The organism is Rhodophyticola porphyridii (genome assembly GCF_003688285.1).
Taxonomy (GTDB): domain Bacteria; phylum Pseudomonadota; class Alphaproteobacteria; order Rhodobacterales; family Rhodobacteraceae; genus Rhodophyticola; species Rhodophyticola porphyridii.
The window spans coordinates 1-113922 of the sequence record NZ_RCNT01000009.1; the positions used below are offsets into that span (position 1 = coordinate 1).

Consider the following 113922-nt stretch of genomic DNA (forward strand, 5'->3'; position numbering starts at 1 on the left):
TTCGGCAGGCTCAAGGATTGGAGACGCGTGGCAACCCGCTACGACCGATGCCCGAAGGTCTTCCTGTCAGCCATCGCTCTCGCCGCACTCGTCATTTACTGGCTATGAGTCCTGACCCTAGCAATGGAAAACTCGCTGCAATAAAATCTTTGAGTGCTGGCGACGCGCCAGAAGAAATTGTTGAATACTTATATCGGTCTTTTGATAGGCAATATGTGATTTTGGACGGTCGGCTTGGTGATCGGTTCCGACCGCCCTTGATAGAAGTTCGGTCTGACCAACAAGTATTTCTGACTACCTTGCAGTCGCACCCGTTGGGCCACGGCCCCGGAATGACGTGCGGTTCCTTCGTTCCCGATAGACACGTTTTTCGCGGATCGTATAGCGGCAAGGACGTGATCCCCCTCTACCGGGACGCCGCCGGAACCGAACCGAACGTGACCGCCGGTCTGCTCGATGCCCTTGGCGCGGAATACGGCACCACGACGGATGCCGAGGACCTTGCCGCCTATGTCTATGCCCTGCTGGGCGGGCAATCCTATACCCGTCGCTTCTGGAACGAGCTCGAAACCCCTGGCCCGCGCGTTCCGCTGACCAAGGACGGCAAGACCTTTGCCGAGGCGGCGGCGCTGGGGCGCAAGCTGATCTGGCTGCACACCTACGCAGAACGGTTCCGGGGCAAGGATCGCGGCGATGAGGTGCCGCAGGGCAAGGCCACCACGATAAAGGGCGTGTCCGCCGATCCTGCGCACTACCCGGTTGAATATTCCTATGACGAGGCCAAACGCGAGATCGCCGTGGGGGATGGCCGGTTCGGCCCCGTTTCGCCGCAGGTCTGGGAGTTCGAGGTATCGGGCCTTAAAGTCGTGCAGTCGTGGCTGGGCTACCGGATGAAGAAGCGCGCGGGCAAGAAATCCTCGCCGCTCGATGAAATCCGCCCCGAACGCTGGACTGCGCGGATGAGCGACGAATTGCTGGAACTGCTCTGGGTGCTGGAAGCGACCCTTGCGATGGAGCCGGAGCTTGAGAAGGCGCTCGACAAGGTCGTGGCCGGTCCCTGCTTCGCCGCCGCCGATCTGCCCACGCCCACGCCCGAGGAACGTAAGGCCCCGGGTAAGACTGTCGTGGCCGGAGACCAGTTGGATATGTTCGCAGACGAGGACGAGAACACTTAGCTAAATGCGCCGATTTCTATGAATACTTTCTGACAAAGGATCATACAGGAAAACCTCCATGGCGTCTTACAGCGGGTTTCTACGGAAAGCGCCAAGCGCGCGTTTGAAGGCATTTCTCGCCGCAAAAGGTGTCGAGATGCCAACAGATTTCGACTGGAATAGCGCTGGGCGGGGCACTGCGTTTGTTTCAGACCTCAACGCGGTCATTGATGATCTGCCCGAACGCCAACAAGATCGGCTCAAGGCAGAACTGGATCATCTGGCCAGCTTGACGAATGATGCCGTGATGGTCAGCGCCGAACAGGTCTGTCCGATTATGGGCATTGATCTGGAAGGGTTCGAAGGCGTGCAGGACGTGCTCTTGATGCTGGCGCTGGATCATCCCCAAGTCTTTGAACGCGTGGCCGTGCAGGCATCCCTGAACCGCCGGACGGGCGGCAAGAATTGGTCGGCGTTCCAGTTCGACGATGATGGCAAGGCGTGGGCCTTGGATGATGAGGCCGCGTGCGCGGCATTCGTGGCAGACGCGATTGCAATTCTGAACCTTCCCGCTCATCGCAAGCGCGAGGCGGATTGGTATCGTGCTGTGCGGGTTCACCCAATTACGGGCGAGGAAACGGAGATCGTTCAGGCCACCATCTACGTTGAGGACCGGGCCGCAAGCGAATTGACCTTTGGGGCTTCGGAGGGCTTGGAGCGGCAAGTGTTCCAGCGGGTTTTGGAGGTGGGCATCGCGTGCAATCCTGCCGAGCGCATTGTCGAGATTTGCGCCGCCGGTGGAAAGAAAGTTCGTGATGAATACGCGCAGGCCTTTTCAAAGCACTTCGCGCCGGGGTCTGACCCGCCGGTAGAAGCCCCGCGCCGCGAGGTGTTGCTGAACACGCTGCGATCCCACCCTGCGTTTCAGGTTGAACCGGCGGATGGTGTCGAGCGCGCCGAGGTGTCGTCACTTGACTTTTTCTCAACCGGCGGCGGCTTTGCCCGCTTCGAGAAAAGCGGTGGTGGCGAAACCATTTATCAATTTCTCGACCGGCGCTTCGGGCAGGTTTCTCCGCTCAAATCCGGTGGATGGCAGATCGTCTCCGCCACGCTGCGAGTTGTCATGGCGGCGCAAGATGGCAAGCGCCGCCGCACTCTGACCGTGACCTTGCGCAGCCCGAATACCACGACGATCCCCAACAAGACGGAAGCAGACCGCCAATTGGTGCTCAACCTGTTGGAGCGGTGGAACCTGATTGCGCCCCCGGCGCCTGAAATTGACGTGATCGAGGACGACTGATTGAACGCGGTTTCCTTGCTCTGTGACATCATCGGGCAGGCCGGGAAGGTTGCGGCGCAGGCCTATCGTGATGATGCACGATATGGCGCGCTGCTGGATGCAGGTTTGCTCCAAGGCGACGGCTTGGTGCAGTCGGTGCTATGCGAGAGCTGCGATGTGCCGCACGATGCCGAGATCGTCTTCGAGGGAGGCTCATATGGCTATTTTTGTCCCGACCTAGGCCTTGTTTCTGTTGAGCGTGCTGACCTTGTCGCCGTACGCCCCGACCTTGCTGCGCTGGTGGAACATCTACACGCGGCCTTTGAGTGTCAGCCGGGCGGCATATCGCAACTCGGACCGCAGACATGGCGCGTGGGGCTGGTGGATACACCCGGCGGACGTGCGGTTGTTTACTTCCACACCTGCCTTCAAACGGATGATGATCTGGTCAGCCTTGGGAACGCCCTGCGCGCTGAAATCCGGCGCGACTACGTCCTCGTTGTCTCCGCCGCTGGGCAGTTGCCGTATCGTGACGCCTCAATCTGCAATCTCGCTGAGATGGTGCAGGTGGACTTGGGGGCTGCGCGCCTACGGAAGATTGTGAGCGTGGCCGAAGCCGTCGGCGCGCCACCAAGGCCGACCGGCGGGCGACCCAGCGTCTACCGCGAGCGCTTGCACTCTTTGCTTGCAGATCGTGTCGCGCAGGGGGTGGCAGAGGATGGGCGCAACGCGGAGGCAGACGCGGTCCTAGCCGCCTACGTTGCGCGCTTTCCACACGACCCAGCGCCTTCACGCGTGACCGTTCAACGAAGCGTCTCCAAATTTAGAACTGGATCATAACTGGATCAAAACCCAAGCCCTGTTTTGATCCACCCAACGTCCGCGACGGTTCACCCACTTTCTCACGGTGGAGTTTGAACCATGACAAACCTGAACGAACCAACCCCGAAACATGCCCCTATCGCTGTTTCCCCTGACGAGGCCGCACGGCTTACGGGCATCGGGCGGACGACTCTTTACGCAGCATTGGCCAAAGGAGATTTGCCCAGCATCAAGATCGGCACGCGGCGGCTGGTCCGGGTGGCCGCTATCCGTGAATGGCTGGCACGGCATGAGGCGTAAGACCAGATGCCCAAGTCAGCCAAACTCAGCGGAATAAAATCTCTCCGCTGCTACACGATCCCAGAGGCGGCGGGTGTCACCGGCGTCTCTGACCGCACCATTCGGGCGTGGATCAAGCAAGGCCTGACGGCCATGTCGGATGAGCGTCCAACGCTGGTGCGTGGTGACGCGCTTATCAGCTATATCCAACGCCAGAGACAGGGGCGAAAATCCCGCCTGTCGCCTGACGAGTTCTATTGTCTGAAGTGCCGCGCAGCGCGGAAACCGGCGGGCGGGCTTGTCGATTGCGAGTTGGATGGCACCCGCGCGAAACTCTCCGCGATCTGCGAGACCTGCGACACGATCATGCACAAACCTATCGCCCATGAACGCGTCGCGATCCTCAACGATGTCTTCGATGTGACGTTGCGGAGCGAGGCACCCGAAACGCTCAAGGTCGGTTCTTAAACAACAGCCCAGAATCGACATTAAAGAGGCGGACAGATGCCCCCCTGATCTTCCACTTCCAGCCTGCCGCGATTGGCAGGGGTTTTGACAGGCAGAACTTGAGCAAATCGGAGGCTCTTATGACCACCCAACTCAACGAAAAAAACGAGCGGACCAAGCGAGAGTTCCTGACTTTTCGCAAGCACGCCAAGCAGGTTTCGGACAAGACCCTGGATCGTGATATTGCCCATCTTGAACGCTTCGACGTTTGGAACAGGCGCAAAGATTTCGCCAAGTTCCACATTGACTGGGCCGTGGGCTTTCGCGAGCACCTCGATCACGCAAAGGGCGCGAACGGCAAGCCCCTCGCCAAATCCACCACCCGCGCGATCATGGCCACGATGCGCGAGTTCACCCTTTGGTTGTCGCAGCAAGAGGGCTTCCGGCGCAGGATCAAGGCCGCCGACGCCAGCTATTTTCAACTGTCCCGACGCGATGAAGCCGAAGCCCGCGCTGCCCCCGAGCGGCCCGCGCCCAGCATTCGCCAAGCCAAACGTGCCTTGGCTATGATGCCCAGCGCGACCCCGCGCCAGATGCGCGACAAGGCGATCTTCGCACTGCTGTGCCTCACCGGCATCCGCGTCGAGGCGCTGACCTCGCTCAAGATCAAGCATCTGGACTTAGACGAAAAATCCGTCACCCAGAACCCGCGCGAGGTGGCCACCAAGTTCGGCAAGCGAATTGACACGTTCTTCGCGAAGGACTTCGCTGAAGCCGAAGCACCGCTGCGCGACTGGACGAACTATCTGGACGAGGTGGCGCTCTACAGCCCGGACGACCCGCTTTTTCCCGCTACTGCCCTGACAGCGCAGTCCAACAAGGGGTTTACAGTCTGTGGGTTCACACGCGCCCATTGGAAAACGACCGAGCCAGTGCGCAAGATCGTCAACACCGCGTTCGAGGCGGCTGGCCTGCCTGCCTTTGGCCCACACGCCTTTCGGCACATGCTGGCCCGACACGCGGCGAAGAACAGCAAAACCGTAGCCGAGTTCATCGCCAACGCTCAAAACCTTGGCCACACGGACCCTCTCACCACCCTGCGCAGCTATGGGCAAATCAGCCGAGACGATCAACGACGCCTGATCACTGGTGAAAGCGAGTGACAGACCGTTTGCTTCGGCTAGATCAAGCGGATGTCGAGTGTGGGAATAAGTGTGGGAATGATCAATAAAATATGAGAATATATTCTTTATTTCAATGCTTTAAGCATAATTATTGGCGGAGGAGGTGGGATTCGAACCCACGGTACGCTTTCACGCACGCCGGTTTTCAAGACCGGTGCATTCGACCACTCTGCCACTCCTCCGCGGTGCAAGCCCATATCTCCTGCATATCGATTCTGAAAGTGTGATGCAGTTTGCCGCCGATCCGCGTAGGATGGGTTTTCAGATGCGGCTCTTGGCTGTATCTTGCCCTTACGGGCGCGTCACATCGCGCCAACAGGCATGAAAAAAACCAAAGACAGGCGTGTGAACATGCGCCAGGGCGGAGCGGGACAGTATCCATGACAAGCCGATTTCGGATGACATCAGGCGCCCGGATGGTGCTTGTTTTGGCCAGTTTTCTGGGGCTGGCAGCCTGTGAGGACGGGTTTCAACTCCCGTTCGGGCAAGGCGCCGGTGACGCTGGTGCCGCAAGCGAGGACGGGTTGACCCCGTCGGGCGCCACCCGGCTGGTGGAGCGCGATGTCGAAGCGCCGGAGGTCTTTCAGGTCACCGAGAACGGCCTCTGGGACGGGCGGCCCTCGCTTGGCGGCGTCTGGGTGGCCCATCCCGATGCGACAGACCCCGAACGTGTCATCATCCGCAACACAGAAACGGACCGCTTCGTGATCGGCGCGCTCTTCCGCCGCGAGCGGGACAATCCGGGCCCCGCGCTGCAGATCTCGTCCGATGCGGCGGCGGCCCTGAACATCATCGCGGGCCAGCCGACGCCGCTGAACGTGACCGCGCTGCGCCGGGCAGCGGAGCCGGAGCCGCTGCCGGAACCCGCCACCGAGGAGATGGCCGCCGCCTCGGGCGCGCCGGAAAGCATCGAGACGCAACCGCTGGACCCGATTGCGGCCGCCGCGGCCGCGATCGATGGCAGCACGCCGAGCGTGGCCGCGCCCGCGGCACCGGCTCCCGCGCCCGCGGCTGCGCCCGCATCGGCCTCCAATCTGGACCGGCCCTATATTCAGATCGGGATATTCAGCGTCGAGGCCAATGCCAACAATACCGCGCAGGCCTTGCGCACGGCGGGCATGGTGCCCACGATCTACGATCAGACCAGCAATGAACGCCGGTTCTGGCGGGTTGTCGTGGGCCCGGCGCGCACCCGTGCGGAACGCCAGCAACTGCTGGAAACCGTGCGCGGCCTCGGTTTCCAGGACGCGTATTTCGTGACGAACTGATCCGAAAAGGAACCCCATGATCGCATTTGCCCGATCCGTTCTTTCCGCTGTCGCCCTTCTTGCGCTGACGACCGCCGGCCTGGCCTTCGAGACCGAGGCCGAGGCGGCCTATGTCGTGGATCACAATACCGGACAGGTGCTGCTGAGCCATAACGATCAGCTGCCACTGCCGCCGGCGTCGATGTCCAAGCTGATGACGCTCAACATGGTGTTCGAGGCGCTTGAGGATGGCCGTCTGAGCCTTGAGACCCGCCTGCCGGTCAGCGCGCACGCCATGAGCTTCGGCGGGTCGACCATGTTTCTGACCACGCGGGACCGGGTGAGCGTCGAGGATCTGATCCGCGGCATCGTGGTGTTGTCGGGCAATGACGCATCCGTGGTTTTCGCCGAGGCCCTGTCTCCGGACGGGACCGAGGAAGGCTTTGCCGCGATGATGACCGAGCGGGCGCGGCAGCTCGGGATGGAAAACTCCACCTTCCGGAACTCGTCGGGCTGGCCCGCGCCGGGCCATGTCATGAGCATGCGCGATCTGGGCATTCTGGCAGAACGGCTGATCACCGAGTTTCCGCAATACTACACCTATTTCGCGGAGACCGAGTTTCCGTTCGATGGCCGCGCGCCCGACAACCGCTTCAACCGCAATCCGCTTCTGACGCTGGACATCGGCGCGGACGGGCTGAAGACGGGCCACACGCAGGAGGCCGGGTTCGGGCTTGTCGGCTCCGCGGTGCAGGGCGACCGGCGGGTGACCTTCGTCATCACGGGCATGGAAACCGCGGGCGCCCGCGCGCGGGAGGCGGAGCGGATCGTGAACTGGGCCTTCCGCCAGTTCGCGGAACGCGAGGTCGTGGCAGCGGGCGATGTGGTGGTCGAGGCGGAGGTGTTCATGGGCGCGGCCCCGACCGTCGGGCTGACACCCACCGAGGATGTCACGATGCTGGTGCCGGCCGTGCAGGACGGCGGGATCGAGGCGGAGGTCGTCTATCAGGGCCCGATCGCCGCCCCGGTCGAGGCCGGTACGGAGCTTGGCACGCTTGTGGTGCGGATGGAGGGGTTTGAAGACAGGCGGATCCCGCTGGTCGCCGCAGAAACGGTGGAACGTGGCGGCATCGGCATACGGCTCGGAACCGCCGCCCGCTCGATCCTGCGCAGCATTCTGGGCGACGGCCCAGCCCCGGCGCCAAGCTGATGAGCGCAGGGCAGGGGCTGTTCGTCAGCCTGGAAGGCATCGACGGGTCGGGCAAATCGACTCAGGCAAAGCTGTTGGCGGACGCGCTGAAACGGGACGGCCACGAGGTCGTGCTGACCCGTGAGCCGGGCGGCTCGCCGGGGGCAGAGGAGATCCGCGCCCTCGTCTTGCAGGGCGACCCCGACAGGTGGTCGGCGGAAACCGAGATCCTGCTGTTCACCGCTGCGCGCCGGGATCATATGGAGCGTCTGATCCTGCCCGCGCTGGAGGCAGGAAAGATCGTCGTCTGCGATCGTTTTGCCGACAGCACCCGCGTTTATCAGGGCCTTTCCCGCGGCGATCTGCGGCGACTGGTCGATCAGCTTCATGACCTGATGATCGGCCGGGAGCCCGATCTGACCGTGTTGATAGACATGGAGCCGGACGCGGGGCTTGCCCGCGCCAAGGGACGGCAGGGGGCCGAGGAACGGTTCGAGGATTTCGGCCTGTCCCTTCAGGAACGCATGCGGGCGGGCTATCTGGATATGGCGCAAGCCGCGCCCGACCGGTTTCGGGTAATCGACGGCGGGCGCGACATCGAAACGGTCGCCGGAGATGTTCATGCCGCCGTCGCCGCCGCGATCCCATGAGCGGCGAGGGCGACACACCACCCGAGGCCGACCGGCTGGACGGCGCGCCCCATCCGCGCGAGACCGCGCGCCTATTCGGCCAGAGCGCGGCGGAGGCCGCGTTTCTGGCAGCGTTCACCTCTGACCGGCTGCACCATGCGTGGCTTCTGACCGGACCGCGCGGGGTGGGCAAGGCCACGCTGGCCTGGCGCATCGCGCGGTTTCTCCTGGCCACGCACCCGGATGCCGGCGATGCGCTGTTCGCGGCCCCGGTGCCCGAGACGCTCGATATCGCCGCCGATCACCCGGTGGCGCGCAGGGTTCTGGCTCTGTCCGAGCCCGGGCTGATGCTGCTCCGCCGCCCGTGGGACGAGAAGGCCAAGCGCCTGAAGGCGCAGATCACGGTCGACGAGATCCGCAAGCTCAAGGATTTTTTCGCGTTCTCGGCCAGCGATGGCGGCCGCCGCGTGGTGATCGTCGATGCCGCCGACGAGATGAACACGAATGCCGCCAACGCGCTTCTGAAAGTGCTGGAGGAGCCGCCCGCCAATGCGGTTCTGCTTCTGGTGGCACATCAACCCTCGCGGCTGTTGCCGACGATACGCTCCCGGTGCCGCACCTCGCGCCTTGCCCGCCTGTCGGAGGAGGATCTCGCCTCCGCGCTGGCCCAGGCCGGGGTGGACAGCCGGGCCAGCGGCGCGCTGTCCGAACTTGCCGAAGGCTCCGTGGGCGAGGCGGCCCGGCTGAGCGATCTGGACGGGCTTGCGCTCTATGCCGATCTGGTCGCGCTGTTCGCCTCCATGCCGGGGATGGACCGGGCGCGCGCGAGCAAGATCGCCGAAGCCGCGGGTGCCCGTGGGGCGGAGGCTCGGTTCGATCTGACACTGGCCCTGGTCGACCGGATCCTTGCGCGGCTCGCCCGCAGCGGCACCACCGGCACCCCGCCCCCCGAGATCGTGCCCGGGGAGGCGCGGATGCTGACCCGGCTTGCCCCCGATCCGCGGGCCGCGCGGGACTGGGCGGACCTTGCGCAGGGCCTGTCGGCCCGCGCGCGGCGCGGCAAGTCGGTCAACCTTGACCCTGCCGCGCTCATCCTCGATATGTGTCTGAGCCTAGAAAAGACGGCGGCGCGTCTGCCTGCCTGAGCCTTCGGACACCGGATTTCATGCCCGCCACGCCACAGATCGTCGACAGCCATTGCCATCTGGACTTCCCCGATTTTGCCGAGGAGTTGCCGCAGGTTATCGCCCGCGCGCAGGCCGCCAGCGTGACCCGGATGGTGACGATCTGCACCCGGCTCGGGAACGCGCCGCAGGTTCGCACCATCGCCGAGACGCATGACCCGGTCTTCTGGGCCGGCGGCACCCACCCGATGAGCGCGGCCAAGGAACCCATGGCCAGTGTCGAGGATCTGGTCGCCCTCGCGCGGCATCCGAAATTCGTCGGCATCGGCGAAACCGGTCTCGATTATCATTACACCTCGGATAGTGCCGCCGTGCAGCAGGAGAGCCTCCGCCGGCATATCGAGGCCGCGCGCCGGACCGGGCTGCCGCTGATCATTCATGCCCGGGCCGCCGACGAGGACATGGCCCGCATCCTGACCGAGGAACACCGCGCGGGCGCCTATAGCTGCGTCATGCATTGCTTCTCCTCCGGCCCGGCTCTGGCCGCCGCCGCGCTCGACCTGGGCTTCTACCTTTCCATGTCGGGCATCGCGGCCTTCCCGAAATCGGCCGAATTGCGGGAGATTTTCGCCGCCGCCCCGGTGGACCGGATCCTTTTGGAAACGGATGCGCCCTATCTTGCTCCGCCGCCCCATCGCGGCAAGCGCAACGAGCCGGCCTATACCGCCCATACCGCCCGCGTCGGTGCCGAGCTTTTCGGGCTGAGCGATGCCGACTTCGCCGCCCGGACCAGTGCCAATTTCGACCGGCTGTTCTGGAAGGCCGCCCAATGGCAGCAGGCGGCCTGAATGGCTGAGCTTGTCGTCACAATCCTGGGCTGCGGGTCCTCGGGCGGGGTCCCGCGCCTTGGCGGCATCTGGGGCGACTGCGATCCGGAGGAGCCGAGAAATCGCCGCCGCCGATGCTCGCTTCTGGTCCAGCGGTTCGATGGCGGCGCGGAAACGACCGTGCTGATCGACACCTCCCCGGATCTGCGGCAGCAGTTGCTCGATACCGGCATCGGGCGGCTTGACGCGGTGCTTTATACCCATGCGCATGCGGATCATGTTCACGGGCTCGACGATCTGCGGATGATCGTTTTCAACATGCGCCGCCGCCTGCCGGTCTATGCCGACGGGCCTACGCAAAACGACCTGCTCAGCCGGTTCGGCTACGCCTTCGTACAACCTCCCGGTTCGGCCTATCCGCCGATCCTCGATCTGCATGCCATCGGCGCGGAGGATCTCACCATCGACGGCCCCGGCGGCCCGATCACCTTCACCCCGTTCGAAGTGACCCATGGCAATATCGACAGTCTTGGCTTTCGCATCGGCGATCTGGCCTACCTGCCGGATGTCTCGGATATCCCGGCGAACGTCTGGCCGGTGCTGGAGGGGCTGGATTGCTGGATCCTCGATGCGTTGCGCCGCGCGCCCCATCCGTCCCACGCCCATCTGGACAGATCGCTTGAATGGATCGCGCGGGCGGCACCCCTCCGCGCCGTGCTGACCAACATGCATATCGATCTGGACTACCGGACCGTGGCCGATGAAACGCCCGAGCACATCACGCCCGCCCATGATGGAATGACCATCCGGTACGAGCTCTGAATGGGCGATCTCATCGCAATTGTCCTGCCGGTCTTTCTGGTCATTGGGGCGGGTTATGTCGCCGTGTGGCGGGGCCTCTTTTCCGACAGCGGTGTCGAGGGGCTGATGAACTTCACCCAGAGGTTCGCTATCCCCTGCCTTCTCTTCATGGGGATAGCCACGCTGGATCTGGGCCAGAATTTCGACTGGCGGTTGCTTGTCTCCTTTTACACCGGTTCGACCGTGTGTTTCTTCGCGGGGCTTTTCGGGGCGCGGCTCTTCTTCGGGCGGTCATGGCCGGACAGTGTCGCCATCGGGTTCTGCGGGCTGTTCGCGAATACGGTGCTGCTTGGCCTTCCGATCATGGAGCGCGCTTATGGCGCCGACGCGCTTGGCCCGAATTTCGCGATTATCGCATTGCACGCGGCCTTCTGCTTTCTGCTCGGCATCACCACGATGGAGATCGTGCGTGCCGATAGCGGGTCGCCCGCGCGGCTGATCAACACGGTCGGCCGGGCCATGTTCCGCAACCCGCTGATGATCGGTGTGGCGCTTGGCTTCGTGGTGAATCTGACCGGTCTGCCGATGCCCGGTGTCCTGACAGAGGCGATCAATCTGATGATCCGCGCCGCGCTTCCGGCTGCATTGTTCGGTCTGGGCGGGGTCCTTTACCGCTACAAGCCCGAAGGCGATGCCAAGGTCATCGCGTTTGTCTGCGTGCTGTCGCTGGTCCTGCATCCGGCCATCGCCTTCGGCATGGGCAGTGCGGTCACCGATCTGTCGGCGGAACAGCTTCGCTCCGCTGTCATCACCGCGGCGATGGCGCCCGGGGTCAATGCCTATCTGTTCGCGAACATGTACGGCACGGCGCGCCGGGTCGCGGCCTCGGCGGTTCTGATCGGCACCGCGCTGACCGTCCTCACCGCATCGGCCTGGCTTGCGATCCTGCCGTAAGGCCCGCCGCACCGGGGTTGTCGCGCAGCCCCGTTGGCCGCTCGGTGCGGGCGCAGGGCACCTGCACGATCTTCCCCGCCGGGGCGCTCGCGCTCAGCCCGGCGACATGCCCCGCAACCGCTCGGACCGGCGCCGCAGCAGCTCCACGACGGTCAGAAGCGCGACCGAGATCACCACGAGGATCGTCGCCACGGCCAGGATTGTCGGGCTGATCTGGTCCCTCAGGCCCGTGAACATCTGCCATGGCAGTGTCTTCTGTCCGGCTGAGCCCACGAACAGCACCACCACCACCTCGTCGAAAGAGGTGATGAAGGCGAAAAGACCGCCCGAGATCACCCCCGGCAGGATCAGCGGCATCTGCACCTTGAAGAAGGTCGTGACCGGATTGGCCCCCAGAGAGGCGGAGGCCCGGGTCAGCGAGCGGTCGAAGCCCACCAGCGTGGCGGTGACCGTGATGATCACGAAGGGAATGCCAAGCGCCGCATGGGCCAGAACCACGCCCAGATAGGTGCCCTGAAGACCGACGCGGGAATAGAAGAAATACATGCCCGCCGCCGAGATGATCAGCGGCACGATCATCGGCGAGATCAGGATGGCCATGATCGCCCCCTTGAACGGGACATGGCTCTGCGACAGGCCGATCGCCGCCAGCGTTCCCAGCACCACCGACAGAACCGTGGCCGCCGGTGCGATCCGCACCGAATTGCTCAAGGCCTGTTGCCAGTCCGGATTGGTGAAGAAATCTTCGTAATGCTGAAGCGAATAGCCCGCCGGGTCGAGGCGCAGCATCTCCGGGGTGAAGGTGAAGAAATCCTGCGCGTTGAAGCTGAGCGGAATGATCACGAGGATCGGGGCCATCAGGAAGAAGAAAATGAGCCCGCAGATCACCCGGAACCCGTAATACCAGGCCCGCTGACCGGTGGAGGCATAGGGGGGAAGTCCTGACATGATGCGTTACCCCAGCTTCACGTTGTCGATGCCCACGATCCGGTCGTAGAGCCAGTAAAGCGCCAGAACCAGCGCCAGAAGGATCGAGCCGAGGGCCGCCGCAAGGCCCCAGTTAAGGCTTGAGGAGATGTGAAACGCGATCCGGTTCGAGATGAAGGTGCCGGTGCGCCCCCCCACCAGTTCCGGCGTGATGTAATAGCCGATGGCCAGGATGAAGACGAGGATGCACCCCGCCCCGATGCCCGGGACCGATTGCGGGAAATAGACTCTCCAGAAGGCGGTCCAATCGGTCGCGCCAAGCGATTTCGCGGCCCGCACATAGGAGGGCGGGATCGTCTTCATCACGGAGTATAGCGGCAGGATCATGAACGGCAGCAGGATATGGGTCATCGCGATGATGGTGCCCAGCTGGTTGTTGATCAGTTGCAGGCGGGCGTCATCGGCCACCAGCCCGATCCAGACCAGAATGTCGTTGATCACGCCCTCCTGCTGCAGCAGCACCTTCCAGGCCGAGGTGCGGACCAGAAGCGAGGTCCAGAACGGCAGCAGGACGAGGATCAGCAGAAGGTTGGATGTGCGCATCGGCAGGTTCGACAGCAGATAAGCGATCGGATAGCCCAGAAGGATGCAGCTGAAGGTGATCATCAGCGACATGAAGATGGTGCGCTGGAAAAGCAGGATGTAGATCTGCTGTTCCTCCGGCTGCGCCTCGATCCCGTCGGGGGTCAGCTGCATGTCGATCGCGGCCAGGAAATAGCCGGCGGTGTACGGATCGGAAAAGGCCTCAATCGTTTCCCAGACCTCGGTATCGGCCCAGTCTTCGTTGATGTCAGCGAATTGCGCCTGTACCGAAACTGCCTCGAAAACGGGTACTGCCGTCGCCGCCTCGTTCAGCAGCGCGGCCTGCGGCCCGTCATACCCGCCCGTTCCGGCAAGCAGATCGCGGTAAAGCGCGAGATAGACCGTGTTCCACGGCTCTTCCGCGCGCGGGTCGTCCTCATCCTCGGACATGATGGTGCGCGCGAAGGAGCGGTAGGCATCCGCCGTTTCCGGCAGCACATCGGCAATGCCCGGGGCCAGCTCGAACCGGGGCAGGGCGGTGTCGGTTTCCGTCTCGGCGGCCTCGGCCTGCCAGCGCTCCGACGCCATCAGCGCGACCCAGGTCGCGGGCTCTTCCCAGGCCGGGTTCAGCGCCACGAACTGATCGGCATAGATCTCTCCGACATCGTCGATCCCGCGGCCGGACTGGCGAAAGAGCGACGACATGCCGGTGGTTTCATAGTTCAGCCGGGAGCCGACGCGCGTATGTTCCCGCCGCTCGGCGGCCTCCATGAAGTCATAGGCAAGGGCCGCATAGGCGTCCTCTCCGGGCAGTTGGCTCGTCTCCTGCCAGTCCTCCAGCGCGATTACCGTCCGCGGCAGGGTTTCGGACACGATCTGGTTCTCGACCGAGCGGAACAGCATATCCGCGATCGGCGCGATGAAGGTCACCAGAATGAACAGCAGCAGTGGCGCGATCAGCGCCAGCGCGCGCAGCTTCTGCGCCCGAAGCGCGCGGTTCAGGCTGGCCTTTAGCGGGCGGCCGTCAGCGGCCAGCATCGGACCCGTGGCCACCGCGTCAAGCTTGCGCGCATCGGATGCCGCGCGCCCCATGCCTGCCGCCGCATCGGTCATTCAGACACCTTCCACAACAATGATGATGCTGTCCGCGGCGTTCCTGCGGATATTCGCAACTTCTTGATAATCCGGGTCGTTATAGGCGGCCAACGCGTCTTCGTAGGACGGGAACTCAATCACCACATGGCGCTCATGCGTCTCCCCCTCGACCACTTCGGATTGGCCTCCACGGATGATGAACCGGCCGCCCAGATTATCCAGAATCGGCGTATCGCGCTGCACGTATTCCGGGTAGGCCTCCGGATCGGTGACTGTAATATGGCCGATGATATAACCTTTGGGCATGGCGTGGTCCTGTCTCGATATAGGAAAAAGGGCGGGCAGATCTGCCCGCCCCGGGTTTTAGGTTACTGCGCCAGCCAGGCCTGGAAGCGCGAATCCAGATCATCGCGATAATCCGCCCACCACTCGTAATTGTTCACGAAGGTGTTTTCGGCATTGGCCGGCTCGGTCGGCATATGCGGGGCCATCGGGATGTCCAGATCGGCATGGTTGCCCACCAGCGGCGCCGAGGACGCGCGCGCAGGGCCGTAGGAGATGTAAAGCGCCTGATCGGCCAGCCGCTGCGTGTCCGTGGCGAAGTGCAGGAAATCCATCACCCGCGCCAGCCGGTCTTCGGGCAGCCCTTCGGGGATCACCCAACCGTCGATATCGAACATCTGCCAGTCCCAGGCCATGCCGATCGGCTGGCCCTGCTCCTCGATCGCCGAGAACAGGCGCCCGTTGAAGGACGAGGCCATGAACACCTCCCCGTCGGCCAGAAGCTGGATCGCCTCTGCGGCCGAACTCCACCAGATCGTTTCGTCCTTGATCGTGTCCAGCATCGCGAAGGCCTGCGCGATGCCCTCTTCGGTCTCAAGCGTGTCATAGACGTCTTCATAGGCGACGCCGGAACACAGCAGCGCCCATTCCATGTTGGCGATGGGCTGACGGTTCAGACCGCGGCGGCCCGGATAGGTTTCCAGATCGAACACATCGCAGGCGCCGGTCGGCGCGGCGACCCCCTCGGGCACCTGATCGGTCCGATATCCGAAGGTGGTGGAGAACACGATCTGCGGGATGAAGCAGTCGCTCACCAGAAGATCACCGAAATCCTCCGAGGCGGGTGTGCCGTCGGGGGCAGGCGCCAGCACCTCGTCATGGTCGATCTCCATCGCCAGACCTTCGTCGCAGAGACGGATTGCGTCGGCGGCTTCCACATCGACCAGATCCCAGGTCACGTTTCCGGCCTCGTTCATCGCCCGCAGACGCGACACCGCTTCGTTGGAGCTTTCGTCCCAGATTACTTCAACACCTGGGTTCATCTCCTGATAGGGGTCGGAGTATGCCCGGATCTGGCTGGTCTGGTAGGCCCCGCCCCAGCTCACCAGCGTCATCGAATCCGACATGTGACCTTCGGCCAGAACCAGCGCCGGCACCGCGATGACGGCACCCGTGGTCAGAAGCATTGCTGTCTTGAGTTTCATCGAGAGTCTCTCCTTTGTTGGACGTTCGTCTTTTTTGGTTCAGCCCGCTGCCCCAAGGCGCGCGGCAGGTCGGGCTGGCTTTGCTCAGGCGTCGAGCGCCCGGCAATCCTCCGGCCGCCAGCCGATCTCGATCATCTCGCCGGGTTTCAGGCGGCGCTGATCGGGGGCATTGCGGGTTTTTATGATGAAATCCTCGTTGCCCGCCACGCTCAGGCGGGTCCGGTAGATATCCCCCATATAAATGAATTCCTTGACCTCGGCCTTCAGCGTATGGGCGTCGGGGTGCAGCCGGTCCTTGTTGAACTCGACCCTCTCGGGCCGGATCGAAACCAGCGTGCGTTCCCCCACCTGGCTGACATTGACGGGCACGGTGTCGATCACCTCGCCGTCATCCAGCGTCACCTCGGCCACACCGCCCTCGATCTTGCTGACGGTGCCCATCAATGTGTTGTTCTCGCCGATGAACTGGGCGACGAAGCTGTTTTGCGGCTGCTCGTAAAGCTGATCTGGCGCGGCAAGCTGCTGAATGCGGCCGTCGTCGAACACCGCGACCCGGTCGGACATGGTCAGCGCCTCGGTCTGGTCATGGGTGACGTAGACCGTGGTGATGCCCAGTTCATGGGCCAGGTTCGTGATCTCGAATTGCAGCGTCTCGCGCAGTTGCTTGTCGAGCGCGCCAAGCGGTTCGTCCATCAGCACCAACTCCGGCTCGAACACAAGCGCGCGGGCAAGTGCGATCCGCTGTTGCTGCCCTCCCGACAACTGGGCGGGGCGCCGGCCGCCGAAGGCGCCCATCTGCACCATGTCCAGCGCGCGGGCGATCTTCTCCTCGCGCTCCGACCTGCCGATCTTGCGCACCTCCAGCGGGAAGGCGAGATTTTCGGCCACGGTCATATGCGGGAACAGGGCGTAATTCTGAAACACCATCCCGATGCCGCGTTTATGGGGCGGAATATTGTTGATCGGTTTGCCATCAAGCGTGATCTCGCCATGGGTGGCCGTCTCGAACCCCGCCAGCATCATCAGGCAGGTCGTCTTGCCGGATCCCGACGGGCCCAGCATTGTCAGAAACTCGCCCTTGCCGATGGACAGGTTCAGGTCTTTGACGACAAGCGTCTCACCATCGTAACTCTTTTGCACACTGTCGAACGCGACGAATGCGTCGGTTGTATCCGAGGTCAAGCCCCACTCCCTGTTGTAGACCGCGATGTAGTCCCGCAATTCAGCAGCCACTAAAACAACCCTGAGATGATATTTCAACTGATTAGATGCAGGTCCGGACCGGCATCTTGCGGCTTTGCCGCGCGGCGTGCCGGTTGACCTTGGGGCAGCGGCCGGGGCCGTTGTTCGGCGATGATCTTGTTCCCATCTGGTGCATGGCGTAATCAGCAAGCCCGATATCTGAAAAGTGTTCCCGCCCGATGACTGCGCCCGACATGTCCTCAGCCCTGACATCCTCGCAGCCCGGCGCAGACCCGGAGATGCGCGCCAAGCGGCTGTTGGGGCGGCTGTGGCGCGAACATGTATCGGATTACTGGAAGCGCATGCTGTTGGCGCTTGGCCTGATGACCATCGAGGGCGCCACCCTTGGCGCCGCCGCCTATCTGATCCAGCCCCTGTTCGACGAAGTTCTGGTCACCGGCGACGGCACGATGATCACCTGGGCGGCCTTTGCCATCGCGGGCATCCTGTTGCTCAAGGCGATTGCCGGGTTCGGGCAGCGGCTGATCATCGTCTCGATCGGCCTGAAGGTCGTGATCGCGCTGCAATCGCGGCTTCTGAACCATCTCCTGTCGCTCGATGGGCGGTTCTTTCAGGATAACGCGCCCGGCGCGCTGATCGAGCGGGTGCGCGGCGACACCTCGGCCCTTCAAAGCCTCGCCTCCACCGCGCTGATGTCGGCCGGGCGCGATACGATTTCGTTGATTTCGCTTCTGACGGTGATGTTCCTGAACGACTGGACATGGACGCTTCTGGCGCTTGTGGGCGTGCCGCTGATGTTCTTTCCCGTGGTTCTGCTGCAACGCCTGATCCGGGGCTTCACCATGTCCGCGCGGGAGGCGGCCTCGCGGCTCTCCACCCAGATGGACGAGATTTTCCACGGAATGCAGTCGATCAAGGTGAACCGGCTGGAGGCGCATCAATCGCGCGAATTCCGGTCCGAGGTCGGCCGGTTCCTCGGGCAGCAGATGCGCGCCGAACGCAGCAAGGCCGGCACCCCGGCCATGGTCGATGTGATGGCGGCGCTGGCCTGCATGCTGGTTTTGCTGGTGGGTGGTGCCGAAATCGTGGCCGGCGAAAAGACCGTGGGGCAGTTCATGTCCTTTTTCACCGCGCTGGCGCTGGTCATGGATCCGGTCCGCCGGTTGTCCAGCCTGTCGGCCAGCATCCAGGCCGCGCTTGCCTCGCTGCAGCGTATCTACGAAGTGCTGAACGCACGGCCCACAATCCTGAATCCGGCCACTCCGAAACCGCTCAGCCCCGGCGATATCGTGTTCGACGACGTGCATTTCGCCTATGGGGATGCGCCGGTTCTGAACGGGCTCAGCTTTCGCGCCGCCGAAGGGAGGACGACCGCTCTTGTCGGTCCGTCGGGCGCGGGGAAAAGCACGGTTTTCGGCCTGATGACCCGGCTGATTGACCCGGTATCGGGCCGGATCACCATTGGCGATACCGCGACGACCGAGGCCGAACTGGACCGGCTGCGCGACAGCATCGCCGTTGTCGGGCAGGAGACCGCGCTGTTCGATCAAAGCATCGCGCAGAACATCCGGCTCGGACGGCTGGATGCCAGCGAGGCGGAGATCCGCGCCGCCGCCGAGGCCGCCTCGGTCACGGATTTCGCCGATGCCTTGCCGGGGGGGCTGGAAACCACTGTCGGCCCCCGCGGATCGACGCTCTCGGGCGGGCAGCGGCAGCGCGTCGCCATCGCCCGGGCGATGCTGCGCGATGCACCGATCCTGCTGCTGGACGAGCCGACCTCCGCCCTCGACGCGAAATCCGAACAGCTTGTTCAGGAGGCGCTGACCCGGCTGTCCCACGGGCGCACCACCCTTGTCATCGCACACCGTCTGTCCACCATCCGCGACGCCGATCTGATCGTGGTGATGGACAAGGGCCGTGTCGTCGAAGAGGGCACCCATGCCAGTCTGATGGCGGCGGAGGGGGCCTATGCCCGCCTCCATGCGCTGCAATCGGCCGGTGTGACGACCGCCCTGTGACGTGGGTTGTGACAGGGGCTGTGACGTGCGGCAGGCGGACGTGATGCTGCGCTGCCGCAAAAGCTTGATTTGACTTTCGCGAAATCGCTCCCGAACTTGGGCGGGCGTGCATGGGCAACTGGGTGCCCGTTTGCCGTCCTCTGCGGGCGGCCTGACTGCGAAGGGATTTGTCTTGTCCTGTTCTGCCAAAGCGAAGAGATCGCCGTGGACGATATGGCTGTGCTGTGTTCTGGGCATGGCATTCGGTTGGGGGGAGGCCGCGGCGCAGCAGGTGACCGCATCGACCGCGACGCCCGCCAATATCGCCGCCCGCTCCGCCGACCCGACGGGCTCCCGGCTGGCGGCCTATTATCGCCAGCTTGAGCAGCAACTGGTCGGGCAGGGCAGTCTCCGGCAGGATCGCCGCCCGCGCGGCGCGCGGCTTGGCGCCAGCGAGCTCAGTGCCAGCTTCATGCAGATCGCCATGCGGTCGGAATACAGTCTCCGCGGCGGCGGCGCCTCCAGCACCGGCCACGCCGCGCCCTTGCGGCGATGGGTGGAGCCGGTGCGGCTTGGAGTGCGCTTCGGCATGTCCGTGAGCGGGGCCCAGCAACGCGCCGATATGGCCACCGTGCGGCAGGTGGCGCGCCGGCTGCAGACCGCGTCGGGCCACCCCGTGGCGGTCACCGCCAATTCACCCAATTTCCACGTCCTGATCGTCAGCGATGCAGAACGCGCAGGCCTCGGGCCAACATTGCGCCAACTGGTGCCGGGCCTCAGCCGCGCAGCCGTCAGCGCGGTCACCGGCATGGGGCGCAATACCTTCTGCATGGTGGTGGCGGTGCCCGGCCGCGACCTGGCGCAGGGCTATGTTCAGGCCATCGCCATCGTGCGCGCCGAACACCCGCCGCGCATGCGCCAGTCCTGTATCGAGGAGGAGCTTGCCCAGGGCATGGGGCTGGCCAATGACAGCCCGAGCGCCTGGCCTTCGATTTTCAACGATGACGAGGAATTCGGCGTGCTCACCCGCCATGACGAGTTGCTGCTGCAAATTCTCTATCACCCCGCGCTGCGGCCGGGCATGGCGCCGCATCAGGTGCAATCGGTGCTTCCCGGCATTGCGCAGCAGGTCGCCGCGCGGGGTTAGGCGGCGGCCGTCGGCGTTCCGGCCCGCGACGCAGGCTGCAACATGGGGCGGTGGTCCGCGCCGAGCGAAATCAGCCAGTCCTGCACCGCCAGCACTTCCGGCGCATCGGCGCGCGGCGGGGCCAGCCGCAGCGTGTAGAACCAGTTTTCGTCGATCGCGATCTCCGACAGGCGCACCAGCGCGCCCCGATCCAGGTCGGCCTGAATGGTGGCCGTCCGGCAGATCGCCGCGCCCAGACCGTTCAGCGCGGCCTTCTGCAGCAGGAAGGATCCCTCAAGGATCAGCTGCGGCGCGTAGTCCGGCGCTCCGATCCGGTCTTTCGCCAGATCGCGCCAGCGTTGCCACATGCGAAAATCCTCGTCCGCTATCAACGGGCCCTTTTCCAGCAGCCGGACCGGGTCGCCGCCCAATCGCTTCAGAAGCGCCGGCGCGGCCACCGGCACCGCCGTTCCGGGCAGCATGATCGTCTCCTCGGGCAGTATCCGGCTGCGCTCGCGGAACATGAGTTCGATGTCGGGGGCCGGGGTCTTGGGCCGGTCGGTCTGGGCAAGGCTCAGATGCAGGCTGATCTCCGGATGCTGTTCGGTGAAGCGGTGCAACTGCGGCAGGATCACGGTTTCGGCGATGATCGGCAGGGCCGACAGGCTGACCGAGCGTTCGAAGCGTATCGGCAGGCGGTCCAGCTCGTGCCGGATCGCATCGAAGGAGGAATGCACGACACCGGCAAGGCTTTCGCCCGCTTCGGTCAGGGCGATCGTGCGCCCGCGCCGGCTGAAAAGCGGCTGCCCGACCCATGCCTCCAGCTGCTTCACGTGATGGCTGACGGCGGAATGGGAGACGCGCAATCGCTTTGCCGCCGCCGTGACCGAACCCGTCTCACCGATGGCCTCCAGCACACGGAGACCGTTGAGCGGGGGGAGGCGGCGGGCACGGGTCATGCCCAAACATGTTAGGAAATTCGACGATACGCAAGTTTATTGCGCTTTTTTAGGCGGGTTTTTCTGCATATCGTTGACATATAAGCAAGCTTCCGGGGTGAGTGATGACATCAGACCTGCGCGTTTCGATGCTGCAAATGACATCCGGCAACCGCCATGCGGCCAATCAGGTGACGGTCGATGAGGCCGCGCATCGGGCTGCGGCGGACGGGTGCGATCTTCTGGCCCTGCCCGAGGCCGCGGGGCTGATGAACAAGGACAAGGAGGATGCGCGCCGCCAGATCACGACCGAGGCGGAGGACCCGTTTTTGCTGACCTGCCGGGGGCTTGCGGCCAAATACGGGCTCTGGATCCAGCCGGGTTCGACCCCGGTCAAGGCCGCCGACGGCCGTTATCTGAACCATGGGACGCTGATCGACCCGTCGGGTGCGATCGTCGCGCGCTACGACAAGGTGCATCTGTTCGATGTCTTCCTCGAAGGGCGCAAGCCCACCGGCGAATCCGACCGCTACGCGCCCGGTACCGAAGCGGTGCTGGTCGACACGCCCTGGGGCCCCTGGGGTCTCAGCATATGCTACGATCTGCGCTTTCCCCATCTTTACCGCGATTATGCCAAGGCCGGGGCGACGGTTCTGTTCATCCCGTCGGCCTTCACCGTTCCCACGGGCCGCGCGCATTGGGAGGTTCTGCTGCGGGCCCGCGCCATCGAGAACGGGGCTTACGTGGTGGCGGCCGCGCAGGTCGGCGATCACGAGGATGGCCGCACCACATGGGGGCATTCCCTCATCATCGACCCATGGGGTGAGGTGGTGGCGGATCTGGGCGGCGACGCGCCCGGCCAGATCTCCGTGACGCTCGACATCGCCAGGGTCGCGGCGGCGCGTCAGCAGATCCCGTCGCTCGAAAACGAACGCGACTACACATTCACGCGCATCGGCGCCCATGAAACAACGCCCGCCTGATACGGGCGCAATCCGACAGGAGACCTCACATGCCCCATTTCCGCAGATTTCTGCTCACGACCGCCGCCGCGCTCGTCACCGCCGGCGGGGCCTTTGCCCAGGACCGCCCCGATCTGGTGATCGCGGTCGACAATCTGTGGCCCACCATGGACCCGGTGATCGGCATTTCCACCTCCGGGGCCCGGGTGCATTCCAACATCTTCGACACGCTCGTGCGCCGGAATCGCTGGGAAGACCCCGACGGAACGGAGCTTGTGCCATGGCTGGCCGAAAGCTGGGAGCGCCTGTCGCCCAATGTCTGGCAGATCAATCTGCGCGAGGGCGTACCGTTCCATGACGGGCATATCATGGATGCCGAGGATGTGGCGTTCTCCATGTCCGCCGAACGGCTCTGGGGGGACGAGCCTCTGGCCCCGCGCGGCACCCGCTATGCCCGTGGCATCATCCGCGTGAAAGCGACCGGCCCCCTGACCGTCGAGGTGGAGACGAGCTATCCCGACCCGAACTTCATCTACCGGCTTGTCACGCCGCTCGGTTTCGTTTTGCCCGCCCATTATTATCAGGAGGTCGGCACCGATGCCTTCGGCCAGATGCCCATGGGCACCGGGCCCTACCGGATGGTGTCCTTCGATCCGTCCGTCTCGGTCGTGGCCGAGGCGTTTGACGACTATTGGGGGGGCGATGTGCCCGCCGACAGCCTGACCTTCCAGATCGTCCCCGAGTTCTCCACCCGCTTCGCAGGGCTGGTTGCCGGCGAGTTCGATGTGGTCGTGTCGGTGCCGGCCGACCAGATCGGCCAGGTGGAGGGGACACCAGGCGTGACCGTCATGACCAAGAGCATCGAGAACTACCCGATGTTCGCCTTCAACATGCTGGAAACGGAGGATCTTCCGGACAATCCGCTGACGGATGTGAACCTGCGTCAGGCGATGGTGGCCGCCATCGACCGGGTGTCGATCACCGATGCGATCTGGGGTGGGGCGACCTTCGTGCCGGCACCGTTCAACTTCCCGGAATATGGCGCCTATTACGACCCCGACCGGCAGCCGCGCATCACCTACGACCCTGACCGCGCCCGCGAATTGCTGGCCGCCAGCGACTATGCGGGGGAGGAGCTGAGCTGGCATATCGTGCGCGGGTTCTACCCGAATTACGAAATCGCCGCCGAATTCATGGTGGAGCAGTGGCGCGAGGTCGGCATCAACGTGGCCATCGAGATCAAGGACAACTTCTCGCTGGCCTATGAACGCCCGTTTCATCTTCTGAACATGTCCATGTCGAGCGAGTTTTCCGGCGATCCCTATCGTCCGCTCTGGATGGACTGGGGCCCGGAATCGAGCCGGGTGCGGGCGGCGCATCGCACCTGGGAGGCGTCCGAACGGTTCTACGAACTGGGGGAGGCCTTCGAGCAGGCGCAGGAGTTCGAGGAGCGCAACGCCGCCTATCTGGCTCTGGTGGAGGAGTGGGAGAACCTCACCCCGGGCATGTATCTGTGGCGCAATGTGGTCAGCTATGCCGTGGATGCCGATCTCGACTGGGATCCGGGAAATTCCGCCGTCACCATCTTCGACAGCCTCTACATGGGCGGTGGCGAATGACGAAAACGCCGGGCGGGGATGCGCCAGCGCCCCCGCTTTTGTCGGTGAACGGCCTCGGCATCGGCCTGCCCCCCGGCGGGGACCGCGCCGAGGCCGTGACCGACATCTCTTTTCAGATCCATCCCGGCGAGACCTTGTGCCTCGTCGGCGAAAGCGGCTCGGGCAAATCGGTGATCGGGCAGGCCATTCTGGGCATGCTGCCACGGGCGCTTCCGGTCACGGGCGGCAGTATCAGGTTGCAGGACAAGGTTTTGCCGCCACAACGCGACCCGGCATATCAGGCGCTGCGTTCGGTCAGGATGGCGATGATCTTTCAGGATGCCGGCGCCAGCCTAAACCCGGTCAAACGCGTCGGGCGGCAATTGGAGGAGATCCTGAAGGTCCACGGCGTGGGCGCGGCGGAGCGTCGCGACCGGGTGCTGGACATGTTCGAGGCCGTGCGCCTGCGCGATCCGGCCCGGATTTTCGCGGCCTATCCGCATCAGCTATCCGGTGGGCAGGCGCAGCGCGTGGTGATTGCCGGCGCACTGTTGCTGAAGCCCGCGCTTTTGGTGGCCGACGAGCCGACGACGGCGCTCGACGTCACGACGCAGGCCGAAATCCTTGATCTGATCGCGGCACTCAAGGCCGAAACCGGCGCGTCTGTCCTGTTCATCACCCATGATTTCGGCGTCGTGGCCGAAATCGCCGATCGCGTGGCGGTGATGAAGGATGGCCGGATTGTCGAGGCGGGGTGGGCGGGGGACGTGCTCGATCGCCCGCAACACCCCTATACGCAGCGCCTTATCGCCGCCTCGCGGCCCACCGGCGCCGCGCCATCCCGGGTTGGGGAGGCCCCGATCCTGGAGGCGGACGGGCTGCATCTCACCTACCGCTCCGGCCCGATCTTCAACCGGCGCATCACGCAGGCCGTGCGCGATGTCTCCCTGTCGCTGGCGCCCGGGCGGACATTGGCGGTGGTGGGCGAAAGCGGCTCCGGCAAATCCTCCCTCGCGCGCTGCCTTCTGCGGCTGGAGGAGGTGGAGCGGGGGACGATCCGCTTCAAGGGCGCGGACATCACCCATCTGGCCGGCCGCGATCTGCAACGTCTGCGCAAATCGGTGCAGGTGGTTCTGCAGGACCCTTACAGCGCCCTGAACCCGCGCCAGACGATCCGCTCGGCCATCGCCGAGGGCGCGATCATCCATGGCATGCCCGTGGCCGAGGCCCGCAGGAAGGCCGAGGATCTGCTGGAACTGACAGGCCTCACCGCCCAGTCCGCAGACCGCTACCCGCATGAGTTTTCCGGCGGGCAGCGGCAGCGGATCTGCATCGCGCGCGCTCTGGCACTGGAGCCGGAACTGCTGATCGCGGACGAGGCCGTCTCGGCGCTCGATGTCTCGATACAGGCGCAGATCCTCGACCTCTTCCGCGACATGCAGGCCCGGTTCGGCTTCGCAATGGTCTTCATCACCCATGATCTGCGCGTGGCCCGTGCCATCAGCGACGACATTCTGGTGATGCAACAGGGCCGCGTGGTCGAAACCGGCGCGACCGGGCAGGTTTTCGACCGTCCGGCCCATGCCTACACCCGCGCGCTGCTTGCCGCCGCGCCGGGCCTTGATCTCGCGATGGAGGAGGGCGCGGCATGACCGGCTATATCCTCTCCCGCGTGCTTCGCGCCATCATCACGCTGCTGATCACGGTATCGCTGGTCTTCATCTTCATCCGTTTCTCGGGCGATCCCGCCGCGGCCCTTGCGCCCCCCGATGCCCCGCAGGAGGTGATCGACCAATACGCCCGCGCGATGGGGCTCGATCAACCGCTCTGGCAGCAATACACCAGCTATATCGGCGGCCTGTTCCGGGGGGAGTTCGGCTATTCGATCCATACCGGCCGCCCGGTCGAGGCGCTCTTTTTCGATCGTCTGCCCTATACCCTGCATCTCGGGCTCACCGCACTCTCCATCGCGCTTGTCCTCGGTATCGCCCTTGGAGCGATCGCCGCGATCAACCGGGGCCGGCTGCTCGACCGCGCCGTGATGGGGTTTTCGGTCTTTGCCTTCGCGATGCCCAATTTTCTCTTCGGTCTTTGCCTGATCCTGATCGGTGCGCTGGTCTTTCAGGTGTTTCTGGCCGGCGCCGGCGCCAATGTCCTGTTCCCGGCGCTGACCCTCGGGCTGGCCGCCATGGGCAGTTTCGCCCGCTTCGCCCGATCCTCCCTGCTGGAAACCATCAACGCGCCCTTCATGCGCGCGGCCGAGGCCCGCGGCATCCCCTTCGCACGGCGTCTGATCCTGCATGCCGCGCCCAATGCCGCGATCCCGCTGGTCACCCTTGTGGGCCTGTCGCTCGGCGCGCTGATCGCGGGCTCCGTCGTGACCGAACAGGTCTTTGCCTGGCCCGGTGTGGGCCAGCTTCTGGTGCGCTCGGTCGCCACGCGCGACATTGCCACCGTGCAGTTTCTGGTTCTGGCCGTGGCCTTCACGATGATCATGGCCAATCTCATCGTCGATCTGCTCTATCTGGTCATCGACCCGCGGATCCGGGTGAAATGAGATGAGCGGGATCGCCACATATCGCCCGCCGCCGATGCCCTGGAGCGTCCGGCTGTCGCTGGTCTTCATCGCGGCCTTCGTGCTCTTCGCGCTTTTCGGCCAGTTCCTCAGCCCGCATGAATTCCGCGCGACCTCGATGTTCGACCGGCTGCTGCCACCGGGCTCGCCCGAGTATCTCCTCGGGACGGATGCGCGCGGCCGCGATGTGCTTGTCCGCCTTGCCGTGGGTGCGCAGATCACGCTGATCGTGGCCATCGCTGGCACATTGATCGGGGCCATTCTCGGGTCGCTCCTCGGTATCCTCGCCGCCGCGCGCCGCGGCCCGACCGAAGCGGTGATCGTCGCCGCGATCGATGTTCAGGCCTCGCTTCCGATCATCGTGGTGGCGCTGTTCGTGCTGGCGATGTTCGACAACAGTTTCGTGCTGTTCCTGCTCCTGATCGGTCTGAACGGCTGGGAGGTCTATGCCCGCCTGATGCGCGGGGCCACGCTGTCGGCGAAGGAGCATGGATATGTCACCGCCGTCCGCGCGCTCGGCGCTTCGCCCATTCGCATCTATCTGCGCCATGTCCTGCCCAATATCCTGAACGTGGCACTTGTACAGTTTACCGTGAACCTGCCGCTGACAGTGCTGCTGGAAACCGCGCTGTCGTTTCTGGGCCTCGGCGTGCAGCCGCCGCTCACCAGCCTCGGCCAGATCATGAGCGAAGGGCGCGACCGTTTGCTGACCGCGTGGTGGCTGACGCTGTTTCCCGGAGCGATCATTTTCCTTCTGGCGCTGTCGGTCAGCCTGACGGGCGACTGGCTGCGCGACCGTCTGGATCCGACATTGAGGTCAGAGAGATGAACCGGAGTTTGCCATCCCCGCCGAAATACCGCATCGGGCCCGCGCCTTCGCCGCTTGCCGACAGCTTGATCGACACGCTGATGCAATGCGAAACCACGATGCTGGGCCATATCCTTTACTGGGGGGCGATGGATACCGGGCTGCGCCCCAATGCCGGGCTGGCCCCGCGCGTGGCGGGCCGCGCGCTCACCGTGCAATGCCCCGGCCCCTGTTCCACGATCCTGCATCACGCCATCGGGCTGGCCCGGCCCGGCGATATTCTGGTGATCGACCGTCTGGGCGATACGCGCCATGCCTGTCTGGGCGATGGCGTGGCCGCTGCGGCCATGCGGGCGGGCATCATCGCTGCGGTGATCGACGGGCCCTGCACGGACACGGCCGAACTGGCCGATCTGGGGTTTCCGGTTTGGTGCCGGGGCACATCGCCCATCACCACGCGGCTTCTGGATCTCGGCGGACGGGTCCGGGTGCCGGTCTCCTGCGGCGGCGTGGCGGTCTCCGCCGGCGATGCGGTTCTGGCCGATGCGGATGGCATCTATGCCATGGACCCGGCAGAGGCCGAGCTGATCGCGGGCATCGCGCTGGAACGGGGGCAGATCGTGGCCGGTCGCCGCGCCGCGCGCGATGGCGATGCGACCCTGCCGCTGGGCGAGATGACCGGCGCCACCGCGATGGTCGAGGCGGGGGCGATATCCGTCGATTGACAGCGCGCCGACGCGCCTGCTCAGCTGGCCCGCGGGTCCAGCAGCTTTTCCAGCACCCGGTCCTTGGTGACCTGCCCCAGAACCTTGCCGTCCTGCTCCACACCCACCGGGTGATCCTCCCCGCCGATCATCTCCATCACCTGGCGGATATCCTCGTCGGGGCCGACCCACAGCGTCGGTTCGCCCTCCACCGGCACCATCACGTCGCGCGCGCAGAGCACGCCGAGCGGGTTCATATGGGCCACGAAGTCGGACACATATGCATCCGCCGGGTCTGAATAGATCTCCTTGGGTGTGCCGCATTGCACGATCCGCCCGCCCTCCATGATCGCGATCCGGTCGCCCAGCTTGAAGGCTTCGTCCAGATCGTGGCTGACGAAGATGATCGTGCGCTTCAACGTCTGTTGCAGTTCGATCAGCTCATCCTGCAAGCGGGTCCGGATAAGCGGATCGAGAGCGGAAAACGGCTCGTCCATCAACAGGATCGGCGCGTCGGTCACAAAGGCGCGGGCCAGACCCACGCGCTGTTGCATTCCTCCTGACAGATCGCCCACCTTGCGCTCCGCCCAGTCGGTGAGGCCCACAAGCTCCAGCTGCGCGTCCACCTTTTCGCGGCGCGCGGCGGCGGACATGCCGCCCAGCTCCAGACCAAGACCCACGTTTTCCCGCACGCTGCGCCAGGGCAGCAGGCCGAACTGCTGAAACACCATCGCGATCTGGCTTTGCCGCATACGGCGGAGCGTGGCCGCATTGGCATGGGTCACATCCACCATCTGCGTCCCGTCATTGACCCGCACACTGCCGCGCACCACCGGGTTCAACCCGTTGACCGCCCGAAGAAGGGTGGACTTGCCCGAGCCCGACAGGCCCATCAGCACCAGGATCTCACCTTCCTCCACCGACAGGTCGCAATTATGCACGCCCAGAACCTGCCCGCAGGCCGCCTGCACATCATGGCGCGATTTGCCCTCGTCCATCAGCGGCAGGGCGCTCTCCGGCCTGTCGCCGAAGACGATGGAGACATTCTCGAATTCAACGGCAACGCTCATTTTCGCTCCACCCGCAACATGCGGTCGAGCATGATGGCAACGACCACGATGATGAACCCGCTTTCGAACCCGAGCGAGGTGTTGACCGAGTTGAGCGCGCGCACCACCGGCACGCCCAATCCGTCCGCACCGACCAGCGCCGCGATCACCACCATCGACAGCGACAGCATGATCGTCTGGTTCAGCCCCGCCATGATCTGCGGCAGCGCATAAGGCAGTTCCACCTTCCACAGCTTCTGCCGCGGCGTGGCTCCGAACGCCTCCGCCGCCTCGATCAGCGGCTGCGGCGTCGACGAGATGCCCAGATGCGTCAGCCGGATCGGCGCCGGCAGCACGAAGATCACCGTGGCGATCAGGCCCGGCACCATGCCGATGCCGAAAAACACGATCGCGGGGATCAGGTAGACGAAGGTCGGCAGCGTTTGCATCAGGTCAAGCACCGGCCGCATGAACTGATAAAGCCGGGGCCTGTGCGCCGCGGCGATGCCGATGGGTACGCCCACCGCCATGCAGACCACGCAGGCCGACAGAACCAGCGTCAGGCTCTCGGTCGTCTCCTCCCAGTATCCCTGGTTCAGGATGAACAGGAAGCCCGCGAAGATAAGCGCCGGAACCTGCCAGCGGCGATGGATCAGCCAGGCGAGCGTGGTGAAGATCAGGATGATCAGGAACGGATGCAGATCGGGGCTGTAAAGCGGCTGGTAATCCTCCGCCCCCGTCGCCCATGAGATGTCCAGCGGGTCCTGCAACACGGCCAGAATGCCATCGATCATCGCCTCCAGCATGATCGACAGCCCATCGAAGAACCATGCCCCGTTTTGCTGCAGCCAGTCGAACGCACCGCCCGCGACCCGCCCGACGGGGATCTTGTTGTCTTCTATCCAGTCCAGCATCTCGCCCCCGGTTCTCGCAAATACCGGCGCGCCCCCCAGGCGGGGGGCGGGACCGGCCTGGGCGGGCGCATGTCATGCGCCCGCCCGGATGTCGGTTTACATGTCCAGCGCGGCGTTGACGGCCTCAAGCGCATCGCCGCCATCCGCGGTGGTCACGCCGTCAAGCCAGACGGGCAGGACATCGCGATTGGCCGAAAGCCACGCCTCGGCCGCATCGCGCGGGTCCTCGCCATCGTTCAGGATCGCCCCCATGATCTCGTTTTCCATGGCCAGCGTGAACTCCAGGTTCTGCAGGAGCGCGCCCACATTCGGGCAGGCCTCCACGAACCCGGCTGAGGTATTGGTGTACACGGTCGCCCCTCCCAGATTGGGGCCGAACCAGTCATCGCCGCCCTCCAGATAGGTCAGGTCGAAATTCGCGTTCATCGGGTGCGGCTCCCAGCCCAGGAACACGATCGGCTCGTCACGATCCGATGCCCGGGCAACCTGTGCCAGCATGCCCGCCTCGGAGCTTTCCACCACCTCGAACCCGCTCAGCCCGAACGCATCCGCCGCGATCATGTCGAGGATCAGCCGGTTGCCGTCATTGCCGGGCTCGATCCCGTAGATCTCGGCCTCCAGCGCGTCCGCATTGGCGGCGATGGCATCGAAGCTGGTGATCCCGAGGGCCGCGCCTGCCGCGTTCGTGGCCAGCGTGTACTTTGCGCCTTCAAGGTTCGCGCGAACCGTGTCCACCGTACCGGCCTCGCGATAGGGCGCGATATCGGCCTCCATGGTCGGCATCCAGTTGCCAAGGAAGATGTCGATATCGCCGGCGGCCAGCGCGGTATAGGTCACCGGCACCGACAGCACCTGAATATCCGTCTCGTAGCCAAGCGCGTCGAGCACATAAGTGGTTGCCGCCGTGGTCGCGGTGATATCGGTCCAGCCCACATCCGAGAACGTGATCGTCTCGCAATCGGCGGCCGCAAGGCCCGCACCCATCACCAGTGCGATGGCGGAGGTTGTCGTCAGTTTCAGCATTGTGTTACTCCCTGTTTTTGATTGACTCGTCAGTCAACATTAACGAGTCTCAAGCCCTGTCCTGTCAACGGAGATGATTGTGCCCAAAATCGGAATGGAACCCCTCCGTCGAACTGCTTTGGTCGAGGCAACGATCGTTGAGATCGGCCGTGTAGGCACGTTAGACATCACTGTGGCGCAGATTGCAAAGCGTGCGGGTATGTCCAGCGCGCTGGCCCATCATTATTTCGGCGGCAAGGAACAGATGTTCGCCGCCGCCATGCGCCATGTGCTGGCCCTTTACGGGGCCGAAGTGCGTGGCGCGCTGAGCATGGCCAGAACGCCGCGCGCGCGGGTGGAGGCGGTGATCCGCGCCAGTTTCTCCACCAGCAACTTTCGCCCCGAGGTCGTTGCCGCGTGGCTGAACTTCTATGTGCAGGCACAACGCTCCGACGAAGCCGCACGGCTCTTGCGGGTTTACCACGCGCGGCTGCGCAGCAATCTTCATCACGATCTGCACAAGCTTGCCGGCCCCCGCGCCGCACAGCTGACCCGCGGCATCGCGGCCATGATCGACGGGCTCTACATCCGGCAGGCGCTCGGGACCGAGCGGTTGCGCGGCGAGGACGCGATCACGCTTATCATGACGTATCTCGACACCGCTCTCGACCGCGGGGCCGGCGAATGACCCAAACCATCGCAGACAGGCCCGCGCCCGCCGCCTTTGTCAGGCGGCTCTCCCGCCATCGGCGCCCCTGCACCCAGACATTCGATTTCAGAGACAACACGCAGCTCCGGCTGCAAGGAAGATAAGGACCCGCCATGCGCTTCACCCCGCCCGAAGCCAGCCACTACATCAACGGTGCCTATGTGGAGGACACCTCCGGTGACCCGATCCCGGTGATCTATCCGGCGACGGGCAAGACCCTTTGCACGCTTCACGCCGCCACGCCCGCCATCGTCGATCAGGCATTGGAGGCCGCGCAAGCGGCGCAGAAGCTCTGGGCCCGGACAAGCGGTGCGGAGCGGTCCCGCATTCTGCGCAGGGCCGCCGATATCATGCGCGCGCGCAACCACGGTCTCAGCGTGCTGGAGACCTACGACACCGGCAAGCCGCTTCAGGAAACGCTGGTCGCCGATGCCACCTCCGGCGCCGATGCGCTGGAATACTTCGCCGCCCATGCGGCCACGATGACTGGCCACCATATCCCGCTTCCCGGTGGCGATTTCGCCTATACCATCCGCGAGCCTCTGGGCGTCTGCGCGGGTCTCGGCGCATGGAATTATCCCACGCAAATCGCCTGCTGGAAAACCGCGCCCGCACTTGCCTGCGGCAATGCGATGGTTTTCAAACCGTCCGAAACCACCCCGCTCTGCGCCCTGAAAATCGCCGAAATCCTGACCGAGGCGGGCGCCCCACCGGGTCTGATGAACGTGATTCAGGGCTACGGGCCCGTGGGCGCGGCGCTCTCCACCGATCCGCGCGTGGCCAAGGTGTCGCTCACCGGTTCCGCGCCGACCGGCACCCGGGTCTATGCGGCCGCGGCGGCGGGCATGAAACACGTCACCATGGAACTCGGCGGCAAATCCCCCCTTGTCATCTTCGACGACGCGGATCTTGAAAACGCCGTTTCCGGCGCGATCATGGCCAATTTCTATTCCTCCGGGCAGGTCTGCTCCAACGGCACGCGGGTCTTCGTGCAATCCGGGATCAGGGATGCGTTTCTCGCCCGTCTGACCGAGCGGCTGGCCGGTGCGGTGATCGGCGATCCGCTGGACGAGGCCACGAGCTTCGGCCCGATGGCGTCCGAGGCGCAGATGAACATCGTGCTCGGCTATATCGAGAGCGGCAAGCAGGAAGGCGCGCGGCTTGTGACCGGCGGGCACCGGCTTGATCGTGAGGGGTATTTCCTCGCGCCCACCGTTTTCGCCGATGTCACCGACGGGATGACCATCGCCCGGGAGGAGATCTTCGGCCCGGTTCTCAGCGTGCTCGATTTCGAAACCGAGGAGGAGGTGATCGCGCGCGCGAACGAGACCGAATTCGGCCTCGCCGCCGGTGTCTTCACCCGGGATATCACCCGCGCTCACCGTGTGGTGCAAAATTTCGAGGCCGGAACCTGTTATGTGAACTGCTACAATCTGGCCCCGGTGGAGGCGCCGTTCGGGGGCGTCAAGGCCTCCGGCCTCGGGCGCGAAAACTCGGCCGAGGCGCTCAATCATTACTCCCAGACACGGACTGTCTACATCGCAATGAACGATGTGGAGGCCCCTTTCTAAGGCACTGACATGGAAGCGGATTTTGTTATCGTGGGCGCCGGCTCGTCTGGCTGCGCCATGGCCTATCGCCTGTCCGGGGCGGGCGCCAGCGTTCTGCTGATCGAAGCGGGCGGCACAGATGCGGGCCCGTTCATCCAGATGCCTGCCGCGCTCAGCTACCCGATGAACATGGCCCGCTATGACTGGGGCTATCGCTCCGAACCCGAGCCGCATCTGAACAACCGCCGCCTCGCTACGCCGCGTGGCAAGGTGCTGGGCGGTTCCAGCTCGATCAACGGGATGGTCTATGTGCGCGGTCATGCCCGCGATTTCGACACATGGGCCGAGATGGGGGCCAAAGGCTGGAGCTATGCCGACGTGCTGCCCTATTACAAGCGGATGGAGCATTGGCATCCCGGCCCCCGCGATGGAGACCGGGCATGGCGTGGCACCGACGGCCCGCTGCATGTCACCCGCGGGCCGCGCCGGAACCCGCTCTATCACGCCTTTGTCGAGGCCGGCCGGCAGGCCGGCTATCAGACGACCGATGATTACAACGGCGAGAAACAGGAAGGTTTCGGCCCGATGGAACAGACCGTCTGGCGCGGGAGGCGCTGGTCGGCGGCCAATGCCTATCTGCGGCCGGCGCTGAAACGGCCAAACTGCGATCTGATCCGGGCCGAAGCGCGCCGGGTGGTGATCGAAGAGGGTCGCGCCGTCGGCGTGGAGGTGGTGCGCGGCGGCGCAATCGAACTGGTGCGTGCCCGGCGGGAGGTGATCGTCGCGGCCTCGTCGATCAATTCCCCCAAGCTTCTGATGCTGTCCGGCATCGGGCCGGCGGCGCATCTGGCCGAACACGGTCTCCCCGTTATCGCCGACCGGCCCGGCGTGGGCGCGAACCTGCAGGATCATCTGGAGATCTATTTCCAGATCGCCTCCCGCCAGCCGATCACGCTTTACCGCTATTGGAACCTGATCTCCAAGGCGGTGATCGGGGCGCAGTGGCTGTTCACGAAAACCGGCCTCGGGGCCTCGAACCAGTTCGAATCCGCGGCGTTCATCCGCTCGGGCGCGGGGATCGACTACCCCGATATTCAATACCATTTCCTGCCCATGGCGGTTCGGTATGACGGGCGGGCGGCAGCGGAAGGCCACGGGTTTCAGGCCCATGTCGGCCCCATGCGCAGCCGCTCCCGCGGCCATGTCCGGCTTGCATCCGCAGATCCGGCGGAGGCGCCGAAAATCACCTTCAACTACATGTCCCATGAGCAGGACTGGACAGAGTTCCGCCAATGCCTCCGCCTGACCCGGGAGATCTTCGCGCAGGAGGCTTTCGCGCCCTTCGTGCGGCACGAGATTCAGCCCGGCGCCGCCCTGCAGACCGACGAGGAGCTTGACGGGTTCATCCGCGAACACGCCGAAAGCGCTTATCACCCCTGCGGAACGGCGCGGATGGGCCGGGCCGATGATCCGATGGCGGTGGTGGATCCGGAGACCCGGGTGATCGGGGTGGATCGCCTGCGGCTGGCGGATAGTTCGATCTTTCCGCAGATCACCAACGGCAATCTGAACGCTCCGTCGATCATGGTGGGCGAAAAGGCGGCCGATCATATCCTCGGCAAGCCACCCCAGCCGGCCTCCAACATGAGGCCGTGGATGCATCCGGACTGGGCCGGTTCGCAGCGCTAGCCACTCGCCACGGCGCGTTGTGCGGCGCGGTAAGGCCTTGCGATGCCGTGAAAAACCGTCTTCTTCCGCGATGATCGCGGGCAGGGGGCTCCGCGCGGGAATGCAAACCTGCCGGTGCGCGCAAGGCCCGGCTTCCATCCCCCGCGCCGCGGCGGTAACGTCGCCGCAGGAAGCGGAGGGGCAGGCATGGATCGCGCCGAGATCGTTCATCAGAATTTCCTGACCCGGGTCGGCTCCGGCGATCTGCCGCCGGGGGCTGCCCCCAACGGCGGGCTCAGCGGGCCCGAGGCGGTCCGCCTGTACCGCGCGCAGGTGCTCAGCCGCGCGCTCGACCTCACCAGCCGCGCGATGCAGAAGGCCGGGCAGGGCTTCTACACCATCGGCTCGTCGGGCCATGAAGGCATGGCCGCCGTGGCCCATGCGCTCCGCCCCGACGACATCGCCTTCCTCCATTACCGCGATGCGGCGTTTCAGATCGCCCGCGCCGATCAGGTGCCGGGCCAGTCCATCGCCTGGGACATGCTGCTCAGCTTCGCCTGTTCTTCCGAGGATCCGATTTCGGGCGGCCGGCACAAGGTGCTGGGCTCCCGGGCGCTGATGATCCCGCCGCAGACCTCCACCATCGCCAGCCATCTGCCCAAGGCGGTGGGCGCGGCCTATGGCATCGGGCTGGCCCGCCGTCACCCGCCGGAACACCGGATGCTGGCCGGTGATGCGATTGCCATGTGTTCCTTCGGCGATGCCTCGATCAACCATTCCACCGCACAGGGTGCGATCAACACGGCGGGCTGGACCGCCATCCAGTCGGTCCCGCTGCCTCTGCTTTTCGTCTGCGAGGACAATGGCATCGGCATCTCCACCCAGACCCCGAAAGGCTGGGTCGCCGCCTCGATGATGCATCGTCCCGGGATCCAGTATTTCGCCGCCAACGGGCTCGACCTCTACGAGACCGCGCGGGTCGCCGCAGAGGCCGCCGCCTATGTGCGCCGCCGCCGCAAACCCGCCTTTCTGCATCTGAACATGGTCCGGCTCTACGGTCATGCGGGCGCCGACCTGCCCACGACCTATCTGCCGAAAGCCCAGGTCGAGGCGGAGGAGGCGAACGACCCGTTGCTGCATTCCGTCCGCCTGCTCGATGCGGCGGGCGCGCTGGCTCCCACGGAGGCTCTGGCGATCTATGAGGAGACCTGCGCCCGCGTGGACGCGGTCGCGGCCGATGCCGTGACCCGACCCCGGCTTGAAACCGCCCGCGATGTGATGGCCAGCCTGATCCCGCCGAAACGCGCCTGCCGCCCCACCAACGGCCCCACGCCCGCGGCGCGCGCGGCGGCTTTCGGGGCCGATCTGAAACAGCTCGACACGCCCCAGCCGATGTCGCGCCTGCTCAACTGGGCGCTGACCGATCTGATGCTGGAGCAGCGCGAGATCGTGCTGATGGGCGAAGATGTGGGCCGCAAGGGCGGCGTCTATGGCGTCACCCAGAAGCTTCACCAGCGTTTTGGAGCCGACCGGATGATCGACACCCTGCTGGACGAGCAGTCCATTCTGGGCCTCGCCATCGGTCTTGGCCAGAACGGTTTCCTGCCGATGCCCGAGATCCAGTTCCTCGCCTATCTCCACAATGCCGAGGACCAGCTTCGGGGGGAGGCCGCGACGCTGCCCTTTTTCAGCCAGGGCCAGTTCACCAACCCGATGGTGCTGCGGATCGCGGGTCTGGGCTATCAGAAAGGCTTCGGCGGGCACTTTCACAATGACAACTCGGTGGCCGTTCTGCGCGATATCCCGGGGCTGATCCTCGCCTGCCCGTCGAACGGCGAAGATGCGGTGCAGATGCTCCGCGAATGTGTGCGGCTCGCCCGGGAGGAGCAAAGGGTCGTCGTCTTCCTTGAACCCATCGCGCTTTATCCGATGCGGGATCTGCACGAACCCGGCGACGGCGCATGGATGGGCACCTATCCCCCGCCGGATCTGCGGATCGGTCTGGGGCAGCCGGGGCAGCATGGCGCGGGCACCGATCTGGCCATCGTGAGTTTCGGGAACGGTGCCTATCTGTCCATGCAGGCCCGCAAAAAGCTTCTGGATCAGGGCGTTGACGCGCGGGTGATCGACCTGCGCTGGCTTTCGCCCCTGCCGGAAGCCGCCCTTGTGGAGGCGGTTGCCGATTGCGCCCATGTGCTCGTCGTCGATGAAACCCGCCGGTCCGGCGGCGTGGCCGAGGCGCTGATGGCGACCCTGGCGGAGGCCGGAACACCCTCCTTCGCCCGGCTCACGGCGGAGGACAGTTTCATCGCCACCGGGCCCGCCTATGCCGCCACCATGCCGTCTGCCGACGGGATCGTCAGGGCCGCGCTTGCCCTTGTCGGAGCGGCCCGATGACCCGGCGCGCGGTGCTGGTCTGCCCCGGTCGCGGCACCTACAACAAGGCGGAGCTTGGGTATCTCGCCCGCCATCACGGCGACAAGGCCGGGCTGCTTGCGCGGTTCGATGCGATCCGCGCCGAAGCAGGGCAGGAGCCGGTCACCGCCCTTGACGGATCGGCCCGCTTTCAGCCGGCGATACACACCCGCGGCGACATCGCGTCCCCCCTGATCTATGCCAGCGCCTATGCCGATGCGCTGTCACTGGCAGGCGATATCGAGATCGTGGCGGTCACCGGCAACTCCATGGGCTGGTACATCGCGCTGGCCGCAGGCGGCGCGCTCAGCGCCGAAAACGGCTTCCGCATGGTCAACACCATGGGCAGGCTGATGCAGGAGGCGTCGATCGGGCTGCAACTGGTCTATCCCGTCGTGGGGGAGGACTGGCGCCCGGATCCGGCGCGCAGGGCCGAACTTATGACGCTGGTGTCGCGGATCGACGGGCGCAAGGGCCATCGGCTGGCGCTGTCGATCGATCTGGGCGGCATGCTGGTTCTGGCCGGGGACGCCGACGGGCTCGCCGCGTTCGAGGCCGCCGTGCCGCCGGACGGCCCGGCGCCCCTGCGCCTGCCGAACCATGCCGCGTTCCATACCGACATGCAGGCCCCGGTCGCCGAACGGGGCCGCGCGGTCTTGCCACCGGATATGTTCACCCAGCCCACGGTGCCGCTGATCGACGGGCGCGGCGCGATCTGGTGGCCCCACGCGACCGATACGGCCGCATTGTGGAGCTACACGCTTGGTCACCAGATCACCGAACCCTACGATTTCACCCGTGCGGTCACCGTGGCTGCCCGCGAATTCGCCCCTGATCTTTTCATCGTCACCGGGCCGGGCACCACGCTCGGCGGCGCGGTGGCCCAGTCGCTGATCGCCTGTAACTGGCGGGGCCTGACAGACAAGGCGGCGTTTCAGTCGCGGCAGGCGGAAGCGCCGCTGCTGGTCGCCATGGGCCGCGAGGACCAGCGCAAACTGGTGCTCTGAACCCGAAAGCGGCACTGGACATTTCTGTCTAGACAGGGCTCAAATCCCTGCGTAGCGTCGTGCCCAACATCGGTGCGAGGGGGATGTGCCCATGAAATCTCATTACAGGGTCGTCGTCATCGGCGGCGGCGTGGTCGGCGCATCGGTGCTTTATCATCTGGCGAAATTCGGCTGGTCCGATGTCTGTCTTCTGGAACGCTCGGTGCTGACGGCGGGGTCGTCCTGGCACGCGGCGGGCGGCTTTCATGCGCTGAACGCCGATCCGAATATGGCGGCCCTTCAGGCCTATACGATCGACCTGCTGGAGGAAATTCAGGCGGAGAGCGGCCAGAATATCGGCCTGCACATGACCGGCGGCCTGACGATGGCGGGCACGCCCGACAGGTGGGAATGGCTGCAATCGGCCTATCGGGTGTTTCAGTCCATCGGCATCGAGGATTGCCGCCTCGTGACGCCCGAAGAAGCGGTGGAGCTTAATCCGATCATGTCCGCGGAGGGCCTTCTCGGCGGCATGTGGGCCGACCGCGAGGGGTATCTCGACACCACGGGCACCGTGCATGCCTATGCGGGCGCGGCCCGGAAACGCGGGGCGGCCATCTTCGAGCATACGAAGGTGGAGGATCTGATTCAGACGCGCGACGGCTGGCAACTCGTCACCGACAAGGGCATCGTGACCTGTGAACATGTGGTCAACGCGGGCGGGCTCTGGGCCAAGCAGCTTGGCCGGATGGCGGGCATCGAGTTGCCGGTCAGCCCGCTCAAACACCACTACCTGATCTCCGACACGATCCCGGCGCTGGAAGATCTCGCCTTCGAGGTGCCGATGACCGTGGACCTCGAAGGGTTCACCTATCTCAGACAGGATCAGAAAGGCGTGCTGCTCGGCATTTACGAGATCGATCATGAACACTGGGCGATGGATGGCGCGCCCTGGGATTACGGGATGGAGCTGTTTCAGGAAGACACCGACCGGATCGAACGGGAACTCACACTGGGCTTCGAACGCTACCCCGTCCTGCAGGAGGTGGGCGTGAAGACATGGGTGAACGGGGCCTTCACCTTTTCGCCCGATGGCAACCCGCTGGTCGGCCCGGTGCCCGGCAAACCGGGCTACTGGTGTGCCTGCGCGGTCATGGCAGGCTTCCTGCAAGGGGGCGGCGTGGGCAAGACGCTGGCCGAATGGATGATCCACGGAGAGACCGAGGCCGACGCCTGGCCGATGGATGTGGCGCGCTATGGCCCCTACGCGCAGAACCGGCGCTATATCCGCGAAACCACCGGGCAGTTCTATTCCCGCCGGTTCGTCATGACCTACCCGAACGAGCAGCTTCCGGCGGGCCGCCCGCTCAAGACCGCGCCCGCCCATGACGCGATGAGCGCGGCGGGCTGCCAATGGGGCGTAAGCTGGGATCTGGAGGTGCCGCTCTATTTCGCGCCCGCCGGGTTCAGCGAAACACCCAGCCTGAAGCGGTCCAACGCTCATGACATCGTGGCCGCGGAATGCCGCGCCATCCGCGAGGCCGTGGGCCTGATCGATATCACCGGCTTCGCCCGTTACGAAGTCACCGGGCCGAATGCCGAGGGCTGGCTCGACCGCATGCTCGCCTCGAAACTGCCCGCGCCGAGCCGGGCGCGGCTGGCGCCGATGCTGTCGGAAACCGGCAGGCTCAAGGGCGATCTGACCGTGTTCAACTGGGGCGATGGCAGCTGGTGGATCATGGGCAGCTATTACCTGCGCGCGTGGCATATGCGCTGGTTCCGGGACCATCTCGCCGAGGGTGTCGCCATCCGCGATCTGGGGGAGGAGATCTGCGGCTTCGCGCTTGCCGGGCCGCGGTCCCGCGCCGTGATCGGGCAGATCGCGGAAACCGATATCTCCGGCCTGCCGTTCATGGGCTGCATGGCCGCCGATATCGGGCTGATCCGGACCCGGATCGCGCGGATGTCGGTCACCGGCGAGTTGGGCTTCGAGATCAACTGCCGCTATGGCGATCATGCGGTGCTGCGCCGGACGCTTCTGGAGGCGGGCGCCGGGGAAGGGCTCCGCGAATGCGGCTTCAACGCGATGCTGTCCACGCGGCTCGAAAAGAGCTTCGGCATCTGGAACGCCGAATTCACCCAGGGCTATACCCCCGGGATGACGGGCATGGACCGCTGGATCGATTGGGACAAGCCCGGTTTTCTGGGCCGGGAGGCCGCGCTTGCGGAACGCGATGGCAATGGCCCGGCCCAGATACAGGTGACCCTTGAGATCGACGCGGCGGATGCCGATGCCAGCGGGTTCGAGCCGGTCTGGGCCGAGGGGCAGAAGGTGGGGTTCGTCACCTCGGGCGGCTATGGTCACCATATCGGCAAATCGCTTGCCATGGCTCTGATCGACCGTGACAGATCCGATGTGGGAACGCCGCTCAGCGTACATGTTGTGGGGGCCGAACGCCCCGCGCGGGTCATCGCGCCGTCGCCCTATGATCCGGCCGGCAAGGCGATGCGCGGATGACCCGCAGGGGTCTCAGGCGTGGGCGGGAGGCCGCCCGCTCGGACCCGCCGCGACGCAAGATCGACTATCGCCACCTGAAAAACCCGTTCCCGCCGATGCGCGTCTTTTCCGACGACCGGATCGAGGCAATCCACGAGGCCGCGCTGACGGTGCTGGAAACGCTCGGCATGAAGGTCCTGCTGCCCGAGGCGCGTCGGGCGTTCGGATCGGGCGGGGCCAGGGTCGATGAGGCAACCGAAATGGTCTTCATCGGGCGGGAGATCGTGGCCGCCGCGCTGGAAACCGCGCCCCGGTCAATTCCGGTCAGGGCAGGCCACCGCGACCGGGATCTGACGCTGGAACCGGGCAATCTGATCTTTCAGCCCGGCGCGGGGGCGCCGCACGCCACCGACCTGCTGCGCGGCCGGCGGCCCGGTACGATCCGCGACTACCGGGAACTGACGATGCTGACACAGGCCTTCGACGTTCTGCACATGATACCGCCCCTGATCGAGCCTCAGGACGCGCCCGTCCATCTGCGCCACTACACCACGATGGAGGTGCAGCTGACACTAAGCGACAAGCTGCCCTTCGTGTTCTCGCGCGGCAGCCCGCAGGTGGACCAAAGCTTTGAAATGCTGCGTGATTTCCGGGGCCTCTCCGATGACGGGTTCCGCGCGATCCCGCATTGCTACACGATCATCAACACCAATTCCCCGCGCACGCTCGATACGCCCATGGCCCAGGGGCTGATAGATTTCGCGCGCGCGGGTCAGGTCTCCATCGTCACGCCCTTCACGCTGATGGGGGCGATGGCGCCGATCACCGTGGCCGGCGCCATCACCCTCAGCCATGCGGAGGCGCTGGCCGCGATCACCCTGACGCAGCTCATCCGGCCGGGCGCGCCGGTCTGCTACGGCACATTCACCTCCAATGTGGATATGAAATCGGGTGCGCCCGCTTTCGGAACGCCGGAACACGCCAAGGCCTCGCTCGCGGCCGGTCAACTGGCGCGGCGGATCGGGCTGCCCTGGCGCTGTGCCAGCGGGTCGGCCGCCAATATCAACGATGCGCAGGCCGCCAACGAAACCCAGTTCGGCATCTGGGGCTGCCTACTGGCGGGGGCCACCGTGGTGATCCATGCCGCGGGGTGGCTTGAGGGCGGCTTGACCCTGTCCTACGAAAAGCTGATCACCGATCTGGAGGTTCTGCAAATGGTGGCCGAGATGTGCGCGGAGACGATGGCGGGCGATGCCGAGATCGGGCTGGACGCCCTGGCCGAGGTGCAGCCGGGCGGCCATTTCTTCGCCGCGGGCCAGACCATGGCGCGCTACCAGACGGAGTTTTACGAACCGCTTCTGGCCGACCGGTCCAATTTCGGGACATGGCGCGACCGCGGCGCGCCTGACGCCAACACCCGCGCCACGTCGATCTGGCAGGACCGGCTCGCCGGCTTCACCCCGCCCGAGACGGACCCCGACAAGCTGGCCGCGATGCAGGCCTATATTCGCCACAACAGCGCCCTGGGCGGCGCCCCGCCGGAGAGTTGAGCCATGGTCCGTGCCCGTCCGCTGCACCGCGATGATCCCAGCAAGGAACCCCTGATCGGCAATGTGAAGGTCACCCGGGAGGATTGGCTGAACGTCGCCCTCGACGCGCTGGTCAGCGACGGGGTGGAGCAGGTGAAGGTGCTGGCGCTCGGCGACCGGCTCGGCGTGTCGCGGTCCAGCTTCTACTGGTACTTCACCTCCCGTCAGGACCTGCTCGACGCGCTTCTGGATCACTGGGAAAAGACCAACACCGCCGCTCTGGTGGATCTGGCGGGTGCCGAGGCCGCCACGATCACCGCGGCCGTCTGCAATGTCTTCCGCGCGGTGGTGAACCCGGCGCTGTTCGATATCGCCTTCGACTTCGCGGTGCGCGACTGGGCCCGCCGCTCAGGTGCGGTGCGCCGGGTGCTCGACCGCTCCGAAGCGCTGCGCCTTGATGCACTGACCGCGATGTTCGCCCGCCACGGCTACGATCCGCTGGAGGCGCTGACGCGCGCGCGGGTGCTCTATTACATGCAGATCGGCTATAACGATGCCGATCTGCGCGAACCGGTGGAAGACCGCCTGCGCCTCGTGCCGATGTATCTCTATGTGTTCACCGGCCGCCACGCGCAGCCCGCGGAGATCGCCGATTTCACCACCTATGCCCGCCGGATAGATCAGGGAGAGACCTCATGAGCGAACGCCAACCCGACGCGATCATCATCGGCACCGGGGTGATCGGCGCCGCCATCGCCTTCGAGATGTCCAAGGCCGGCTGGAAGACGCTCTCGCTGGACCGCAACACCCAGGCCGGCCACGGCTCCACGGCCGGATCCTGCGCGATCATCCGGATGCACTATTCCACCTTCGACGGGACTGCCTTCGCCTGGGAGGGCTATCATTACTGGCGCGACTGGGCTGCCTATCTGGGCCTGCCCGAGGGCACCGATCTGGCCCGGTTCCGGGAGGTGGGATGTCTGGTGATGAAGACCGGGGCAAACGGTCATCTGGCGAAGCATATGCGCTACTCCGCCGAACTTGGCTGCCCGTTCGAGGAACTGATAGCCGAGGAGGTCCAGCGCCGCCTGCCGATTTATGCGATGGACAGTTTCGCCCCCGCCAAACGCCTCGACGATCCCGGCTTCGGGCAGCCGAACGGCAGGCGGATGGACGGGGCGGTCTTCTGGCCAAATGGCGGCTATGTGACCGACCCGGCGCTCAGCGCGCAGAACCTGCTGGCGGCGGCGCGCCTGCACGGGGCGCAGGTCCGGACCGGCGTGGAGGTTGCGGGGATCGCCCGGAAGAACGGGCGCGTCGCGGGGGTGACGCTCTCGGATGGCGGCCGGGTCGATGCGCCCGTGGTGATCAATGTGGCGGGCCCGGGGTCAGCCCGGATCAATGCGATGGCCGGCGTGCTTGACGACATGACGATCCAGACCCGCCCCCTCCGTCAGGAGGTGGCCCATGTCCCCGCGCCCGCCGGGTTCGATTTCGAGGCCGCCGGCTGCATCGTGTCCGACAGCGATATCGCCTGCTATGTGCGACCCGAACAGGGCAATCACATCCTGATCGGCTCCGAAGACCCGGATTGCGACCCCCATGACTGGGCCGACAGCGACACGGATTACAATCGCGCGTTCACCGATCAGTGGATGACCCAGGCCATGCGCTACGCCCAACGGGTGCCGTCGCTCGGCATCCCGTCGCGAACCCGGGGCGTGGTCGATCTCTACGACGCCTCCACCGACTGGATCCCGATCTACGACCGCTCCTGCCTGCCCGGCTTCTACATGGCCTGCGGCACAAGCGGGAACCAGTACAAGAACGCCCCGATCGCGGGCAAGATGATGGCGGCGCTCGTGGAGTATTGCGAGGGCGGGGCGGATCACGACGCCGCGCCGCTCCGCTTCACGCTGCCCTATATCGGCCGCGAGATCGACGTGGGCTTCTACTCCCGCAAGCGCGACATCAACGCCGAAAGCAGCTTTTCGGTCCTCGGCTGAGACCGGCCGCCCGCCCCGCTGGACACCGGCGGCATTTACTGAGAGGGGGGCGGAGATGCAGACGAAGCGTGAATTCGCTGCGTCATGCTCGAACGGTCGCCTTGGTGCACTCGGGTCAGGTCATGGCTGACCGAAGGTGTTGTGGATGATCGCAACAACGTCGATGTTGTAAACATGGCAACCGAAACAGAGTTTTCCTTTGCAGCGCTGACCGGTCCGGCACGACGGCACATCCGCGTGTTTCAGATACACCAGTTCCTTGACCGTTTTGCCATGGGATTGACGGTTTCCGTTGTTGCCCTGGCGTTGACCGACAGAGGCATGGACCTCTTTCAAATCTCGCTTCTCTTCGGGGTCTATTCGCTCACGACCATGGCGATGGAGCTGCCGTTTGGCGGTCTCGCCGACAGCATCGGCCGCAAGCCGGTCTTTTTGACGGCGGTTGTCGCCAGCCTGATTTCGCTCGCACTCTTTCTGTCAACCAGCGACTTCTATGTTCTCGCGCTCTCATTTGCCTTCATCGGTTTCGGGCGCGCGCTTCGGTCCGGTACGCTTGATGCCTGGTTTGTCGAAACCTTCAAGACTGCTGCGCCAAATGTGGATGTGCAGCCCGCACTGGCTAAAGCGCAATGGGCCAATGCCGTAGGGTTGGCCATTGGCGCCGTTCTAGGGGGTCTTTTGCCCGATAGTTTGGGTTCGGTCGCGGAACGCCTCGGGTTCAGCATCTATGATGTGTCCTACGCGGCAAGCTTTGGTGTGATGCTGGGTGTGTTTGTTTTCACCATGTTGGCCATTGTCGAAAAACCGCGCCCGACGAACGTCACGGCTCTCACGCATAGCTTCGCAAATGTCCCGACGGTGATAAAGGACGCGAGCCTTTTGGCCCTGAAGCATCCCGCACTGTCGATACTTCTGGCAGCATTGGCGTTCTTTCTGATGGCCACCAACCCTGTCGAGGTAATCTGGCCGACCCATGCAAAGCCGATGTTGGATGAGGGCTACGCCAACACTGTTATCGGCGTCGTGACCGCGACCTATTTCTTCTCGATCGCTCTCGGCGCATCTCTGTCTCCGCACATCAGCCGGATCTTCAAGCGGCGGCACGCCATGACGCTGACGGCGGCCTTTGCCTGCCTGGCGGGCGCTCAAATCGCATTGGCTTTGCAAGGCGGTATCATCGGCTTTGTGACGGTGTTCGCTCTCTACTCCGTCTTCCTTGGTGTCTGCGAAACACCTGCCAGCAGCATTCTGCATAGCTGCGTAGAAGACCGTCAGCGGTCGACCATGCTGTCGCTCAGATCGCTGATACAGCAGTTGGGGGGGGCATTGGGGCTGATCTTGGCCGGAGCCGTCGCCGAAATATACTCCACACCTATCGCATGGATTGTCGGGGCGATTTTCCTTTTCATTGCGATGATACTGACCTTGGTTTTGGTCAAAAGATTAGCGGACTAGCTGACGTTCGTGCGTCACGCAGCATCGGTTGGTCTGAGCTCAAGACCGACCTCGGATTCGGCGCCGGACCCCGCACAGCCGCCTGCCGGACGAAACCGCCATTGGACATGCGGGACAGGCGCACCCACCCGCCGCGTTTCACGCCCGGGCCGTTCCGCCCGAGCGCCCGGGGCCCATCTCCCCTGATCGACAGCGCCGCCGGCCGGCCGCGCTTTCATCCGGCGATCAGTCGCAGGGTCACGATCTCGTAGGGCCGCAGGGTCAGCTTCACCCGGCCACCGGTCAGCGGGAGCGGCTCGCACTCCTCCTCCAACAGGCCGCAGCGCTCGACTGCACCGATCGCGGCGTCTAGGTCCAGCATCACCGGCCCGCGCCGGCAATGGCCCTCGTAGAGCCGCAGGATCACGCCGCGCCCGTCCTCTGCCGGTTTCAGTGTCTCCAGGACGACATTGGGCGCCGCGCTGCGCACCGGCATCCGCGCGGTCCCGCCGCCCGGCAGCGGCAGAACCCTCAGCGGATGGTTCAGCGCATAGGCCTCCGCCGGGACATGGTCGCGCCAGTCGCCCGGATGCGGCAGCAGCGCATAGGTGAAGCGATGATGCCCCTGATCCGATCCGCTGTCCGGCATCGTGGCCGATTTGATCAGCGACAGGCGCAGCACGTCATCCTGCACGTCATAGCCGTATTTCCCGTCATTCAGCAGGGCCACGCCATATCCCGCCTCGCCGAGATCGGCCCATTTCTGCGCCGGCACCTCGAACCGTGCCGCGTCCCAGGAGGTGTTGCGGTGGGTGGGCCGCTCGATCTGGCCCCACTGGATGTCATAGGTCGCCTGCGCCGCGCGGATCGCCACCGGAAACGCGGCTTTCAGAAGGAAATGGGTCTCGTTCCAGTCCACATCCGTCTCGAAATCGATCCGGCGGCTGTCATGGCGCAACACGATGCGCTGGCGGATCACGCTTTGCCGCCAGCGCCGTTCCAGCGCGATGACGGCACGCAGCGGGCCGGTCTCGACGATCTCCAGCCGGGTCAGGTCCGCCACCACCTCGCCACGTTCCTCGAAGAAGATGTCGATATCCCAGGCGTCCCATGAAATCGGTCGGTCCTCGAAGGCCTGAAGCTGATTGCCCCGCGCGCCCTCGCGCAGGACCTCGCGGTCGGCCTGCCGGTCGCGGATGCCGTGCAGCATCCCGTCCGGGCCGATCCTGAGGCTGAGAAAGCGGTTTTCCATGGTGAACCAGCCGCCCGCCTCCGACACCGTGAGCCTGGTCTCCTCCACACGCGCGGCCGGGCCGGGCCGCACCGCGGTCAGCCGATAGCCGCTCTCCGCCGGCAGCGAGACGAGCAGCCCGTCTGCCACCTGCTGGCAGGGCAGGGGCGTGCCCGTCGCCGTATCCACCGCGCCCTCCATGCCGTCCAGAACGACCTGGCGCGGCGCGGGCAAGGGCGCGCCATCGACCAGAAGATACCCCGCCCCGGGCGCGCCCGCGTCCGTGCCTGTGCCAAGCCGGCGGGCGGCCTGCCGCAGCGCCGCGCCCGCCAGTTCCCGGATCCTGGCGTGATCCTTGCGTGCATCGACAAACACCTCCGGGATCGACGTGCCGGTCAGGATGTCGTGGAACTGGTTCAGCAGCAAAAGCCGCCATGCTTCGGACAGATCGGGGGCGTCGTGGCCGGCCAGCACCGCCAGCGCGGCCAGAAACTCCGCATCATGAAGCAGCGCCTCCGCCTGCCGGTTGGCGCGCTTGATCCACCCCTGGGAGGTCAGCACACCCCGGTGCCCCTCCAGATAAAACTCCCCTTGCCAGACGGGCAACCGGCCCGGCAGCGCCTCGATCGTTTCGAAATAGCCGCGCACGGTGCCGGGGGTCAGCCGCGGCGCGCCGGGGATCGCACGATAGGCCCGCGCCTTGCGGATCAGCCCGTCGGTCGGGCCGCCGCCGCCATCGCCATAGCCGTAGCAGATCATCAGATCGTGTACGCCGTCCTTCGAGGTGCTCCGCCGCCAGGTCCCCAGCACCTCGGTCGCGCTCAGGTCGGATTTGTAATTGGTAGGGAAGGGCAGATGCTGCACCTCCCGCGGGGTGGTCAGAAACTGCGCCAGCACCCGGCTGCCGTCGATCCCCTCCCACCAGGTGGTGGAGGAGGGCATCTGATTGTACTGGTTCCAGTTCACCTTGTTGGTGACGAACCATTTCAGCCCGGCCTGTTTCATCAGCTGCGGCAGGCAGGCGGGAAAGCCGAACGTATCGGGCAGCCACAACACCGGCGTCTCCGCGCCCGGCCCCAGATGCGCGCGCACCCAGGTGCGTGCCAGCATGATCTGGCGCACCAATGCCTCCGATCCCGGCATGTTCGCATCTGGCTCCACCCACATGCCGCCCAGAACCTCCCACCGGCCCTCTGCCACGCGGGCCTTGATCGCGGCGAACATCTCGGGGAAATCGGTTTCCGTCCACGCGTAAAGTTGCGGCTGCGAGTGGGAGAAGATGAACTCCGGATGCTTCTCCATCAGGCGCAGCACGTTGGCATAGGTGCGGGCATTCTTCTGCCGGATCTGGTCGATGGGCCAGAGATAAGCCACATCCATATGTGCATGTCCGATCCCGTGCAGGCGGACATCGAGCGGCGCGCCCGCCTGCGCGATCCCCTCGGCGAGCCGGGCCAGCGCGGCCGGAACCGAGGCGCGAAACGCCTCCGCCATCGGGTCGCGCGTGTCGAGTTCCAGAAACGCGCCGTCCAGTGTGCTCAGCAGCCCGTGTTTCTCTGGGCGGTCGTCATGCAGTTCGCGCGCAACCTCCAGCGCCACCTCCGCCAGCGTCACGAACTCCTGCAGGGCCGGGTCCAGATCCAGCACCGCGCAGTCGCGCATGAACAGTTGCGAGCGGTCCGTGGGATCGGGCGGCCACCCGGTCAGCCCGGTCCAGCCATGCAAAAGCAGATCGTGAGGCTGCCCGTCGGCCAGCCCCGGGGCCAGATCGATCGTATGGTGATACCGGTCGGCCGAGGCGACGGGCCGCCCGTCCACGTAAACCAGCGCCTCGGGATGGGTGAAGATGTCGCCCGCAACGCCCAGCGGCAGATGCAGCGCCGGATGGGTCCAGCCCTCCGGCACGGTGAAGCGCGAGCGCAGCACGAAATGCAGATCCTGCCCGCCCCAGTAGCTGTGCCAGTCCAGCACCGGCCCCTCCGCCGCGCAGGCCATCAGGCCGGTATCGGGCATTGCTGCCGCATCGGGCAGGGTTTCCATCACGAACCGGTCGATGGGCACCCGCGCGCGCGCCTCCTTCGCCCGGATCAGGCGCAGCCGCTGCGCGATCTTGTCTGCGGTCAGGCGCAGGCTGTGGGTCATCTGCCTAGGCCTGCGCCAGATGAAATCCCGGCACATCGCCGCGATACACGGTTTCGGGCCGCTGGCTGATCCGGTCCAGTTCTTCCAGATCGGCGCGCGCATCGGCGGCCGAGCCCCAGTCGCGATCCATGTCCGGCCAGGGGATCGAGTCGATCAGAAGCCGCGTATAGGCATGCTGCGGGTGGCCTATCACCTCCTTCGGCGGGCCCGCCTCCACCACATGGCCGTGATAGAGCACCATCACGTAATCGCTGACATGATAGGCCGTGGCCAGATCATGGGTGATATAGAGGATCGAGATGCCGTGCTTGTCCTTCAGGTCATGGATGTTTTTCAGAATCGTCGCGCGCAGGCTGGCATCGACCATCGACACCGGCTCGTCCGCGATCAGCAGCTTGGGCGACAGCATCAGCGCCCGGGCCACGATCAGCCGCTGCCGCTGCCCGCCCGACAACTGGTGCGGATAGCGGTTCAGCACCAGCGAAGGATCAAGCCCGACCGCCACGCAGGCCTCCTCCATCGCGGTGGTCACATGGGCTTCGTCGCGGGCAAGCCCGAAGCGTTTGAAGGGGAATTTCAGCGCGTGGTTGACCCGGTAGAACGGGTTGAAACAGGCGTAAGGGTCCTGGAAGACCGCCTGAACCTCCTTGCGGAAGGTCAGCGCCGCCGCCCCGCCCAGCGCGTTGATATCCTGCCCCTTGAACAGAACTTCGCCGGTGGACGGCGTGTTGAACCCCAGCATCAGCCCCCCCATGGTCGATTTGCCCGAACCCGACTGGCCCACGATGGAGATGATCTGCGGCACCGCCCCGTCCAGCCGGAACGACATCGGATGCAGCGCCGTGACCGCGCCATAGCGGCGGGAGACGTTCCGAAATTCCAGAAGCGGCGGCGCGCCGGTGTCGGTCTGTACCTCCGGTGCGCGCGGCGTGCTGTCCAGAAAGCTGTCGCCGCCCACCAGCGGAACGCTGGAAATCAGCTCTCTGGTATAGGGATGCCGCGGGTTTTCGAGGATCTGGCGCACGTCGCCGAACTCCACTAGTTCGCCCAGCCGCATCACCGCCAGATCGTCCACCGATTGCGCCATCAGCCCCATGTCGTGACCGATCAGGATCAGCCCCGCGCCGATCTTGTCCTGCACCTCGCGCAGGGTCTGCATCACATGGCGCTGGGTGATCACGTCCAGCGCGCTGGTGGGCTCGTCGGCGATGATCAGATCGGGTTGCAGGCAAACGCCGATGGCGATGCAGACCCGCTGCTTCATCCCGCCCGAAAGCTCATGGGGGTATAGCCGGCCCACATGGGGCTCCAGCCCGACACCGGCCAGAACCTCGCGCGACCGGCGTTGCAGCTCCGTGGGTTCCACATGGCCCTCATGGGCGACGATGCCGTCCCAGATCTGGGTCTCGACCCGCATCACCGGGTTCAGCGAATTCATCGCGCCTTGCGGGATATAGCTGATCTTGCGAAGCCGCACGCGGCGCATCTCCTCGTCGCTCAGGCCCAGCAGATCTGTGCCACCGACCCCGTTCAGCCGGATCGACCCGCCCGCGACGAACCCCGGCGCCGCCAGCATCCGCATCGCGGCCAGCGCGGTCGTTGTCTTGCCCGATCCGGATTCGCCGATGAACCCCACGCGGCGGCCCTTCGGGATCGACAGCGAGAAATGAGAGACCGCGTGGACCACCCCCTTGGATGTGGGAAAGTCGATGGAGAGATCGTCGATGTCGAGCACGTTCATGACCGTCTGCCTCACAGTTTCCGCAGGCGCGGATTGGACACCTCGTCGAGGCCCAGATTGATCAGCAGAAGCCCGATGAACATCAGCGCCAGCAGGATCGTCGGAATGCCCCACCACCAATAGAGGTTCTGGATCAGGGCACCGGAGTTGATCGCCTCGTAGATCGTGCGGCCAAGGGTCGGAATGCGTTGCGGCCCGAGGCCCAGAACCTCCAGCCCGACGGCCGTCACGATGGAGGTGGTGACATTGGCGATGAAGGAGCCGAAGAGATAGGGCACGAGGTTCGGCATCATCTCGCGGAACATGATATGCATGGTCGACGCGCCGGACAGCCGCGCCATCTGCACATAGCCGCTTTCCCGCATCGACAGCACCTGCGCGCGGATCAGCCGCGTGGGCGACTGCCAGACGAAGCAAGCGATCAGGATCGCCATCATGGTCAACGATATGTCTCCATAGGCCGCCTGAAAGACGACAAGGATCAGAAGCGGGGGGATGGTGATCATCACATCCGACAGAACCCGGATCACGTCATCCACGCGGCCCCGGATGAAGCCCGCCGAGAAACCGAGGAAAATCCCGATGCTCATCCCGATCAGCGAGGCCAGAACGCCCACGAAGAGCGAATTGGGCGCGCCGATGATCAGCAAAGCCAGCACGTCCCGCCCCGCCCCGTCGGTGCCGAGCGGGTGCGCCCATGTGCCGACCTGCCCGCGCAGGTTCTCCAGCCCTACCGGCGGTTGCCGCGTGAGCCCCGACCCGGTGAAGACCAGATCGGGATCCCAGAAGATCCGGCCCAGGATGCCCATGGCGACGATGCCGAGCAGCAGACCGGCGCCCCAGATCAGCTTGGGGTTCCGCCACGGGTTGTCGAAGCGCTTCATCCGCCGGATCTGCCGGGCGGTCAGGTCGGGCGTCTGCGCGCCGGCGGCATTGGGTGTGGAATGATCAGCCATGTCTCATGCCGCCTCGTGCCGGATGCGCGGGTCGATCAGCGGATAGACCAGATCGACGATGAAGACCGCCAGCGCCGTCATCAGGATGATCACGAAACTGACCCCCTGGATGACCGGGAAATCCTGATCGAGGATCGCGTCGTAAAGCAGCTTGCCCATGCCATTATAGGCAAAGATGCGCTCAACCAGCACCTGCCCCGCGATCAGGAGCCCGATCTTCAGCGCGAAGGCGGTGATCTGCGGCAGGATCGCGTTGCGGATCATGTAGCGGTAGAGGATATAGCGCGGCCGCAATCCCTTGGCCTTGGCGAGCGTCGTATAATCCTCGCCCTGCACGGTGATCATCAGCCCGCGCATGCCCAGCGCCCAGAACCCGAACGTCACCACGACGATCGACAGCGCGGGCAGAAACCCGTGATGAAGCACCGAGCCCACGAAATCCCAGGTCCAGCCGGGCTCCACCGTCAGCCCGTAGGCGCCGGTCAGCGGGAACCACTGAAGCTGCGCCGAGAAGATCCACATCAGAAGCAGCCCCGACAGGATCGGCGGGATCGAGGTGAACACCATCGCTGCCGGGATCGCCACCTTCCACAGCCGCGGCGTGTGTTCCCACACCATCAGTGCCCCCAGCAGATTGCCGATCACGAAGGTGATCACGATGGAGATCAGCATCAGCCCGATGGTCCATGGCAGCGCATTGGCGATCAGCGTGGAAACCGGCGTGGGGAAAGACGCGGTCGACAGGCCGAAATCCAGAAACAGGATGTTGCGCATGTATTTCGCATACTGAACGAGCAGCGGATCGTTCAGCCCGAACCGCTCCTGCAGCGTGGCGAGGATCTGCTCCGATCCTTCCACCGTACCGGCCCCGGCGGTCATCCGGCCCAGCATGATCTCGGCGGGGTCGACCGGCGACAGCCGCGGGATCAGCCAGATCAGCGTCGCCGCGATCACGATCGTCAGCACCAGCGTGATCACGCGGTTCATCAGATAGCTGGCGGGTATTCGGCCCATCATACGGCTCCTTCCCGGATTGCGCGGGCGGCTGGTCGCGCGCCCGCCGTGGGGCAGGCGCGCGGCACGCTCGGCGCGTTACTCCGCGCGTTCCAGATTGTGGATGATCTGATGGGTGTGGTTCCACCAGAAGGCCGGATGGTTGTAGTTGTTTTCCGCCGTGGGCCAGCCCGTCCAGTAGGTGGTGTTCATCGGGATCAGCTTGGCCGCCTGCACCAGCGGGATGAACGGCAGTTCCCCGGCCAGATGGCCATAGGCCTCGGCCACCATCCCCGGCAGCGCCGGATCGTCCAGCGCCATCGTGCCCATCTCCTCCACGATTGCCGTATAGGCCGCGGCGGCATCGCCATCCCACCGGGCGGTGTTGTTGAACCCCGGGCTGCGCTCGCCCACCGGCACGACGGAGGCGGTGGTGTACCGGCTCATCGAGGTCCAGGGCTCGTTCACCGACCCGCAGGACAGCCAGCTATAGGACATCTCGAAGGCGCCAAACGGCAGCACCTCGCCCCAGAACACGCCGTTTTCCACCGGCACCGACCGGGCATTTATGCCCGCCCGGTTCAGTTGCTCCACCACCATGTCGATGGTCCGCGTGTATTCGGTGGAGGCCGAGTTCACATGGATCGACACGGCCAGATCCTCGCCGTCCCTCTCGTAGATCCCGTCGGAACCCATCGTGTAGCCCGCCGCCTCGATCAGGGCCTGCGCGGCCTCCACATCGCCGGTTGCGGGCAGGCCGTGCCCGGCCGCAACTACGGCGTCGATGAAGGGCCGCATGGAGCCGTATTCGGCGAACATCGTCGATGACGGCACGGTGGTGCCCTCATAGGCGATGTTGACGATCTGCGTGCGGTCGATGATCAGCCCGACGGCGCGGCGCATCGCCGGGTCGTCCCAGGGCGCGACGGTGGTGTTGATCTCCAACTGCCGCGCGCAGGGGTCCGGCCATGCGAACGGATAGCCGTCATGCCACGAGATCACGTTGGGGTTTTGCGCCTGGATCGCCTCGAACGTCCCGATGGAGACCGAATGCGCGATATCCATCTGGTTGGCCAGCATCAGCTGCGCCCGGCTTTCCTCGCCGCCGGTCTCCAGCCAGATCAGCCGCGCGGGCTCGGGCAGGTCCATGAAGCCGGTCGCCGCGCCCCACCAGTTGTCGTTCCGGTCCCAGATCGCGCGGTTGGTGTCGGCCGAGCTGTAGGTATAGGGCCCGGTGCCGATCGGCGGATAGAAGGCGAAGGTGGCGGGGTCCTCTCCGGCCCAGACATGCTCGGGCATGATCAGGAAGGAACCGAAGATCCGCACCCCGAAATTCTCCACATGGAACCGCGGATTGGGGCTGTTCAGCGTGAAGCGCACGGTCAGATCGTCGATCTTTTCCACGGCGGCGACCTGCGCGCGCATTGTGGCCGCCTCCCGTTCGCTCAGTTCCTCGTTCTCCAGAACCATGCCCACGGTGAACACCACGTCATCGGCATTGAACGCCTCCCCGTCGGACCACTCCACGCCCTCGCGCAGGCTCAGCGTCCATTCGCTGAAATCCTCGTTCGGCTCCATCGCTGTCGCCAGCCACGGGTCCATCTCGCCGGTTTCGTAATTCAGGATGAACAGCGGCTCCCACATCGCCTGGTGCGCGCCGTGCTGGCGTTTGGTGCCCGAGGTGAACCAGTTGAAATTCTCCGGGTCGCGGATGGTCCGGTCCAGATCGAAGATCACCGTATCCTCCCGGGCCACCTCCTGCGCGGGCGCCATGCCGGTCAGCGCCAGAGCCATCGCGGCGGAGGACAGCAAAAGTCTCGTGGTTGGTTTCATTCGTCTTCTCCCTGTTGTCATTGCAATGGCTGCGTATCTTTGGGCGCGTGGCATGCGTGGCCTAGCGTGCATGGGTCATCACCATCACGCGGGGGGTTTCCGGGATATTCTCCCTGAACAGCCTGATCGTGCTGTCGCAGGCGAAATCCACGTCCTGTTCCTCGAAATAGTTCAGGAAGCTTTCGATCCACATGGTGTTGCGGGGTTTGTAGGTGAGCGTGCGGAAATGCATCGGAATGATCAGTTTCGGCCGCACCTCGCCGATCAGCGCCATGAGATCCGGCAATTCGATCGTCAGATAGCCTCCTGCCAGCGCCAGAAGAACGTCCACATCCTCGAAAAACGCCATCTGCGCGGGTGTCAGCGGATTGCCCACATCGCCCATATGGGCCACGCGAATGCCATCCATCTCAAACCGGTACATGCCATTCTGCCCGGGCACCTCATGCTCCGGGTGCCGGTCCCATTCCGCCGCTTCGATGGCGTGGATGCGCAGGCCTGCGGCCTCAGCGGAGCCGCCGCTCTGCGCGACCGTCAGCGCGTTCAGCACCGCCGGCTCTCCCGGGATCAGATCGGCCCGGCAATGGGCGCTGTCATCATCCGACGAGATGATCACCAGATCGGCGCTCTCCCCGATCGGCCGATAGCCGACGCCCTCGGGCGTGTAGGGGTCGCAGATGACGCTCGGGCCCTTGGTGTCCGGGGTCAGCCTGAAGGCCGCATGGCCATACCATGTGATCTGCATCCGGTCATTTACCCTTTCGAAATACATGTGCGGATTTGATCTTTGCCGCGGGCGTGGCGACGGGTTTCCGCGTCTGTGGATTTTGCGAATTGATATACCATTGTTATAGGTGGCGCCGGGTCGAGGCGCCGATTTTCCGTTAATCTTCTGCTAGTTATTGCCCACCACATGGGGGCTTTGCGTCTTCGTGATGTCGTCGTTGTCGGGTCTCGGATGGTGACGCCAGTGGCCCGACGGGTCGCGCCCCCGGCAGATGATCGCCTCCACCCCGCGGGCCCAGTCCGGGTCGGTGATCCGCACCTCCGGAGGGCAATAGCGCAATGTCAGCCCGCAGCGGCGGCGATCCGATCCATTGGCCTCCGAACCATGGACCAGCATATCCGCGTGAAGCGAAATCTGTCCCGCTTTCAATGTGTTGGTGAAAGGCTTCCCCAGCCTGTCGGCATCCGCGATACCCTTGTGGAACACGGCCGTGCCGCCGGTATCCGTCGTTTCCAGCGCGCCCTTGTCATGGCTGCCGGGAATGAACCGCATCGCGGAATTCTCGGCGTCCGCATCGTCGATGGCCAGCCAGACGGTGACCGTGCGCGCCGGGCTCAGGCTCCAGAAGCTCGCGTCCTGGTGCCAAGGTACCTCCTTGGGATCATGAGGTTTTTTCGACAGGATCGCGCTGGCCCAGCAAATGATGTCGTGCCCGATGATGTCGGCGACATGGTCCAGGATGCGGTTGTCGGTGGCGATGTCCCAGATCCCGGCCATTCGGGCCTGATAGCAGTTGATACCATAGGCCCCCGCGTCGCCCAGCCCGGCCATGAGCCGGTCGAAATAAGCACGGATGCGGGCGATCTCGGGTCGGGTGAAAATGTCGAACGGTTGCACGAACCCGTCGCGGTTATAGGCAGCGATATCGGCCGCGCTCAGCCGTGACAGCCCCGTGGCCGCAGCCGGGCGAAACCGCAGATCCAACACCATATCCAACCTCCCCATCCACCCAGCATAGGCAGCAGGACGGCGACTTTGGCAGACCCCAACTTGACATTTTTATGTGTGAATTTGATATTCTTGTTAAGATTTCTGCACTTGCAAACAAGGGGTTTTGGCATTTCATGCGAAAATCACTGTTCAGAATTGATACATATCTCAAACCGGACGAGGCCTTCCACTACGCCCGCAAGGACCTTGACCCATCCCCGCCGGAGATCGTGCATACCCATGACTATTTTGAGCTGTTTCTGGTCGAGCAGGGGCGCACGCGGCATGCGATAAACGGGGTGGAGGAAACGCTCGGCGTCGGAGACATGGTGTTCATCAGGCCCGCCGATATCCACGCTTTCCAGGCGGATGCGGAGCTTGGCTGCCGGATCATGAATGTGATGTTCCGGGTGGAGACCGCCGAACATATCGTGACCCGCTACGCGGAGGATTTCGCCGGGCGGCTGTTCTGGTCCGAGGGGGATCTGCCGGTGACGGTTCACATGACGGGCGCGCAGCGGGAGCGCGCGATCAACTCGATCCAGTCCATGCGCAACACGCGGCGCAGCCTTGCCCGGATCGAGCATTTCCTGTTGTCGGTCATGACCCACGTGCTGGACGAAGCCGCCACGATCCACGACCGCGCGCCCACCTGGCTGGTCACCGCCTGTCAGGAGGCCCGGCGGCCCGAGATTTTCCGGCGCGGGGCCTCCGGTTTCGTCGCCTCCGCCGGTCGCGGTCACGAACATGTCTGCCGGCAGGCGCGGCGGTATCTGGGCGTCTCGCCCACCGAATACGTCAATCGCGTTCGGATGCAGCATGCCGCGATGCTTCTGGGCACGACCCGGCTCACGATGCAGGAGGTGGCGCAGGATTGCGGCCTGGAAAACCTCAGCCATTTTCACAGGCTGTTCCGGGAGATCTACGGCACGACCCCCCGGCAGTATCGCCAGCGCCGCAAGCGCGATCCGATCCAGTCGGGCGCGGTTACCGCCTGAGCGCCCGGTTGGATGTCAGCCCGGTACGGGGCCGGTTTCAGGGATCAGAAAAACGCCTGCAATCCGGTCTGGGCACGGCCCAGGATCAGGGCATGCACATCATGCGTACCTTCATAGGTGTTCACCGTTTCCAGATTCTGCGCGTGCCGCATCACATGGTACTCCGCCATGATGCCGTTGCCGCCATGCATGTCGCGTGCCGCCCGCGCGATATCGAGCGCCTTGCCGCAATTGTTGCGCTTGATCAGGCTGATGACCTCGGGCGCGCAGCTGCCGTCGTCCAGCATCCGCCCGGCACGAAGTGCCCCTTGCAGGCCGAGTGTGATGTCGGTCTGCATGTCGGCCAGCTTTTTCTGGAACAATTGCGTCTGCGCCAGCGGTCGGTTGAACTGCACCCGCTCCAGCCCGTAGCTGCGCGCCCGGTGCCAGCAATCCTCGGCGGCGCCAATCACGCCCCATGCGATGCCGTAGCGCGCCCGGTTCAGGCAGCCAAACGGCCCCTTCAGCCCTTCGACACCGGGCAGAAGCGCCTCTTCACCCACCGCCACGTCCTTCATCACGATTTCGCCGGTGACGGAGGCGCGGAGCGACAGTTTCCCGCCGATCTTGGGCGCGGAAAGACCCTTCATGCCTTTTTCCAGAACGAAGCCGCGGATCTTGCCGCCATGCGCCTCGGATTTGGCCCAGACCACGAACACATCCGCGATCGGAGAGTTCGAGATCCACATCTTCGCCCCGTTCAGAACAAAGCCGTCGGCGGTCTTTTTCGCGACGGTCTTCATCCCGGCCGGGTCGCTGCCCGCATCCGGTTCGGTCAGGCCGAAGCAGCCGATCAACTCACCAGCCGCCAGCCCGGGCAGGTATTTCTGCCGCTGGTCTTCGGAGCCATAGGCGTGGATCGGGTACATCACCAGCGAAGATTGCACCGACATCATGGAGCGATAGCCGCTGTCGATCCGCTCCACCTCGCGGGCGACCAGCCCATAGCTCACGTAACCCGCTCCGATACCGCCATATTCCTCGGGAATGGTCACGCCCAGTAACCCCATCTGCCCCATCTCGGCGAAGATCTCGGGAGCGACGAGTTCGTTCAGATAGGCCTCCGTCACCCGTGGGGCCAGCTTGTCGGCGGCATAGGCCCGCGCGCCCTCCGCCAGCATCCGTTCTTCCTCGCTCAATTGGCTCGACAACTGAAACGGATCCGCCCAGTCGAATGGCGCAAGCGAAGGGCCGGTATGGCGTGTGTGACCGTCAGGCATGAATTCTCTCCCAGAAGATATCGGGCGCAAAACATCGCATTTGCACCGATTGTGCAAGATCGATGCGCCGAACCCAAGCCCCCATCTGACGCTGCGTTCCGTGTTCCGGTACGTCTTGCCGCCATCCGGGCGCGGCTCTAGGCTCTGCCGCTGAACGGAGGGCCGCACCCCATGTCCAGACGAACACAATCCGCCGATGCGTGATGACAGCCATCTGCCGCCGGCCCTGCGAGGTCTGCGCATTCCCGCCGTGGCTGCACCGCTTTTCATTGTCTCGGTGCCGGATCTGGTGATTGCCCAGTGCAAGGCAGGGATCATCGGCAGTTTCCCGGCGTTGAATGCACGGGAGGCCGATGGCGAGCCGCCGATGCTGGAGGCGTGGCTGAAACGGATCACCGAAGAACTGGATGCGTTCAATCAGGCCAACCCCGACCGGCCCGCGGCACCCTTCGCGGTCAACCAGATCGTGCATCGCTCCAATGCGAGACTCGAACGGGATCTGGAGATTTGCGCCGCGTGGCGCGTACCGATCTGGATCACCTCGCTCGGGGCGAGGGTGGAGGTGAACGAGGCGGCCCATAGCTGCGGCGGAGTCGCGCTGCATGACATCATCAACAACACCTTCGCACGAAAGGCGGTGGACAAGGGCGCCGATGGGCTGATTGCGGTTTCCGCAGGCGCCGGCGGGCATGCGGGGCCACAAAACCCATTTGCTCTTGTAGAAGAAATCCGGACCTGGTTCGACGGCCCGCTTCTGCTCTCGGGCTCCATTGCCACCGGACATGCGCTTCTGGCTGCGCAGGTTGCAGGTGCCGATCTGGGCTATATCGGCTCGCCCTTCATCGCGACGGAAGAGGCCAATGCGGTGCAAGACTACAAGCAGATGATCGTCGAGGCCGGAGCGGAGGATATCGTCACATCCTCGCTTTTTACCGGCGTATCCGGCAACTATCTGAAACCGTCCGTGTCCAGAGCCGGGATGGATCCCGACAACCTGCCCGGAGCGGATGCCTCGTCGATGTCGTTTGGCAGCGGCGGGTCGAAGCCCAAGGCCTGGAAAGAAATCTGGGGGGCGGGGCAGGGGATCGGCGCGGTGAAGGCCATTGAGCCTGCCGGCAGGCTGGTGGACAGACTCGCCCGGGAATACGACGCCGCGCTGGCGGGCGTTCTGGCCTACGCAATGGGGAGATCGTAGATGGATCTTGGAATGAGCGACCGGGTGCGCCCGTTGGTGGAGCAGGTCCGCCAGATGGTCATGGAAGAGATCGCGCCGCTGGATCTGGTCTACGAAGCGGAGGTGGGCCGGCACCCGTCCGGTGACAGGTTCCAGCATACGGAGCGGCAACTGGAAATCCTGTCCTCCCTGAAAGCCAGCGCCAGGGCACGGGGTCTCTGGAATTTCTGGCTGACCGACAGCGAGAAGGGCTTCGGCCTGACGACGGTGGAATATGCCTATCTGGCCGAGGAAATGGGAAAGGTCGGGATCGCCGCGGAAATCTTCAACTGCAACGCGCCGGATACGGGCAATATGGAAGTGCTGGAGCGCTATGGGACCGAAGCGCAAAAGGCGCGCTGGCTTCCCGACCTTCTCAACGGGGTGACCCGCTCCGCCTATCTGATGACGGAACCCGACGTCGCCTCCTCCGACGCGACGCAGATCAGCCTGTCGGCGGTGCGCGACGGTGACGCGTATGTGCTGAACGGAGAGAAGTACTGGGCCTCGGGCGCGGGAGATCCGCGCTGCGCGCTTTATATCGTGATGACCTGCACCGATCCGCAGGGCGAAAAACATGCCCGCCACTCCATGATGCTGGTGCCCGCCGACGCGGACGGGATCGAGGTTCTGCGCCCGATGCATGTCTACCACACCGATGATGCGCCCCATGGGCATATGCACATCCGGTTCACCGATGTGCGGGTGCCGGCGGCGGATGTGGTTCTGGGCGAGGGGCGCGGCTTCGAAGTGGCGCAGGGCCGATTGGGCCCGGGGCGCATCCACCATTGTATGCGGGCGATCGGGCAGGCGGAATACGCGCTGGAGCTCATGTGCCGCCGGGCGCTGACGCGGGAAGCCTTCGGCAAGCCGCTGGCGCAACTTGGCGCGAACCATGACATCATCGCCAATGCGCGGATGGAAATCGAAATGGCGCGTCTGCTGTGCCTGAAGACCGCATGGATCATGGACACGCAGGGTGTTCGTGCAGCGCAGCCATGGATCTCGCAGATCAAGGTGGTCGCGCCGATCATGGCGCTGAAGGTCGTGGATGAGGCGGTGCAGATGCATGGCGCCTCGGGCATTTCGCAGGATTTCCCGCTGGCCGCCATGTGGACCCGGCTGAGAACGCTGCGGCTTGCGGACGGGCCCGATGCCGTGCACCGGCGGCAGGTGGCGCGCGCGGAGCTGCGCAAATACTCCAATCAGGCGCGATGAGCGGGCTGGACATCAACGCGGTCGCAGACTGGATGCAGGCCCATGTGGCGGGCGTCGACGGCCCCTTGACCGCCCGGAAGATCGAGGGCGGGCAGTCGAACCCCACCTATCTGCTGGAAACACCGGCCCGGCGTTTCGTGCTGCGCCGCAAGCCGCCCGGAAAGCTGCTGAAATCGGCCCATGCCGTGGAGCGGGAATTTCGGGTGCAACAGGCGCTGGCGGGCTCGCAGGTGCCGGTGGCCGGGATGCTGGCCCTCTGCGAGGACGATACGGTAATCGGATCGGCGTTTTACGTGATGGCGTATGTGGAGGGCCGGAATTTCGACGACCCGCGTCTGACCGGCCTGCCCCTGCATGACCGGGCGGCGGTGTTTGAGGAGATGAGCCGGGTTCTGGCAGCGATCCATTCCGTCGATCTGGATGCGGCGGGACTTGGCGATTATGGCCCCCGTAGCAACTATTATCGCCGCCAGATCGACCGCTGGACGGGGCAGTATCACGCGTCCGAGACCGAGGATATCGCCGAGATGAACCGGCTGATCGGCTGGCTGGACGAGGCCTGCCCCGAGGATGACGGACGGGTCTGCCTGGTGCATGGCGACTATCGGATCGACAATCTTCTTTTTGCACCGGACGGTCCCGATATTCTTGCGGTTCTGGATTGGGAGTTGAGCACGATCGGGCATCCGTTCGCGGATCTGGCCGCCGTGATCATGCAGTGGCAGATGCCGCCCGGCACCGTCGGGCGCGGTCTGGCGGGGGTGGATCGGGATGCCGAGGGCCTGCCGAGCGACGAGGCCTTCATTGCAGCCTATTGCGCGCACACGGGCATCCCGGACATCCCGGATTTCGGCTTCTATCTGGCTTTTTCCTTCTTCCGCATGGGCGCGATTCTGCAGGGCGTGAAGAAGCGCGCCCTGGACGGCAATGCATCGGACCCGAAGCGGGGGCTGATGCTGGGAGCGTATGTCGCCGAGTTCGCGCGCGGCGGATTGCGGGCCGCGGGTCTGCCTGGCCGATGACGGACCGGGGGGCGCTGCCCCCGGACCCCCGGCAAATTTGAAAGGCAATGAAGGGGGCGGCCCTTGTTGGGGGGTGATGCTTACGGTGCCGGTTGCAGATCGGCCATGACGCGTTCCAGGTGGAATTCGGTATCCCCCAGTTGATGGTCGATCATGACGAGCCGTTTGGCGTAATGCGAAGCGGGGTACTCCCAGGTCATCGCGATGCCGCCCTGCATCTGGATCGACTCTTCGGCGACCAGTCTGGCGGCCCGTCCGATCAGGTTCTTGGCCATGGAGACACTGCGCGACTGCGCCTGTGTGCCCATGCGGGAGGCGGCAAGGATGGTGATGGACCGGGCCTGTTCGATCTCGATCCCCAGGTCGACCGCGCGATGCTGCAGCGCCTGAAAGCCGCCGATGGGGCGCCCGAACTGTTTGCGGGTCCTGAGATAGTCGATGAGCATCGCATTTGCGGTGTCCATTGCGCCGACGGCTTCGGCCGCGAGCGCGAGAGCGCCCCAGTCGAGCGCGTCCTGCAGCATCGCGCCGGCGTCACCGGCCAAGAGAACGGCCTCGCTCTTGTCGAGGAATAGCTCGCCCGCGCCGCCGCCGTCGATCATGCCATAGACCGTGATATCGGCGTTGCCCGGCGCAATCTCGAACAGGCCGATGCCACCCGCATGGCGCGCCGCAATCAGAATCCTGTCAGCGGCGTGTGCACCGTAGACCACTGATTTCCTGCCGGAGATTTTCCATCCATCGCCGGAGTCCGTTGCCTCGGTGGCGATATCCTCCACCGCGTAGGGCGCATCGATCTCGCCGATGGCGACCGCGTAGCGGGTTGCGCCTGACAAAAGCGGCTCCAGATCCACGCCGCCTGCCATCAGCAGCCGTGTTGCGAGCAACTGGGGCAGGACCGGTTCAGGGCAGAGCGCGCCGCCAAGCTGTTCGAAGACGGTGACCACATCGAAACCGGCGCCGCCGAAGCCGCCCCTGTCTTCCGGCGCGAGCGCATAGAGAACGCCCAACTCGGCCAGGTCGCGCCATTTCTGCGCATCGTGAAACGGGGTGTCATACGCAACCGCATTCCGGTGCTCGATACCGTAGTGATCGCTCAGATAGCGGCCGAGACTGTCGGCCAGCATCCGGCGGTCGTCGGAAACATCGAAATCCATCAGCCCAGCATCCCCTTGGCCAGAATGTTCTTCTGGATTTCGTTCGACCCGCCATAGATCGAAATCTTGCGATTGTTGAAATAGCTGACCGCATTTGCGGCATGGTCTTCGGGCACGAGGGCCGCGTTGCCGTCCAGCGCCTCAGACGGGAAGGGCGCCGCGGCGGGGCCAAGCGCCCGGCGGGCGAGATCGTTGATCGCCTGACGGATCACCGTGCCCTTGATCTTGAGCATCGAGGTCTCGGGCCCCGGGGCCCCCTTTTTCTGGGCATCGGCCAACATACGGAGATTGGTGAGCTTCATCGCTTCCAGATCGATCTCCACCTCGGCCAGCCTGGCTGCGAAAAGCGGTGTGTCGATCAGGCGTTTTCCGCCGCGTCTGACCTTCGTGGCGAGCGATTTCAGCTGTTCCAGCGCTTCGATCGAAAACCCGACGCCTGCGATATTCGTGCGCTCATGCAGCAGCAGATACTTGGCAATGGTCCAGCCCATGTTCTCTTCGCCAACCAGATTTGAAACCGGCACGCGCACATCGGTGAAAAAGACCTCGTTGACCTCATACCCGCCTTCGATCAGGCGGATCGGGCGCATCTCGATCCCTGGCGTGTCCAGATCCACCAGCACGAAACTGATGCCCTCCTGCGGCTTGCCGTCGGTTTTCGTGCGCACCAGACAGAAGATGCGATTGGCGTGCTGGCCAAGTGTGGTCCAGGTTTTCTGGCCATTGATGATGTAATGGTCCCCGTCGCGGACGGCGCGCGTCTTGAGTGAGGCAAGATCGCTGCCGGCGCCGGGTTCGGAATAGCCCTGACACCACCAGTCCCGTCCGTCGAGAATGCGCGGCAGGTACTCCTCCTGCTGCGCCTTGGTTCCGAACTTGAGCAGGACAGGCCCCAGCATCTTAAGGCCGAACGGCACGATACGCGGCGCGTTGGCACGACAGCATTCCTCCTCGAAGATATGCTGCTGGACGGCCGACCATCCGGTGCCGCCCGCCTCCACCGGCCATGTCGCGGCAAGCCAGCCCTTGGCGTTCAGGATCGCGTGCCAGCGGTCCATGTCCTCTTTGGTCAGTTCACGGCGCTTGCGTACCTTCGCGGCCAGTTCCGCGGGCAATTCCGCGTTCAGAAAGGCCCGAACCTCGGCCTCGAACGCCTGTTCCTCGGGTGAATAGGTCAGGTCCATTTATCCCTCCCGGTTCAGGTCGGCGAAGGTGGTCTCCTCGGCCGCCATGCGCCGCAGGATAGCGGGAACCTGCCAGAAATGCGCGTCTTCCGTCGCGTAGGTTTCGATCCGCTCCACCAGCCGGGCGGCGCCAAGCGTGTCGGCGTGGTGCAGCGGGCCACCATGGTGCCGCGGAAAGCCGTAGCCGAACAGAAGAACCGCATCCACGTCGATCGGCCTGAGCGCGATGCCTTCGTCGTAAACGCGCGCAGCCTCCGAGATCATTGCCGTCAAGTAGCGGGCCACGATTTCCTCATCGGTGAACGGTCGCGGACTGACCCCGTGGTGGGCGCGCTCGGCCTCGATGATCGGGGCGATGTCCGGGTTCGGGCCGGTGTCCGCGCCGTGAAGATAGAACCCCTTGCCCGTCTTTCGCCCCAGCCAGCCAGCCTCGACCAGCCGGTCGGCAACCGCCACGTAGCGTTCGGCCTCGGGACGGGTGGCGTCCTGCCGCCTGCGATTGGCATGGCCGATGTCGAGACCCGCCAGATCGGACATCTCGAACGGGCCCATCGCAAACCCGAAACCGCGGATCGCGGCGTCGATCTGTTCGGGGCTTGCGCCATCCATCATCAGGTGATCGGCTGCCTTGCGATAGTGGTTCATGATCCTGTTGCCGATGAACCCGTCGCAGACGCCCGCGCGCACCGCGATCTTCCGAAGCCGCTTGGCCAGCGCGAAACCGGTCGCCACGACCTCCGGCCGGGTCGCGTCGCCCACCACAACCTCCAGCAGCCGCATCACATGGGCGGGGGAGAAGAAATGCAGGCCGATCACATCGCCCGGCGATGCGGCGGCTGCGGCGATGTCATTCACATCCAGATAGGAGGTGTTGGTCGCAAGGATCGCGCCCGGGCAGATATTCTCCGCCTGTTTGATGATCTGCTTCTTGACCTCCATATCCTCGAAGGCCGCTTCAATGACCAGATCGGCGCCGTCAAGCCGGGCCATATCGGTGCTGGCGGTCAGGTCAAGCGTATCGCGTCTTTCGGATGTAAGTTTGCCGCGCCTGACCGCGCCGTCCAGATTGCCGGCGATCGCCGATTGCCCTCTTTCCAGGGCGTCCGCGTTCTTCTCCACAAGCGTGACCGGAAATCCGGCCAGCAGGCAGGCGGTTGCGATGCCCGAGCCCATGGTGCCCGCCCCGATCACACCGATGCGCCCGATATCACGCGGCGTGGCCGCTGCTTCAGGGATCTTGGCGACCGCGCGTTCCGCGAAGAAGGCATGGATAAGTCCGGCGCGCTGCGGGCTGTCGAGGCAGTTCTGAAAGAGAGCGCGTTCCCGGGCAAGGCCCTCCTGCAAGGGCAGTGTACTCGCCGCCACCGCCTCGACGCAGCGATGCGGCGAAAAGAGATGGGCCTTGATCTTGCGCAACTCCGCCGCCGTCTCGGCCAGCGCGTCGTCATCGGGTTTCGTGGTCAGATCGCCCGTGCGCCGTGTCCGCAGGTCGCCACGGCGCACATCGACGGCAGCTTGCAGGGCCAGATCGCGGGGATCGCCCGTGGCGATGCGATCGACCAGACCCAGAGCCAGCGCTTGCTCCGCGTCGATATGGCGGCCCGTGGTGATCAGGTCCAGCGCGGCGGGAATGCCCGTCAGGCGGGGGGTCCGTTGGGTGCCGCCCGCGCCGGGGATGATGCCCAGGGTCACCTCGGGCAGGCCGATGGCGACGCCGGGGACCGCGATGCGCGCATGGGTGCCAAGCGCAACCTCAAGGCCGCCACCCAAAGCCGCGCCGTGAAGGACTGAGATGACCGGCTTGGCGCAGGCTTCCAGCCGGTTGCAGAGCGCGGGCAGCCAAGGGTCTTTCGGTGGCTTTCCGAACTCGCGGATATCGGCGCCCGCGATGAAGCTGCGGCCTTTGCCGTAAAGCGCGATGACGTCGATCTCCGGGTCGGCCTCCAGGGTCTCCACCGCCTCCAGGATCGCTTGCCGCAGCGCGTGGCTGGCGGCGTTCACCGGCGGGTTGTTCAGCCCGATCAGTCCGGTCGCGCCGACCCGCTCCAGATGCACCACATCGTTCATGTCGCCCTCCCTTTCGCGCGCCATCCCGCCTGCGGGACCGACAATTGTCAACCGCTTGGTCGGGAAAGAATTGCCAACTCACCGGTCGCAATCTAGGACATTGGTCAGTCACAGCGAGGAGACGGGGATGTCAGAGGCCTTTATTTGCGATTACATCCGCACGCCCATCGGGCGGTTCGGCGGCGCCCTTTCCGGGGTGAGAGCCGATGATCTCGGCGCGATCCCACTGGCCGCGCTGATGGCCCGGAACGAAGGCGTCGACTGGGCGTCGGTGGACGAGGTCATCTATGGCTGCGCCAATCAGGCAGGTGAAGACAATCGCAATGTGGCGCGGATGTGCGCGCTTCTGGCGGGGCTGCCGGTGGAGGTTCCGGGGGTGACCGTCAACCGGTTATGCGGGTCCGGGATGGATGCTGTGATCGGCGCGGCTCGCGCGATCCGCGCAGGCGAGGCCGAGATGATGATTGCGGGTGGCGTCGAAAGCATGTCGCGCGCGCCTTTCGTGATGCCCAAGGCCGAGGCCGCCTTTTCGCGCAAGGCGGAGATCCACGACACCACAATCGGCTGGCGCTTCGTCAATCCGGTGATCAAGGCGCAATACGGCATCGACAGCATGCCCGAGACGGCCGAAAACGTGGCCGCCGACTATGCCATTGCCCGCAGCGATCAGGATGCATTCGCGCTTCGCTCCCAGATCAGGGCGGCGGCGGCGCAGGACAACGGGCGTCTGGCGCGGGAAATCACGCCGGTGACAATCCCGCAGCGCAAGGGCGATCCCGTGGTCGTGGACCGGGATGAGCATCCGCGCGCCACCACGGCGGAGAAACTGGCCGCCCTTCCCACGCCCTTCCGGGCCGATGGCAGCGTGACCGCTGGCAATGCCTCGGGCGTGAATGACGGGGCGGCCGCGTTGATCATCGCATCGGAAGAGGCGGCCCGCCGACATGGGCTGACGCCCGTTGCGCGCATCATGGGCGGGGCCACGGCGGGCGTGCCGCCCCGGATCATGGGGATGGGGCCGGCGCCCGCGACGCAAAAGCTTTGCGCGCGTCTGGGTCTTGCCGCTTCGGATTTCGACGTGATCGAGCTGAACGAGGCGTTTGCAGCTCAGGGGTTGGCTGTCCTCAGGGCGCTCGATCTGCCGGATGAGGCGGCGCATGTGAATCCCAATGGCGGGGCGATCGCCCTTGGCCACCCTCTGGGCATGTCGGGGGCCAGGATTGCCGGCACCGCGGCGCTTGAATTGCAGGCGCGTGGCGGCCGGTACGGGCTTGCGACCATGTGCATCGGCGTGGGGCAGGGTATCGCCGTGGCGCTGGAACGGGTGTGATCGGCCGGCAATTTCCCCTGCGCGCGCCCTGATGCAGAGGGTTGCCGGTGTGCTTGATGCGGACAGGTCTGCCCCGCCCGGCTTTCAGGCGCGGGCAAGTGGCCGCATCAGCCCCTCCTGCGCGGTGGAGGCGACCAGCGTTCCGTCCGCGGCATAGATCAGCCCGCGGTTCACGCCACGCCCACCGCCGGTCCATGGGCTGTCCATCACGTAAAGATGCCAGGCTCCGAAATCGACGGGCGCGTGGAACCACACCGCGTGATCCAGACTGGCGGTCATGATGTCGCCGGTGAACCAGCTCTGACCATGTGGCCGCAGCCCCGTGCCCAGAAGATGCAGATCGCTGGCATAGGTGAGCAGACAATGCTGCATCCATGCCGGCGCATCCGGAACCGGGCGGGTCAGCCGGAACCAGACGGCATGGCCATCCGGAGCGGGGGTGGGCGCCATCAGGTCATATTCGCCGGTCGGCCGAAGTTCGATGGGAGAGGGCCGCAGGATATCGTCGCGCCGCGCGGCGGGCGCGCGGGCCGCAAGACCGGCCTTGGCCTCGGCACGGGTCGGCAGGGTTTCGGGGTCGGGCGCCGCCGGCATCGGGTGCTGATGGTGAAACCCCCTCTCCTCGACATGAAATGAGGCCGACATGTTCAGGATTTGCCTTCCGTTCTGGATCGCGATCACCCGGCGGGTGGTGAAACTGCCGCCATCGCGGGCGCGGTCGACCTCGTAGATCACCGGGCGCGACGGATCGCCGGGGCGCATGAAATAGGCATGAAGCGAATGGCAGTTGCGCCCGTCCACGGTGTGGTAGGCAGCCGACAGAGCCTGCCCCACGACCTGCCCGCCGAAGATGCGTTTGGATGTTTCGCCGCCCGAACCCTTGCCGCGATAGAGGTCCATCTCCAGCGGTTCAATATCCAGAAGATCGAGAAGTACGGCAACGGGGTCGGTCATGCGCGGGTCCTTCGGCCTGGTCCTGTCGCGGTCTCTACGCCTTTGATGGTCAGGGTACAAATCCTTCGCCTTGCGCTTCCGCGCCGATCGGGGGCAGTCTGCGGCCAAAGAGGAGGGGCCCATGAGCAAACCTTGTATCATCTGCGTGGCGATCACCGGATCGGTGCCGCGCAAATCCGACAATCCGGCCGTGCCGATCACCCTGTCCGAACAGGTGGAAAGCACTCATGCGGCCTATGAGGCCGGCGCCAGCATCTGCCACGCCCATGTTCGCAACGACGACGAAACCCCCAGTTCCGACCCCGAGAAATTCGCGCGTCTCAAAGAGGGGCTGAAGGCGCATTGCCCCGGCATGATCCTTCAGTTTTCCACCGGCGGGCGCTCGGGCGCGGGCAAGGAGCGGGGCGGAATGCTCTCCCTGCGGCCGGACATGGCGTCGCTTTCGGTCGGGTCCAACAACTTCCCCACGCGGGTTTATGAAAATCCGCCCGATCTGGTGGATTGGCTGGCATCCGAAATGCTGACCTACCAGATCAAGCCCGAGATCGAGGCTTTCGATCTGTCCCATATCCATCAGGCCGCAAAAATGCAGGCTGACGGTCGCCTTGCCGCGCCCGCCTATGTGCAATTCGTCATGGGCGTGAAGAACGCGATGCCCGCAGACCGGGATGTCTTCGACTATTATGTGCGCACGATGGCGCGGCTTCTTCCCGACAGCGAATGGTGCGCCGCCGGTATCGGGCGCCACCAGATCGAGGTCAACGAATGGTCGGTCGCCGCGGGCGGACATGCGCGGACGGGACTGGAGGACAATGTGCGGCTGGACCGCGAAACGCTTGCCCCGTCGAACGCCGCGCTGGTGACACGGGTCGCCGAGATTTGTGCAGAACATGACCGTCCCGTGGCCACGCCATCACAGGCCCGCGAAATCCTGGGGCTGCGCCCGGCCTGATTGCATCCGCTGCCTGCTGGATGTCGGGGGAGCGGGCCGGGGGCAGGGCGGGCGCCGGAGTCCATCCCGTTTCTGCCCGAATTCCGGGCGACAGCGGCCTCTTCCTTGGACAAGCGCGCGGGGATTGGCTTCTATGTGCCAAAGATCGAACGGAGATCGCCTATGACCCGACCCAAACGCTTCTGGCGCGAAATGACCACGCGGGACTTTGCGGCGGCAGCGACGGATGACTGGATTGCCGTCCTTCCTGTCGCGGCCATCGAACAGCACGGCCCGCACCTGCCGGTCGGGGTGGATGCGCTGATCGCGGAGGCAATGGTGGCGCGCGCGGCGGATGCCCTTCCCGCAGACAGCCCGGCCACGTTTCTGCCGGTTCAGCAGATCTGCAAGTCCAACGAACACATCGCGTTTCCCGGCACGCTGACGCTGGACTGGGAGGTGGCGATCAAGTCATGGCTACAGATCGGGGCGAGTGTTGCGCGCGCGGGGGTGCGCAAGCTGGTCTTGATCACCAGTCACGGCGGCAATGTCCCCCCGATGGAGATCGTGGCGCGCGAGTTGCGTCAGAGCGATGGCATGGCCGTTGTCACCACCGCCTGGACCGGCCTGCGCGATGCGTCGGTTTACGAGTATCCCGACGGGCCGATGGTGGATATCCATGGCGGGCTATCGGAAACATCGATGATGCTCGCGCTCTGGCCCGATCTCGTGGAGATGGAACGTGCGGAGGATTTTGGCTCCGCCCAGACGGCGCTTAGGCAGGGATCGGCCAAGCTGGGCTATCACATGGCGGAGGCGAATATGGCCTGGCTCGCCCATGACCTGAACTCCAAGGGCACCGTGGGCGACGCCTCCCGCGCCACCGCAGCGCTTGGCGCGGCCGATGTGGTCGGCCAGATCGCGGGGTTTTGCGCTCTGATCGAGGATCTGGCCCGCGTCACCCCGCCCGATCACGGCGGTTAGGCGCGGCGCGTCAGGCTGATCAGCGTCGAGGCAAGGAAGACCCGCGCGGCGGCGCAGACGATGCTTGGCCCCGTCGGGGTGTCGAGTTGGAAAGGCGCGCACAGCCCGGCCAGCGCCGATGCGGCGCCGATGCCGCCGGCGGTCAGCGCCATCGCCTCCGGCGATCCGCTGAAAGGCCTTGCCGCGGCGGCGGGGATCAGCATCAGAACCGCCAGCGCGCCGCCCCATATCACGGCCAGATCGGCGCGGGTCACGGCAAGGATATCGCCGAAAAGACAGGTCGACAGGTCAACCCGTACCCCGCTCGGGAGCGACACGGCGACAAGGCCGACGGCCAGTGCGGAATGCGCGAGCCCCCCCAGAAATGTGTCAATGCGGTACCCACGTTCGGACAATGTGGAAACCGCAAGCGCCATGGCCAGGCATACAGCCAGAACGCCCGCGAAGATCGAGATCGAGAAACTGACGCTCAGCGCCAAGCCCAGCAATGCCGCATGGGCCGTCGCATCGCCGAAATAGGCCATGCGCCGCCAGGCGACGAAGCAGCCAAGAGGGGCCGCCGCGACGGTCACGCCCGCGCCCGCCAAAGCTGCGCGGATCAGGAAATCATCCGGCATCACTCTGCAACTTCATGCGCGTGATCATGGCTGTGACTGTGTTCGTGTCTGTAAAGGGCAAGTGCGCCTTGCGTCCCGGTGCTGAACAGCGCCCGATAGGCCGGTGCGGAGGCCAGGATCTCGGGCTTGCCTTCGCAACAGATATGCCCGTTGAGACAGATCACCCGGTCAGAGGCGCTCATCACGACATGCAGCTCGTGGCTGACCATCAGAATGGCGCAGCCCAGGTCGCGGCGGACCTGTTCGATCAGCCGGTAGAATGCGGCGGAGCCGGGCTGATCAAGGCCCTGGGTCGCTCGTCGAGGATCAGCAGATCGGAGTGGTTCAGCAAGGCCCGGGCCAGAAGAACGCGCTGACGCTGTCCGCCGGACAGATCGGTCATCTGACGGGAGAGCAGATCGGCGGCCCTGGCCTCTTCAAGTGCTGTACACATCGCCTTTCGGGTCTGGCGTTGCGGCAGCGACAGAAAACGCGTGACGGTCAGCGGCAGGGTCCGGTCGATGTGCAACTGCTGCGGCACGTACCCGATTTTCAGCTTGGGCGCGCGCTGGATACTGCCTGTGCTTGGCTCAAGGACGCCGATCAGCGCTTTCAGAAAGCTCGGCTTGCCCGAACCGTTGGGCCCGACGATGGTCACGATTTCGCCCGGTTCGATGACGAAATCGACATTCCGGAGCACGGTTTCTCGCCCCAGGCGCAGAGCCAGATCCCGGGTTTCGATCAGGCTCGTTTTTCCGCCTCTGCACTGGCGGGGCAGAGCTCCTCCAACTCGACCACGCCCTGTTCCATGGCAAACCACGGGGCCTCGGCCTCCTGATCCGGCGATCGCTCCACCGGTCGTGCGCCGGCTTCGGCGACGGATTCGCATTTGCGGCAGATCGGAAAAGTCGGACGATGCGCGCCGCCCGAATGGGTGCAGGCGATATAGGCGTTCAGGCGTTCGATGCGATGGGCGAAGCCATGGCTGACCACAAAGTCCAGCGCGCGATAGGCGGTGGGGGGCTGCGCGCCCAACCCTTCGGCCTGAAGCCGGGCAAGGATATCATAGGCACCGTGGGCGCGGTGGTCCTCCAGCAGCAGTTCCAGAACGCGCCTGCGGGCCGGCGTCAGGCGAGGTTTTCCTCGGCGCAGTGCTTTTCCACTGCATGCATGGCGTCTCGGATGCAACTTGCGTGGTCACGGGTGCCAAAGCCGGGCTGGGACATTGGGGAGAAACCGTGACGTGAAATATTAATATGTTATAGCATAATATATATGAGTTCTCCGACTTCAAACAGGAGAGCCATACCATGTCAATCCAAATCTTCGCCCTTTGCGCTTTGGTCCTTTCGGTTTCCGTCGCCGCCGCTTGGTCGGATACTCTCCGAATCGTAACCGATATACCGCCTGTGCATTCGCTTACGGCGCGGGTGATGGAGGGGGTCGGAACGCCCGATCTGCTGGTGGATGGCGCCACCTCGCCGCATGACTTTGCCCTGCGTCCTTCCCAGGCCGCGGCTCTGGCGGAGGCGGACCTTGTGATCTGGGTTGGGGGCGGCATTAACCCCGGCTTTGGCGGGTTCGCTGAGCGCACTGGCCGATCGGCCCGAGTGGCGATGCGGCGCATGACCACGACCACGCAGCGGGCCCCGGTGACGATGCGGCACATGATCACCACGCACACGCGCATGACGACCATGACCACGACGCCCATGAAACTGCAGCCCATGACGAGGACCACCATGATCATGACCATTCCGGCATGGACCCCCATGGCTGGCTCGATCCGGCCAACGCGACCCTCTGGACCGGTGTGATCGCGGATCGGCTGGCAGATATGGATCCGGCCAACGCCTCCGTGTATCAGGCAAATGCCCGCGCGGCAGAAGTTGAACTCACAGGGTTGCAGGCCGAGATCGCAGAGCGGTTCAGCGCCGGCGTGCAGCCGCAATTCGTGGTTTTCCACGATGCCTATCAGTACTTCGAGACCGCCTTTGGCCTTGCCCCGATCGGCGCGATTCCCCTGTCCGAGGTGGAGGCGCCTTCGGCCGCGCGGGTGGCCGAGATCCGCGACCGGATTGGCGGATTGGATGCAATCTGCGTCTTCGCCGAGCCGCAATTCGACCCTCGGATCGTGGCGGCGGTCACTGAGGATACAGCGGCCAGGACGGCGGTGATCGATCCGTTGGGGGCGCAGCCCGAACCGGGCCCCGGGCTTTATCCGGCCCTGATGCGCGCCATGGCCGAAAGCTTCGTCTCCTGCGGCTAGGCCGCGCGTTTCCGGCATGCGTCGCCGTAGCAGGCACAAAGCACGTGGTCCCATCCGGAGCGATAACCAAGCATGGTCTCGGTCGCTGCACTGGCCAGCACCTCGAAGCCGGTATGGGTCAGATCGACCCGCGTACCGGGCCCGTTAGCGGTGAAGACGACGGTGATCTGTGTCGCCTCGGCCGGGTCGCGGCCAACATACCAGTCAAGCGCCAGCTTCGCGCCGGGTTCCCATTCCGTGACGGTCGCCCATGGGTCGGTTCGGCCATCGGGATGGGTTTCGAGGATCCGGCCGCCTTTGTGCGGCTCGATCACCACATCCGCGGCGGGTTTTCCGTCTCGGGCGGAAAGGGAATGGCTGTCCAGCGGCCACCAGCTGGCCATGTCTTCGGTGAAGAGATCGAAGGCCTTGTCGGGCGGAAGTGGGACATGAACGGTTTTGTGGATCGGATCGGTCATTCGGGTGTCTCCGTATCAAGGGGGGATGCGCGCTGCCCGGCCTCCGCCGCGAAAGCGGCGAGCGCGTCGTCCCAGAGGGCATCGAGATAGCGGCGCAGAGCGGCCACGCCCTCGGGTGCAAGCGCATAGACGCGGCGTGTGCCCCGCGGTGTGACCTCCAGAAGCCCCGCATCGCTGAGCACCTTGAGATGCTGCGACACGGCCGGCCGGCTGACGGTCAATCCGTGCGCCAGTTCGCCCACGGGCAGGGCCCCATGGCGAAGCCGTTCGACAATCGCCCGGCGCGTCGGATCCGCAAGAGCGGCAATCGCGGTTTCGGGGTTGGGGCTTGTGTAAGTCATAACTTACCGTAAGTATTCGCTTACGATTCTGTCAACTGATAGCTTCCGACAAGTCAAACGCGGGACGATGTACCCGTCGGCAACAGGGGAGATGAACGCAAATGGCATATGTGATGCACCCGCCCGCGGGCTATGCGGGTTCAGGCAGCGCGATTCCGGCCAACTCGCTTGCGAATGCTGCGTGCGTGTTTGAACAAGCGTTGCCGCAACTTCGCGCGGATCAGATCGCGATATCTGACGGCGGGGACGGTGGTGGGGCGTGTCTTTTTCAGAATGGCCAGCGTGTCGACCTGGGTAACCAGTTCGTATTCCGGGTTTCTGGAAAGGACATCGTCGATTGCCCATCCCACCCCCGGAAACTTCTCGAACCGGTCGTGGAGGCAGATGAACCCACCGGGATTGACCAGATCGGCCCATTGGAGATCGACCATAACAGGGTAGTGCCGGTGGTCCCCGTCGATGAAGACGAAATCGAAGCGGATACCATCGCGGCGCGCCGTCGTGAGATAGGTATGGGTGGTGCCTTCCCAGAAGGTGACCGTCCCGGGGTCGATGCCCGCGGACCGCAGGTTCCTGACCACCTTGTCAAACTGATCCGGATAGTAGGTGAATGGATCGATCACGTAGAAATCCGGTCTGGTCGCAGGCTCAGGATAGCAGTTGATCAGTTCCTTCAACGTGCCGCCCGCGGCGGTGCCGATCTCCAGATGGGCGGCGGAAAGTGTGTTTTCCCGCAACAGATCGGCCAAGGCCTGGCGTTCATTCGCGCTGCATTCCGATCCAAGTGTCTGAGACGATGCGCGAACCATGGCGGCCCTCCAAACTCGGGTGCCTTTTTTCCCAAGCCGGAAGTCGTGTCAACCAGGCGCCTCTTGAAGCCCAGGTGGCCCACAACTAAGACTCTCTTAACCGTAAGCACATAAGACATCTCCGAGATCAGACAGGCAGGACCCGATGCAAGACCCCGTAGACTATTTCCAGAACAACCTCGTGCCCATGGTGGTCGAACAGACCAGCCGGGGCGAACGCGCCTATGACATCTTCTCGCGGCTCCTGAAAGAGCGGATCATCTTCGTCAATGGCCCGGTCCATGACGGGATGAGCCAACTGGTGGTGGCGCAGCTTCTGCATCTGGAGGCGGAGAACCCGTCCAAGGAAATCTCGATGTACATCAACTCCCCCGGCGGGGTGGTGACCTCGGGTTTGTCGATCTACGACACGATGCAGTACATCAAGCCCAAGGTGTCGACCCTTGTTGTCGGCCAGGCGGCGTCGATGGGATCGATCCTGTCCGTCGCCGGGGAGGCCGGGATGCGGTTCGCCCTGCCCAACGCGCGGATTATGGTGCACCAGCCTTCGGGCGGTTATCAGGGTCAGGCTACCGACATCATGATCCACGCCGCCGAGACTCAGAAGATCAAGGATCAGATCAATGCCATCTATGTCAAACATACGGGAAACGCTCTGAAAGACGTCGAGGCCACGCTTGAGCGCGACAAGTTCATGTCTCCCGAAGAGGCCAAAGCCTGGGGCCATATCGACGAAATTCTTGAAAATCGTCCCACCGACGACGCAAAGAGTTGATAATATCACAATGCCGCGGGGTGAGCCCCGCGGCTGACATTTTGGCGTTGTGGCTGCCGGGGGGCTGTTCTAGGCTGCTGGGAACGGCATCCCAGACAGGACCCATATCCGGGTTTGGGCGGGCCTCCGGACACAACCCGTTGAGGTAGATGACATGGCGAATTCCTCCGGCAATGACTCGAAGAACACGCTTTACTGTTCGTTTTGCGGCAAGAGCCAGCACGAGGTGCGCAAGCTGATTGCGGGGCCAACCGTCTTCATCTGCGATGAATGCGTCGAGCTTTGCATGGATATCATCCGGGAAGAGACGAAATCGGCGGGATTGAAAGCCACCGATGGCGTGCCAAGCCCGAAGGAGATTTGCGAAGTCCTCGATGACTATGTGATCGGGCAAAGCCATGCGAAACGGGTTTTGTCGGTCGCGGTGCACAACCACTACAAGCGCCTCAACCATGCTGGCAAAACTGATATTGAACTGGCCAAATCGAACATCCTGCTGATCGGGCCTACCGGCTGTGGCAAGACGCTTCTGGCGCAGACGCTGGCCCGCATTCTGGACGTTCCCTTCACCATGGCCGATGCGACCACGCTGACCGAAGCGGGCTATGTGGGCGAGGATGTGGAGAACATCATCCTGAAGCTGTTGCAGGCCTCCGAATACAATGTGGACCGGGCGCAGCGTGGTATCGTGTACATCGACGAGGTCGACAAGATTACCCGCAAGTCCGACAACCCGTCGATCACCCGCGACGTCTCGGGCGAGGGTGTCCAGCAGGCGCTTCTGAAGATCATGGAAGGCACAGTGGCCTCCGTTCCGCCACAGGGTGGTCGTAAACACCCGCAGCAGGAATTCCTGCAGGTCGACACGACCAACATCCTGTTCATCTGCGGCGGGGCCTTCGCGGGCCTTGAAAAGATCATCGCCCAACGCGGCAAGGGCTCCGCCATCGGGTTCGGCGCCGATGTGAAAGAGAACGACACCCGCGGCGTGGGAGAGATGTTTGGAGAGCTGGAACCCGAAGACCTTCTGAAGTTCGGGCTGATCCCGGAGTTCGTGGGCCGTCTGCCGGTCATCGCCACACTGACCGATCTTGACGAGGATGCGCTGATCACAATCCTGACACAGCCCAAGAATGCCCTTGTGAAGCAGTATCAGCGGCTGTTCGAACTGGAAGACGCCAAGCTGAAGTTCACCGATGACGCCCTTGGCGCAATCGCGAAACGCGCGATTGCCCGCAAGACCGGTGCACGCGGTCTGCGTTCGATCATGGAGGATATTCTGCTTGATACCATGTTCGATCTGCCGGGCGCCGACGGGGTCGAAGAGGTTGTGGTGAATGAGGAGGCGGTGACCTCCGACGCGCAGCCTTTGCTGATCTACGCGGAACGTTCGAAAGAAGAGCCGGCCAGCGCCGGATGATCCGGCGGATCCGATCAGGAAGCGCCTTCGAAGACAGGTTCTCTTACTGCCGTTCCGTGGTTGCCGGCGGGACGGTCTATGTTGCCGGATCTTGTGCCCATAGCGACGACATGCCGACGGATATCGTCGGGCAATGTGCTTCCGCGTTGCGGATCGTCGAGGCGGCGCTTCGGGACGCCGGAACAGACCTGCAGCATGTGGTGCGCGTCGTCTATTACCTGACCGATATCCGGGAGTTCGAAGATTGTGTGCCGCTGCTGCGCGACGCCTTTGGTGCGCATCCCCCCGCAGCCTCGATCATCGAGGCCAAACTGATCGACCCTGCGGATCGCATCGAGATCGAGGTGACGGCTGTTTTGCCGAGCCAGGCGCCGTTCAGCGCAGCCAGAGATTCTCGCGCTTGAGCGTGTTGCGAATGGCCTGTTCACGGCGCGGCAGGTTGTCCCGGTCGAAGAGCGCCCGCGCCTTCTGCCCCCTGCCCTGATAGATCATCCGTTTCATCGGCTCGTAGGCTTTCAGAACCTTCTTGATCCAGTTCGGGGCGGATACGTCCTCCAGCGCGTCGATGACGGATTGCGGCTCGCGCGCATAGAGAAGGGGCAGAAGCCGGTAGTGGCAGCTGGTGCTGCCGTCGAGCCAGCCCGGCTCCAGCGCATCGCGTCCGCCGCCAAGCGCGTGAATGACAAGCGGCAGCGCCACCTGATCGAGCCAGGGCCAGAGTGACTGGCAAACCAACTCGCGAGGCGGGTCATCCCGGATGGCAAGCGCATACTCCAGAAAGCGGTCGCCGAATACATGCGGACACTCATAATAGAAAAAGCCCGCGTTGAAATAGAGGTACCGTCGCCAGTACTCATTGGGCTCCCTCAGGTCGAGAGAACTTTCGAAGTCGAGGCCGAATTTCTCGTAGAGAGACCTCCAGATCTGCGTATAGCCGGGGCCATACAGCTCGATCTGCGGCCATGTCCCCTCCCGGCGGAGCGAGGCGGAAGGTCTGCCGAAATCGAACGGCACTTCGGAGAGATCTCCTGTGATCAGCGTATCCGTGTCGAAAAAGACAAACGGCTCTCTCCCGGGCAGCGCGGCCAATGCCTCGATCTTGTTGCCATGGGGATAGCTGTCGCCGAAATGCCGGCTTTCGAAGGGCAGTATCTCAACATCGAGCCGCCTGAACAGCTGTCGCACAGCCTCGTCATTGATGCGCGGATCCCTCGGCCATAACGGGCCCGGCTGCGGTTCGGCCACGAAAAGCCGGCCATTGAAGCCGGGGCTGTACTGGCGAAGGGACGCCGCGAAAAGCGCAGCCTCGTATTGCAGCCGGCCCGCTTGCGCGACGACGATAACGTTAAAGGGCTGGTCTGAAGGCATGTCCGCTCGCTGGCCGTTATGGCATCAGTGCAGTCTAGCCGATCGGCAGGTGTCATTCCAACCGCCGATCGGCAGATCCGCGACCGTCAGCTTTCCGCGTCGGCGACATGTGTTTTGACCGCAAGGAAACTGTCCGGCGTCACCGAGATCGTGTCGATACCCGCCTCCACCAGCAGCCGGGCAAAGGCCGGGTCGTTGCTGGGCGCCTGACCGCAAAGTCCTACCTTCGCTCCGGCGGCATGGGCGCGTTCGATCAGCGTTTTGATCATCCAGATCACCGCGGGGTCATCCTCCCGGAACAGATCAGCCAGCTCCTCACCGTCGCGGTCAATGCCAAGCGTCAACTGGGTCAGGTCATTGGACCCGATGGAAAACCCGTCGAACCGTTCGGCAAATTCATCGGCGCGGATCACATTGGACGGGATCTCCCCCATGACATAGACCTGCAGACCGTTCTCACCGCGGGCGAGCCCGTTTTCGGCCATCACCTCCAGCACGCGGTCGGCCTCCTCAGGTGTGCGGCAGAACGGGATCATCACGATGGCATTGTCGAAACCCATCGTCTCGCGGAGCATCTTGATGGCCCGGCATTCCAGCGCAAAACCTTCCCGATACCGTGGAGAGTAGTAGCGGGAGGCGCCACGAAAGCCGATCATCGGGTTTTCTTCCTTCGGCTCAAACGCATGCCCGCCCAGGAGCTCAGCGTATTCATTGGTTTTGAAATCACTCATCCGGATTATGACTGGCTTCGGATAGGCGACGGCGCATATCCGCGACAGGCCACGCGCCAGTGTCTCGACAAAGAACTCCGGCTTGGCGTCGTAGGCCTGCGTCAACTCCGCGATCTGCGCCTTTACCTCGTCATCGGGCAAAGTGTCGTAGTTCACCAACGCCATGGGGTGGACCTGAACGGCGCTGTTCACCACAAACTCCATCCGTGCGAGCCCCACGCCCTCTGACGGCAGCCGCCACCAGCGGAAGGCGGCGGACGGGTTGGCGAGGTTCAGCATGATCCGGGTCCTGGTCTCCGGCACGTGATCGAGACGAAGCTCCTCCACCTCATACTCCGCGATGCCGGCATGGATCAGGCCCGCATCTCCGCCCGAGCAATCTACCGTCACCTCCTGTTCGTCATGCAGTACGTGGGTTGCGATGCCCGTACCGACGATGGCGGGCAAGCCCAGTTCCCGGCTGACGATCGCCGCATGCGATGTCCGCCCGCCGTGATCGGTGATGATCGCCGCCGCGCGCTTCATGATCGGCACCCAGTCCGGATCGGTCGTGGAGGTGACAAGAATGGCGCCATCGACGAAGCGGTCGATGTCGCTGGCATGTTCGATCAGGCAAATCCGGCCCGCCGCAACCGCCGCTCCGACACTCAGACCTTTCAGAATGACCGGCCCGGCCTCTTTTATTGTATAAGATTTCATCGCACCGGTGTCCGCGCGCGACTGCACCGTTTCAGGACGGGCCTGAACAATGAAAAGCTCGCCCGTCTCGCCATCCTTGGCCCATTCCATATCCATCGGCTGACCGTAGTGGTCTTCGATCGTCGCGGCCTGACGGCCGAGTTCGAGGATTTCCGCGTCATTCAACACGAAGGAGGCCCGTTCCGCCCTGGATGTCGGAACGTTCTTGATGTCGCCGCCGGTCCGCCCGGCATAGATCATCTTCTTTTCCTTCGCGCCCAGTGTCTTTTCAACGATGGGCACCAGATCGGGTTGATTCAGAAGCGGTTTGTAGACCATGTATTCATCGGGGTTGACCGCGCCCTGAACGACGTTTTCACCAAGACCCCAGGCCGCGTTGATCAGCACAACCTTGTCAAAGCCGGTTTCCGTATCGATCGAGAACATCACGCCGGAGCCGCCGATATCCGAGCGCACCATGCGCTGCACCCCGATCGACAGCGCGACCTGGTTGTGATCGAAACCCTGGATCTGGCGATACGTGATCGCCCGGTCGGTAAACAGCGACGCATAGCACCGAGAACACGCCGCCAGCAACGCCGCTTCTCCGCGCACGTTCAGGAAGGTTTCCTGCTGGCCGGCAAAACTGGCGTCCGGCAAGTCCTCGGCCGTGGCGCTGGAGCGGACGGCAACGGGAATGTCCGAATGCCCGGAGCGTTCCGACAGTTCGTGATATGCCGCGACAATCGCGGCGCGGCTCGCTTCGGGCCAGTCGCCTTTGACGATCGCGGTGCGAATCGAGGAGCCGGCCTCCTGCAAGGTGATCTTGTGGGCAGCCAGATCCTCCATGGTATCGGCGATCAGCGCGTTCAGCTCATTGGCACGGATGAACTCGCGAAAGGCATCGGATGTGGTCGCAAATCCCGGCGGCACCTGAATGCCCTTGGCGCCAAGCTGCTGCACCATCTCGCCAAGGGAGCTGTTCTTGCCTCCGACCAGTGCCACATCTCCGCGGGACAGTGTTTCGAACCAGATCACAGTCTTGAGTTCAGTCTGCATTGCGCCCTCCTCGGCGTTTTGAATGTGCTGTCCGGCGTACTATGGCCGGATGCGGAGACACGCGAATTGAGGTGTGTCAATTTCAGCTGCAATGAATTCAGATAGAAATTCGGAGCCCCGGGGCTGATCCGGACCGATTTGCAAGACGAGGATGCGCATGACCAGAAATGATCAGATAGACAGCTTGTTGGCCCGTGTTGAAACGGCCGGCGCGGTGGATGAAGCGCTGCTGGAGGAGGTCTCGGCGGGAATCGCGGCAGAATTCCCCATGGCGGCCCAGATCGATCACAACGGTCACGCAGGCACCGATGCGGCGCTGCATCTGGTCGATACCTGTCTTCCGGGCTGGACGATTTCTCTCCGCGGCAAGGCGACCGAGCCGGACGGGCATTGGCGTTGCTCCCTGCGGGAAACGTCATCACGCGACAACGACGCGTTCGTCGGCGTGGGGCTGGGCCCGACCGTCGGCCATGCCTTGCTCATGGCTTTGCTGAAGCTGATCAGAAGCGGCGCCCACGCCCCCTCCGTCTGACCGCGCTGCGCCTCGGCGCCGGGTGTTGCGCCTTGCCGCTTCGGATGCATAGCCCAGTGGCAGCCGATCGGGATAAAGGTCCTCCGGAGCTGGATCGCCGGCGCGTCGAAGACGGCGCGCCCTAGGAGCGAGATTGCTGCATCACGTGCGATGGACCGTGATCGCCGGGTTCGGCGCGCGGTGATCCGGTTGCGTCTGCAGGAGCGCGGAAGCGTTATGTGCGCAGCCAGAATAAAGCCAACCGGAAAAGACTTGTGCGGACAGACTGCACGATCACTAAGCGGCGACCTGGAATCGACAATCTGCCGCCCGGGCTTGTAAGATCAAACCTTGGAGCTTTGACCTGTAACTGCCACTCTCTGTGAGGCCTTCCGGCAAAGCATTCGCACGTTTCTTACTTCCGCCCAAGATCGGTATGGCGGGAAAGCAAAGGGATGCGACCAAGCCACTGCATCGGGTTCAATCGCGTATCCAGGCCTCAACTCCGCGACGGCAGTATAGGGGATCAGGACGCAAACCCGCTCTGCTCAACGCTGCACGGCATCTCTTCATTCCATCGCGCCCGCAAATGTCTCGATGCAGTTCGACAACCACTACCCGAAAGCAAGACAGGTCCGCGTTCTCCAGCAAGGTCAGTTCCCCACCCTCAATATCCATCAGGAGGGCAGTTGGACGAAACTCTTCCACAATCCTGGAAAAGCTCACTGTCGGCACAGTTTCAAGCCGCATTCCTGGGATCGCGGCTCTCCCGTCATCCACGACCATTGAGCCGAGGTAGTCTTCAGCGACGGCAAACGCCATCTCGGCTGGCGCGTCACTGCCTGCCACGACAATACCGTGGCGGATTTCGGCCCTTTCCTCCAGGCCGTTGCGTGCATAAAGTTTTCTGGCTACCGGCACCATATTCGAGTTGGCTTCGAAACTCAGAAGTGCATCGACATCGCAATTCAGAGCCACCGCACTTCCCACGATTCCGGATCCCGCGCCAAGTTCCAGCAACCGGTCGCTGTTTCGAATGTGCCCGAACGCACTTCTCACCTCTTGGCGCTCATAAAAGCCATCGCGGAGCGATCTGAGTTTTTTCCTATCGAGATGAGCACCTGCCGGAACTTCCACGCCCCAGTAATGCGCCAGGGCTGCCGGTTTTCGCAGTGGTTCGCTACGGTTGACTGGCAAGTAGCCGTGGCTTTTCATGTCATGAGCGATTGATTTTGAAGATGGCAGGTCAAGACTGGCATGCGTGTCATCTTCCAAAGCTGCGCCAAACCCTCGAAGCGCCTCAAAAAGATGCTTGGGGTCTAGCTCCCCATGACTCTTTGATGTCGCGCGGTTAAGTTTTGCTGGCCGCCATTCACGTACGACCGCGTCAAACACTTTCAAATCAACCTCGGCCATTGCACGAAGCTGGCGCTGACCTACGGCGACGGAACCAGTTCTGAAACGGCGCTGGATTGAGGCCGCAACCTGTCCGGGTTGGGCGACGAGGCCAAACAAGTGAACAGCCGAACCATCATCAAAGATGATGCGCTTGGCGCCTCTATACAGGCTGATTTGCTCTGTGAGGCTAATCCGTTCTGGCCGCAGCACTCGAAACCCGCGATCGGACAGATATTGCTCAAGTGCGACATCGCCTAGAATGCGCCCCTTCTTCGTTTTGCTGAGCCCAGCACGGGAGACATACAGTCGTTTTGGCGAGCTCGCTTCGGGTTCGGGCCAAGTCCGGCTTTGCAGGAAAAGGCGAAATTCGGGGGTGCCCGTTTCCAGCGCACCGGTGCCAAAACCCTGCTCCGGCACGATCAGGCGATCAACACGTGTGGGTCGCGTCAATACCTGCCTGCGCATCCCTGGCGCCAGGATATCAAGAAACTCCGCCTGAAAGCCTGTTTCAACTCGATCACGATCAGCGGGCCCCTTTGGCACGAACAATAGTGAGGCAAACGACTCGGGTGGGGCGTGAATCGGCCAAAGCCGGGAAAGGCTCTCGACCAGGAAATGGCCGAAATGCCAAGACATGATCCCGGCAAAAAGGTGAGTTCCGGCGATATGCTCTTCAGGCTCGATGGGAGCGGGCGGCGAAAAGAGAGCAACGTCTCCACGAAAGATCGTACTTTCAGGGACGAAACGTCCATCCGCATCCAAAACCCCCAGACCGCCGTCACCCCTTGCGTTGGGCACAATCACTGCGTCATCGATAATCTGCATACAACGCACATCCCACTACTCAGACGAAATTGCTGGGCCTAATCGTATCTGCAAGGGTTGTAGGTGCGTTCGGTCCGGCGTTCAACGCATGTATCGACTGTATGAACGGTGTGCCGCCGGAAGGGCAGAGCGAGCGATTTATCGAACCGCCGCAACCACCTTTCGCTTCAAGGCGTTGGGGGGCAAACCCCAAAGTGCGGGATGGTGGGCGACCCTGGAATCGAACCAGGCGTGCGTCTCCGCGAGGGAGTTACAGTCCCCTGCCACACCTTGCGGCCTGTCGCCCAACGTTGCGCGAAATATCGGGCGGGGACGGGGGCGTCAAGGGTCAACTCGCGCCATGATCTTCACGCCGTTCCCGTCGGGGTCGCGAAACTCCAGCGATTGGCTGCCATCGGCGTTTTCATGGATCTCCGCATCGGTTGCATCCTGATCTATACGGTCTTTCAGGGCCGGAAGGTCAGGGGCGAAAAGCTGAAAATCAAGGTCATGGCCCGGCAGGCCCGCGCCGCCGCCCTTGCCGGGGATATAAAGCGCGACCGGAAGGCTTCCGAGCATGAACTGGGTCCAGCCGAATTCCGCGCTGTGGAAGACCGGGGTCGCCTCGAAAAGTTTGGAATAGAACGCCTTGGCGCGGTCCAGGTTGGTGACCGGAATCTTCAGAAGCGCAAGCGACAGCATGGGGTGACCCTTTCATGGGAGCCGCTTTAGCTTGCACTCCCGTTTGGCGCGACGCAAGGTCTGCGCCGGAGGTGAGCGGATGGCCAAGAAACCCACCTGGGTGATCGAGAAAGAGCAGGCGAGACGGGCCGCGGCGGCGGAAACGGTATGGCTTTTCGGCTTGCATGCCGTGCGCGACGCGCTTGAAAACCCGGCGCGGATCAAATTGCGGCTGGTGGTGACCAAGAATGCCGCCGACAAGCTGGCGGAGGCGATCGCGGCAAGCGGCGTGACGCCTGATTTGGCCGATCCGCGCAAGTTCTCGGCCCCGCTGGACCCGGGCTCGGTTCATCAGGGCGCGGCGCTGGAGGTGAAACAGCTCGACTGGGGGCCGCTGTCGGACATCGCGGTGTCGGGGGACGGGGCCGCGCGGCTGCTTTTGCTCGACCGGGTAACCGATCCTCACAATGTCGGGGCGATCCTGCGCTCCGCAGAGGTGTTCGGCGCGCGCGCGGTGATCGCACCGGCCCGCCACTCGGCGCCCGAAACCGGGGCCCTGGCCAAGACCGCTTCGGGCGCATTGGAACGTCAGCCCTATCTGCGGGTGAAGAACCTGGGCGACACGATGCTGGAGCTGCGCAAGCTGGGATATGTACTGCTCGGGCTCGATGGCGCGGGCGAGGTCGAGATCGGGGACGCGGCGACGACGTTCCGCGACCGGCCCATCGCACTGGTTCTGGGCGCTGAGGGGCCGGGTCTGAGGGAGAGGACGCGGGAGTTGTGCGACCAATTGGTTCGCATCCCGGCGGTTGGCGATTTCGGGTCGCTGAATGTTTCAAATGCGGCGGCCGTCTCCCTATATGCAGTGGCGAGAGGATAGCGCCATGCCCAACGGAACCAAGATCGCGACCTGCTGTTATTGCAGTTCACGCACGATGCTGAAGCTGACGGCGCGGGGCGGGCATGAACTTGCCTGCGGGTCCTGCGGGGCGCCGCTTCACGAGATGAAAGCGTTGAAACAGACCGAAAGCCCCGCGGTCAAACGCAGCCCTCCGCAAGCCGGACCTTATGTGGAGTATGTTCACGGTCCGCCCCGCCGGAAGACGAAACGCAAGCGCCGCAAGCCGATGTGGAAGAAGGCGCTCGAGGAAGCGTTCGATCTGGTCGAGGATATCTTCGACTAGAGCGGCCCGGACACGGCAGGTCACGCTTGCGTCAGGGGGGATTTCGCCGCCGGACCCGACAGGCATAGTGGGATGATATACCCATTGACCGAGCAAACGGAGCCATTTCCCATGCTGACCCGACGGACCACTCTGCGCCTTTTCGCCGCCACACCACTGATCGCCATGGCCCCCGCCGCCATGGCCGGCGAGCCCCCGATCTACGCGGAAGGGGGCATTGCCATCGACGGGGCGGATGCGGTGGCGTATTTCACCCAGAATGCGCCCGTGCCGGGTACGGCCGATCACAGCCATGACTGGATGGGCGCGCGTTGGCAGTTTTCCAGCGCGGCCAATCGCGACATGTTTGCGGCTGACCCCGAAAGCTATGCTCCTGCTTTTGGCGGATATTGCGCCTTTGCGGCGTCCCGCGGGTATCTCGCACCGACCATTCCCGAGGCCTGGACCGTATACGAGGACCGCCTGTATCTGAACGCCAATCTGCGCGCGCGGGAGCTCTGGCTGGCCGAGTTGCCGGGCGTCATCGCCGCAGGTGAGGCGAACTGGCCCGCGATTCTTGGTTGAAGTTCCACCATCACAAAAACGTGCTTGGCCTTTAAAAGCTTCAAGCGTTGCCTAAATACAACTTATGACGCGGCGGTTCGGAACACCGCCCGTCCATCACTGTCCCTCGTTCCGTGACTTGCGCCCGCTGCGTTTTTGCTGCGGGCGCTTTTTTCATGTGCTAGTCCATGGCCATGACCGAAATTCCATCTGACGACCTGCTGCGAAAAATCCTCAAGGAAAGCAAAAGCTTCGCCTGTGTCGGCGTGTCCCCGAACCCGGTGCGCCCAAGCCATTACGTGGCGCGCTACCTGTCGCTGAAGGGGTATCGCGTGATCCCGGTGAACCCGGGCCAGCTTGGCAAGCTGTTGTTCGGGGCAGATGTCGTGGCCAACCTTTCCGACATCGCCGAACCGGTGGATGTGGTGGATATCTTTCGCAGACCCGAGGCGGTTCCGGCCATTGTCGAGGCCGCGCTGGCGATGGAGTCGCGCCCGAAAACCATCTGGATGCAGATCGGCGTGACCCATCCGGAGGCCGCTGCGCGGGCGGAGGCGGCGGGTATTCAGGTGATCCAGAACCGCTGCCCCAAGATCGAGTACCAGCGTTTGTTCGGAGAACTGCGGATGGGCGGATTCGCGACCGGTATCATCAGTTCGAAACTTTGAGCCGCGCGTTTCCTTCCTGAACCAGCCGGACAGCTCCGTTGCAAGCGGGATTGGTGGGTTCGCCGCGCGATCTCCGCGGGTTTTCGCCCCCAATCGGCATGACCCATGAACCCATGAACCGGGCAGACTTGCAGGCGCTGGCGCCGTTTCAAGGTCTGGTGATGCGCCGGCCGGGCGGTATGTCAGATCCGGGAGGCCTTTTCGTCGAGGCCCGAGCGATCCTCCCGATGCTCAAGCTCGGCCAGCACGTCGGCCAGCGTCAGGTCCGACGCCGCCAGCATCACGAGAAAATGGTACAGGACGTCCGCCCCCTCGCTGGCCAGCGCTGCGCGGTCGCCTTTCACCGCCTCCACGATCGCTTCGATCGCTTCCTCGCCAAATTTCCGGGCGCAGGCCTCAGGCCCCTTCGACAGAAGCTGCGCGGTCCAGCTTTTTTCGGGATCGGCCAGTTTGCGGGCTGCGACGGTTTCGGCCAATCGGTCCAGTACGCTCATGATAACCTCATCGGAATGCCGGCTTTGGCCATGTGGGCCTTGGCCTCGGCGATGGTGTGGTCGCCGAAATGGAAGATCGATGCGGCCAGAACGGCGCTGGCATGGCCCTCGGTCACCCCTTCGACAAGATGATCCAGTGTGCCGACCCCGCCCGAGGCGATCACCGGGATCGGGACCGCATCGGCGATGGCGCGGGTCAGCGGCAGGTTGAAGCCCGCCCGTGTACCGTCGCGATCCATCGAGGTCAGCAGGATCTCGCCCGCGCCCTTCGCGGCAACGGTTACGGCGAATTCGACCGCGTCGATGCCCGTCGGTTTGCGCCCGCCATGAGTGAAGATCTCCCATGTGCCGGGTGCTACGGTTTTCGCGTCAATCGCCACGACGATGCATTGGGAGCCGAACCTGTCCGCGGCGCGCGCCACGACGTCGGGGTCCGCGACAGCGGCGGAATTGAAACTCACCTTGTCCGCGCCGGCCAGCAGCAACGCGCGCACATCGTCCACCGTGCGGACCCCGCCGCCGATGGTGAGGGGCATGAAACATTGCTCCGCCGTGCGGGTCGCCAGATCATACATCGTGCCGCGGTTTTCATGGGTCGCGTGGATGTCGAGAAAGCAAAGCTCATCGGCCCCCGCCGCGTCATAGGCCCGCGCACTTTCCACCGGGTCGCCGGCATCGACCAGATCGACGAAGTTCACGCCCTTGACCACGCGCCCGTCAGCCACGTCGAGGCAGGGAATGATCCGGGTTTTCAGCATGAAGGTGCCTTTCCGTCAGTGACACGGCTTTCTTTATGGCCAAAGCGCGGCACAGGCCAGAGGCGCGTGGAGACGGAGCGCGATGAAACGGCGCGCTAGTGGCCCGGAGGCCGCCTGCGACCGGAGACCGCCAGCCAGGTGAGCGCCAGGGCCGCACCGATGGCCACCGGCAGCGACAGGAGCAGGACCCAGGCCGCGTTGAACGCTTTGGTCAGGTCCGGCCCCCGATCCACCCCGTTCACGATACAGGACGTGGCAAAACCGCCATGGACAGTGCAGCCGTGGCGCGCGGCGAAGGCCTCGGCCCAGAACGGCCCGGCAATCGGCAGCAGGCAAGCGATCAGCAGCAGGCTGAGCAGGATATGGGCCAGCTTGCGCATCTGAATGTCCTTTCGCGAAGTGGAACGCTACCGGTAGGACGGGTCGGGCCGGGAAAAGGTTCAACCGGGATGCGGCGCGTCGCGCCCGCAGGGATCGGCACGCCCCCCCCCGAGACAGGCCACGGATGGCCCCGAGGGCCTGTGCGCCCCGCCTAGCGCGTCAGGGCCGCCAGTGCCGCAGCAAGATCCAGCGCCCCGTCATAGAGCGCGCGGCCCGAGATCGCGCCGGCGATAACGCCCGTATCCCGCAACGCCACCAGATCGGAGAGGGAGGAGACCCCCCCCGACGCGATCACCGGGATCGTGGTGGCGCGCGCCAGATCGGCAGTGGCCGCCACATTCGGGCCCTGCATCGCGCCATCGCGGTTTATGTCGGTATAGATGATCGCGGCCACGCCCGCATCTTCGAAGCTGCGCGCCAGGTCGGTCACCATCAGGTCCGTCTCCTCGGCCCAGCCCCGCGTGGCCACACGGCCCTCGCGCGCATCGAGCCCGACCGCGACCTGCCCCGGGAAGGCTTTCGCCGCCGCGCGTACAAGATCGGGGTCCTCCACGGCCACGGTGCCCAGTATCACCCGCGCAATCCCGCGCGCGAGCCACATCTCGATGGTGGCCATATCCCGGATGCCGCCGCCCAGTTGCGCGGGCACCGTGGTTTCCGCAAGGATCTTCTCGACCGCTGCACCATTCACGGGCTGGCCTTCGAACGCGCCATTCAGATCGACCAGATGCAGCCACTGACATCCGGCATCCTGAAAGGCCCGGGCCTGAGCCGCGGGGTCGTCATTGAACACCGTCGTCTTGTCCATATCCCCCTTCAGCAGGCGCACGGCCTGGCCATCCTTCAGGTCAATCGCGGGGTAGAGGATCATCTGTGCGGCCTTTCACGGGTCGGGATCGGCACCTTTTGGCCCAGACATCGCCGATTGCCAAGCCGGCCCGGCAAGTGCCCCTTACGTCAGGCTTGCCTTGAGGCCCGCACTTGCAGCAACATTGCTTCAGTCTGCGGGAGGAGACCATGATGAAACATATGATTTTGGCCGCCGTGGCGAGCCTTGCATTTGCCGGGGTGGCGCATGCGGACGATCTGATCGGCAACTGGCGCACGGCGCCGGACGACAATGGCAATACCGGGATCATCCAGGTCCAGCAATGCGGTGCGGCGCTCTGCGGCACGCTGATCGAGGCCTTTGATGCCTCGGGTGCGACGATGACCTCGGAAAATGTCGGTCGCCAGATCATCTGGGATACGGTGCCCGAGGGCGGCGGCGAATATCGCGGACGGCTCTATTCGCCAGACCGCGACCGCACCTATCGTTCACGGTTGCAGCTCTCCGGTGATCAGCTGGTCGTATCGGGCTGTGTCATGGGCGGGGCCGTGTGCCGCGAAGGCGGACGCTGGCAACGGGTGAACTGACGTCGGGGCCTTCTTCGGGGCGTCTCTTCCGGATCTGGTAGGCTACCCTCTACAAAGAGGTTGGTTGGCGGATGTGCCACGGCTCTGCAGGAGCCGGGCGCAATCCGTCAGGGTGTCCAGCCCAGAAAGTTGGAAATCAGGCGCAAGCCCGCGCGTTGGCTCTTTTCCGGGTGAAACTGTGTCCCGACCACGTTGCCGCGCCCCACGATCGCCGTCACCGGACCGCCATAATCGACATGGGCCAGAAGATCCTCCGCGGCGGCCACCTGCATGTGGTAGGAATGCACGAAATAGGCGTGATCGCCCGTTGCAAGCCCGGACAGGACCGGGTGAGCGCGGTCGATAACCAGGTCGTTCCAGCCCATATGCGGCACCTTCATCCCCGGCTCTGCGGGGGCAATTCGCACAACTTCGCCCGGCACCCAGCCAAACCCCGCCACATCCTCGTATTCGCGCCCCCAGGAGGCCAGCATCTGCATGCCCACACAGATGCCCAGGAACGGTACGCCGCGGGTCTCCACCGCCTCGACAATCGCCTCTTCCAGGCCGTCGATCGCCTGCAACCCACGGCGGCAGGCCGGAAATGCCCCGTCGCCGGGCAGCACGATCCGCGACGCGGCCGCCACATCCTCGGGCCGGTCCGTGACGATCACCGGGGCATGACCGCCCTCGCGCGCCATACGCTGAAACGCCTTCTCCGCCGAATGCAGATTGCCGCTGTCGTAATCGATCAGAACGGTGGTCATCCGGTCACAGGGAGCCTTTTGTGGAGGGCACGGCATCGGCCTTGCGCGGGTCAATCTCCACAGCCTCACGCAGCGCGCGGGCGACCGCCTTGAACGCAGCCTCCGCGATATGATGGCTGTTGATCCCGTGCAAGCCGTCCACATGCAGGGTGATCCCGCCATGGGTGGCCAGCGCCTGAAAGAACTCACGCACGAGTTCGGTATCGAAGGTGCCGATACTGGACGTTGGCATTTCCAGATGCCAGACCAGATAGGGACGCCCGGAGAGATCGAGCGCCGCGCGAACCAGCGCGTCATCCATCGGCAGAAGGCAGGCGCCGTAGCGCCGGATGCCGCGTTTGTCGCCAAGGGCCTGCGTCAGCGCCTGACCAAGGGCGATGCCGACATCCTCCACACTGTGGTGGTCGTCGATATGCAGATCGCCCGCGCAGCGCACGCTCATGTCGATCAGCGCGTGGCGCGCCAGCTGGTCGAGCATGTGATCGAAAAAACCCACGCCGGTCTGATTGTCATAGGCGCCGCTGCCGTCGAGATTGATCTCGACGCTGATATCGGTTTCCGCCGTCTTGCGAGTGATCTTTGCGCTGCGCATCCTGCGCCTCCGGTTGCGGTGTCGGCGCGGTTATAGGTGGGCACGGACGCGCTGCCTAGGGGCAGGTCTTCGCTGATGGCGAAAAGGTTGCAATTTGAACAGTATCCACCTCACAGCGTGGAATGCAGGAGGTGCCCGGGCCGGTGGCTGAGCCGGACGGTGGTCACGGCCGATGCGTGATCCCATGTGGTGCGGGTCAGAACAAGGCCGGCGTCGCCCGCAGCCACCTGCAAGGCGGCCGCGGTTTGTGGCGGCAGGGGTTCCGCCGCGATGGTCAGATTGCCATGGGTGTAGGGCGCATGGGTCAACAGCCATTCATTGGCGCTGATCCGGGTGAAATCGGCGGTCTCCGCCCCGAGCACGACGGCCGGATTGATCCAGCGATCCTCAAGCAGATATGGCCGCGCATCCGCGAGATGACACGCGAGCAGATGCACAAGCGGCGTGCCGGTCTCGATCCGCAAAGCGGCGCGGATCGAGGCCGGCGCCGGGCCGATCTGCCGCGAGATCAGGCGATAGCCGTACCGGGCGCCCCGATCTTCGATGTCCCGGCGGATCAGCGGGATCTCGATCACTGCCTTGCCGACCGGATGCAGAGTGACCCGCGTGCCGGCCTTTCGGCGCCGGTCCAGAAGCCCGGTTTCCGCCAGGGTGCGCAGGGCCCGGTTGACCGTGGCCCGCGCACAGCCGAATTCCTGGGCCAGATCGGTCTCGTTCGGGATCAGGTCGCCCGGTTTCCACTGTCGGGTGTGAATGCGGCGCAGCACCTCGTCATGGATCTCCTGCCACGAATTCATCGCCGTTCCTGTCACAACGCGGCCCGCAGATCGTTGATGGCCCGCATGTAGGCCGTGGTGATCCGGTCGCGCTCTACATGCCGGCCCGCACGCACCATGTGCCGACCTGCGGACCATACGTCGCTGACCAGCCCATCGCCGCCAGCGAAGATGTAGCTGTCGAGGATCGTGTCCCCCGAAAGGCCGGCCAGATCCGGCGCGGTCAGATCAAGCGCCATCAGATCGGCCCAGTCCCCGTTGCGAAGCGCCCCGGTCTTGCGCCCCGCCGCTATTGCGCCGCCCGCCAGCATCGCATCGAACAGCCGGCGGCCGGTGGAGTGCGCAGGTGTCGCCAACGCCGCGCGGGACCGGTCGCGAAGGCGTTGGGAATACTCCAGAACCCGCAATTCCTCGGCCAGGGCAATGCGGATGTTGCTGTCGGACCCGATGGCGAGGCGGCCATCGTTCTGCATCCAGTGAACGCAATCGAAAATGCCGTCGCCCAGGTTGGATTCAGTGATCGGGCACAGAACGGCGTTGGCTCCGGATCGGGCAAGAGCGGCGGTTTCCGCGCGTGTCATCTGCGTGCAGTGGATCAGCGACCAGCGGGCATCCAGATCCAGATGGTCTAGCGCCCATTCCACGGGCCGCTGGCCCCATTCGGACTCGACCTCCTCCACCTCGGCGATCTGTTCGGCCAGATGCATATGGATCGGCCCGCCGCCACCCAGCCCCGAGGCAAAGGGAATATCCGCGCGCGCCACAGCCCGAAGGCTGTGCAGCGCCACACCCATCTGCCAGTCCGCCGGCCCTGTCGCCATTGCGTGATGGCTGGAATCGTGCAGGGCCGCGAACCCGTCAAGATCGTTGCCGAAACGGATTTGCCCGCGTCCAAGCGGGCGCTGGTCGCAGCCGCCATGCTGATAGAAGGTCGGCAATAGCGTCAGGCCGATCCCGCTTTGATCGGCCGCCGCCCCGATGCGGGAGGCCATTTCCCCCAGAAACGGATAGGGGTGCCCGTCGGGCTGATGGTGCAGGTAGTGAAACTCCACATTCGTGGCATATCCGGCCTCCAGCATTTCCATCTGTACGAAGGCGGCGATTGCCTGCACCTGATCGGGGTCAAGCCGGTCCAGAAACCGGAACATCAGCCTGCGCCATGTCCAGAAACTGTCTGCCGGGTCGGGGCCACGCGCTTCGGTCAACCCGGCCATGGCCCGCTGAAATGCATGGGAATGCGCGTTCACGGGCGCCGGCAGCAGGCAACCGACACGGGTACCGACGGGCGGCGTATCGGCCCTTACGCCAGCGATCGCCCCGCTATCGGCAATCGTGACGGTGACGTGGTTTTGCCAGCCCTCCGGTGTCAGCGCCTGTTCGGCCCAGATCTGTGTCACGGCAGTGTCCTGTCTTGACAGTATATTATGTGCAGACATAATAAGCCAAGGATGTCGACGAAAACAAGGGCGGATAATGCGGATGCTGCTGACGCGCGCGACCCTGGCGACCATGACAGGCGATGTGCCCTACGGCCTGATCCCTGATGGCGCGCTGGCCCTCGCGAACGGGCGGATCGAATGGGTCGGCCCGGCGAAGGCGATACCGGAGGTCTATCGGGGCGGCCCGGTGCACGACCTGGGCGGGCGGCTGGTCACGCCCGGCCTGATCGATTGCCACACCCATCTGGTCTTTGCAGGCAATCGCGCGCGGGAGTTCGAGATGCGGCTGACCGGGGCAAGCTATGCCGAGCTGGCCAGGGCAGGCGGCGGCATCATGTCCACCGTAGCCGCCACCCGCGCCGCCAGCATGGACGATTTGCTGGCCGATGCGCTGCCCCGCCTTGATGCGATGATTGCCGAGGGTGTGACTGTGGTCGAGGTGAAATCGGGATATGGTCTGGATCGCGAGACCGAGTTGAGGATGTTGCGGGCGGCACGCGCGCTGTCGGATCTGCGCGAGATCCGCACCGTCACCAGCTATCTGGGCGCGCATGCGGTCCCGGCGGAGTATCAGGGCCGGGCGGATGTCTATCTGGACGAGGTCTGCCTGCCGGTGCTGGAGGCCGCGGCCGCCGAAGGGCTGGTCGATGCGGTCGACGGGTTTTGCGAAGGCATCGCCTTCGACAGCGGCCAGATGGCGCGGGTGTTCGACCGGGCGCAGGCGCTTGGTCTGCCGGTGAAGCTGCACGCCGAGCAATTGTCCCATCAAGGCGGCGCGGCGCTGGCCGCGCGCTACGGGGCCCTGTCGGCGGACCATCTGGAATACGCGACTGAGGCAGATGCGCGGGTAATGGCCGCGGCAGGCACGGTTGCGGTGCTGCTGCCGGGTGCGTTTTACACGTTGCGTGAAACGCAGACCCCGCCGGTGGAGATGTTTCGCGATCATGGCGTGCCGATGGCCCTCGCGACGGATGCCAATCCGGGCTCGTCGCCCATGGTGTCGCTGCTTCTGGCGATGAATATGGGCTGCACCCTGTTCCGGCTGACCCCCGAGGAGGCGCTGGCCGGCGTTACCCGCAACGCGGCCCGAGCGCTCGGCATCGCGGATATGGGCGTTCTGGCGCCCGATATGCGGGCCGATCTGGCGGTCTGGAATGTGGAAAACCCCGGAGAGCTGGCTTACCGGATCGGGGTCAACCGGCTTCACCGGCGTATCGTGGGGGGCAATCTGTGAGCGTGGTTCTGACACCTTCCGCCGTCGGCCTTGGCGATCTGGAACGGATCTGGCGTGGGCGCGAAGCGGTGGATATCGCGGAAACCGCCCGCGCCCCGGTGGAGGCCGCCGCAAGAATGGTCGAGCAGGCAGCCGAGGGCGACGCGGCTGTGTACGGCGTCAACACCGGCTTCGGCAAACTGGCCAGCATCAAGATCGCCCCCGAGGATACCGCAACATTGCAGCGCAATCTGGTGTTGTCCCACTGCTGCGGCGTGGGCACGCCGCTGGATGCGCCGACAACCCGGCTGATGATGGTGCTGAAACTGTTGTCTCTGGGCCGCGGTGCATCGGGTGTGGCATGGAGCACGATCGCTCTGATCCGCGATATGGTGAACGCGGGCGTCATTCCGGTGATCCCCGATCAGGGATCCGTCGGGGCATCGGGTGATCTGGCCCCGCTGGCGCATATGGCCGCCGTGATGATCGGCAGCGGCGAGGCGGTTTTCGACGGGACGCGGATGCCGGGCGCCAAGGCATTGACTGCGGCGGGGCTGCGGCCCGTGACCCTGCGCGCGAAGGAAGGGCTTGCCCTGATCAACGGCACCCAGTTTTCAACGGCCTGCGCGCTTGTCGGCCTGTTCAAGGCCTGGACCAATGCGGCGGCGTCGATCGTGACGGGGGCTCTTTCGACCGATGCGATCATGGGCTCCACCGCGCCGATGCTGGCCGAGCTGCACGCGCTGCGCGGCCATGCCGGGCAGATTGCGGTGGCCGCGGCGCAGCGGGCGCTTATGGCGGGCTCGGAAATTCGCGAAAGCCATCGCGACGGCGACACACGGGTGCAGGATCCGTACTGCATCCGCTGCCAGCCTCAGGTCACCGGCGCGGCGCTGGATCTGCTATGGTTCGCGGGCCGAACGCTGGAGATCGAAGCCAATGCCGTGACCGACAACCCACTGATCCTGCTTGATCAGGGCCGGATCGTGTCGGGCGGAAACTTCCACGCCGAACCCGTGGCGCTGGCCGCGGATCAGATTGCGCTGGCGCTGGCAGAGATTGGCGCGATCGCGCAGCGGCGTGTCGCGTTGATGGTCGACCCGACGCTCAGCTTCGATCTGCCGGCGTTCCTGACGCCGGCGCCGGGGTTGAATTCCGGCCTGATGATCGCCGAGGTGACCACCGCCGCGCTGATGAGCGAGAACAAGCATCTGGCGAACCCCTGTTCCACCGACAGCACGCCGACCTCCGCCAATCAGGAGGATCATGTCAGCATGGCCGCCCATGCAGCGCGGCGGCTGGACCGGATGAATGCCAATCTCAACACGATCCTCGGGGTGGAACTGATTTGCGCGGCACAAGGCATCGAATTTCGCGCGCCCCTGCGGACCAGCGCGGCTTTGCAGGCGGTGATGGCGAAAACCCGTGCGGTCATCCCGACCATCGGCGAGGACAGGTATCTGGCCGATGATCTGGCCCGGGCCGCAGCCCTCGTGGCCGAAGGGGTACTGGCCGACGGGGCCGATCTGCCCGGCTATGCGGATCGGGGGCGGGAATGACGCCGGTCGAGGTGCTTCGCGGCGGCGGACCGGTTATCCTGGGCATGCCGCATACGGGAACCTGGCTGCCCGATTGCGTCGCCGATGCGCTGAACCCCCGTGGCCGCGCCCTGTCGGATACGGATTGGCATGTCGATGAGCTTTATCGGGGCCTTCTACCCGATGTCACAACGGTTCGCGCGGTGTTTCACCGTTATGTCGTCGACCCAAATCGTGACCCGGCCGGCGGCAGCCTTTATCCCGGGCAGAACACCACCGGGCTGGTGCCGCTGACGGACTTCGACGGGCAGGCGATTTGGGACAGCCCGCCGGACCAGCCGGAGATCGCCCGGCGCGTTGCCCGGTTCCACGCCGCTTATCATGACGCATTGGCGGCCGAGATCCGGCGGGTAAAGGCGATCCACGGGGTGGCCATTCTGTACGATTGCCACTCGATCCGCGCGACCGTTCCGCATCTTTTCAGGGGTGTCCTGCCGGATCTCAATATCGGGACCTATGACGGCGTGTCGGCGGCGCCGCAGGTGGAGGCCGCGGTGGCCGGCATCTGCGCATCCGCCGGGGGGTATTCCAGCGTGGTGAATGGCCGCTTCAAAGGTGGCTGGACCACGCGCCATTACGGGCGGCCCCGGCACGGCGTTCATGCGATCCAGATGGAACTGGCCCAATCGACCTATCTGACCGAGGAGGCGCCACCCTGGATCTTCGACCGGGACCGGGCCGCCCGGTTGCGCGCTGTCCTGCAAGACATCCTTGAAACCCTGGCCGATCTGGCCCCTAGGCTCAGGAGCTGACCCCGATGACCAATTCCCGCCACAACACGCGCGACATCTACCCGCCCACAGGCCCGGAGATCACCGCGAAATCCTGGCTGACCGAAGCCCCGATGCGGATGCTGATGAACAATCTGCACCCGGATGTGGCGGAGAACCCGCATGAGCTTGTCGTTTATGGCGGGATCGGGCGCGCAGCGCGGACATGGGAGGATTTCGATACCATCGTCGCCTCGCTGAAAGAGCTGGAGGAGGATCAGACGCTGCTGGTGCAGTCGGGCAAGCCGGTGGGCATTTTCCGGACCCATGCCGATGCACCCCGCGTCCTGATCGCAAATTCCAATCTGGTGCCGCATTGGGCGACATGGGACCATTTCAACGAGCTCGATAAGCGCGGGTTGGCTATGTATGGCCAGATGACGGCGGGCTCGTGGATCTATATCGGCACCCAGGGTATTGTGCAGGGCACCTACGAGACCTTTGTCGAGGCCGGGCGCCAGCATTACGGCGGCGACCTGAGCGGTCGGTGGATTCTGACCGCGGGGCTTGGCGGGATGGGCGGCGCGCAGCCGCTGGCCGCCGTCATGGCGGGGGCCTGCTGTCTGGCCGTGGAATGCGACGAGACCCGTGCCGATTTCCGCTTGCGCACGGGGTATCTGGACGGAAAAACCCATTCGCTGGACGAGGCGCTGGAGATGATTTCCCGGTGGACGAAAGCCGGAGAGGCAAGATCCGTGGGTCTGATCGGCAACGCGGCGGATGTGTTTCCCGATCTGGTACGGCGGAATGTGCGCCCCGACATGGTGACCGACCAGACCAGCGCCCATGACCCGATCCATGGGTATCTGCCGCAGGGCTGGAGCGTGGCAGAATGGCGCGCGCAGCAGGAAAGCGACCCCAAAGCGGTTGAGCGGGCGGCGCGGGCAAGCATGAAAACCCATGTCGCCGCCATGGTCGATTTCTGGAACGCAGGTGTGCCGACGCTGGATTATGGGAACAATATCAGACAGGTGGCTCTTGAAGAAGGGCTGGAGACGGCCTTTGCCTTTCCGGGGTTCGTGCCGGCCTATATCCGCCCGCTGTTTTGCCGCGGCGTGGGCCCGTTCCGCTGGTGTGCCCTCTCCGGCGATCCGGAGGATATCTACAGGACCGACGCCAAGGTGAAGGAGCTGGTGGACGACCCGCATCTGCACAACTGGCTCGACATGGCGCGGGAGCGGATCAGTTTTCAGGGTTTGCCGGCCCGGATTTGCTGGGTCGGGCTGGGGGTCCGCGACAAGCTGGGGCTGGCCTTCAACGAGATGGTGCGAACGGGCGAGTTGTCGGCGCCGGTCGTGATCGGACGTGACCATCTGGACAGCGGATCTGTCGCCTCCCCCAATCGCGAGACGGAGGCGATGAAGGATGGCTCGGACGCTGTCAGCGACTGGCCGCTGCTCAACGCGCTCCTGAACACCGCCTCGGGCGCGACATGGGTGTCGCTGCATCACGGCGGCGGCGTGGGCATGGGCTTCAGCCAGCATTCCGGCATGGTGATCTGTTGCGACGGATCGCCGGATGCGGACCGGCGGATCGCCCGGGTGCTCTGGAACGATCCGGCCACCGGCGTCATGCGCCACGCCGACGCGGGCTATGATATAGCGCGGGACTGCGCCCGCGAAAACGGATTGCGGCTGCCCGGTATCCTCTAGGCCGCCCTGGCGGGCAGGTGGGTCTCGATCCAGGTCAGGATCGTGTCCTGCACGGGGTCGAGTGGTACGGCAAGGTCATCGGTGAAATCGAGAAAGGCCTGCCTGTTCAAACGGTTGACGCCAACCAGTACAGGCAGCCCAAGCGCAAGCGCGTCGGCAATGACGGGCCGAAAGCCGCGACCCTCGGCCTCGTGCTTGCCGAACTTGTTGACGACAAGCAGATCCGCTCCCTTGGCCAGATCGGCCTGCACCTGCGCCACCGCCGCTTCCAATGCCGCGGGGTCCAGCCGGCACCCCCGGGACGCGCGCCCCAGGGTCTGGGAGATACGGATGACCGGGCCCGCGGGCAGCACACGTACATCCATGTCGCAGCGGTGATCACCCTTGCGCCCGGTATTGATCTGGACGGTGCCGCAGGGCATTCGACCTTGGGCCAGAAGCGTTTCCGCCACACCTGCCAGCAGCAGGTCGGTGTCGCCGCGCCCGGCGGCCATTGTGTACGCGATGTTCATGTTCAAGCCTCGGTTCCTGATCCCGGTGGATAGCAAAAGTGTTTCGGATGCGTTCGGTGATGCGGGGGCCATGGGCCGGTCATGTCACACCCCCGAATCTGGCATGGTCTTTCGTGATCGTGCAGTCGAGATCCCGCAAAAGCCCGTCTTTCAGCCCGTAAACCAGCCCGTGGATCGAAATGTCGTCGCCTCGCTGCCAGGCCCGTTGCAGGATCGGCGTCTCTGCGACCCGCCGAACGCCTTCGATGACGTTCAATTCCGCCAGCTTGTCGCGGCGGCCTTCGATTGTTCCGATCTGCGACAGGTCGATGGTGTAGGCCCGCGCCAGCCGCCGGATCGGCTCCAGCCAGTGATCGGCCAGACCATGGGGCAGATCCTCGGTCGCGGCCCGCACCCCACCGCAGCCGTAATGGCCACAGAGGATGATCTCGCGGATATGCAGGGCATCGACGGCGAATTCCAGCGCGCTCAGCAGGTTCATATCGGTGGAATGGACTACATTGGCCACGTTGCGGTGCACGAACACCTCCCCCGGATCGAGCCCTGCGACGACATTGGCCGGAACCCGGCTGTCGGAACAGCCGATCCAGAAGAACTCGGGCCTCTGCTGGCTGGCCAGACGGCGGAAATAGCCGGGCTCGCGGGCGTTTCGGTCATCCGACCAGCGCCTGTTTCGGGCCATGAGATCGGCGAGCATCACGGCGTATCCATCACCCGGTCCAGCCCGCGCCGTTGCAGCATCCGCAGGCGGAGCGAGCCAAGGTCGCCCCCGCCAAGACGCGCGCGGGCAATGGGCAGAACGATCCCGGTTTCCACGATGAGAACGCGCCGTGCCTGTCTGCTGAACGCGCTCAGGGTCTCGCGCCCGGATCTCGACAGGGGGGCGGGCCGTGTCCGCGCCCCGGCGGTGCCAAGGATGTCGATGACGCCCGGGATCATCTGCCGCAGCGCGCCATGATCGGCCTCCAGCCCGTCAAGAACCCGGGCGATCCCGTCCTCCTGCGGGCAGCGGCGGCGCATGAGCGGGTGCAGATCATCATCGCTGTCGACCAGATGCGGCGGGAAGATGTGGGTCAGAAAGGCGATGATCCTCTGCGCGGCCGGGCCGTCCACGGCCCCGATCCGGACCAGCCCGTCGATCAGATCGCAGATCTCCCTCGCCTGCCGGTGATCCTGTTCCAGAAAATCCAGCGGGTTTCCAAGCCGCCGGAATGTGCGGGGCGGTTCGGACGGGGATGGAGACGGACCGGGCGGCATGGGTCAGACCGGACGCATATCGGTGCCGGTGATCCGGGCGGACTCGACAAGTTTGGTGACAAAGCCCCGTGCCGCTTCGGTCCATGCGGCTTTTTCCATCGCGTCGGAGATTTTCTGCCTGACCGCCGAATAGGGCAGCACCCGGCGCGGGCCAAGCGCATCCATTCGGATGATATGATATCCGTGGCGGGTCAGAACCGGCTCGGGCGTGATCTCGGCCTCGGCAAGACGGCGCAGGGTCGCCTCGAACTCGGGGACCGTGTCGCCGGGGCCAAGCTGGCCGAGCGCGCCACCATTCGATCTCGATCCGCAGTCGGAGTTGTGACGGGCGAGCTTGGCAAAGCTGTCCGGTGCTTCCAGCGCCAGAGATGTCAGGCCGGTGGCGCGGCTTCGCGCGCTCTCGCGCGCCGCCCCGTCGCGGGGGTCGCAGGCCACAAGGATGTGGGATACCTCCCAAAGGGGCGGGGTCCGGAACCGCGACGGGTCCTTGCGCCACTCCGCGTCGATGGCGGCCTCCTCGGGCGGGGCGACGGTGATGGCCGCGTCGAGAAGGCCCCGGATCAGGGCCTCCTCCTCGGTTTCGAAGCGGCCCGGCCCGATCTCGGCAGGGTCCGCGACCAGCCCCCGCCGCGCAGCCTCCTGCAGCATCAGGGTGCGGATCGCGAGGGCCTGGGCGGCCTTGCGCCATGCGACGCCGGGTTTGCCTTTCGGCGCCTCGTGGTTCTGGGCCTCGGCGGCGATGCGGATCTGGGGGACCACCTCGCCGTTGACGACCAGATCGGGGAAGAGCGCTGTTGCCATGTCGCCTACTCCGCCGGGGTCGATCCGGACCGCTTGGGCAGGGGAGCCCGCCGTCGCGATCGCACGATCTGATAGCCAGGGCGGAGCAGGAACCGGAACGGCGCGGCGAAGCCCGAGATCATGTGCACCAGCCGTGTGAACGGGAACAGCGCCGTAATCAGGAGACCCAGGAAGATATGCGCCCGGTAAAGCCAGTGAACATCGATCATCGTGGACCAGGCGTTGATGTTCCAGGTCAAGATGCTCTGGGACCAGGTCATGAAGCGGACCATTTCGGAGCCGTCCATATGTTGTAGCGTCTGCGTGATGGTCAGCAGTCCGATCGCCAGTTGCAGCCAGATCAGCACCATGATGCCGATATCGGCAAGGCTGGACGTGGCACGGATGCGGGGGTCCACAAGCCGCCGGTGCAGAAGGATCGTCGAGCCGATCAGCGCGGCAATCCCGGCCGGGCCGCCGATGACAACCGCCATCCACTGCTTGAACCAGTAGGGAATGCCCACCGCGTCCAGCACCCAGACCGGCGTGAACAATCCGATCAGGTGCCCCAGGAACACGGTGATGATGCCGACATGGAACAGGATCGACCCCCATATCAGCTGTTTGCGGCGCAAGAGCTGGCTGGAGGAGCTTTTCCAGGTGAAGGGATCGCGTTCATACCTAGCGATGGAACCTACCACAAGGATGGTCAACGCCGCGTAGGGCATGATCCCGAAGATGATGAAGTCGATATCGAGATTGGCAAACATGGGTCTTCCTCCCTATTCGGCCGCGTGATGCGGTGCGGGGGTGACGGGCGTATCGATGCGCGAGAGCATTTCGCGCACGTGCGGGCAGCCGGCGTTGGGGTCGGGGCCGAAAACGACCTCGCTTTCCTCCCAGACGGCATCGAGCGCCTCCAGATCGTTCGGATCCGTCTCGGGCTCGTTCAGAAGGTCGCGCACGGCCTCGATATCGGCGGTTCGGCCGGAAAGCTGTAAAAGAGCGGCGAACACGGCGGCATATGGGCTTTCCCGGCGGTCCAGCCGTTTAGCCAGGGCCTGAAAGATATGCGCCGCGTCCGCCAAGGTATCCTGAGCCTCCACGAAGGGTTGGGTGGCCAGGAATTCCAGCAAAACCGGAAGGTGATCGGGCAATTCGGAGGTGACCGGTTCGAAACCCGCGTCGCGGTAGGTTTCCATCAGGCTGACCATTGCGCCCCCCCGGTCCCGGCTTTCACCATGGACATGCTCGAAGAGGTTGAGCGAGAGGGTGCGCGAGCGGTCGAACAGCATAACGAACCGTTCCTCCAGATCGTAGATGTCGCTTTGCGCGATCTCCTCCACCAGCGGGCGAAGGGCTCTGCGGGTGGCCGCGGTCAGCCGGGCGTCGGAGGCGAGCACGCCCCCGATCTCGGGCATGGCCTCCTGCAGCGCCCGGGTGGGGTAGCTGAGGATCAGCGAAAGAGATTTCAGCGTCCGGTCCATTACATCGCCTCCGGTATTTTCAGGGGTTTCTTCTTGCCGCCGAACAGCGAGCCCTTGCTGATGCCCGGAGAGCAGCCATTGGTGTCGGTGAAGCCGCAGCCGCCCCGCAGGTCATAAGCCTCTTCGACCTGTTCGCGGTGTGTGGTGGGGATCACGAAACGATCTTCGTAGTCTGCCAAAGCCATGATTTTATACATGTCTTCGATCACCCGGCCGGAGAGGCCGACACGGGCGGCCACACCTTCGTCGATCACGCCGTCCACGGTCTTGGCCCGCATATAGGCTCGCATCGCCAGCATCCGCTCAAGCGCGGTGACCACGGGCGCTTCATCCCCGGCGGTCAGCATGTTGGCGAGATACCGCACCGGAATGCGGAGCGACTGAACATCCGGCATGTCGCCATCGGTGCCGATCTTTCCGGCCTCGGCGGCATTCTGGATCGGGCTGAGCGGCGGGATGTACCAGACCATCGGAAGTGTGCGGTATTCCGGATGCAGTGGGAAGGCGACTTTCCACTCCATCGCCATCTTCCAGATCGGGCTTTCCTGCGCCGCCTTGATCCAGTCCTCGGGAATACCGTCGGCGCGGGCCGTTTCAATCACTACCGGATCCTTGGGGTCGAGGAAGACGCCAAGCTGCGCGTCATAGAGATCCTGCGTGTCCTCCATATTCGCCGCTTCCTCGATCTTGTCGGCGTCGTAGAGCATCACGCCCAGATAGCGGATACGCCCCACGCAGGTTTCCGAACAGACCGTGGGGTTGCCGCTTTCGATCCGCGGATAGCAGAGCGTGCATTTCTCGGATTTGCCGCTTTCCCAGTTGTAATACACCTTCTTGTAGGGACAGCCGGAGACGCACATCCGCCAGCCTCGGCATTTCTCCTGATCGATCAGAACGATGCCGTCTTCCTCGCGCTTGTAGATCGCCCCGGACGGGCAGGAGGCCGCGCAGGTCGGGTTCAGGCAGTGTTCGCACAACCGCGGCAGATACATCATGAAGGTGTTTTCGTACTCGCCGTAGATCTCCTTCTGGATGCCCTCGAAATTGTAATCCTGAGACCGTTTGGCGAACTCGCCCCCAAGGATCTCCTCCCAGTTGGGGCCCTTTTCGATCTTTTCGATCCGCTCGCCGGTGATCTTCGAAAACGGCCGCGCGGTCGGAAACGCCTTCATCTCGGGTGCGGATTTCAGGTGGTCATAGTCGAAATCGAACGGCTCGTAGTAATCGTCGATCTCGGGCAGGTCGGGATTGCCGAAGATGTTCGACAGGATCCGCCATTTGCTGCCCTGTTTGGGATGCAGCTTGCCCGATTTCGATCGTTCCCAGCCGCCGTTCCAGCGGGCCTGATTTTCCCAGTCGGTGGGATATCCGGTGCCCGGCTTGGTTTCGACATTGTTGAACCAGGCGTATTCAACGCCCTCGCGGCTGGTCCAGACGTTCTTGCAGGTGACCGAACAGGTGTGACACCCGATGCATTTGTCCAGGTTCAGGACCATGCCGATTTGCGCGCGGATCCTCATGCTTCTGCCTCCGTTCTGGTGGCGGGAGCGTCGAGCCAGTCGACCTTCCGCATTTTCCTCACAATCACGAATTCATCGCGGTTCGATCCGACGGTGCCGTAGTAGTTGAAGCCGTAGGATTGCTGCGCGTAAGCGCCGATCATATGGGTTGGTTTCAGCGTCGCGCGGGTGACCGAGTTATGAATCCCGCCGCGGTTTCCGGTCTTCTCGGAGCCGGGCGTATTCACGATCTTCTCCTGGGCGTGATACATGAAGATCGTACCGTTTTTAATGCGCTGAGACACGACCGCGCGCGCGGTCAGCGCGCCGTTGACGTTGTAGGCCTCGACCCAGTCGTTATCCGCGATGCCCACGCTTTTGGCGTCGGCCTCGCTGATCCAGACCACCGGACCGCCCCGGTTGAGCGTGAGCATCAGCAGGTTGTCGGAGTAGGTGGAATGGATACCCCATTTCTGGTGCGGAGTGATGAAGTTCAGCACCAGATGCGGTTCGCCGGTATCGGTGTTCACCTCATCGGTGATCGTTTTCAGATCCACCGGCGGTCGGTAGGACATGAAGCCCTCGCCGAAGGCCCGCATCCAGAGGTGATCCTGATAAAGCTGCTGGCGCCCTGTCAGCGTGCGCCACGGGATCAGCTCGTGCACGTTGGTGTAACCGGCGTTGTAGCAGACCTTTTCGCTCTCAAGACCGGACCATGTGGGTGAGGAGATGATCTTGCGCGGTTGCGCCGCGATATCGCGGAAGCGGATTTTCTCATCTTCCTTGGGCAGCGCCAGATGCGCGTGCTCGCGGCCCGTGGCTTTCGACAGCGCCTCCCAGGCTTTCACCGCAACCTCGCCATTGGTTTCGGGCGCCAGCATCAGAACGACCTCGCTGGCGTCGATATCGGTGAGGATTTTCGCGCAGCCCTTCGCCGGGCCGTCCTGCCATTCGCCGTTGAGCTCGCGCAGGTGCTGAACCTCGGTCTCGGTGTTCCAGCTGATGCCCTTGCCGCCGTTACCGATCTTGTCCATCAGCGGTCCAAGGGCGACGAAACGGTCGTAGAGCGCCGGATAGTCCCGCTCCACCGCCACGAAGTTCGGGGCGGTCTTGCCGGGGATCAGGTCGCATTCGCCCGCCTTCCAGTCCTTCACCTGGTCCTGAGCGATCTCACCCGGCGTGTCATGCAGGATCGGCACCGCGACGATATCTGTCTCGCGGCCCAGAACCTCGGGTGCCACCTCCTGAAACTTCCTGGCGATCGCCTTGAAGATCTCCCAGTCCGATTTGCTTTCATAGGCCGGGTCCACCGCTGCTTGCAGCGGATGGATGAACGGGTGCATGTCCGAGGTGTTGAGGTCGTTCTTCTCGTACCAACTGGCCGTGGGCAGGACGATATCGGAATAGACCGCGGTGGTGGACATTCGGAAATCGATCGTCACCAAAAGGTCGAGCTTTCCGCGCGGTGCCTCCTCGTGCCATTTGGCTTCCCGCGGCAGTTGCTTGCCTTCCTCGCCCAGATCCTTGCCCAGAACGCCGTGATCGGTGCCAAGCAGGTGCTTGAGAAAATACTCGTGGCCCTTGCCGGAGGAGCCCAGAAGGTTCGAGCGCCAGACAAACAGGTTGCGCGGCCAGTTCTCGGGCGCGTCCGGATCTTCGCACGACATTTCAAGCGCGCCGGATTTCAGCTGCTCGCTGACATAGGCCGGAATCTCCTTGCCGGCTTCCTTCGCCGCCTTCGCGACCTCCAGCGGATTGGTCTTGAGTTGCGGGGCAGATGGCAGCCAGCCCATCCGCTCGGCGCGGATATTGTAGTCGATCATCGTGACGTCCCAGTCGCCATCCGGCGCCGTGGGCGAGATGATCTCGTTTGCCGTCAACTGCTCGTAGCGCCACTGATCAGTGTGCGCATACCATGCGGAGGTGGAGTTCATGTGCCGGGGCGGGCGCCCCCAGTCCAGCGCGAAGGCCAGGGGGAGCCAGCCGGTTTGCGGGCGCAGTTTCTCCTGACCCACGTAATGGGCCCACCCTCCGCCCGACTGGCCCACGCAGCCGCACATCACCAGCATGTTGATGACGCCGCGATAGTTCATGTCCATGTGATACCAGTGGTTCATTGCCGCGCCGATGATGACCATGGATTTGCCCCTCGTCTTTTCGGCGTTCAGGGCGAACTCGCGGGCCACATGGATGATCTTGTCAGCAGGGACACCGGTGATTTTCGCCGCCCAGGCCGGGGTGCCCGGAACCTCGTCGGCGTAATCTGCGGCGACCCAGTCCCCGCCAAGCCCACGGTCAAGCCCGTAATTGGCACAAAAGAGGTCGAATACGGTGGCCACGAGGATCTCGCCGTCGGCCGTCTGCACCTTGCGGATCGGGATGTTGCGGGTCAGCACATCTGGATGGTCTGCGTCGGTGGCAAACTCCGGCGTGGCCTCGCCCCCGAAGTAGGGGAAATCGACGCCCACGACATCGTCATGATCCTCATCCAGGATCAGAGATATCTTCAGCTCGGTTTCTGCCGCGCCGGCGCGCTCCTCAAGGTTCCATTCGCCGTCTTCACCCCACCGGTAGCCGATGGAGCCGTTGGGCGCGACCATCCTGCCGGAGACCGTGTCCAGCGCGACGGTTTTCCATTCCGGGTTGTTCTCTTCGCCCAGCTTGCCATCCAGATCGTCGGCGCGCAGGAAGCGGCCCGGGATCAGGCGGCCGTCTTTGCGCTCCAGCTTCACCAGCATCGGGAAATCGCTGTATTTCCGGGTATATTCCTCGAAGTACTCGGCCTGACGGTCCAGATGGAACTCGCGCAGAATCACATGACCGAAGGCCATGGCGAGGGCCGCATCGGTGCCCTGTTTCACGTTCAGCCAGACATCGCCGAACTTGGCGGCTTCGGAGTAATCCGGGCAGATAACCGCAGATTTGGTGCCGCGATAGCGCGCCTCGGTATAGAAATGAGCATCGGGCGTCCGGGTCTGCGGTACGTTCGAGCCCCAGATCAGCAGGTAGCCCGCATTGTACCAGTCGGCCGATTCCGGCACGTCGGTCTGCTCGCCCCAGGTCATCGGCGAAGCCGGCGGAAGGTCGCAGTACCAGTCGTAGAACGACATGCAGACACCCCCCAGAAGCGAGAGGTAACGTGAGCCCGCGGCGTAGGAGATCATCGACATCGCCGGGATCGGGGAAAAGCCGAACACCCGGTCGGGCCCGTAGGTCTTGGCGGTGTAGGCGTTGGCCGCTGCCGTGATCTCGGTCGCCTCGTCCCAGCTTGCGCGGACGAACCCGCCCTTGCCGCGGGTCTCCACATAGGAGGCGCGCAGGATCGGATCGGCCTGCAGTTTGCTCCACGCCTCGATCGGGCTCAACGTCTCCCGCATCTTGCGCCAGACCTTCATCAGCCGACCGCGCACCAGCGGGTTCTTCACCCGGTTGGCGGAGTAGAGATACCAGCTGTAGCTTGCGCCGCGCGCGCAACCCCGCGGCTCGTGATTGGGCAGATCAGGCCGGGTGCGTGGATAATCGGTTTGCTGCGTCTCCCAGGTGACGATCCCGGACTTGACGTAAATCTTCCACGAACATGACCCTGTGCAGTTCACCCCATGGGTCGACCGGACGACTTTGTCGTGCCGCCAGCGGTTCCGGTAGGTCTCCTCCCAATCGCGGTTTTCGCGGGTGACCTGTCCATGGCCGCCCGAAAACTGCTCCAGTTCCTTGGATTGCAGGAAGTTCAATCTGTCCAGCAGGTGGCTCATTTGGCTGTCTCCTAGAAGCGGGGGCCGCGCCGCCTGAAACGGCGCAGCGGATGTTTCATTGGTTCAGCAGGGAACCGGTGCGTTCTTGCGGCTGTAGTAGATCCAGCAGATCACCGCGCAGATCGCGTAGAAGCCGAGGAACGCCCAGAGCGCGCCGTTCGGTGCCCCGGTGATCGAGATCGACGTGCCGTAGAGCTTGGGGATGAAGAAGGCGCCATAGGCGGCGATGGCCGAGGTGAAGGCGATGATTGCGGCACTCTCGCGCTCGATCATCCGCTGCGACGCGGTGGCATCGAGTTGCGGTTCAACACGCGGGATTTCCTGTTTCATGATCGAGGGGATCATCTGGAAGGTCGACGCATTGCCGACCCCGGTCAGGAAGAACAGCGCCATGAAGCAGGCGAAGAAGCCCCAGAAATTTCCGGTGGGCGACGCTTCGGAGGGCAGGAACTGCAGCACGCCGAAGACCGCGACGATCATGCCGAGGAACACCCAGAACGTCACCCGTCCGCCGCCGAACTTGTCCGACACCCAGCCTGTGGCCGCGCGGCTGAGCGCGCCGACAAGCGGGCCGAGGAAGGCGAATTGCAGGGCGTCGACCTCGGGGAACTGGGTCCGCATCAGCAGCGGGAAGCCCGCCGCGTAGCCGATGAACGACCCGAACGTGCCCGTGTAAAGGATGCACATCACCCAGTTATGGTACCGCTTGAGGATCGAAAGCTGATCGCCGAGCGAGGCCTTGGCATCGGCGATATCGTTCATGCCGAACCAGGCGGCGATGGCGCTGACGGCCAGGAACGGAACCCATATGAAGCCCGCGTTCTGAAGGAATAGTTGCCCGCCGTCGCTGAGTTGCTGCGGTTCTCCGCCGATGGCGCCGAACACGCCCATGGTGATGACCAGCGGAACCACGAACTGCATGACCGAAACGCCGAGATTCCCGAGCCCCGCATTCAGCGCCAGCGCGTTGCCCTTGGTTTTCTTTGGATAGAAATAGGCGATATTGGCCATGGAAGAGGCGAAGTTGCCGCCGCCGAAGCCGCACATCAGCGCGAGGAGCAGGAAGGTGACATAGCTGGTGTCCGGGTTCTGGATCGCGAAACCGATACCAAGCGCGGGCAGGAGCAGCGAGGCGGTGGAGATCGCCGTCCATTTGCGGCCACCGAAGATCGGCACCATGAAGCTGTAGAAGATCCTGAGCGTGGCCCCGGACAGGCCGGGCAGGGCGGCCAGCCAGAACCTCTCCCCCACCGAGAAATCGAACCCGATGGCGGGCATCTTCGCGACCACGACGGACCAGACCATCCAGACCGAAAAGGCCAGAAGAAGGTTCGGGATCGAGATCCAGAGATTGCGGGTGGCGATGGCTTTGCCGGTCGTTTCCCAGAATTGGGGGTCCTCCGGGCGCCAGTCGGTCAGCACGGGGCCGCGATTGGCTGTTGGTGTCGAGGTGCTCGCCATTGGAAAGGTCCTTTCGGCGGTTGTCGGGTTGGTGGGCAGGCCGCATCGGGCGCGACCCCTTGGAAGGTGTGTTACTGGGCGGGTGTCCGGCCCTCGCGTCTGGCAAGGGCGGTCAGACCCTCATCCAGCGCGGCGTTGGCTTTCTCGGCCCGTCTGCGCAGGGTTTCGATATTGGCCGCTGCAAAGGCCGCCCTTTCCTCATCTTCCTGCCGGGTCGAAAAGCGCACCAGAAAAGCCAGGAAAGACGCGCAGGTGACGATCACGCCGAGGATGAAGAAGGCCTCCGACCAGTCGATGACGTTCTTGAACAGGAAGCCTGCCAGAACCGCGCCCGCATTGCCGCCCGCGCCCACGACGCCGGCCACGGCGCCAAGCGCCTTCTTGTTTATGAACGGGACCACCGAATAGGTCGCGCCCTCGGCCATCTGGGTGAAGAACGAAAAAACGATCAGCGAGGGCAGCGCAAGGAACAGCACACTCATCTGGCTGAAGACCATCAGGGCGCAGCCTTCGAAGAACAGGCAGATGAACAGCCAGAACGCGCGCCCTCTCAGGCCCCAGAGCGACCCGAAGTTGTCGCCGAAAATGCCGCCTAGGGTCCGGGCGAACAGGTTCATCAGGCCGAAGGAGGCCGCGACGAAGCCCGCCGTCACGAGGTTCAGATCGAAGTAGTCCATGAAGTAGAGGGCGGCGACGTTGTTCACCGTCAGTTCGATGCCGAAACAGGCGCCATAGATAACGAACAGAACCCAGACGCGGGGGTCCTTCAGTGCATGCATGTAATTGCCGGTGACTTTCTTCTTCTCCTCCATCCGGCCCTGCGCGCGCAGCTCGTCGAAATTGCCGTCAGGTGCGTCCTGCGTCAGGAAGTAATAGGCGATGCCGGTCAAAAAGATGATCACGCCGACCACGACCATCGACAGCCGCCAGCCGACCGCTTCGGAAAACCCGAACCCGATAACCATGACGGAGAAGAGAAGCGGCATGACAAACTGCGTGACGCCGCCACCCAGATTGCCCCAGCCCGCCGAGGTGGCATTTGCCTGGCCGACCACGTTCGGCGCGAACATGACGGATGTATGATACTGAGTGATCACGAAGGCCGCTCCGATGCCGCCGATCAGCACGCGGAACAGCAGGAAGGTCTCGAAGCTTTGTGCAAGGCCGATGCCCATCACCGGAAGCGAACCGATCAGCAAAAGCCACGTGTAGGACTTGCGGGGTCCGATCCGGTCGCAGAGCCAGCCGATGAAGAGTCGCGCGAAGATGGTCATCGAGACCGACCCGATGATCGCCCATCCGATCTGTTCCGGGGTCAGTTGCAACTCGTCGCGCACGACGCTCATCAGCGGAGCGATGCCGAACCAGGCGAAGAAGCACGAGAAGAAGGCGAACCACGTCATGTGGAAGGTCCTGATCTGCACCATCTTCACGTTGAGGAAATTCGACCACAACGCCGTGGCCTTGTTCTGTAGCTCCATCTCGGTCCCTCCAAGCGTCAGCGCATTTGGGCAAGCGCCGTATCTGGGGAGAACAGGGCGCCGGATTTCTGCGTTGCGGCTTGATGCAGATCAAGAAAGTGGATTTTTCTGTTTAAAATAAATGGACTAGAGAAATACCTCATGCCCTCTGGATACGCGTATCAATTGCGGGCGAAAGAGTTGCACGGGATCTGTTTGACATTTATCAAGTTTGCTGAAAGCAATTGTCATGTGGCACCTTAGGGGGACCGATGCGCGATAACGACGTTCCGGAGATTCGCTCCCTGCCGCTGTTCCAAGAGATGGAGGACCAGAATTTCGAGGCGCTGATCCGCGGCGCCTATGTCCAGACCTTTCCGCCACAGGTCGAATTGATCACCGAGGGCGATCCCGCAGATTTCCTGCATGTGGTGATTTCCGGCAGCGTGGAGTTGTTCGCGGCCTGGAACAGGCGACAGACGACCATGGCAACCGTGCGCCCGATCTCCACCTTCATACTGGCCGCGACGATCAAGGATGCGCCTTACCTCATGTCGGCGCGTACAATGGAGAAAAGCCGACTGGTGCTGATCCCGTCCATGGATGTGCGCGACGTGTTCGAAACCGACAGCCGCTTTGCCCGCGCCGTCGTCAGCGAACTGGCCCAATGCTACCGTTCGGTCGTGAAGAACACCAAGGATCTGAAGCTGCGCAGCTCCATCGAACGGCTGGCGAATTACATCCTGCGCATTCACACGACACATGACCGCGCCATGCAGTTCGATCTGAACCTCGAAAAGCGCCGTCTTGCGTCTTTTCTGGGCATGACATCGGAAAATCTGTCTCGCGCCATTAAGTCCTTGCGACCCTATGGCGTCGAGATAGATGGCCAGAGGGTTACCATCACCGATCTGGCGGATCTGGAGCAGTTGGCCAAGCCAAGCCCGCTTATCGATGACTACTCGATATAACCCGGGTATCGCGTCCTGTCGGGCCCCGAGGCCCGTCTGACCGGTCAAGGCGCGAATCGATGCGGCAAACGATGTTTCGGGAATCTCGACTGTGACCTGCCGTTAAAATGATTGTCGCGCTTCAGGAAACGAACGAAGACGACGCGGAGCGATGGCCGGAAAAAAGTTAACGCCTTGCTCGCCTTGGATCGACGGGTTTCCGTTCCCGGGACAGTGTTCGCACGATTGAGGCGCATTACTCGAAAACTTGACTAAAAATCTTTTGATTGCAGGGGATTGCCTCTCCGCTTCTTATGTGCGGTTGCGCGCGTGGAAACAATTCGGAGGGGTTACGGCGCTTCCCCGCGGGTATTGTGACCCTCCAAATCCAGGCTTCGCAGCGCTTTCCAGGGCACATGTCGAAAAAGGGGGCTTTTCTGGAAACGGTTCCGGTTTTACCCAAGTCTGGTGCGCTTGAGGGTTAGAGGGACAACTACCGTGGAGCGCATGGCCGGACATCAGAACGGTGCCCGGCGACGGTGCGGTTCCGGGGGCGATACCCCGGCTTGCAACCATATGTGACGAACCGGGGCGGCGTGCGCCTCATATAGTGTCGGGCATCTTCGGAGCCTGCGTAAAAGCTCTGTCTGCGGCGTGCGCCCGTGGCCAGAGATGGTAGAAAGTGGGCTTGGTATGAGCGGCAAGAAAGACGGCATCGTCGGCGGGACGAACAGCAGCGATTACATTTCTTCCTATTATACGGATCGAAACGGCGACCGCATCGACGGGCGCGATGCGATCAGAGGACGTATCGGTTCCAACGACGACAAGGTGATAGCCGGAGACGGCAATGATACGGTCCGCGCGGGCAGTGGCGACGATACGGTCTATGGCGGGCGCGGCAATGACGATCTCAGGGGCGGGAGTTCGGAGGATTCGCTGATTGGCGGTTCCGGGGACGACCGCATCTATGGCGAAGACGGCAACGACGTGCTGAAAGGCGATACGACCGACGCCAATATAACGCCGGGCAGCACCAAAACCGAGATCTTCCGCTGGAGCCAACTGGGATATCGCGACGAGCAGTCCATCGAAGGTACGACCGTCCATCAGGACACGGGCGACGTAGATGTCTGGGTGTCGACGCCGTCGCGGTCCTCGATCCAGACGGAGTTCGAGAGTCACTCGATCAATACTGGCGGCATCTCGGGCATTAGCGGCAACTCCAGCCTCGAATCCGATGCGAAGAATGGTGACAATGGCACCTACACGATGACGTTCTCGAAGGATGTGTCGAACGTTCAGTTCACCATCTCCGATATCGATCAGGACGTGGAGTTCGTCAAAGTTTGGGCGGTGGCCGCCAATGGGAGCCGGGTCGAAGTCGATCTGAACCTTGGCAGCAACCTGTATCGATATGGCGATCAGATCAGGGCCTATAACGACAACGATACGACCTCCACCTCAAGCTCCGGCACCGCTGTTGTGAGCATTGATGGCCCGATCCGCGCGCTCTACATCCAGCATGCCGATGACAATTCAGGCTTCTTCTCGAACTCTAAGATTTTCATTTCGGACGTGAAGTTCGACCGGATCATCGACGACACATACACCTACAGCACGGCCCGCTCGGGCGATGACACGCTTTATGGCGGCGATGGCAACGACACGGTCTATGGTGACGGTGGTAACGACCGGCTGTACGGCAACAACCACGACGACAAGCTTTATGGCGGAAGCGGTAACGATACGCTGATCGGAGGCAGCGGGGCCGACCGGGTTTATGGCGGCAACGACCGCGACGTGATTTTTGGCGCCGATGGCGATTATGTCGACGGCGGGGCGGGCGGCAGCGATTACGATGTGCTCGACCTGACCGGTCAGGGTCAGTTCTATCTTGCGGGTCCCGACGGAACCGGCCAGCCGATCGCGGATGCCAATGGCAACGGTCTGAACGGCCGGGTCATCTTCGTCGATGCGGATGGCAAGCCAACCGGCGCGAAGATCGA

102 protein-coding genes, 2 tRNA genes and 3 pseudogenes (1 of these 107 only partly in view) are annotated in these 113922 nt (G+C 64.1%); 56 read left to right on the forward strand and 51 right to left on the reverse strand.

The features are described 5' to 3' along the window. From D9R08_RS19300 to D9R08_RS15945, 7 genes and pseudogenes are all read left to right on the forward strand, one after another. Positions 1-108: pseudogene (locus tag D9R08_RS19300) on the forward strand (IS5/IS1182 family transposase); the annotation flags it as partial. Next, positions 105-1175 (forward strand): type ISP restriction/modification enzyme, encoded by a 1071-nt coding sequence (locus D9R08_RS15920; protein WP_199709400.1) that lies wholly within the window; start codon positions 105-107, stop codon positions 1173-1175. The pseudogene D9R08_RS19300 and the gene D9R08_RS15920, both read left to right, overlap by 4 nt. Before the next feature lie 58 nt (positions 1176-1233). Further along, positions 1234-2454 carry a hypothetical protein gene (locus D9R08_RS15925; protein ID WP_147450706.1) on the forward strand — a complete coding sequence of 407 codons (1221 nt, stop codon included), beginning with the start codon at positions 1234-1236 and terminating at the stop codon, positions 2452-2454. Further along, entirely contained in the window at positions 2455-3273 is an 819-nt protein-coding gene (locus D9R08_RS15930; RefSeq protein WP_121899070.1) for a hypothetical protein, read from the forward strand. Positions 3274-3354: 81 nt separating this feature from the next. Beyond that, positions 3355-3555, forward strand: a complete 201-nt coding sequence (locus D9R08_RS15935) for a helix-turn-helix domain-containing protein (protein ID WP_121899071.1) — start codon at positions 3355-3357, stop codon at positions 3553-3555. A 6-nt stretch (positions 3556-3561) separates the two neighbouring features. Continuing rightward, the gene (locus D9R08_RS15940; RefSeq protein WP_121899072.1) at positions 3562-4002 is read left to right on the forward strand and encodes a helix-turn-helix domain-containing protein; all 441 of its coding nucleotides are present in this window, start codon (positions 3562-3564) and stop codon (positions 4000-4002) included. A gap of 119 nt (positions 4003-4121) precedes the next feature. Next, on the forward strand, positions 4122-5144 hold the full coding sequence (locus tag D9R08_RS15945; protein WP_121899073.1) for a tyrosine-type recombinase/integrase: 1023 nt from the start codon (positions 4122-4124) through the stop codon (positions 5142-5144). A 113-nt stretch (positions 5145-5257) separates the two neighbouring features. Here the strand turns inward: D9R08_RS15945 and D9R08_RS15950 are convergent. Then, positions 5258-5347: transfer RNA gene (locus D9R08_RS15950), tRNA-Ser, on the reverse strand. 234 nt (positions 5348-5581) lie between these two features. Here D9R08_RS15950 and D9R08_RS15955 point away from each other — a divergent pair. From D9R08_RS15955 to D9R08_RS15985, 7 genes are read left to right on the forward strand one after another with little or no spacing between them, the layout of a single operon-like run. Next, complete coding sequence (locus D9R08_RS15955) at positions 5582-6433, forward strand: SPOR domain-containing protein (RefSeq protein WP_233557523.1); 852 nt, start codon at positions 5582-5584, stop codon at positions 6431-6433. A gap of 16 nt (positions 6434-6449) precedes the next feature. Further along, positions 6450-7622 (forward strand): D-alanyl-D-alanine carboxypeptidase family protein, encoded by a 1173-nt coding sequence (locus tag D9R08_RS15960; RefSeq protein WP_121899075.1) that lies wholly within the window; start codon positions 6450-6452, stop codon positions 7620-7622. Continuing rightward, positions 7622-8251 carry a dTMP kinase gene (tmk, locus tag D9R08_RS15965; RefSeq protein WP_121899076.1) on the forward strand — a complete coding sequence of 210 codons (630 nt, stop codon included), beginning with the start codon at positions 7622-7624 and terminating at the stop codon, positions 8249-8251. Before D9R08_RS15960 ends, tmk begins: the two co-directional genes overlap by 1 nt. Further along, positions 8248-9375, forward strand: a complete 1128-nt coding sequence (locus tag D9R08_RS15970) for a DNA polymerase III subunit delta' (protein ID WP_121899077.1) — start codon at positions 8248-8250, stop codon at positions 9373-9375. The genes tmk and D9R08_RS15970 overlap by 4 nt, the downstream gene beginning before the upstream one ends. Before the next feature lie 20 nt (positions 9376-9395). Beyond that, positions 9396-10202 (forward strand): TatD family hydrolase, encoded by an 807-nt coding sequence (locus D9R08_RS15975; protein ID WP_121899078.1) that lies wholly within the window; start codon positions 9396-9398, stop codon positions 10200-10202. Next, on the forward strand, positions 10203-11003 hold the full coding sequence (locus tag D9R08_RS15980) for an MBL fold metallo-hydrolase (protein ID WP_121899079.1): 801 nt from the start codon (positions 10203-10205) through the stop codon (positions 11001-11003). Next, on the forward strand, positions 11004-11936 hold the full coding sequence (locus D9R08_RS15985; protein ID WP_121899080.1) for an AEC family transporter: 933 nt from the start codon (positions 11004-11006) through the stop codon (positions 11934-11936). It abuts the gene before it with no gap. 93 nt (positions 11937-12029) lie between these two features. On the opposite strand, the pseudogene D9R08_RS19460 reads toward D9R08_RS15985, so the two are convergent. From D9R08_RS19460 to D9R08_RS16010, 5 genes and pseudogenes are all read right to left on the reverse strand, one after another. After that, positions 12030-12875: pseudogene (locus D9R08_RS19460) on the reverse strand (ABC transporter permease); the annotation flags it as partial. Between the two features lie 15 nt (positions 12876-12890). Further along, positions 12891-14558, reverse strand: a complete 1668-nt coding sequence (locus D9R08_RS19465) for an ABC transporter permease (RefSeq protein WP_407690614.1) — start codon at positions 14556-14558, stop codon at positions 12891-12893. Further along, positions 14559-14846: a DUF1330 domain-containing protein gene (locus D9R08_RS16000; protein WP_121899082.1), complete on the reverse strand. Its 288-nt coding sequence runs from the start codon at positions 14844-14846 to the stop codon at positions 14559-14561. A gap of 62 nt (positions 14847-14908) precedes the next feature. Then, positions 14909-16027 carry an extracellular solute-binding protein gene (locus D9R08_RS16005; protein WP_121899083.1) on the reverse strand — a complete coding sequence of 373 codons (1119 nt, stop codon included), beginning with the start codon at positions 16025-16027 and terminating at the stop codon, positions 14909-14911. Between the two features lie 84 nt (positions 16028-16111). Further along, positions 16112-17209 carry an ABC transporter ATP-binding protein gene (locus D9R08_RS16010; RefSeq protein WP_121899216.1) on the reverse strand — a complete coding sequence of 366 codons (1098 nt, stop codon included), beginning with the start codon at positions 17207-17209 and terminating at the stop codon, positions 16112-16114. 254 nt (positions 17210-17463) lie between these two features. Between D9R08_RS16010 and D9R08_RS16015 the strand changes: the two genes are divergently transcribed. Continuing rightward, positions 17464-19248 (forward strand): ABC transporter ATP-binding protein, encoded by a 1785-nt coding sequence (locus D9R08_RS16015; RefSeq protein WP_121899084.1) that lies wholly within the window; start codon positions 17464-17466, stop codon positions 19246-19248. 235 nt (positions 19249-19483) lie between these two features. Next, complete coding sequence (locus tag D9R08_RS16020) at positions 19484-20374, forward strand: DUF2927 domain-containing protein (RefSeq protein ID WP_121899085.1); 891 nt, start codon at positions 19484-19486, stop codon at positions 20372-20374. Here the strand turns inward: D9R08_RS16020 and D9R08_RS16025 are convergent. Next, the gene (locus D9R08_RS16025; protein WP_121899086.1) at positions 20371-21312 is read right to left on the reverse strand and encodes a LysR family transcriptional regulator; all 942 of its coding nucleotides are present in this window, start codon (positions 21310-21312) and stop codon (positions 20371-20373) included. The two genes, D9R08_RS16020 and D9R08_RS16025, sit on opposite strands and share 4 nt — an antisense overlap. A gap of 104 nt (positions 21313-21416) precedes the next feature. On the opposite strand from D9R08_RS16025, the gene D9R08_RS16030 reads away from it, so the two are divergent. From D9R08_RS16030 to D9R08_RS16055, 6 genes are read left to right on the forward strand one after another with little or no spacing between them, the layout of a single operon-like run. Then, on the forward strand, positions 21417-22274 hold the full coding sequence (locus tag D9R08_RS16030; RefSeq protein WP_121899087.1) for a carbon-nitrogen hydrolase family protein: 858 nt from the start codon (positions 21417-21419) through the stop codon (positions 22272-22274). 29 nt (positions 22275-22303) lie between these two features. Beyond that, complete coding sequence (locus tag D9R08_RS16035; protein ID WP_121899088.1) at positions 22304-23872, forward strand: ABC transporter substrate-binding protein; 1569 nt, start codon at positions 22304-22306, stop codon at positions 23870-23872. Next, a complete protein-coding gene (locus tag D9R08_RS16040; RefSeq protein ID WP_121899089.1) occupies positions 23869-25503 on the forward strand; it encodes a dipeptide ABC transporter ATP-binding protein in 1635 nt (544 codons plus the stop codon). Before D9R08_RS16035 ends, D9R08_RS16040 begins: the two co-directional genes overlap by 4 nt. Further along, positions 25500-26408, forward strand: coding sequence for an ABC transporter permease (locus tag D9R08_RS16045; protein WP_121899090.1), 909 nt, complete (start codon positions 25500-25502; stop codon positions 26406-26408). Before D9R08_RS16040 ends, D9R08_RS16045 begins: the two co-directional genes overlap by 4 nt. A gap of 1 nt (position 26409) precedes the next feature. Then, on the forward strand, positions 26410-27255 hold the full coding sequence (locus tag D9R08_RS16050; RefSeq protein ID WP_199709401.1) for an ABC transporter permease: 846 nt from the start codon (positions 26410-26412) through the stop codon (positions 27253-27255). After that, complete coding sequence (locus tag D9R08_RS16055) at positions 27252-27959, forward strand: RraA family protein (protein WP_121899091.1); 708 nt, start codon at positions 27252-27254, stop codon at positions 27957-27959. Before D9R08_RS16050 ends, D9R08_RS16055 begins: the two co-directional genes overlap by 4 nt. A 20-nt stretch (positions 27960-27979) precedes the next feature. On the opposite strand, the gene choV is transcribed toward D9R08_RS16055, so the two are convergent. The 3 genes from choV to choX all read right to left on the reverse strand — a co-directional run bounded on the left by choV (position 27980) and on the right by choX (position 30924). Next, positions 27980-29008 (reverse strand): choline ABC transporter ATP-binding protein, encoded by a 1029-nt coding sequence (gene choV / locus D9R08_RS16060; protein WP_121899092.1) that lies wholly within the window; start codon positions 29006-29008, stop codon positions 27980-27982. After that, positions 29005-29898: a choline ABC transporter permease subunit gene (gene choW / locus D9R08_RS16065; protein ID WP_121899218.1), complete on the reverse strand. Its 894-nt coding sequence runs from the start codon at positions 29896-29898 to the stop codon at positions 29005-29007. The genes choV and choW overlap by 4 nt, the downstream gene beginning before the upstream one ends. A gap of 99 nt (positions 29899-29997) precedes the next feature. Further along, entirely contained in the window at positions 29998-30924 is a 927-nt protein-coding gene (gene choX / locus D9R08_RS16070; protein WP_121899093.1) for a choline ABC transporter substrate-binding protein, read from the reverse strand. Between the two features lie 94 nt (positions 30925-31018). Between choX and betI the strand changes: the two genes are divergently transcribed. From betI to D9R08_RS16120, 10 genes are all read left to right on the forward strand, one after another. Then, positions 31019-31591 (forward strand): choline-binding transcriptional repressor BetI, encoded by a 573-nt coding sequence (gene betI / locus D9R08_RS16075; protein WP_233557524.1) that lies wholly within the window; start codon positions 31019-31021, stop codon positions 31589-31591. Positions 31592-31725: 134 nt separating this feature from the next. Beyond that, on the forward strand, positions 31726-33183 hold the full coding sequence (gene betB / locus D9R08_RS16080) for a betaine-aldehyde dehydrogenase (protein ID WP_121899094.1): 1458 nt from the start codon (positions 31726-31728) through the stop codon (positions 33181-33183). Between the two features lie 9 nt (positions 33184-33192). Further along, complete coding sequence (gene betA / locus D9R08_RS16085) at positions 33193-34851, forward strand: choline dehydrogenase (protein ID WP_121899095.1); 1659 nt, start codon at positions 33193-33195, stop codon at positions 34849-34851. Positions 34852-35037: 186 nt separating this feature from the next. Further along, positions 35038-37227, forward strand: a complete 2190-nt coding sequence (locus D9R08_RS16090) for a thiamine pyrophosphate-dependent enzyme (RefSeq protein ID WP_121899096.1) — start codon at positions 35038-35040, stop codon at positions 37225-37227. Then, positions 37224-38252 (forward strand): ACP S-malonyltransferase, encoded by a 1029-nt coding sequence (locus D9R08_RS16095; RefSeq protein ID WP_121899097.1) that lies wholly within the window; start codon positions 37224-37226, stop codon positions 38250-38252. Before D9R08_RS16090 ends, D9R08_RS16095 begins: the two co-directional genes overlap by 4 nt. Positions 38253-38343: 91 nt before the next feature. Continuing rightward, positions 38344-40749 carry a GcvT family protein gene (locus D9R08_RS16100; RefSeq protein ID WP_121899098.1) on the forward strand — a complete coding sequence of 802 codons (2406 nt, stop codon included), beginning with the start codon at positions 38344-38346 and terminating at the stop codon, positions 40747-40749. Then, positions 40746-42278 (forward strand): trimethylamine methyltransferase family protein, encoded by a 1533-nt coding sequence (locus tag D9R08_RS16105; RefSeq protein WP_121899099.1) that lies wholly within the window; start codon positions 40746-40748, stop codon positions 42276-42278. Before D9R08_RS16100 ends, D9R08_RS16105 begins: the two co-directional genes overlap by 4 nt. Positions 42279-42281: 3 nt before the next feature. Further along, on the forward strand, positions 42282-42956 hold the full coding sequence (locus D9R08_RS16110; protein ID WP_121899100.1) for a TetR/AcrR family transcriptional regulator: 675 nt from the start codon (positions 42282-42284) through the stop codon (positions 42954-42956). After that, positions 42953-44263 carry an NAD(P)/FAD-dependent oxidoreductase gene (locus D9R08_RS16115; RefSeq protein WP_121899101.1) on the forward strand — a complete coding sequence of 437 codons (1311 nt, stop codon included), beginning with the start codon at positions 42953-42955 and terminating at the stop codon, positions 44261-44263. Before D9R08_RS16110 ends, D9R08_RS16115 begins: the two co-directional genes overlap by 4 nt. A gap of 174 nt (positions 44264-44437) precedes the next feature. Then, positions 44438-45718, forward strand: coding sequence for an MFS transporter (locus D9R08_RS16120; RefSeq protein ID WP_121899220.1), 1281 nt, complete (start codon positions 44438-44440; stop codon positions 45716-45718). Between the two features lie 214 nt (positions 45719-45932). On the opposite strand, the gene D9R08_RS16125 is transcribed toward D9R08_RS16120, so the two are convergent. From D9R08_RS16125 to D9R08_RS16155, 7 genes are all read right to left on the reverse strand, one after another. Continuing rightward, entirely contained in the window at positions 45933-49070 is a 3138-nt protein-coding gene (locus D9R08_RS16125) for an alpha-mannosidase (RefSeq protein WP_158599024.1), read from the reverse strand. A gap of 4 nt (positions 49071-49074) precedes the next feature. Further along, the gene (locus tag D9R08_RS16130; protein ID WP_121899103.1) at positions 49075-50811 is read right to left on the reverse strand and encodes an ABC transporter ATP-binding protein; all 1737 of its coding nucleotides are present in this window, start codon (positions 50809-50811) and stop codon (positions 49075-49077) included. Between the two features lie 11 nt (positions 50812-50822). Further along, positions 50823-51767 (reverse strand): ABC transporter permease, encoded by a 945-nt coding sequence (locus D9R08_RS16135; protein ID WP_121899104.1) that lies wholly within the window; start codon positions 51765-51767, stop codon positions 50823-50825. A gap of 3 nt (positions 51768-51770) precedes the next feature. Continuing rightward, positions 51771-52781 carry an ABC transporter permease gene (locus tag D9R08_RS16140; RefSeq protein ID WP_121899221.1) on the reverse strand — a complete coding sequence of 337 codons (1011 nt, stop codon included), beginning with the start codon at positions 52779-52781 and terminating at the stop codon, positions 51771-51773. A gap of 78 nt (positions 52782-52859) precedes the next feature. Next, positions 52860-54593, reverse strand: coding sequence for an ABC transporter substrate-binding protein (locus tag D9R08_RS16145; protein WP_121899105.1), 1734 nt, complete (start codon positions 54591-54593; stop codon positions 52860-52862). Between the two features lie 61 nt (positions 54594-54654). After that, entirely contained in the window at positions 54655-55365 is a 711-nt protein-coding gene (locus D9R08_RS16150; protein ID WP_233557528.1) for an MBL fold metallo-hydrolase, read from the reverse strand. A gap of 123 nt (positions 55366-55488) precedes the next feature. Next, the gene (locus D9R08_RS16155; protein ID WP_121899106.1) at positions 55489-56310 is read right to left on the reverse strand and encodes a phytanoyl-CoA dioxygenase family protein; all 822 of its coding nucleotides are present in this window, start codon (positions 56308-56310) and stop codon (positions 55489-55491) included. A 134-nt stretch (positions 56311-56444) separates the two neighbouring features. On the opposite strand from D9R08_RS16155, the gene D9R08_RS16160 reads away from it, so the two are divergent. Next, positions 56445-57308: a helix-turn-helix transcriptional regulator gene (locus tag D9R08_RS16160; protein WP_158599025.1), complete on the forward strand. Its 864-nt coding sequence runs from the start codon at positions 56445-56447 to the stop codon at positions 57306-57308. 44 nt (positions 57309-57352) lie between these two features. Here the strand turns inward: D9R08_RS16160 and D9R08_RS16165 are convergent, their stop codons facing one another. Further along, a complete protein-coding gene (locus D9R08_RS16165) occupies positions 57353-58567 on the reverse strand; it encodes an acyl-CoA dehydrogenase (protein ID WP_121899108.1) in 1215 nt (404 codons plus the stop codon). A 196-nt stretch (positions 58568-58763) separates the two neighbouring features. Between D9R08_RS16165 and D9R08_RS16170 the strand changes: the two genes are divergently transcribed. Genes D9R08_RS16170 through D9R08_RS16180 form a run of 3 tightly spaced genes read left to right on the forward strand, consistent with a single transcriptional unit; the run spans position 58764 to position 62020 of the window. After that, complete coding sequence (locus tag D9R08_RS16170) at positions 58764-59762, forward strand: NAD(P)H-dependent flavin oxidoreductase (RefSeq protein ID WP_121899109.1); 999 nt, start codon at positions 58764-58766, stop codon at positions 59760-59762. Beyond that, a complete protein-coding gene (locus tag D9R08_RS16175; protein WP_121899110.1) occupies positions 59763-60998 on the forward strand; it encodes an acyl-CoA dehydrogenase family protein in 1236 nt (411 codons plus the stop codon). After that, positions 60995-62020, forward strand: coding sequence for a phosphotransferase family protein (locus D9R08_RS16180; protein ID WP_121899111.1), 1026 nt, complete (start codon positions 60995-60997; stop codon positions 62018-62020). Before D9R08_RS16175 ends, D9R08_RS16180 begins: the two co-directional genes overlap by 4 nt. Positions 62021-62100: 80 nt before the next feature. Here the strand turns inward: D9R08_RS16180 and D9R08_RS16185 are convergent, their stop codons facing one another. Genes D9R08_RS16185 through D9R08_RS16195 form a run of 3 tightly spaced genes read right to left on the reverse strand, consistent with a single transcriptional unit; the run spans position 62101 to position 66452 of the window. Next, positions 62101-63177: an acyl-CoA dehydrogenase family protein gene (locus D9R08_RS16185; RefSeq protein ID WP_121899112.1), complete on the reverse strand. Its 1077-nt coding sequence runs from the start codon at positions 63175-63177 to the stop codon at positions 62101-62103. Next, a complete protein-coding gene (locus tag D9R08_RS16190) occupies positions 63177-64361 on the reverse strand; it encodes an acyl-CoA dehydrogenase family protein (protein WP_121899113.1) in 1185 nt (394 codons plus the stop codon). Before D9R08_RS16190 ends, D9R08_RS16185 begins: the two co-directional genes overlap by 1 nt. Continuing rightward, a complete protein-coding gene (locus D9R08_RS16195; RefSeq protein WP_233557530.1) occupies positions 64362-66452 on the reverse strand; it encodes a 3-hydroxyacyl-CoA dehydrogenase NAD-binding domain-containing protein in 2091 nt (696 codons plus the stop codon). Positions 66453-66555: 103 nt separating this feature from the next. Here D9R08_RS16195 and pcaF point away from each other — a divergent pair, with 103 nt between their 5' ends. After that, positions 66556-67758, forward strand: coding sequence for a 3-oxoadipyl-CoA thiolase (gene pcaF, locus D9R08_RS16200; RefSeq protein ID WP_121899114.1), 1203 nt, complete (start codon positions 66556-66558; stop codon positions 67756-67758). Positions 67759-67842: 84 nt separating this feature from the next. Here the strand turns inward: pcaF and D9R08_RS16205 are convergent, their stop codons facing one another. After that, the gene (locus D9R08_RS16205) at positions 67843-68712 is read right to left on the reverse strand and encodes an acyl-CoA thioesterase (RefSeq protein ID WP_121899115.1); all 870 of its coding nucleotides are present in this window, start codon (positions 68710-68712) and stop codon (positions 67843-67845) included. Between the two features lie 121 nt (positions 68713-68833). On the opposite strand from D9R08_RS16205, the gene D9R08_RS16210 reads away from it, so the two are divergent. Continuing rightward, the gene (locus D9R08_RS16210; RefSeq protein ID WP_121899224.1) at positions 68834-69664 is read left to right on the forward strand and encodes a BKACE family enzyme; all 831 of its coding nucleotides are present in this window, start codon (positions 68834-68836) and stop codon (positions 69662-69664) included. Between the two features lie 162 nt (positions 69665-69826). Further along, entirely contained in the window at positions 69827-70627 is an 801-nt protein-coding gene (locus D9R08_RS16215; protein ID WP_121899116.1) for a creatininase family protein, read from the forward strand. On the opposite strand, the gene D9R08_RS16220 is transcribed toward D9R08_RS16215, so the two are convergent. The 3 genes and pseudogenes from D9R08_RS16220 to D9R08_RS19470 form a co-directional block, all read right to left on the reverse strand. After that, positions 70624-71244, reverse strand: a complete 621-nt coding sequence (locus tag D9R08_RS16220) for a metal ABC transporter permease (RefSeq protein WP_121899117.1) — start codon at positions 71242-71244, stop codon at positions 70624-70626. The genes D9R08_RS16215 and D9R08_RS16220 overlap by 4 nt on opposite strands. Continuing rightward, a pseudogene (locus D9R08_RS16225) lies at positions 71244-71950 on the reverse strand (ATP-binding cassette domain-containing protein). Before D9R08_RS16225 ends, D9R08_RS16220 begins: the two are co-directional and overlap by 1 nt. A gap of 14 nt (positions 71951-71964) precedes the next feature. Beyond that, the gene (locus tag D9R08_RS19470) at positions 71965-72411 is read right to left on the reverse strand and encodes a transcriptional repressor (RefSeq protein ID WP_325048901.1); all 447 of its coding nucleotides are present in this window, start codon (positions 72409-72411) and stop codon (positions 71965-71967) included. A 122-nt stretch (positions 72412-72533) separates the two neighbouring features. Between D9R08_RS19470 and D9R08_RS19540 the strand changes: the two genes are divergently transcribed. Together D9R08_RS19540 and D9R08_RS19545 are read left to right on the forward strand one after the other, a co-directional pair. Further along, positions 72534-73040 carry a metal ABC transporter solute-binding protein, Zn/Mn family gene (locus tag D9R08_RS19540; RefSeq protein ID WP_267898157.1) on the forward strand — a complete coding sequence of 169 codons (507 nt, stop codon included), beginning with the start codon at positions 72534-72536 and terminating at the stop codon, positions 73038-73040. Then, positions 72986-73492: a zinc ABC transporter substrate-binding protein gene (locus D9R08_RS19545; RefSeq protein WP_267898158.1), complete on the forward strand. Its 507-nt coding sequence runs from the start codon at positions 72986-72988 to the stop codon at positions 73490-73492. The genes D9R08_RS19540 and D9R08_RS19545 overlap by 55 nt, the downstream gene beginning before the upstream one ends. Here the strand turns inward: D9R08_RS19545 and D9R08_RS16240 are convergent. The 3 genes from D9R08_RS16240 to D9R08_RS16250 all read right to left on the reverse strand — a co-directional run bounded on the left by D9R08_RS16240 (position 73489) and on the right by D9R08_RS16250 (position 75100). Then, positions 73489-73950 (reverse strand): SRPBCC family protein, encoded by a 462-nt coding sequence (locus tag D9R08_RS16240; RefSeq protein WP_121899119.1) that lies wholly within the window; start codon positions 73948-73950, stop codon positions 73489-73491. The genes D9R08_RS19545 and D9R08_RS16240 overlap by 4 nt on opposite strands. Further along, positions 73947-74291 (reverse strand): ArsR/SmtB family transcription factor, encoded by a 345-nt coding sequence (locus D9R08_RS16245; protein WP_121899120.1) that lies wholly within the window; start codon positions 74289-74291, stop codon positions 73947-73949. Before D9R08_RS16245 ends, D9R08_RS16240 begins: the two co-directional genes overlap by 4 nt. 140 nt (positions 74292-74431) lie before the next feature. Further along, the gene (locus D9R08_RS16250) at positions 74432-75100 is read right to left on the reverse strand and encodes a class I SAM-dependent methyltransferase (protein ID WP_121899121.1); all 669 of its coding nucleotides are present in this window, start codon (positions 75098-75100) and stop codon (positions 74432-74434) included. Positions 75101-75245: 145 nt separating this feature from the next. Between D9R08_RS16250 and D9R08_RS16255 the strand changes: the two genes are divergently transcribed. The 3 genes from D9R08_RS16255 (at position 75246) to D9R08_RS16265 (ending at position 77699) form a co-directional block, all read left to right on the forward strand. Then, positions 75246-75875, forward strand: coding sequence for an ATP-dependent Clp protease proteolytic subunit (locus D9R08_RS16255; RefSeq protein ID WP_121899122.1), 630 nt, complete (start codon positions 75246-75248; stop codon positions 75873-75875). 154 nt (positions 75876-76029) lie between these two features. Continuing rightward, entirely contained in the window at positions 76030-77295 is a 1266-nt protein-coding gene (gene clpX / locus D9R08_RS16260) for an ATP-dependent Clp protease ATP-binding subunit ClpX (RefSeq protein WP_121899123.1), read from the forward strand. Beyond that, positions 77292-77699 carry a Rid family hydrolase gene (locus D9R08_RS16265; RefSeq protein WP_121899124.1) on the forward strand — a complete coding sequence of 136 codons (408 nt, stop codon included), beginning with the start codon at positions 77292-77294 and terminating at the stop codon, positions 77697-77699. Before clpX ends, D9R08_RS16265 begins: the two co-directional genes overlap by 4 nt. Here the strand turns inward: D9R08_RS16265 and D9R08_RS16270 are convergent. Both D9R08_RS16270 and ppsA read right to left on the reverse strand, forming a co-directional pair. Beyond that, positions 77671-78663 (reverse strand): hypothetical protein, encoded by a 993-nt coding sequence (locus D9R08_RS16270; protein ID WP_121899125.1) that lies wholly within the window; start codon positions 78661-78663, stop codon positions 77671-77673. The genes D9R08_RS16265 and D9R08_RS16270 overlap by 29 nt on opposite strands. An 86-nt stretch (positions 78664-78749) precedes the next feature. Then, positions 78750-81131, reverse strand: a complete 2382-nt coding sequence (ppsA, locus tag D9R08_RS16275; protein WP_121899126.1) for a phosphoenolpyruvate synthase — start codon at positions 81129-81131, stop codon at positions 78750-78752. 157 nt (positions 81132-81288) lie between these two features. Between ppsA and D9R08_RS16280 the strand changes: the two genes are divergently transcribed. Continuing rightward, complete coding sequence (locus D9R08_RS16280) at positions 81289-81663, forward strand: hypothetical protein (protein ID WP_121899127.1); 375 nt, start codon at positions 81289-81291, stop codon at positions 81661-81663. Between the two features lie 459 nt (positions 81664-82122). Here D9R08_RS16280 and D9R08_RS16285 read toward each other — a convergent pair whose 3' ends face one another. The 3 genes from D9R08_RS16285 to D9R08_RS16290 all read right to left on the reverse strand — a co-directional run bounded on the left by D9R08_RS16285 (position 82123) and on the right by D9R08_RS16290 (position 84546). Then, a complete protein-coding gene (locus D9R08_RS16285; RefSeq protein ID WP_121899128.1) occupies positions 82123-83865 on the reverse strand; it encodes a glycosyltransferase 61 family protein in 1743 nt (580 codons plus the stop codon). Positions 83866-84067: 202 nt separating this feature from the next. Next, positions 84068-84151: transfer RNA gene (locus tag D9R08_RS19170), tRNA-Tyr, on the reverse strand. A 35-nt stretch (positions 84152-84186) separates the two neighbouring features. After that, complete coding sequence (locus D9R08_RS16290; RefSeq protein ID WP_121899129.1) at positions 84187-84546, reverse strand: VOC family protein; 360 nt, start codon at positions 84544-84546, stop codon at positions 84187-84189. 79 nt (positions 84547-84625) lie between these two features. Between D9R08_RS16290 and rlmB the strand changes: the two genes are divergently transcribed. The 4 genes from rlmB to D9R08_RS16310 all read left to right on the forward strand — a co-directional run bounded on the left by rlmB (position 84626) and on the right by D9R08_RS16310 (position 86920). Next, positions 84626-85405: a 23S rRNA (guanosine(2251)-2'-O)-methyltransferase RlmB gene (gene rlmB, locus D9R08_RS16295; RefSeq protein WP_121899130.1), complete on the forward strand. Its 780-nt coding sequence runs from the start codon at positions 84626-84628 to the stop codon at positions 85403-85405. A gap of 4 nt (positions 85406-85409) precedes the next feature. Further along, positions 85410-85709, forward strand: coding sequence for a hypothetical protein (locus D9R08_RS16300; protein WP_121899131.1), 300 nt, complete (start codon positions 85410-85412; stop codon positions 85707-85709). 111 nt (positions 85710-85820) lie between these two features. Then, positions 85821-86273, forward strand: a complete 453-nt coding sequence (locus D9R08_RS16305) for a YHS domain-containing (seleno)protein (protein WP_121899132.1) — start codon at positions 85821-85823, stop codon at positions 86271-86273. A gap of 173 nt (positions 86274-86446) precedes the next feature. Beyond that, on the forward strand, positions 86447-86920 hold the full coding sequence (locus D9R08_RS16310; RefSeq protein ID WP_199709402.1) for a CoA-binding protein: 474 nt from the start codon (positions 86447-86449) through the stop codon (positions 86918-86920). A 182-nt stretch (positions 86921-87102) separates the two neighbouring features. Here the strand turns inward: D9R08_RS16310 and D9R08_RS16315 are convergent, their stop codons facing one another. The 4 genes from D9R08_RS16315 to hisA form a co-directional block, all read right to left on the reverse strand. After that, positions 87103-87414 (reverse strand): phosphoribosyl-ATP diphosphatase, encoded by a 312-nt coding sequence (locus D9R08_RS16315; protein ID WP_121899133.1) that lies wholly within the window; start codon positions 87412-87414, stop codon positions 87103-87105. After that, positions 87411-88172 carry an imidazole glycerol phosphate synthase subunit HisF gene (hisF, locus tag D9R08_RS16320; RefSeq protein ID WP_121899134.1) on the reverse strand — a complete coding sequence of 254 codons (762 nt, stop codon included), beginning with the start codon at positions 88170-88172 and terminating at the stop codon, positions 87411-87413. The genes D9R08_RS16315 and hisF overlap by 4 nt, the downstream gene beginning before the upstream one ends. A gap of 95 nt (positions 88173-88267) precedes the next feature. Beyond that, entirely contained in the window at positions 88268-88552 is a 285-nt protein-coding gene (locus D9R08_RS16325; RefSeq protein ID WP_121899135.1) for a hypothetical protein, read from the reverse strand. A 152-nt stretch (positions 88553-88704) separates the two neighbouring features. Beyond that, positions 88705-89424 (reverse strand): 1-(5-phosphoribosyl)-5-[(5-phosphoribosylamino)methylideneamino]imidazole-4-carboxamide isomerase, encoded by a 720-nt coding sequence (gene hisA / locus D9R08_RS16330; protein ID WP_121899136.1) that lies wholly within the window; start codon positions 89422-89424, stop codon positions 88705-88707. Between the two features lie 149 nt (positions 89425-89573). Between hisA and D9R08_RS16335 the strand changes: the two genes are divergently transcribed. Further along, positions 89574-89969, forward strand: coding sequence for a DUF2147 domain-containing protein (locus tag D9R08_RS16335; protein ID WP_121899226.1), 396 nt, complete (start codon positions 89574-89576; stop codon positions 89967-89969). A 107-nt stretch (positions 89970-90076) separates the two neighbouring features. Here the strand turns inward: D9R08_RS16335 and hisH are convergent, their stop codons facing one another. The 4 genes from hisH to D9R08_RS16355 form a co-directional block, all read right to left on the reverse strand. Next, a complete protein-coding gene (gene hisH / locus D9R08_RS16340) occupies positions 90077-90715 on the reverse strand; it encodes an imidazole glycerol phosphate synthase subunit HisH (protein WP_121899137.1) in 639 nt (212 codons plus the stop codon). Between the two features lie 4 nt (positions 90716-90719). Beyond that, positions 90720-91307 (reverse strand): imidazoleglycerol-phosphate dehydratase HisB, encoded by a 588-nt coding sequence (gene hisB / locus D9R08_RS16345; RefSeq protein WP_121899138.1) that lies wholly within the window; start codon positions 91305-91307, stop codon positions 90720-90722. 110 nt (positions 91308-91417) lie between these two features. After that, positions 91418-92104, reverse strand: coding sequence for a GntR family transcriptional regulator (locus D9R08_RS16350; protein ID WP_121899139.1), 687 nt, complete (start codon positions 92102-92104; stop codon positions 91418-91420). A gap of 11 nt (positions 92105-92115) precedes the next feature. Next, positions 92116-93480 carry a formimidoylglutamate deiminase gene (locus D9R08_RS16355; protein ID WP_121899140.1) on the reverse strand — a complete coding sequence of 455 codons (1365 nt, stop codon included), beginning with the start codon at positions 93478-93480 and terminating at the stop codon, positions 92116-92118. Positions 93481-93562: 82 nt separating this feature from the next. On the opposite strand from D9R08_RS16355, the gene hutI reads away from it, so the two are divergent. Genes hutI through hutU form a run of 4 tightly spaced genes read left to right on the forward strand, consistent with a single transcriptional unit; the run spans position 93563 to position 98755 of the window. Then, the gene (gene hutI / locus D9R08_RS16360) at positions 93563-94756 is read left to right on the forward strand and encodes an imidazolonepropionase (protein WP_407690615.1); all 1194 of its coding nucleotides are present in this window, start codon (positions 93563-93565) and stop codon (positions 94754-94756) included. Further along, positions 94753-96294, forward strand: coding sequence for a histidine ammonia-lyase (gene hutH / locus D9R08_RS16365; RefSeq protein ID WP_121899142.1), 1542 nt, complete (start codon positions 94753-94755; stop codon positions 96292-96294). The genes hutI and hutH overlap by 4 nt, the downstream gene beginning before the upstream one ends. Beyond that, a complete protein-coding gene (gene hutG / locus D9R08_RS16370) occupies positions 96291-97085 on the forward strand; it encodes an N-formylglutamate deformylase (protein WP_121899143.1) in 795 nt (264 codons plus the stop codon). The genes hutH and hutG overlap by 4 nt, the downstream gene beginning before the upstream one ends. 5 nt (positions 97086-97090) lie before the next feature. Beyond that, the gene (gene hutU, locus D9R08_RS16375; RefSeq protein ID WP_121899144.1) at positions 97091-98755 is read left to right on the forward strand and encodes a urocanate hydratase; all 1665 of its coding nucleotides are present in this window, start codon (positions 97091-97093) and stop codon (positions 98753-98755) included. Here hutU and D9R08_RS16380 read toward each other — a convergent pair. The 10 genes from D9R08_RS16380 to D9R08_RS16425 form a co-directional block, all read right to left on the reverse strand. Continuing rightward, complete coding sequence (locus D9R08_RS16380) at positions 98752-99267, reverse strand: DUF2478 domain-containing protein (RefSeq protein WP_121899145.1); 516 nt, start codon at positions 99265-99267, stop codon at positions 98752-98754. The two genes, hutU and D9R08_RS16380, sit on opposite strands and share 4 nt — an antisense overlap. A 79-nt stretch (positions 99268-99346) precedes the next feature. After that, a complete protein-coding gene (locus tag D9R08_RS16385; protein WP_121899146.1) occupies positions 99347-99964 on the reverse strand; it encodes a carbonic anhydrase in 618 nt (205 codons plus the stop codon). Beyond that, on the reverse strand, positions 99964-100524 hold the full coding sequence (locus D9R08_RS16390) for a hemerythrin domain-containing protein (RefSeq protein ID WP_121899147.1): 561 nt from the start codon (positions 100522-100524) through the stop codon (positions 99964-99966). The genes D9R08_RS16385 and D9R08_RS16390 overlap by 1 nt, the downstream gene beginning before the upstream one ends. A gap of 3 nt (positions 100525-100527) precedes the next feature. After that, positions 100528-101325 carry a peptidylprolyl isomerase gene (locus D9R08_RS16395; protein WP_121899148.1) on the reverse strand — a complete coding sequence of 266 codons (798 nt, stop codon included), beginning with the start codon at positions 101323-101325 and terminating at the stop codon, positions 100528-100530. Positions 101326-101330: 5 nt separating this feature from the next. Further along, complete coding sequence (gene narI / locus D9R08_RS16400) at positions 101331-102074, reverse strand: respiratory nitrate reductase subunit gamma (RefSeq protein ID WP_121899149.1); 744 nt, start codon at positions 102072-102074, stop codon at positions 101331-101333. A gap of 12 nt (positions 102075-102086) precedes the next feature. After that, on the reverse strand, positions 102087-102791 hold the full coding sequence (gene narJ, locus D9R08_RS16405) for a nitrate reductase molybdenum cofactor assembly chaperone (protein ID WP_121899150.1): 705 nt from the start codon (positions 102789-102791) through the stop codon (positions 102087-102089). Continuing rightward, positions 102791-104311: a nitrate reductase subunit beta gene (gene narH / locus D9R08_RS16410; RefSeq protein WP_121899151.1), complete on the reverse strand. Its 1521-nt coding sequence runs from the start codon at positions 104309-104311 to the stop codon at positions 102791-102793. The genes narJ and narH overlap by 1 nt, the downstream gene beginning before the upstream one ends. Next, positions 104308-108042, reverse strand: coding sequence for a nitrate reductase subunit alpha (locus D9R08_RS16415; protein WP_121899152.1), 3735 nt, complete (start codon positions 108040-108042; stop codon positions 104308-104310). The genes narH and D9R08_RS16415 overlap by 4 nt, the downstream gene beginning before the upstream one ends. Before the next feature lie 63 nt (positions 108043-108105). Further along, positions 108106-109503 (reverse strand): NarK family nitrate/nitrite MFS transporter, encoded by a 1398-nt coding sequence (locus tag D9R08_RS16420; protein WP_121899153.1) that lies wholly within the window; start codon positions 109501-109503, stop codon positions 108106-108108. Positions 109504-109574: 71 nt separating this feature from the next. Further along, complete coding sequence (locus tag D9R08_RS16425; RefSeq protein ID WP_121899154.1) at positions 109575-110984, reverse strand: MFS transporter; 1410 nt, start codon at positions 110982-110984, stop codon at positions 109575-109577. 251 nt (positions 110985-111235) lie between these two features. Here D9R08_RS16425 and D9R08_RS16430 point away from each other — a divergent pair, with 251 nt between their 5' ends. Continuing rightward, positions 111236-111934: a helix-turn-helix domain-containing protein gene (locus D9R08_RS16430; RefSeq protein ID WP_121899155.1), complete on the forward strand. Its 699-nt coding sequence runs from the start codon at positions 111236-111238 to the stop codon at positions 111932-111934. Between the two features lie 672 nt (positions 111935-112606). After that, on the forward strand, positions 112607-113922 hold the 5' portion of the coding sequence (locus D9R08_RS16435; RefSeq protein ID WP_158599026.1) for a Hint domain-containing protein. It continues 2452 nt past the right edge of the window; 1316 of the gene's 3768 nt are visible here — the first part of the coding sequence; its start codon is at positions 112607-112609; its stop codon lies beyond the right edge, outside the window.

What these genes read in the sequence shown, in the direction of transcription:
- D9R08_RS15920 (WP_199709400.1), top strand. Translation starts at nt 105, where the DNA reads ATGAGTCCTGACCCTAGCAATGGAAAACTCGCTGCAATAAAATCTTTG.
- D9R08_RS15925 (WP_147450706.1), top strand. Translation starts at nt 1,234, where the DNA reads ATGGCGTCTTACAGCGGGTTTCTACGGAAAGCGCCAAGCGCGCGTTTG.
- D9R08_RS15935 (WP_121899071.1), top strand. Translation starts at nt 3,355, where the DNA reads ATGACAAACCTGAACGAACCAACCCCGAAACATGCCCCTATCGCTGTT.
- D9R08_RS15940 (WP_121899072.1), top strand. Translation starts at nt 3,562, where the DNA reads ATGCCCAAGTCAGCCAAACTCAGCGGAATAAAATCTCTCCGCTGCTAC.
- D9R08_RS15945 (WP_121899073.1), top strand. Translation starts at nt 4,122, where the DNA reads ATGACCACCCAACTCAACGAAAAAAACGAGCGGACCAAGCGAGAGTTC.
- D9R08_RS15955 (WP_233557523.1), top strand. Translation starts at nt 5,582, where the DNA reads ATGGTGCTTGTTTTGGCCAGTTTTCTGGGGCTGGCAGCCTGTGAGGAC.
- D9R08_RS15960 (WP_121899075.1), top strand. Translation starts at nt 6,450, where the DNA reads ATGATCGCATTTGCCCGATCCGTTCTTTCCGCTGTCGCCCTTCTTGCG.
- tmk (WP_121899076.1), top strand. Translation starts at nt 7,622, where the DNA reads ATGAGCGCAGGGCAGGGGCTGTTCGTCAGCCTGGAAGGCATCGACGGG.
- D9R08_RS15970 (WP_121899077.1), top strand. Translation starts at nt 8,248, where the DNA reads ATGAGCGGCGAGGGCGACACACCACCCGAGGCCGACCGGCTGGACGGC.
- D9R08_RS15975 (WP_121899078.1), top strand. Translation starts at nt 9,396, where the DNA reads ATGCCCGCCACGCCACAGATCGTCGACAGCCATTGCCATCTGGACTTC.
- D9R08_RS15980 (WP_121899079.1), top strand. Translation starts at nt 10,203, where the DNA reads ATGGCTGAGCTTGTCGTCACAATCCTGGGCTGCGGGTCCTCGGGCGGG.
- D9R08_RS15985 (WP_121899080.1), top strand. Translation starts at nt 11,004, where the DNA reads ATGGGCGATCTCATCGCAATTGTCCTGCCGGTCTTTCTGGTCATTGGG.
- D9R08_RS19465 (WP_407690614.1), bottom strand. Translation starts at nt 14,558, where the DNA reads ATGACCGATGCGGCGGCAGGCATGGGGCGCGCGGCATCCGATGCGCGC.
- D9R08_RS16000 (WP_121899082.1), bottom strand. Translation starts at nt 14,846, where the DNA reads ATGCCCAAAGGTTATATCATCGGCCATATTACAGTCACCGATCCGGAG.
- D9R08_RS16005 (WP_121899083.1), bottom strand. Translation starts at nt 16,027, where the DNA reads ATGAAACTCAAGACAGCAATGCTTCTGACCACGGGTGCCGTCATCGCG.
- D9R08_RS16015 (WP_121899084.1), top strand. Translation starts at nt 17,464, where the DNA reads ATGTCCTCAGCCCTGACATCCTCGCAGCCCGGCGCAGACCCGGAGATG.
- D9R08_RS16020 (WP_121899085.1), top strand. Translation starts at nt 19,484, where the DNA reads ATGGCATTCGGTTGGGGGGAGGCCGCGGCGCAGCAGGTGACCGCATCG.
- D9R08_RS16025 (WP_121899086.1), bottom strand. Translation starts at nt 21,312, where the DNA reads ATGACCCGTGCCCGCCGCCTCCCCCCGCTCAACGGTCTCCGTGTGCTG.
- D9R08_RS16030 (WP_121899087.1), top strand. Translation starts at nt 21,417, where the DNA reads ATGACATCAGACCTGCGCGTTTCGATGCTGCAAATGACATCCGGCAAC.
- D9R08_RS16035 (WP_121899088.1), top strand. Translation starts at nt 22,304, where the DNA reads ATGCCCCATTTCCGCAGATTTCTGCTCACGACCGCCGCCGCGCTCGTC.
- D9R08_RS16040 (WP_121899089.1), top strand. Translation starts at nt 23,869, where the DNA reads ATGACGAAAACGCCGGGCGGGGATGCGCCAGCGCCCCCGCTTTTGTCG.
- D9R08_RS16045 (WP_121899090.1), top strand. Translation starts at nt 25,500, where the DNA reads ATGACCGGCTATATCCTCTCCCGCGTGCTTCGCGCCATCATCACGCTG.
- D9R08_RS16050 (WP_199709401.1), top strand. Translation starts at nt 26,410, where the DNA reads ATGAGCGGGATCGCCACATATCGCCCGCCGCCGATGCCCTGGAGCGTC.
- D9R08_RS16055 (WP_121899091.1), top strand. Translation starts at nt 27,252, where the DNA reads ATGAACCGGAGTTTGCCATCCCCGCCGAAATACCGCATCGGGCCCGCG.
- choV (WP_121899092.1), bottom strand. Translation starts at nt 29,008, where the DNA reads ATGAGCGTTGCCGTTGAATTCGAGAATGTCTCCATCGTCTTCGGCGAC.
- choX (WP_121899093.1), bottom strand. Translation starts at nt 30,924, where the DNA reads ATGCTGAAACTGACGACAACCTCCGCCATCGCACTGGTGATGGGTGCG.
- betI (WP_233557524.1), top strand. Translation starts at nt 31,019, where the DNA reads ATGGAACCCCTCCGTCGAACTGCTTTGGTCGAGGCAACGATCGTTGAG.
- betB (WP_121899094.1), top strand. Translation starts at nt 31,726, where the DNA reads ATGCGCTTCACCCCGCCCGAAGCCAGCCACTACATCAACGGTGCCTAT.
- betA (WP_121899095.1), top strand. Translation starts at nt 33,193, where the DNA reads ATGGAAGCGGATTTTGTTATCGTGGGCGCCGGCTCGTCTGGCTGCGCC.
- D9R08_RS16090 (WP_121899096.1), top strand. Translation starts at nt 35,038, where the DNA reads ATGGATCGCGCCGAGATCGTTCATCAGAATTTCCTGACCCGGGTCGGC.
- D9R08_RS16095 (WP_121899097.1), top strand. Translation starts at nt 37,224, where the DNA reads ATGACCCGGCGCGCGGTGCTGGTCTGCCCCGGTCGCGGCACCTACAAC.
- D9R08_RS16100 (WP_121899098.1), top strand. Translation starts at nt 38,344, where the DNA reads ATGAAATCTCATTACAGGGTCGTCGTCATCGGCGGCGGCGTGGTCGGC.
- D9R08_RS16105 (WP_121899099.1), top strand. Translation starts at nt 40,746, where the DNA reads ATGACCCGCAGGGGTCTCAGGCGTGGGCGGGAGGCCGCCCGCTCGGAC.
- D9R08_RS16110 (WP_121899100.1), top strand. Translation starts at nt 42,282, where the DNA reads ATGGTCCGTGCCCGTCCGCTGCACCGCGATGATCCCAGCAAGGAACCC.
- D9R08_RS16115 (WP_121899101.1), top strand. Translation starts at nt 42,953, where the DNA reads ATGAGCGAACGCCAACCCGACGCGATCATCATCGGCACCGGGGTGATC.
- D9R08_RS16120 (WP_121899220.1), top strand. Translation starts at nt 44,438, where the DNA reads ATGGCAACCGAAACAGAGTTTTCCTTTGCAGCGCTGACCGGTCCGGCA.
- D9R08_RS16125 (WP_158599024.1), bottom strand. Translation starts at nt 49,070, where the DNA reads ATGACCCACAGCCTGCGCCTGACCGCAGACAAGATCGCGCAGCGGCTG.
- D9R08_RS16130 (WP_121899103.1), bottom strand. Translation starts at nt 50,811, where the DNA reads ATGAACGTGCTCGACATCGACGATCTCTCCATCGACTTTCCCACATCC.
- D9R08_RS16135 (WP_121899104.1), bottom strand. Translation starts at nt 51,767, where the DNA reads ATGGCTGATCATTCCACACCCAATGCCGCCGGCGCGCAGACGCCCGAC.
- D9R08_RS16140 (WP_121899221.1), bottom strand. Translation starts at nt 52,781, where the DNA reads ATGGGCCGAATACCCGCCAGCTATCTGATGAACCGCGTGATCACGCTG.
- D9R08_RS16145 (WP_121899105.1), bottom strand. Translation starts at nt 54,593, where the DNA reads ATGAAACCAACCACGAGACTTTTGCTGTCCTCCGCCGCGATGGCTCTG.
- D9R08_RS16150 (WP_233557528.1), bottom strand. Translation starts at nt 55,365, where the DNA reads ATGTATTTCGAAAGGGTAAATGACCGGATGCAGATCACATGGTATGGC.
- D9R08_RS16155 (WP_121899106.1), bottom strand. Translation starts at nt 56,310, where the DNA reads ATGGTGTTGGATCTGCGGTTTCGCCCGGCTGCGGCCACGGGGCTGTCA.
- D9R08_RS16160 (WP_158599025.1), top strand. Translation starts at nt 56,445, where the DNA reads ATGCGAAAATCACTGTTCAGAATTGATACATATCTCAAACCGGACGAG.
- D9R08_RS16165 (WP_121899108.1), bottom strand. Translation starts at nt 58,567, where the DNA reads ATGCCTGACGGTCACACACGCCATACCGGCCCTTCGCTTGCGCCATTC.
- D9R08_RS16170 (WP_121899109.1), top strand. Translation starts at nt 58,764, where the DNA reads ATGCGTGATGACAGCCATCTGCCGCCGGCCCTGCGAGGTCTGCGCATT.
- D9R08_RS16175 (WP_121899110.1), top strand. Translation starts at nt 59,763, where the DNA reads ATGGATCTTGGAATGAGCGACCGGGTGCGCCCGTTGGTGGAGCAGGTC.
- D9R08_RS16180 (WP_121899111.1), top strand. Translation starts at nt 60,995, where the DNA reads ATGAGCGGGCTGGACATCAACGCGGTCGCAGACTGGATGCAGGCCCAT.
- D9R08_RS16185 (WP_121899112.1), bottom strand. Translation starts at nt 63,177, where the DNA reads ATGGATTTCGATGTTTCCGACGACCGCCGGATGCTGGCCGACAGTCTC.
- D9R08_RS16190 (WP_121899113.1), bottom strand. Translation starts at nt 64,361, where the DNA reads ATGGACCTGACCTATTCACCCGAGGAACAGGCGTTCGAGGCCGAGGTT.
- D9R08_RS16195 (WP_233557530.1), bottom strand. Translation starts at nt 66,452, where the DNA reads ATGGCGCGCGAAAGGGAGGGCGACATGAACGATGTGGTGCATCTGGAG.
- pcaF (WP_121899114.1), top strand. Translation starts at nt 66,556, where the DNA reads ATGTCAGAGGCCTTTATTTGCGATTACATCCGCACGCCCATCGGGCGG.
- D9R08_RS16205 (WP_121899115.1), bottom strand. Translation starts at nt 68,712, where the DNA reads ATGACCGACCCCGTTGCCGTACTTCTCGATCTTCTGGATATTGAACCG.
- D9R08_RS16210 (WP_121899224.1), top strand. Translation starts at nt 68,834, where the DNA reads ATGAGCAAACCTTGTATCATCTGCGTGGCGATCACCGGATCGGTGCCG.
- D9R08_RS16215 (WP_121899116.1), top strand. Translation starts at nt 69,827, where the DNA reads ATGACCCGACCCAAACGCTTCTGGCGCGAAATGACCACGCGGGACTTT.
- D9R08_RS16220 (WP_121899117.1), bottom strand. Translation starts at nt 71,244, where the DNA reads ATGCCGGATGATTTCCTGATCCGCGCAGCTTTGGCGGGCGCGGGCGTG.
- D9R08_RS19540 (WP_267898157.1), top strand. Translation starts at nt 72,534, where the DNA reads ATGTCAATCCAAATCTTCGCCCTTTGCGCTTTGGTCCTTTCGGTTTCC.
- D9R08_RS19545 (WP_267898158.1), top strand. Translation starts at nt 72,986, where the DNA reads ATGGACCCCCATGGCTGGCTCGATCCGGCCAACGCGACCCTCTGGACC.
- D9R08_RS16240 (WP_121899119.1), bottom strand. Translation starts at nt 73,950, where the DNA reads ATGACCGATCCGATCCACAAAACCGTTCATGTCCCACTTCCGCCCGAC.
- D9R08_RS16245 (WP_121899120.1), bottom strand. Translation starts at nt 74,291, where the DNA reads ATGACTTACACAAGCCCCAACCCCGAAACCGCGATTGCCGCTCTTGCG.
- D9R08_RS16250 (WP_121899121.1), bottom strand. Translation starts at nt 75,100, where the DNA reads ATGGTTCGCGCATCGTCTCAGACACTTGGATCGGAATGCAGCGCGAAT.
- D9R08_RS16255 (WP_121899122.1), top strand. Translation starts at nt 75,246, where the DNA reads ATGCAAGACCCCGTAGACTATTTCCAGAACAACCTCGTGCCCATGGTG.
- clpX (WP_121899123.1), top strand. Translation starts at nt 76,030, where the DNA reads ATGGCGAATTCCTCCGGCAATGACTCGAAGAACACGCTTTACTGTTCG.
- D9R08_RS16265 (WP_121899124.1), top strand. Translation starts at nt 77,292, where the DNA reads ATGATCCGGCGGATCCGATCAGGAAGCGCCTTCGAAGACAGGTTCTCT.
- D9R08_RS16270 (WP_121899125.1), bottom strand. Translation starts at nt 78,663, where the DNA reads ATGCCTTCAGACCAGCCCTTTAACGTTATCGTCGTCGCGCAAGCGGGC.
- ppsA (WP_121899126.1), bottom strand. Translation starts at nt 81,131, where the DNA reads ATGCAGACTGAACTCAAGACTGTGATCTGGTTCGAAACACTGTCCCGC.
- D9R08_RS16280 (WP_121899127.1), top strand. Translation starts at nt 81,289, where the DNA reads ATGACCAGAAATGATCAGATAGACAGCTTGTTGGCCCGTGTTGAAACG.
- D9R08_RS16285 (WP_121899128.1), bottom strand. Translation starts at nt 83,865, where the DNA reads ATGCAGATTATCGATGACGCAGTGATTGTGCCCAACGCAAGGGGTGAC.
- D9R08_RS16290 (WP_121899129.1), bottom strand. Translation starts at nt 84,546, where the DNA reads ATGCTGTCGCTTGCGCTTCTGAAGATTCCGGTCACCAACCTGGACCGC.
- rlmB (WP_121899130.1), top strand. Translation starts at nt 84,626, where the DNA reads ATGGCCAAGAAACCCACCTGGGTGATCGAGAAAGAGCAGGCGAGACGG.
- D9R08_RS16300 (WP_121899131.1), top strand. Translation starts at nt 85,410, where the DNA reads ATGCCCAACGGAACCAAGATCGCGACCTGCTGTTATTGCAGTTCACGC.
- D9R08_RS16305 (WP_121899132.1), top strand. Translation starts at nt 85,821, where the DNA reads ATGCTGACCCGACGGACCACTCTGCGCCTTTTCGCCGCCACACCACTG.
- D9R08_RS16310 (WP_199709402.1), top strand. Translation starts at nt 86,447, where the DNA reads ATGACCGAAATTCCATCTGACGACCTGCTGCGAAAAATCCTCAAGGAA.
- D9R08_RS16315 (WP_121899133.1), bottom strand. Translation starts at nt 87,414, where the DNA reads ATGAGCGTACTGGACCGATTGGCCGAAACCGTCGCAGCCCGCAAACTG.
- hisF (WP_121899134.1), bottom strand. Translation starts at nt 88,172, where the DNA reads ATGCTGAAAACCCGGATCATTCCCTGCCTCGACGTGGCTGACGGGCGC.
- D9R08_RS16325 (WP_121899135.1), bottom strand. Translation starts at nt 88,552, where the DNA reads ATGCGCAAGCTGGCCCATATCCTGCTCAGCCTGCTGCTGATCGCTTGC.
- hisA (WP_121899136.1), bottom strand. Translation starts at nt 89,424, where the DNA reads ATGATCCTCTACCCCGCGATTGACCTGAAGGATGGCCAGGCCGTGCGC.
- D9R08_RS16335 (WP_121899226.1), top strand. Translation starts at nt 89,574, where the DNA reads ATGAAACATATGATTTTGGCCGCCGTGGCGAGCCTTGCATTTGCCGGG.
- hisH (WP_121899137.1), bottom strand. Translation starts at nt 90,715, where the DNA reads ATGACCACCGTTCTGATCGATTACGACAGCGGCAATCTGCATTCGGCG.
- hisB (WP_121899138.1), bottom strand. Translation starts at nt 91,307, where the DNA reads ATGCGCAGCGCAAAGATCACTCGCAAGACGGCGGAAACCGATATCAGC.
- D9R08_RS16350 (WP_121899139.1), bottom strand. Translation starts at nt 92,104, where the DNA reads ATGAATTCGTGGCAGGAGATCCATGACGAGGTGCTGCGCCGCATTCAC.
- hutI (WP_407690615.1), top strand. Translation starts at nt 93,563, where the DNA reads ATGCTGCTGACGCGCGCGACCCTGGCGACCATGACAGGCGATGTGCCC.
- hutG (WP_121899143.1), top strand. Translation starts at nt 96,291, where the DNA reads ATGACGCCGGTCGAGGTGCTTCGCGGCGGCGGACCGGTTATCCTGGGC.
- hutU (WP_121899144.1), top strand. Translation starts at nt 97,091, where the DNA reads ATGACCAATTCCCGCCACAACACGCGCGACATCTACCCGCCCACAGGC.
- D9R08_RS16380 (WP_121899145.1), bottom strand. Translation starts at nt 99,267, where the DNA reads ATGAACATCGCGTACACAATGGCCGCCGGGCGCGGCGACACCGACCTG.
- D9R08_RS16385 (WP_121899146.1), bottom strand. Translation starts at nt 99,964, where the DNA reads ATGCTCGCCGATCTCATGGCCCGAAACAGGCGCTGGTCGGATGACCGA.
- D9R08_RS16390 (WP_121899147.1), bottom strand. Translation starts at nt 100,524, where the DNA reads ATGCCGCCCGGTCCGTCTCCATCCCCGTCCGAACCGCCCCGCACATTC.
- D9R08_RS16395 (WP_121899148.1), bottom strand. Translation starts at nt 101,325, where the DNA reads ATGGCAACAGCGCTCTTCCCCGATCTGGTCGTCAACGGCGAGGTGGTC.
- narI (WP_121899149.1), bottom strand. Translation starts at nt 102,074, where the DNA reads ATGTTTGCCAATCTCGATATCGACTTCATCATCTTCGGGATCATGCCC.
- narJ (WP_121899150.1), bottom strand. Translation starts at nt 102,791, where the DNA reads ATGGACCGGACGCTGAAATCTCTTTCGCTGATCCTCAGCTACCCCACC.
- narH (WP_121899151.1), bottom strand. Translation starts at nt 104,311, where the DNA reads ATGAGGATCCGCGCGCAAATCGGCATGGTCCTGAACCTGGACAAATGC.
- D9R08_RS16415 (WP_121899152.1), bottom strand. Translation starts at nt 108,042, where the DNA reads ATGAGCCACCTGCTGGACAGATTGAACTTCCTGCAATCCAAGGAACTG.
- D9R08_RS16420 (WP_121899153.1), bottom strand. Translation starts at nt 109,503, where the DNA reads ATGGCGAGCACCTCGACACCAACAGCCAATCGCGGCCCCGTGCTGACC.
- D9R08_RS16425 (WP_121899154.1), bottom strand. Translation starts at nt 110,984, where the DNA reads ATGGAGCTACAGAACAAGGCCACGGCGTTGTGGTCGAATTTCCTCAAC.
- D9R08_RS16430 (WP_121899155.1), top strand. Translation starts at nt 111,236, where the DNA reads ATGCGCGATAACGACGTTCCGGAGATTCGCTCCCTGCCGCTGTTCCAA.